This is a genomic window from Streptomyces sp. S.PNR 29, assembly GCF_030386795.1.
Taxonomy (GTDB): domain Bacteria; phylum Actinomycetota; class Actinomycetes; order Streptomycetales; family Streptomycetaceae; genus Streptomyces.
The window spans coordinates 1-115343 of record NZ_JANUQM010000021.1; the positions used below are offsets into that span (position 1 = coordinate 1).

Here is a 115343-nt window from a genome sequence, read left to right on the forward strand (position 1 = left end):
CGCCCGCGACTCCGCCGACCAGGCCGCCCTCGACGCCGAAGCCGCCCGCACGGCCGCCTCCCAGGCCGAACAGGCCGCCAAGGACGCCCGCGCCGCAGCGGAGCGCGCCGACGCAGCCGCGACCGAAGCCGAGGAGGCCGCGAAGGACGCCGAGAAGTACGCCAAGGAAGCTCAGGAAGCAGCCAGCCGCACGGAGACAGAGGGCAAGAACAGCAGCATCCGGACAGGTGCGTCGGCTGGCGGCATCGGCAACCTCTTCTACGTCGACCGCATCGAGGTCATCGGCGATCCGGAGCACGTCAAGAAGGAAAACTGCGGCGTCATCATCCACACCGGTGACTGCCAGGTCACGGCCACCATCCGGCACAACGTCGAAATCGACGTGTACCTGTGCACGGCTCTGGACCTGCCCGCCCCGCAGGCGGGATGCCCGGAGTGGGAGACGTTGTTCCTCGGTACGCAGCTCGTCAAGAACCAGAAGAGCACGGTCACGAAGACCATCTCGATGGTCGAGTTCAACTCGGGCATTGACCCCGTGGACATTCTTTTGGGGCACTGGATCGACTGTGCCCAGAAGGTAGCCCCGGGTGGTGAGAGCGGGAATTGGGGAGGCTGCGGCTGGGCATCCTTCGACATCGCGGCATTCCTGTTCGGCGGCAAGATCACCCAGGCTGTGGTCGACGGCATCCGCGCACTCGACGCCTCACTGCGCACCGGAATCGGAGTCAGCGACGCCTACAAGGCGCTGAGGGTGCTGAACATGGACGCCGGCGCCCTCGCCAACATCGGGAGGACGGTAGCCGCATACCAGGACGACGTCGCGACTGCCTGCAAGGTAGGCAGCTCCCTGAGTCTCATGAGAGCAGCAGCGGCGAGCGGACTGCCCTGCAAGTTCTGGAAGCTGATCGACTACAACGGCCAGCGTGTGTACCAGCGGGACGATTTGATTCGTCCCGACTACGTGTCACCCAATGACAACTACGGTCGGACCAACCTCAAGAGGATGCAGCAGGGCCTGGCTCCGATGGGCCCGGATGACCAGCCTCTGAACCTGCACCATATGCTGCAGACGCAGGATGGGCCGATCGCCGAGGTGACGAAGAGGATGCACCTTGACGAGAATTATCATCAGCTCCACTGGAAGTCGGGCACCAAGATCCCCAGCGGAATCGACCGGCCAGAGTTCAAAAAGTGGAAGGAACAGTACTGGAAGGACAGAGCGAAGGGATTCAGCCAATGACGAGGGCCGTCGAGGCGAGCGAACAAGTGATCCGTCTGGTGCACGAGAACGAGGACATCGTGAACCATGCCGACGGCTGCGACGCTGGGGTACTCGCCGCTGCGGAACGTGAGCTAGGTTTCGCGTTCCCGCCGTCATATCGGCGTCTGCTCGAAGAGTTGGGCACCTGGGACATTGGTGGGACAGAGTTCCTCGGTGTGTACCAGACGCCTGCCAGGGGAGATGCCCTGTTGGGATCCGTCGAACAAACCCTGGAGGCTCGTAGCAGGACCGGACTGCCGCCTGACCTGATGGTTGTCATGGTCGATGACGTGTGGGGTTTCGTTGTTCTTGACACCTCCCAGGCGGACAAGGACGGAGAGTATCCGGTGTTCGCGTGGAACCCCGGGCTCCCTGACCGCGACAGCATGGAGAAGGTCGCGGACAACTTCGGTTCTTTCGCGCTTGAGGAGTGTCGGCAAGCCCTAAGGCAATAGGGGTGGCCGAGGTGGCGAAGAGACCTGGGCCGGTGCCTCGCACCGAAAAGACGCCGGCCCGGTGATCGTGTCTCGTTCATCGGATGAACTCCTGCGATCCCCGCAAGGGCAGGGGCCGGTCGGTGATACCGCGCCAGCCGCGGGAACACAGCTCGGGATCGCGGATAGGCTCCTCGGGCACGCCACCTACTTGCGGAGGGTGTGCCAGGGGTTGACCAACTCGCGGATCTCGCTGGCCAGTCGGCGCACGCCCTCTCCGGCACCCTGCTCATCGCCAGGTCGCGAGGGGCGCCATGGTGGATGCCAGTCGTCCCCTGCCCCAGCGGTACTGCCGTTTCCCGCGACCTCGCCTCCGCGCCCGCCGCCCGACGGCACGTGCGTGAAGCGGCGCGGGTGGGGTCCTGCCCCAGGGCACGGCGGACGACCTGGAGTCGATCACCGGCGAGCTAGTCGCCGAGACAGCCACGATCAGCGTGACCGGCGAGGGTGACGTGCATCGGCGCCGGGTCGCGTGGACCCGGCGCCCGTTGTCATTCCTTCGGTTCACCCTCCGGCAGTACATCCGGCGGCGGAGGCGCCGCAGGGCGCAGCTTCAGCCAGATCAGGAAGAACAGCCCGAGTGCCAGCATGCCCAGGCCGGTCCACAGGTTGATGTTGACGCCCTCCGCCTTGTCGATGTCGGCGTCCGATGCCGTGAAACCCGCGATCGTGACGATGACGCCGTAGATCACGAACAGCCCGCCGATGATGCGGCGGATGTCGAACAGCCGTGCGGCGGTCTGGGACTTGGTCTCCAGTTCGGAGACCTCCCGCTGGACGTCCCTCTCGGAGAATCCGGAAGAGCCGGAGGAGCCGGAGGAACCGGAAAAGTCAGACATGGTGTCTCCAATCCTCCCGCGTCAGAACGAGAACGGGATGTAGCAGGCGGCCGCCAGCACCACCGCGCCCCAGCCCAGCAGGGCCGGCTTGCGGTACCAGGCCTCGTCGCCCGGGGCGGGCGGTTCGGTCATGCCGGGGGAGCGGGTGCCGTAGACCAGGCCCTGGAGCTCCTCCACCGGCTTCGGTGCCGTGAAGAGGGACACGGCGACCATGACGACCGCGCCCGCGACGAAGCCGGCGATCGCGGAGACGAAGTTGGCGCCCTGGTCGGAGGGGATGTCGATGATGCCCTGCTTGTAGATGACGAAGTAGTTGACCATCGCTGCCGTGGTGCCGGCGATCAGGCCCCAGAAGCCCGACTTCATCGACGCGCGCTTCCAGAACATGCCGATGATGAAGACCACGAACATCGGCACGTTGAAGAAGGAGAACAGCGTCTGGAGGTAGGCCATGATGTTCGAGAAGGACCGCGCCAGGAACGCCGTGCCGATGGAGGCCAGGACGCCGATCGCCGTGATCAGACGGCCGAAGCGCACGTAGTACTCGTCCTCGCGCCCCCGGACGACGTACTTGGCCCAGATGTCGGTGGTGAACACCGTGTTGAAGGACGACACGTTGGCCGCCATGCCCGCCATGAACGCGGCGAGCAGGCCGGTCACCGCGATGCCCAGTACGCCGTTGGGCAGCAGCTGCTCCATGAGGTACGGGATCGCGTCGTTGTACTGGAGGTCCGAGCCGGAGGTGCCGATCTTCGGGACGAGCACGGCGGCGACCAGACCCGGGATCATCACCAGGAAGACGATGAAGATCTTCGGGAACGCGGCGATGAGGGGCGTGCGCTGGGCCGCCGAGAGGTTCTTCGCCGACAGGGCACGCTGCACCTCGGCGAAGTTCGTCGTCCAGTACCCGAAGGAGAGGACGAAGCCGAGGCCGAGGACGATGGTCAGCCAGTTGGCGCCGAGGGGGTTGGCCTCGCCGATGCCGGTGCCTCCCCAGGACGTCATGAAGTCCCCGCCGTGCGACCGGGTGAGGGAGTCCGACAGCCCGTCCCAGCCGCCGACCTTCTTCAGGCCGAGCACCGAGATCGGGATGAGGGCCGCGAGGATCACGAAGAACTGCAGCACCTCGTTGTAGATCGCGGACGACAGGCCGCCCAGGGTGATGTAGGCGAGGACGAAGAAACCGGCGACGACGATCGCCACCCACTCCGGCCAGCCCAGCAGCGCCTCCACGACGATGGCGAGGGCGTAGAGGTTGACCCCGGCGATCAGGATGGCGGCGAAGGCGAACAGGACCGAGCTGAGCAGGTGCGCTCCCCTGTCGAAGCGCAGCAGGAGGAACTCCGGGACCGAGCGGACCTTGCTGCCGTAGTAGAACGGCATCATCACCAGGCCCAGGAAGACCATGGCCGGGATGGCGCCGACCCAGTACCAGTGCGTGGTGTAGACGCCGTACTGCGCGCTGTTGGCGGCCATGCCCAGGATCTCGGTGGCGCCGAGGTTGGCGGCGATGAAGGCGAGGCCGGTGACCCAGGCCGGCAGGGAGCGGCCGGAGAGGAAGAAGTCGAGGCTGGTCTTGACCGAGCGGCGGGCGGCGAAGCCGATGCCAAGGACGACGACGAAGTAGAGGCCGAGGATCGTGTAGTCGAGCCAGTTGGTCGGGAGTCGTAGCTCTGCTGCCAGGTAGATGGGGGATTGTGTGGGGGTTTGTGTGGGGGTTTGCATAAGAACTCGCTTCGTTGCGCGAACTGATACAGGCCGGAACCTACGCCTCCAGGTTCAATAATTGAACAGGTCGGGTGATGTTCTTTGTTTGATTGTGATGCGCAAGCCCCTGGTGAGATGTGGCGTGTTATGTTTGATTGTGTTGAGTGATTGGGTGCTGACCTAGGGCATGCGCTAGGGCGTTCAAAGGGAGTCCCCGTGAAGAAGACCTCGACCCGGCTGGCCGACGGTCGCGAGCTCATCTACTACGACCTGCGCGACGACACCGTGCGCGACGCCGTCGACCGCCGTCCGCTGGAGCGGACCGTGACGACGTCCGAGATCCGTCAGGACGTGCTCCTCGGCGACTCCGTCGCGATAGCCTCGCACCGCCAGGGCCGCACCTACCATCCGCCGGCCGACGAGTGCCCCCTGTGCCCGTCGCAGGGCGAGCGGCTCAGCGAGATCCCCGACGCGTCGTACGACGTGGTGGTCTTCGAGAACCGCTTCCCGTCGCTGGCCGGCGACTCCGGGCGCTGCGAGGTCGTCTGCTTCACCTCCGACCACAACGCGTCCTTCGCCGACCTCGGCGAGGAGCAGGCACGCCTGGTCCTGGACGCCTGGACGGACCGTACGTCGGAGCTGTCGCATCTGCCCTCCGTTGAACAGGTGTTCTGCTTCGAGAACCGTGGCGCCGAGATCGGCGTCACCCTGGGCCACCCGCACGGGCAGATCTACGCCTACCCCTTCACCACCCCGCGCACCGCGCTGATGCTGCGTTCCCTCGCGGCGCACAAGGAGGCCACGGGGGGCGAGAACCTCTTCGACGCCGTCCTGGAGCGTGAACTCGCCGATGAGCGGGTCGTCCTGGAGGGCGAGCACTGGGTCGCCTTCGTGCCGTACGCGGCGCACTGGCCGTACGAGGTGCACCTGTACCCCAAGCGCCGCGTCCCCGACCTGCTGGGGCTCGACGAGGACGCGCGCACAGAGTTCCCCCAGGTCTATCTGGAACTGCTGAGGCGCTTCGACCGGATCTTCGACGGGCCGGGTGGAGGGAAAGAAGGGGCCGGTGAGCCTCCGACGCCGTACATCGCCGCCTGGCACCAGGCCCCGTTCGGCACGCTGGAGGAGTTCGACGGCGTGGTCCGCGAGGACTTCGCCCTTCACCTCGAGCTTTTCACCATCCGCCGCACATCCGGCAAGCTGAAGTTCCTCGCGGGTTCCGAGTCCGGCATGAACGTGTTCATCAACGACGTGCCGCCGGAGCGCGCGGCCGAGCGACTGCGAGAGGTAGCGAGTTCATGAGTGGGAAGTACCTGGTCACAGGCGGTGCCGGCTACGTCGGCAGCGTCGTCGCCCAGCACCTGTTGGAGGCGGGGCACGAGGTCGTCGTGCTCGACAACCTCTCCACGGGCTTCCGCGAGGGCGTGCCCGCCGGCGCTTCCTTCATCGAGGGCGACATCCGCGATGCCGCCAAATGGCTGGACTCCTCCTTCGACGGGGTACTTCACTTCGCCGCGTTCTCGCAGGTCGGCGAGTCGGTCGTGAAGCCCGAGAAGTACTGGGACAACAACGTCGCCGGCACCATGGCCCTGCTCGCGGCGATGCGCGACGCCGGCGTCCGCAGGCTGGTCTTCTCCTCCACGGCGGCAACGTACGGCGAACCGGACCAGGTCCCGATCGTCGAGACGGCCCCGACCCAGCCCACCAACCCGTACGGCGCCTCCAAGCTCGCCGTCGACCACATGATCACCGGCGAGGCGTCGGCCCACGGACTCGGCGCGGTGTCGCTGCGCTACTTCAACGTGGCGGGCGCGTACGGCGAGTACGGCGAACGCCACAACCCCGAGTCGCACCTGATCCCGCTGGTCCTGCAGGTGGCGCAGGGCAGGCGCGACGCGATCTCGGTCTTCGGCGACGACTACCCGACCCCCGACGGCACCTGCGTCCGCGACTACATCCACGTGGCCGACCTGGCGCAGGCCCACCTCCTGGCGCTGGACGCGGCCACCCCCGGCGAGCACCTGATCTGCAACCTGGGCAACGGCAACGGCTTCTCGGTCCGCGAGGTCATCGAGACGGTCCGCCAGGTCACCGGCCACCCGATCCCCGAGGTCGTGGCCCCTCGCCGGGGCGGCGACCCCGCGGTCCTGGTCGCCTCCGCGGACAGGGCCCGGACCCGGCTCGGCTGGAACCCGTCCCGCGCGGACCTCGCGGGGATCGTCGCGGACGCGTGGGAGTTCGCGCAGCGGCGCGGCAACTAGAACGTACGAAAGGGTCAGGGTCAGGCTATGAGTGAGGCTAGCGCGGCTGTCGCCGAGCGCTACAAGGAGCTGTACGGGTCCGAGCCCGACGGAGTGTGGGCGGCCCCGGGCCGCGTCAACCTCATCGGTGAGCACACCGACTACAACGACGGTTTCGTCATGCCGTTCGCGCTCCCGCACACCGCGGTGGCGGCGGTCGCACGCCGCGAGGACGGCGTGCTGCGCCTGCACTCGGCGGACGTCGAGGGCGGTGTCGTCGAACTCCGCCTCGACGCCCTGTCCCCGGAGTCGGACCGGAACTGGACGGCGTACCCGGCGGGCGTGGTCTGGGCCCTGCGCGAGGCCGGCCACGCGGTGACCGGCGCGGACATCCACCTGACCTCGACGGTCCCGGCGGGCGCGGGCCTGTCCTCGTCGGCGGCCCTCGAAGTGGTCGTGGCCCTGGCCCTCAACGACCTGTACGACCTGGGCCTGCGAGGCTGGCAATTGGCCCGCCTGTGCCAGCGCGCCGAGAACGTCTACGTCGGAGCCCCGGTCGGCATCATGGACCAGACGGCATCGGCGTGCTGCGAGCAGGGCCACGCCCTGTTCCTCGACACCCGCGACCTGTCCCAGAAGCAGATCCCCTTCGACCTCGCGGCCGAGGGCATGCGCCTGCTCGTCGTCGACACCCAGGTCAAGCACTCCCACAGCGAGGGCGAGTACGGCAAGCGCCGCGCGGGCTGCGAGAAGGGCGCGGCCCTGCTGGGCGTCAACGCCCTGCGGGACATCCCGTACGCCGAACTGGACGCGGCCCTCGCCCGCCTCGGCGACGAGGAGGAGGTACGCCGCCTGGTCCGCCACGTCGTCACGGAGGACGAGCGGGTCGAGCGGGTGGTGTCGTTGCTGGAGTCCGGCGACACCCGGGCCATCGGCCCGGTCCTGGTGGAGGGCCACGCCTCGCTCCGCGACGACTTCCGCATCTCCTGCCCGGAACTGGACCTGGTCGTGGACACGGCCCTCGCGTCCGGCGCGCTGGGCGCCCGCATGACCGGCGGCGGCTTCGGCGGTTCGGCGATCGTGCTGGCGGAGGAGTCCGACGTGGAGACGATCACCAAGTCGGTGGAGGAGGCCTTCGCCGCAGCGGGCTTCACCGCACCGCGGGTGTTCGAGGCGGTGCCTTCGGCGGGGGCGCGGCGGGTGCGCTGACGCGACGGCGGCGCCGGCTTGGGGCCGGCGCCGCCGTCTGTGGTCAGCGGTTGACCGACTGGATCTCCCGCACCGGCACGTCGGTGGTGGTGGCGAAGGTCCCGTTCGGCAGCTCGCCGCCCGTGCCGCCGGCGCCCTTCCAGGAGATCTCCCAGGTCAGAGTCGCCTTGAGGGCGTACGCGTCAGTGCCTGAGGACCGCAGGTAGGACACACCGCACGGCGGTGTCCGCTCGGCCTTGCCCTTGGCGTACGGCTCTCCGATCGACCCGTCGTCGTTGATGGCGCACTCGCCGGACGCCGGGAAGGTCTGCGCGTCGTCCGTGCCGGGATCGATGTGCAGACTGACCGGCTTCGCGGTCGTGGTCGCCCACAGCCCGGTTCCGGGCAGGTCGGCCGTCACCGACACGGTCCTGAAGGCGGCCTTGTCCAGCCAGACCCAGGTGGGCAGGTTCACCGTCGACCTGCCGTCCGGGGCCATGGAGATCCTGGTCTCGGGCACCCTGGTCCGCTGGTGGGCGAGCCCGGCGAGGGTTTCGGTGTCGATGGCTTGGGGGACTTCGGGGTTCTGGCCGTTGGGCACCCAGAAGGGGTCGCGGTCACAGGCCTTGGCAGCGACGTCGCCCTTGTTCTCCGGGTTCTCCACGGCCACCCACCACATGCCCTCGTCGTTCTTGTCCGCGTTGAAGTCCTTGTAGGGATGGCCGTTCTTGTAGCGGTCCTTGTCGTCCGCGATGCCCTCGGGCGCGCCGCCTGCGGACTCGTACATCGACCACTTGGCTTCCGTGAAGGTCTTGAAGTCCTTGGCCTTCCAGTACGGCTCGTACCAGCAGGCCGGCGGTTCCCAGTCGACGGAGGTGGAGGTGATCGGGCCGCCGTCCTTCGGCTGGGAGTCTCCTTCCACCTTGAAGCTGACGTGTGACTCCAGGAGGGGGCCCGAGCCCTTGCCGCTCGTCTGCACCTCACGGGAACCCGAGCCACCGCGTCCGCCTGCCACCGAGACAGGCGTGCTGACAAGGCAGAACAGAGCGGTCATCGCTGCCAACAGCCGATAACGACTCACGGCTGGCACTTCTGCGACCCCCGATCCTCGGTGAGGTTCCAGATCTGCCAGACACCATCCTTGTTCTTCTTGACCCCGGTGTTGTAGAAGACGTAGCTGTCCGCCGAGGTCTCCGTCTCCTGGACCGTATTGGTCTTCCGGTTCTTCAGGTTGGCCCGGCTCTCGTCCACGCAGTACGTCACGGCGGCAGACGTCTTGTTGAACACCGCCACCTCACGGTCGAAGTAGCGGACCGTGCCGGTCCAACTGATGTCCTTGGCGATGTTGTCCTTGGCGTACTGGTACACCCCCATCAGTGCGGTGTCGGTGTAGTAGAAGGCCATGCCCGACTTCTTCATGTCGCCGTACGCCATGGCCTGATCGACGGAGCTGACGGCCCGCTCGTTGTCGGCCAGGATCGCGTCCTTGACAGGGTCGCCGGTCTTGCGATCCTCGAAAACGTTCTTCATGTCGCCAGGAAGCTTGATCTCGGGCCGGTCGATCCCGTCCCCCGACGTGGACGGTGAAGGCGACGCCGACTTGCCCGTGTCCGCGCCGGCGATCTTGTCGGGTCTTGAGTCGTCACCTCCCCCCGAGCCGCAGGCGGTCAGCAGCAGGGCCGCGGATGCGGTGAGCGCGGCTGTCACGAGCCGGGCGGGGCGGTTCACTCTGGACTCCCGTTGCGGTGGGGTAACTCAAGCGAACCAACGCTATAGGTGAGGCGCACACCGACACCAACCAGGGGCTGTGAGCAGGGGTGTTGCCGGTACTCACCTCGGCATCCAGGGCCGTTCGCTCGGTCCGGAACGCGAACGGACGGGCTCACCCCAGCACTTTGGTCAACGTGTATTCCGTAATTCCCGGCGGATAGTCGGGTATCTCGCACACCACCTGATACCCCTTCTTCCGGTAGAACTCCGGCGCCTGAAAGTCCCACGTCTCCAACCGCGCGGCCCGGCACCCCCGTTCCTCCCGCGCCACGCGCTCCGCCTCCGCGAGCAGCCGGGAGCCCAGGCCCGTTCCGCGGTGCCGTTCGTCGACCCACAGGTACGCGACGTGGAGCCAGGTCGCCCAGGTGTGGCCGGCCAGGCCACCGGCCAGGGTGTCGGTCTCGTCCAACGCCCATATGTGGAGGGGAACTTCACGCTCGTCGGGCGTTCCGCGCAGGGCGCGCAGGACCGGGGAGGCCGCAGTGTTCGTGTCGCGCAGCCGGATACGGAGCAGATCGAGCCTGGCTTTGTCGACTTCTGTCTCAATACGAAACATGCGGCACACCATAAACGCGCTGGACCGCCAGTTCTGCAAATAACCTTCCGCTCCCGGCGCCCGGCCGTACCCTGATGAACAGCACCGGTGGGGGCCGGTGCTGTTCAGGGGGCGAGACAGTCGGGTACGGCGCCCGGGGTGGGGACAGCGGTTTGTGCACGGCGGCGGCCGTGCGGCAGCGGCGACCCGTCCCGGGCGTCGTATCCGCGCCGGTTCGTCTGCCGACGATGGGGTATCCCCTGCTCTTCGAGAGCGTGGGGAAGGGGGTTTCGTGGTTCGCATCCGAGTCCTGGTCGTCGACGACCATCGCATCTTCGCCGAGTCGCTCGCCGCGGCCCTGGCCGCCGAGCCGGACGTCGACGTCTCCGCCGCCGGCAGCGGCCCGGCCGCGCTGCGCTGCCTGGAGCGCGCGGCAGCCGAGGGCCGCAGGTTCGACGTGCTGCTCGTCGACGCCGATCTGGGCGGCAACCTGCCGGGGGTGCGGCCCGCCGTGCCGGTGCAGGAGGGCAGCGAGGACGGTGTCGTCGACGGGATCTCGCTCGTCGCCGGAGTGCGGTCCGCGCAGCCGAACGTGCGGACCGTCGTCCTCGCCGAGAAGGACGATCCGCGGCGGGCCGCGCTCGCCCTGCAGGCCGGAGCGTCCGGGTGGGTGGCGAAGGACTGTTCGCTGTCGCGACTGCTCACCGTCATCCGCGGTGTGCTGCGGGACGAGACGCACCTGCCGCCCGCCCTGCTCACCGGGGTGCTGAGGGAGCTCACGGCGGCCCGCAAGCACCGCACCGAGAGCGAGCAGCTCGTGGAGTCGCTGACACCGAGGGAGCGGGAAGTGCTGCGGTGCATGGTCGCCGGGCTGGGCAGGAAGGCCGTCGCCGAGCGGCTGTTCCTCTCCCCGCACACCGTGCGGACGCACATGCAGAACGTCCTCGGGAAGCTGGGCGTGCACTCCACGCTCGCCGCCGTCGCCCTCGCCCGGCGCGCCGGGGTCGGGCCCGTCGACCTAGCCGGGGATGTTGTCGAACGGGGCGGTCAGCTGGCGTAGCAGCCCGGCCAGCTCGCTGCGCTGAGCGCGGGAGAGTTCCGCGAGGATCGCCCGCTCCTGGTCCAGCAGACCGGCGAGTGCCTGATCGGCGCGGTCGCGGCCCTCGTCCGTGAGGCGGACCAGCACTCCGCGCCGGTCGCTCGGGTCGGGCAGGCGCTCCACCAGGCCCTTCTTCGCCAGGCGGTCGATGCGGTTGGTCATCGTCCCCGAGGTGACCAGGGTCTGCGTCAGCAACTGGCCGGGCGAGAGCTGGTACGGCGTTCCCGCGCGCCTCAGCGCCGTCAGGACGTCGAACTCCCAGGGCTCCAGACCGTGCTCGGAGAAGGCCAGCCGGCGCGCACGGTCCAGATGCCGGGCCAGTCTGCTCACCCGGCTGAGCACCTCAAGTGGTTCCACGTCGAGGTCCGGGCGCTCTCGGCGCCACGCTGCGACCAGCCGATCGACCTCGTCCTCCATGGCGATCAGTGTAGTGGTTGTGTCGATGTGAAGTCTCTTGACGTCAAGATGGTTGACGTCAAGCTAACTGTCGGGTGACGCTGGACGTACCCGCCGACCACGGTCACCGCCAGGAGGCTCCCATGCCCGCCACCCCCACCTGGGACCCCGCCCAGTACCTCCGCCACGCCGGCCACCGCGCCCGCCCCTTCACCGACCTCCTCGCCCGCATCCCCGGCCTCCCCACGCAACCGCCCGCAGGGCCCCGCATCGCCGACCTCGGCTGCGGCGCCGGCAACGTCACCGCCCTGCTGGCCGACCGCTGGCCCACCGCGCGGATCACGGGGTACGACAACTCGCCGCAGATGCTCGCCGACGCCCAGGCCTACGCAGGCCCCACCCCGGGCGGCGGCCGGCTCGACTTCGCCCACGCCGACGCCACGACCTGGACGCCCAGCGAGCCGTACGACCTGATCGTGTCGAACGCCGCCCTGCAGTGGGTCGACGGCCACCTCGACGCCTTCCCCGCCTGGCTGGACGGCCTCACCCCCGGCGGCACCTTCGCCTTCCAGGTACCCAACAACATCGACGCGCCCCTGCACGCCCTCATGCGCGAACTCGGCAACACCCCCCGCTGGAAGGACCGGCTCGGTCACGTCCTGCGCCACGAGGACTCCGTGCACGCGCCCGGCGTCTACCTCGACCGGCTCGCCCGGCTCGGCTGCGAGACGGACGTGTGGGAGACGACGTACCTGCACGTCCTCACCGGCGAGGACCCCGTCCTCGACTGGGTCAAGGGCACCGGCCTGCGCCCGGTGCTCACCGCGCTCGACGGCGACCCGGAGGCCCGGGACGCCTTCGTCACCGCATACCGCGACCTGCTCCGCGAGGCCTACCCGAGCGCCGGCTACGGCACGGTCCTGCCGTTCCGCCGCCTGTTCGCCGTCGCGCGGAAAGCAGCCTGAGCCACCGCGCCCAACAGGCCCTAGGACTTCCGGTGCCCGATCAGCCGCGGCTTCTGCTCCAGCCCGTCCAGCCCGTGCCACGCCAGGTTCACCAGATGCGCCGCAACTTCCGCCTTCTTCGGGCGGCGCACGTCCAGCCACCACTGGCCGGTGAGCGCCACCATGCCCACCAGGGCCTGCGCGTACAGGGGGGCCAGCTTCGGGTCGAAGCCGCGGCTCTTGAACTCCTTGCCGAGGATGTCCTCCACCTGCGTGGCGATGTCCGAGATGAGGGAGGCGAAGGAACCCGTCGACTGGGGGATGGGGGAGTCACGGACCAGGATGCGGAAACCGTCCGTGGACTCCTCGATGTAGTCCAGAAGGGCGAAAGCCGCCTGCTCCAGCAGTTCGCGGGGGTGGCCCGCGGTGAGCGAGCCGGTCACCATGTCCAGCAGACGCCGCATCTCGCGGTCCACCACCACCGCGTACAGGCCCTCCTTGCCGCCGAAGTGCTCGTACACCACCGGCTTGGACACCCCGGCCTTCGCCGCGATCTCCTCCACCGACGTGCCCTCGAAACCCTTGGCCGCGAAGAGGGTGCGACCGATCTCCAGCAGCTGCTGGCGGCGCTCGGCACCGGTCATCCGGGTGCGACGCGCTCGCCGCGGCTTGTCATTGCTGGGAGTGCTGCTCGAGTCGGTCGCCACGGCGACCATCATGCCGCCTTGACGGGCTCCTTCCCGTCCCGGGAGCCGCCTTCCCCGGTGTTACGGCGGGAATCGATACGCGAGCGTGACGGCCAGCGCACGTCGTACGCCCACCCGAGCATCTCGAACCAGCGGATGAACCGGGCCGAGGAGTCCAGCTGGCCGCGCTCCACACCGTGCCGCGCGGACGTCGGGTCGGCGTGGTGCAGGTTGTGCCAGGACTCGCCGCAGGACAGGATCGCCAGCCACCACACGTTGCCCGAACGGTCACGCGACTTGAACGGGCGCTTGCCCACCGCGTGGCAGATCGAGTTGATCGACCACGTCACATGGTGCAGCAGCGCCACCCGCACGAGTGACCCCCAGAAGAACGCGGTGAACGCGCCCCACCACGACATGGTGACCAGACCGCCGATCAGCGGCGGCACGGCCAGGGACACCACCGTCCACAGGACGAACTGGCGGGAGATCGTGCGCAGCGTCCTGTCCTTGATCAGGTCCGGCGCGTACTTGTCCTGCGGCGTCTGCTCCTCGTCGAACATCCAGCCGATGTGGGCCCACCACAGGCCCTTCATCAGGGCGGGGATCGTCTCCCCGTACCGCCACGGCGAGTGCGGGTCACCCTCCGCGTCGGAGAACTTGTGGTGCTTGCGGTGGTCGGCGACCCACCGCACCAGCGGCCCCTCCACCGCCAGCGAACCCATGATCGCCAGCGCGATCTTCAGGGGCCGCTTGGCCTTGAAGGAACCATGGGTGAAGTGACGGTGGAAACCGATCGTGATGCCGTGGCAGCCCAGGAAGTAGAAGAAGACCAGCAGACCGAGGTCCAGCCAGCTCACCCCCCACCCCCACGCCAGCGGCACCGCCGCGAGCAGCGCCAGGAACGGGACGGTGATGAACAGCAGCAGCGTGATCTGCTCGATCGAGCGCTTCTGCTCGCCACCCAGCGTGGCGGACGGAGCGGTTGTCTCATCGGGCGCCTTCGGGGCGTCTTCGATCACATCGGAACTCGTGGTCATGGGCGTCCCCTGTGGGGTCAGAGAAGTTGAGGCCGGTGCCGGGCCGCCGGAACCGTACTCCCTACGGTTCCGTAACCTACGGCGTCGTAAGTATGGCAGCGCGTTGCCCGGCGGCAAGAGCCCGACAGCCTGCGCGTCCCACCCGCCGCCTATCCTTGGAATCGGTCGGACAGCGCGGTCCGCTCTGATGTTCTTCCCGGATGCCCAGGCCCGTAAGCGGCACCTGCCGCGCGAGACACCGTCCGGGTTCCCCTCCCAGACGAGCTTCAACACTGCAAGGAGCCGCACCTGTGAGCAGTGCCGACGACCAGACTGTGTCCCCGGCGACCACCAGCACCGAGCTGCGCGCCGACATCCGCCGACTGGGTGACCTCCTGGGAGAGACCCTCGTCCGGCAGGAGGGCCCCGAGCTGCTCGACCTCGTCGAGAAGGTACGCCGCCTCACCCGAGAGGACGGCGAGGCCGCCGCCGAACTGCTGCGCGGCACGGAACTGGAGACCGCGGCCAAGCTGGTCCGCGCCTTCTCCACCTACTTCCACCTCGCCAACGTCACCGAGCAGGTGCACCGCGGCCGCGAACTGCGCGCCAAGCGCGCCGCCGAAGGCGGCCTGCTCTCCCGCACGGCCGACCGGCTCAAGGACGCCGACCCCGAGCACCTGCGCCAGACGGTCCGCAACCTCAACGTCCGACCCGTGTTCACGGCCCACCCCACCGAGGCCGCACGCCGGTCGGTACTGAACAAGCTCCGGCGCATCGCCGCGCTCCTGGAGACGCCGGTCATCGACTCCGACCGCCGCCGCTACGACACCCGTCTGGCCGAGAACATCGACCTCGTATGGCAGACGGACGAGCTGCGCGTCGTACGCCCCGAGCCCGCCGACGAGGCCCGCAACGCCATCTACTACCTCGACGAGCTGCACGCCGGCGCCGTCGGCGACGTCCTCGAAGACCTGACGGCCGAGCTGGAACGCGTCGGCGTCAAGCTCCCCGACGACACCCGCCCCCTCACCTTCGGCACCTGGATCGGCGGCGACCGCGACGGCAACCCCAACGTCACCCCCCAGGTCACCTGGGACGTCCTCATCCTCCAGCACGAGCACGGCATCAACGACGCCCTGGAGACCATCGACGAACTCCGCGGCTTCCTGTCCAACTCCATCCGCTACGCCGGCGCCACCGACGAACTCCTCCAGTCCCTCCAGGCCGACCTGGAACGACTCCCCGAGATCAGCCCCCGCTACAAGCGCCTCAACGCCGAGGAGCCCTACCGGCTCAAGGCCACCTGCATCCGGCAGAAGCTGGAGAACACCAAGCAGCGCCTCGCCAAGGGCACCCCGCACGAGCCCGGCCGCGACTACCTCGGCACCAGCGAACTGCTGAGCGACCTGCGCATCATCCAGGCCTCCCTGCGCGAACACCGCGGCGGCCTCTTCGCCGACGGCCGCCTCGCCCGCACCATCCGCACCCTCGCCGCCTTCGGCCTCCAGCTCGCCACCATGGACGTCCGCGAACACGCCGACGCCCACCACCACGCCCTCGGCCAGCTCTTCGACCGCCTCGGCGAGGAATCCTGGCGGTACGCCGACATGCCCCGCGAGTACCGCGCCAAGCTGCTCGCCAAGGAACTCCGCAGCAGAAGGCCCCTCGCCCCCACCCCCGCACCCGTGGACGCCGCCGGCGAGAAGACCCTCGGCGTCTTCCAGACCGTCAAGCGCGCCCTGGAGGTCTTCGGCCCCGAGGTCATCGAGTCGTACATCATCTCCATGTGCCAGGGCGCCGACGACGTCTTCGCGGCGGCCGTGCTGGCCCGGGAAGCGGGCCTCATCGACCTGCACGCCGGCTGGGCCAAGATCGGCATCGTGCCGCTGCTGGAGACCACCGACGAACTGAAGGCCGCCGACACCATCCTGGAGGACATGCTCTCCGACCCGTCCTACCGGCGCCTCGTCGCGCTCCGGGGCGACGTCCAGGAGGTCATGCTCGGCTACTCCGACTCCTCCAAGTTCGGCGGCATCACCACCAGCCAGTGGGAGATCCACCGGGCACAGCGGCGCCTGCGCGACGTGGCCCACCGGTACGGCGTACGTCTGCGGCTGTTCCACGGCCGCGGCGGCACCGTCGGCCGCGGCGGCGGCCCCACCCACGACGCCATCCTCGCCCAGCCCTGGGGCACCCTCGAAGGCGAGATCAAGGTCACCGAACAGGGCGAGGTCATCTCCGACAAGTACCTCATCCCCTCCCTGGCCAGGGAGAACCTGGAACTGACCGTCGCCGCCACCCTCCAGGCCTCCGCCCTCCACACCGCGCCCCGCCAGTCCACCGAAGCCCTCGCCCGCTGGGACGCCGCGATGGACGTCGTCTCCGACGCCGCCCACGCCGCCTACCGCCGCCTCGTGGAGGACCCCGACCTGCCGACGTACTTCCTCGCGTCGACGCCGGTGGACCAGCTCGCCGACCTGCACCTGGGCTCCCGGCCCTCCCGCCGCCCCGGCTCCGGCGTATCGCTCGACGGCCTGCGCGCCATCCCCTGGGTGTTCGGCTGGACCCAGTCCCGGCAGATCGTCCCCGGCTGGTTCGGCGTCGGCTCCGGACTCAAGGCACTGCGCGAAGCCGGCCTCGACACCGTGCTCGACGAGATGCACGAGCAGTGGCACTTCTTCCGCAACTTCATCTCCAACGTCGAGATGACCCTCGCCAAGACCGACCTGCGCATCGCCCAGCACTACGTCGACACCCTCGTCCCCGACGAACTGAAGCACGTCTTCGACACCATCAAGGCCGAACACGAACTGACCGTCGCCGAGGTCCTGCGCGTCACCGGCGAACAGGAACTGCTCGACGCCCAGCCCGTCCTCAAGCAGACCTTCGCCATCCGGGACGCCTACCTCGACCCCATCTCCTACCTCCAGGTCACCCTGCTCAAGCGCCAGCGCGACGCCGTCGCCGCAGGCGAAACCCCCGACCCGCTGCTCTCCCGCGCCCTGCTGCTCACCGTCAACGGCGTCGCGGCAGGCCTCCGCAACACCGGCTGACCGCCGCACACCACATGAGGGTGCCCCCGGGCCTCGTACGAGCCCGGGGGCACCCTCACGCGCTTCGTCAGCCCCGGTCCGCCCTACGGCGCCGGACGGCCAGGTAACCACCCGCCGCCAGCAGCGCGGCCGCGACGCCCGACAGCACGCCCACCGGGGCACCGTTGCCGGTCTCCGCCAGGTCACCCTCCGAGCCGCCCCCCGCCGACGGCGACGAGGACACGGACGGATCCGAACCCTCCGCCGGCGACGACGAGCCCGCAGACGCCGACGCCGTCACCGAACCCGACGGCGAGGCCGACGCGGACGGAGACGACGGGGACGACGACGGCGAAGCGCCGCCCCCCGCCCCGTCTTCACAATCCGACCAGAACACCTTGTGCTTGGCGGCGCCCTTCTCGCCGTCGAATTTCCAGAACAACTTGTAGTGACCGTCGGGCAGCGACAGATCCCCCGTACGGCCATGACCCTCGCCGTCGAGGGCGATGGCGCCGGACTTCACCGTCTCGCCCTTCGTCGCGGCCGTCGGAGCCCAGGCCTCGATGTGCCAGTCGACCTGCTGACCGCCGTCAAAACCGAAGGCGTCCAGGTAGAACGTGCACACATGCGGATCGTTGCGCCGCAACTCCTCGCCGGTACCGGCGTCATGGATCTTGACGGTCCCGTTGTCACCCGGAGCCGTGGCATGAGCGGCCGGCGCGATGAGGAACGCCGCCGAAGCGACGGCGGACACCGCGCCGACGCGGATGAGGGTTCGCATGAAGCAGTCCATCTTCGAGAGGTGAAACGGAAGATGTGGAGGGGGCGGCTCAGCTTCCAGTACCGACGGGTAGCCGGTCAATCACAAACAAGCAACAGTCGTCCTCCACAGATATGAAGAACGCGCGAACCCCTCAGACAGTCACGAAAGCAGCCGTCAGCAACGCGAACCCCGCCGCCAGCAACACCCACGCCGCCCGCGACAACCGCAGGCCCCCCGCCACCACCACCGACGCCAGCAACAACGCCCCACCCAACGGAACCCACGCGTACAGAACCCCGGCCGGCCCCGAACGCACCACGTCATCACTGCCCGGCTTCACGACGACCGTGTACGTCTCCCCCTTGCGCACCGCCACCGTGTCCTCGATGACCACCTGCCGCCGCGCCTGCGACCCCGCCGACATCGGCGTGTACGGCCCCGAACAGACATCCCCGGCACACCGCGTCACCTCGACCGTGCCCTGCTCCCGCCCCTTGGTGAGCATCACATGCTGCGCCGTCCCCCACGACGCCCACACGCCCGCGATCAGAATCAGCACCGCGACCGTCCCCATCGCCGCGACCCGGCCGAACCGCAGCACGGCGAACGAGGCCTGACGGGAGGAGACCGAGGAGAGGGCAGTGACAGGCATGGCCGGGATCATTGGCCATACCCGCACGGCTGGTCAACTCCCGGGGGTGCCACCTCAGGAGTTGTAGGTACCCTGCGCCCGCTCCAACCCCTCGATCACCAGACACTCCACCGCATCCGCCGCCCGGTCCACGAAGTAACCCAGCTCCTTGCGCTCGGAAGAGGAGAAATCCCTCAGCACGAAGTCGGCAACCGGCATCCGGCCCGGAGGACGCCCGATCCCGAAACGCACCCGGTGATAGTCCGACCCCAACGCCTTCGTGATCGACTTCAACCCGTTGTGCCCGTTGTCCCCGCCACCCAGCTTCAGCCGCAGCGCCCCGTAGTCGATGTCCAGCTCGTCATGAACCGCCACGACATTCGCCACCGGCACCTTGTAGAAGTCCCGCAACGCCGTCACCGGCCCACCCGACAGATTCATGTACGACAGGGGCTTGGCGAGGATCACCCGCCGGTTCAACGGCCCCGGCGGCCCGACCCGGCCCTCCACCACCTGCGCCTGCGCCTTCCCGTGCCGCTTGAACCTCCCGCCGATCCGCTCCGCCAGCAGATCCACCACCATGAACCCGACGTTGTGCCGGTTGCCGGCGTACTCGGGGCCCGGGTTGCCCAGCCCGGCGATCAGCCAGGGAGCACCCGCATCGGTCGTCACGTCCATGTCTCCTTCATACGCGTCGGCCGCTGCCCCACGGGAACAGCGGCCGACGAACCGTCGAAAGCGGTCGGCGAGGATCAGGCCTCGGCGACCTCTTCGCCCTCGCCCTCGGCGCCCTCCGGCGCCTCCTCGGCCTGAGCCGCCAGCACCTGCAGCACCACCGCGTCCTCGTCCACGGCCAGCGTCACACCGTTCGGCAGAGCGATGTCCTTGGCGTGGATCGAGGCACCGGCCTCCAGACCCTCGACGGAGACGGTGACGTGCTCCGGGATGTGCGTGGCCTCGGCCTCGACCGGCAGCGCGTCCAGGACGTGCTCCAGCAGGTTGCCACCCGGCGCCAGCTCACCCTCGGTGTGCACCGGGATGTCGACGTTGACCTTCTCGCCGCGCTTCACCAGCAGCAGGTCCACGTGCTCCAGGAAACCCTTGATCGGGTCACGCTGCACGGACTTCGGAATCGCCAGCTCGCGCGTCTTGCCGTCGATGTCCAGCGAGATCAGCACGTTCGGCGTACGCAGCGCCATCAGCAGGTCGTGACCCGGGAAGGTCAGGTGCAGCGGGTCCGAACCGTGCCCGTACAGCACACCCGGAACCTTGTCCTCACGACGGATACGACGCGCGGCACCCTTACCGAACTCGGTGCGCGACTCGGCGGTGAGCTTCACCTCAGACATGATCACTCCTCGTAGAAAGCTGAGAACGGACGTGGTCACCCGGCCACGAACGGCCTGCTACGAAGAGCGCGTCGATAACGGACCGCCGTACGAGCCTCTTCCGAAGCGGTACGGCCTCCCTCGCCGAGCAACTGCAGCAGTCTACTCGGCGAGGGAGGCCGCACCCAAAACGATCTTTCAGCGGATCCTCCGCCGAACCCTTACTGCTCGTCGAACAGGCTCGTCACCGAACCGTCCTCGAACACCTCACGCACCGCGGACGCGATGGTCGGCGCGATCGACAGCACCTTGATCTTGTCCAGGTCCTCGCTCAGCTCACCCGGCGTCGGCAGCGTGTTCGTGAACACGAACTCACTCACCCGCGAGTTCTTCAGCCGGTCCGCCGCCGGACCGGACAGCACACCATGCGTCGCCGTCACGATGACGTCCTCCGCACCGTGCGCGAACAGCGCGTCCGCCGCGGCGCAGATCGTGCCACCCGTGTCGATCATGTCGTCGACCAGGACGCAGATACGGCCCTCCACGTCACCGACGACCTCGTGCACCGTCACCTGGTTCGCCACGTCCTTGTCGCGCCGCTTGTGCACGATGGCCAGCGGCGCACCCAGACGGTCGCACCACCGGTCCGCCACCCGCACCCGACCCGCGTCCGGCGACACCACCGTCAGCTTCTCCCGGTCCACCTTGGCGCCCACATAGTCCGCCAGCAGCGGCAGCGCGAACAGGTGATCGACAGGTCCGTCGAAGAACCCCTGGATCTGGTCCGTGTGCAGATCCACGGCGAGAATCCGGTCCGCACCCGCCGTCTTCATCAGGTCCGCGATCAGACGCGCCGAAATAGGTTCACGTCCCCGGTGCTTCTTGTCCTGCCGCGCGTAACCGTAGAACGGCACGATGACCGTGATGGAGCGAGCCGACGCACGCTTCAGCGCGTCGATCATGATCAACTGCTCCATGACCCACTTGTTGATCGGAGCCGTGTGGCTCTGGATCAGGAAACAGTCCGCACCACGCGCCGACTCCTGATACCGCACATAGATCTCGCCGTTCGCGAAGTCGAAGGCCTTCGTCGGGACAACCCCGACACCCAGCTGGTGGGCGACCTCCTCGGCAAGCTCGGGGTGTGCGCGGCCGGAGAAGAACATCAACTTCTTCTCGCCGGTCGTCTTGATCCCGGTCACAGCACTTTCTCCTCAGAGGTGTCGCAGCTGGGTGTCGAGAAGCCGTCCCCGCTGGAAGCGGGCGGCCGTCTCAGCTGGTGGGGGTGCGGGTATGCACTTATCACCGTACGCCGTGTTCGGCGCGCCGGTTTCCGGTCAGCCTTCGCCTTCCGACTCCCGGGAAGCCGCCTCGGCCGCCTTCGCCGCAGCACTCCCCGGACGCTTACGAGCCACCCAACCCTGGATATTCCGCTGCTGACCACGGGCCACGGCCAGCGAACCGGGCGGCACGTCCTTCGTGATCACCGAACCGGCGGCCGTGTACGCACCATCCCCGACCGTGACAGGCGCCACAAACATGTTGTCCGAACCGGTACGGCAGTGAGAGCCGATGGTCGTGTGGTGTTTGTCCTGTCCGTCATAGTTCACGAAGACACTGGCGGCACCGATGTTGCTGTACTCACCGATCGTCGCGTCACCGACGTAGGAGAGATGGGGCACCTTGGTGCCCTCCCCGATGGAGGCGTTCTTCGTCTCCACATACGTGCCCACCTTCGACTTGAGCCCGAGACGGGTACCGGGACGGAGGTAGGCGTACGGGCCGACGGACGCCTGAGGCCCGACCTCGGCGCCGACGGAGACCGTGTTGTCCACGCGGGCCCCGGCACCCACCCGGGTGTCGGTCAGACGGGAATGGGGCCCCACCTCCGACCCCTCGGCGAGATGCGTGGAGCCGTGCAGCTGGGTCCCCGGGTGCACGACGACGTCCTGCTCGAAGGTGACGGTCACGTCGACCCACGTCGTCGCCGGATCGACCACGGTCACGCCGGCCAGCATCGCCCGGGTCAGCAGCCGGTCGTTGAGAATCCGACGCGCCTCGGCGAGCTGCACCCGGTTGTTGATACCGGCGATCTCCCGGTGGTCACCGGCCACCGACGCGCCGACGCGGTGACCGGCCTCGCGCAGGATGCCCAGGACGTCGGTCAGGTACTCCTCGCCCTGACTGTTGTCCGTACGGACCTTCCCCAGGGCGTCCGCCAGAAGCTGCCCGTCGAACGCGAACACCCCGGAATTGATCTCCCGGATCGCCCGCTGCGTGTCGGAGGCGTCCTTGTGCTCCACGATCGCGGTCACGGCACCGTTCGCCTCGTCGCGGATGATCCGGCCGTAACCGGTCGCGTCCGGCACCTCGGCCGTCAGCACGGTGACGGCGTTGCCGTCGGAGGCGTGGGTCGCGGCGAGGGACTGGAGCGTCTCACCGGTGAGGAGGGGGGTGTCACCGCAGACGACCACGACGATCCCGTCGACGGACCCGCCCAGCTCCTCGAGACCCATCCGAACGGCGTGCCCGGTACCGCGCTGCTCCGCCTGTACGGCGGTGCGCACCTCGGGGGCGATGCCGGCGAGGTGCGCGGTGACCTTCTCACGGGCGTGCCCCACGACTACGACAAGGTTCTCGGGCTGCAGCTCACCGGCGGCGGCGAGTACGTGGCCCACCAGGGAACGGCCACAGATCTCGTGCAGGACCTTCGGTGTGGCCGACTTCATACGGGTGCCCTCACCCGCTGCGAGAACGACGACGGCTGCCGGGCGAATGGCGCTCACGGGGTTGCCCTTCGGCTGTGGATGGGGGAGGGGTTGACATCCGCAGGATACCGGGGGGTTTTGTGGGGGAGATGGGTGCGGGCCCTGACCGGGGGTTGCCGGTCAGGACCCGAACCGAGTTTTGCGTTCTGTGAGCTCCCGGAGAAGGATTCGAACCCTCATTCAACGGACCAAAACCGTTTGTCCTACCCTTAGACGATCCGGGATTATTTGCCCGCTATGTCCGATTCGGTTGATCGGCTTCGCGTACGGACTCCACTATGCCGTACCAAGAGCCTTCGATGCGACGGTACAACTCGGCACCCTTCAGGACTTTGATGACCAAGCAACCCCGGTAGCAATCGCCGATGTTCTTGCGCACCGTCTTGGGGTTGTGCTTCTTGAGGGTCGTCTTGTTGAACGCCGAGCTGTCGGCGCCGACGAGGTCGGCCCAGTACTGCTCAGCGCCTGCGACGTCCGCACTCTCGTGAATCATGACGGTGTAGCGGAGGCGCTCGCGCTCGACTCCGAGCAGGTCGAGCCAGGCCAGGAAGACCTGGACCATGCTGGGGTCGCTGTTGACGAAGGTGACGTTCTCGCGGCGGTCGTACGGCTTGTCCTTGCCGCCCTCGGCCCAGTAGGGGCCCGCTCCGGCTTCGGCAGATCCCGCACCCACAACGAGATGGAACTCTTCGAGCACCCCGGCTCCACCTGGATCTGGTCGTACGTCCAGCCCTGCAGCCGCAGCTCCCTCGCCTTGTCCCGCAGGTCGTCCTTCGCGTTCGGGCGCCTGGTCCATTCGGGCGGCGCTCGCCCTCAAGGAGGCGGTTGAGGCGGTCGTTGTTGTCGACGTGCAGCCGGTCGCGGATCCGGCGTCGGCTGAGTCCCGCCCGCCGCAGCGCGACCGCCCGCTCCCACAATCCCTCGAAGTCCGCGTACTTGCCATGGGAATGTGCCATGAACATACCGTCCGGACGGAATGATCGGTTCCGGGGTCGAACGGTGTGCGAATCAGCAGTTCGAGGGATTTCGGGGCGTATCGCTGTCGTTCGGTCACGGAGTGTGGTGTGGACCAGTGCGGGAAACTCGCCGGAAAAGTGGCGACCGGCGCCCGTAGGCTGGAGTCATGACCACGACGGGGGAAGACCACGCGGCGGCCCGGGGCGGGCCATGGTGGTGGGCCAGACGGCGCAGTGCGGTGCTCGATGTGAGCCTGGGTGTCGTGTCCGCGTTGGAGTGCGGGTTCGAGGGCGTTCCGTTCGCCCGGGATGCGGGGCTCCCCGCGTCGGTGGGGATCGTGTTCGGGCTGCTGGCCGGGTCCGTGCTGGTGGTGCGGCGGAAGTGGCCCGTCGCCGTCGTGCTGGTGGCGATCGCCATCACCCCGGCTCAGATGGGTTTCCTGATGGGGATCGTCGGGCTGTACACGCTGGCCGCTTCCGAGTTGCCGCGGCGGATCATCGGCTCGCTGGCCGGGATGTCGTTGGTCGGCACGCTGGTCGTGACGTTCGTGCGGGTGCGGCAGGACATGGCGCGGGGGGATCTGACGCTCGGGGACTGGTTCGTGCCCTTCGCCTCCATCACGACCTCGCTCGGGCTGACCGCTCCGCCCGTGTTGCTGGGGTTGTACGTCGGGGCCCGGCGGCGGCTCATGGAGAGCCTGCGGGAGCGGGCGGACAGTCTTGAGCGGGAGTTGCAGCTGCTGGCCGAGCGGGCGGAGGAGCGGGCCGAGTGGGCCAGGGGCGAGGAGCGGACCCGGATCGCCCGGGAGATGCATGACGTCGTCGCGCATCGGGTGAGTCTGATGGTGGTGCATGCGGCGGCGCTGCAGGCGGTGGCCCGGAAGGATCCCGAGAAGGCTGTGAAGAATGCCGCGCTGGTGGGTGACATGGGGCGGCAGGCGCTGACGGAGTTGCGGGAGATGCTGGGTGTGCTGCGCAGTGGTGGGGGTGACGCGGCGCGGCGGGAGCGGGCTGCGGTGCCGTTGGCCGCGGTGGGGGTGGCGGCGGCCGCGGCGGCTTCTCGGGCGGTGGATGAGGAGGGCGGGCCTTGTCTGGATGAGATCGACGAGTTGATCGGGCAGTCGGCTGCCGCGGGGATGGTGGTCGATCTGTCCGTCGAGGGGGATGTGCGGTCGTATGCGCCGGAGGTCGAGCAGACGGCGTATCGGGTGGTGCAGGAGGCGCTGACGAACGTGCACAAGCATGCGGCGGGCGCGAAGACGTATGTGCGGCTCGCGCATCGGGTGTCGGAGATCGCGATGCAGGTGGAGAACGAGCCGCCGCCGGAGGCGGCGTCGTCGGCGCGGTTGCCGTCCGGGGGGAACGGGCTGGTGGGGATGAAGGAGCGGGTGGCCGCGCTGGGTGGGGTGTTCGTGTCGGGGCCGACGGACGCGGGGGGTTTTCGGGTGTCGGCGGTGATTCCGGCGTCGTAGGCGCCGTGGGTGTCGTGGGGGCCGGTGGGTGGGGTCAGCCCGCGGTGAGGCGTACGGGTTCGATGCCTGCGACGAGGGTGGCCAGGGCCTGGTCGATGTCGGGGCCGAGGTACCAGTCGCCGGTGTGGTCGAGGGTGTAGACGCGGCCTTCGGTGTCGATGGCGAGGAGTGCCTGGGTGTCGGTTTCGGCGCCGAGGGGGCTGACCTCGGTGCCGAGGGCGCGGCCGAGGTCGCCGAGGGTGCGGGCCATGTGGAGGCCGTGGAGGGGGTCGAGGTGGAGGGCGGCGGGGGCGATCTGCCGTCCGGGGCCGGTGGGGGTGATGTGGAGGCCGCCGAATTCGGCCCAGGCTTCCACGGCGGCGGGGAAGACGGCGTGGCGGTGTCCGGCGGGGGAGGTGTGGTCGCGCAGGACGTCGGCCCAGATTTCGGCTTGTTTGATGTCCCAGCGTCCGGGTTGCCAGCCGGCGGCGCGCAGGGCGGCGTCGACGGGGACGGGGAAGCGGGTGGTGGAGGTGCGGTCGGTGTGCATCTGCCCTTCGATCGTCGGTGCTTACGGGACGTGCGGGGGTGGGTTTCAGCTGTCGGTGGTGGGGTCGACGATGCGGACGCCGAAGTGGGCGCTGAGGGCGGTGCAGGCGCGGCAGGGTGCGGCGAAGCTGCCGTGGAGGGGGTCGCCGTCCTCGCGGATGCGGCGGGCGGTGAGTTTGGCCTGTTTGAGGGCTTTGCGGGCTTCGCCGTTGGTCATGGGTTTGCGGGCGGCGCGTTTGCTGCGGGCGGCGTCGGCTGCGGTGATGTGGCGTGAGATGAGGATGGTTTCGGCGCAGCGGCCGGTGAAGCGGTCGCGTTGGCCGCTGGTGAGGGTGTCGAGGAAGTCCTGCACGAGGGGGTGCAGGGTGGGGGGCTGGTCGCCGCGTGCGGCGGTGCCGGTGAGGGTGGCGCCGCGGACGGAGAGGGCGGCGGCGATGGTGGGGAGTATGCCGTCGCGGCGGTGGTGGAGGGTGGGGGTGTGGGGGGTTTCGGTGGCGCTCCAGCCGATCCGGGGGTCGCCGGTTCGGGGGTCGCCGGGCGTGCCGTTGTGTGGTCCCGTCTGTGTCACGTTCATGATCGCCTTCCCCTCCTGCGCATCCCCCCGGAGGTGACAGAGTGCCAAATGGGGAGGGTGGTGGGGAAGCTGGGGCGGTGGGAAACGCCCCGGTCGGGGCTGGCTGTCACGGTGGGGTGACGGCTGGTCACGGGTGGGTGGGGCTGCTTGACCGGTGCCGGTGACCGGGGTGGTCGTACCGCTTAGGCTGTCGGCACCGCGTTCCATGCGGTTGACGTGTGGAGACGGACGTGACAGTCGATACGGGTCGTAGCGTGCCAGAGGTGGTCGTACGGGCCGTACAGAATGCCGCAGGGGGCAACCGCCATGACGACAGGTCGGCTCGGGCAGCAAGCCGCGCCGCCGAACGCGGCCTATGCCGGGCAGGTCGTGCATTTCCCGGATCCGGTCCGGGCGGCCCGTCATCCGAGGGGGGTGCGGGTGGACGAGCGTGGTTTCCCCGACTTCTCGCCCTATGCGCGGGCGGCGGCGGAGATCGCGGAGCCGCCGGAGGGGTTCGGGGTCGACGAGTTGCGGTTGACGGACTATGTGTCGGCGAACGCGGTGCTGGCGGCGTCGGGGCACGAGTTGTGGGACACGGTGCCGGCGGTGGCGACGCCCCACGGCTGGACGTGGCATCACGTGGCGGGTTCGCGTCGGCTGGAGTTGGTGCCGGTCGAGGTGAAGGCGTTGTTGCGGCATCACGGTGGGATCGCGACGGCTGCGGTGGATCAGGGCAAGCGGGGGACGCGGCCGCTGCAGGAGACGCGTCCGGCGCATTTCGGGCTGCCGAAGTCGGGTGTGGCGGTGACGGAGCAGCAGGTGCTGGGGGTCGAGGAGGATCTGGGGTATCGGTTGCCGGGTGCGTACCGGTCGTTCCTGAAGGCGGCGGGTGGGTGTGCGCCGGTGGGGACGGCGCTGGACGCGGAGTTGGGGTTGCTGGTGGACCAGCCGTTCTTCACGGTGCGGGAGGAGGCGGCGGTCAATGATCTCGTGTACGTCAACAAGTGTCTGCGGGATCACTTGACGAAGGATTACCTCGGGGTCGCTTTCATCCAGGGCGGTCTGCTGGCGGTGAAGGTGAGGGGGGACCGGGTCGGTTCGGTGTGGTTCTGTGCGTACGACGATGTGCGGGACGTGGATCCGTCGTGGCCGCCGGCGGAGCGGGTGGAGCGGTTGCTGCTGCCGTGTGGCGATGATTTCGATGTGTTCCTGTCGCGGTTGGCGGGGTCTCCGCCGGAGTTGGAGACCGTGGCGAATCTGATGGTGGACGGCGGGTTCGCGCGTGCCGTTGCGGTCTCTTCCGTCTCTTCCGTGGGGGAGTGAGCTGGCGATGGTGACGTTCGCGCAGGCGCAGGAGCGCGCGGAGGAGTGGATCAACGGTGATGTGCCGTCGTACCAGCATCGTGAGGTGCGGGTGCGGGAGTTCGAGCTCGGGTTCGTGGTGTGGGCGGAGGACCGTGCGGACGGGCCGCGTTCGGACGGGGGCGCGCAGCGGCTGGTGATCGCGCGGGACAGCGGTGAGGCGACGCTGTGGCCCGGGTTGCCGGTGGGTGAGGTGATTCGCCGGTACGAGGAGGAGTACGGCCGTCCGGAGGCGGGCGGTGAGCCGGCGTCGGCGCCTGCGGCGCGGGTGGATCTGAATCAGACGTCGTTCCTGCTGAGTCCGCCGGAGTGGTTGCAGGAGGCGGCGGACAAGCTGGGGATTCCGGATCGGCGGGACGAGGGCGCCGGTGCGGCGTCCGGTGCTTCCGGGGAGCTTCCGCGGACGCAGGCGGGGGTGCCTGCCGGGGGCGCGGCGGCTGGTGCGCCCGGGAGTGGTGAGTCGTGGCCGGCTGCCGGGGCGGGCGACTCGGGAGCGGGTGCGGGGGCGCCTGGCGGGTCCGGTGCGCCTGCCGCGCCTGCCGGGGCGACGCCGTGGGCGGGTACGGACACCACTGCGGACGCCGGTGAGGACCGTTCCGTGCCGTTGCCCGAGACCGTGTTCGCGCCGCCGTTGAGCGGCGCCGACGACGACACCCCGGCGCCGCCCGCGGCGGCGCCGGATGCGAAGACGGCGCTGATGTCGGGGGGCAGTCAGCTTCCGCCTACGGCGGTGGCGCCGGCGGTCGACGATCGGCATGCGCCGGGGGCGCCGGGTACGCCGCCGCCCGCGGCTGCCGGGCCCGGGTACGGGTACCCGCCGGGGCCTGGCGGTGGGGCGGTGCCGGGTACGCCGCCGCAGGGTGTGCCTCAGGGGAGTACGCCTCCGCCGGGGGTGCCGCAGGGGCAGGGTGGTGCCGGTGCGCCGGGGCGGCCGCTCGCGCCGCATGCCGGGGACATCGCCGATGCCGCGACCAGCAAGGCGGCGCCGCCGCCGCGTCGGGGGCGGGGCGCGGGTGCGGTTCCGCCGCCTCCGCCGGGTGCGCCGGGGACGCCGGGTGCGCGGCCGGGGAGTACGCCGCCTCCGCCGTCCGGGCCGGGTGCGCCGGGAACGCCGGCGGGCGGGTACGTGCCGACGCAGTTCGTCTCGGCGCTGGAGCCCGATGGTCCTGAGGGGCCGGGTACGCCGCCGCCTGGTGCGCCGAATCCGCCCGGGGCGCCGGGTGCGCCGCAGCCTCCGGGGGCTCCGCAGCCGCCCGGTGCGCCGAACGCGCCCGGTGGTACGCCTCCGGGTGGGGTTCACCACGCCGCGACCATGCTTGCCGACCCCGGTCGGCCGGGCGGGGTCCCGCAGCCTCCGCAGCCTCCGGGGGCTCCCGGTGCCCCGGGGACGCCTCCGCCGCCGCAGGCTCCCGGTGCGCCCGGCGCTCCGCAGCCGCCCGGCGCGCCTGGTGCTCCCGGCGCTTCAGGGGGCGCGCGCGGTGCTGTTCACCATGCCGAGACCGTGCTGGCCGCGCCCCCGGTGGGCGCCCCCGGTACGCCTCCCCCGCCGCAGCCCCCCGGCATGCCCGGTGCGCCGCAGCCTCCGGGTGCCCCGGGTGCCCCGGGTATGCCTCCGCCGCCGCAGGCCCCCGGCGTGCCCGGCGGGCAGGGTGGGCCCGGCGCTCCGCAGCCGATGCCTCCGCAGCCGATGCCTCCGGGGCCGATGCCGCCTCCGGGTGCGCCCGTGCCCGGGCCGCCGCCGGCGTACGGCTATCCGCAGCAGCCGACCGGTCAGCCGACCGTCGGCCCCGGCTACCAGGCCGTGTTGCGCTACCGCGCGCAGGACGGGTCCGAGCAGCAGCTGATCCGGCGCTCGGCGCCGGGTACGCCGCACCCGGAGTGGCAGATCTTCCACGAGCTGCGGGCCATGAACGTGCCGCCGGACCAGGTGCTGGAGCTGCACACGGAGCTGGAGTCGTGCCAGCTGCCGGGTGCGTACTGTGCGCGGATGATCCGGGAGCAGTGGCCGCAGGCGCGGATCACGAGCATCGCCCCGTACGGCACGGATCATGCGAGCCGGCAGCAGGGGATGCAGCAGCTGCTGGCGCATCAGGGCGAGTTGCACCAGGTGGCGGACGGTCCGGCGCGTCCGGCTCCGGTGCGGGTGCCGGTGCCGCCGGTGCAGCCCGCGCCGCCGGTGCCGCCGGAGGGCGTCGCGCAGGAGCTGGCGGGCGCGTTCGGGCCGGGTGTGTTCCGGTTCGAGCAGGCCGCGGTGTCCCGGCAGGGCGTGCCGCCGATCGTGGCGCACACGCTGGTCGTGGCGGGCCTGCCGATGGACATGGGTCCGTTCTTCTGGGCGCAGGCCCAGCCGGGGCGGCCGGTGCCGACGCTGGCGGAGCTGGCGGCCGAGCGCGGGGTGCAGCCGGCGTCGGACGCGGGCTCGTACCTGGTCATGGGGACCGACTTCGGCAAGGCGATCTGCGTGCAGTACGGGACGGCGAACATCGTCGCCGTGCCGGTGGAGGCCGGGCCGGGCGGTGCTCCCGTCCCGCCGCAGTTCGTGAACACCGGTCTGCCGGAGTTCGTGCGCTGTCTGGCGTTGCTGGGGCGGATGTGGCGGCTGAGGTTCGGGCTGAACCAGGAGCAGGCGGGTCGCTGGACCGTCGACTTCCAGGCCCAGTTGGCCTCCTTGGACCCGGCGGCGCTGGGGTCGCCGGACAGCTGGTGGTCGGTACTGCTGGAGCAGATGTGGGACGGGCTGCTGTGATGCCCCGCCGTCGTCGCTGACGTGTTCGGCCGGATGCCGGACCCGGTCCTCCGACCGGGTCCGGCATTTCTTTTTTCCGGAGCCGGTGCCGGACGCGTTGCGGGACGAGGGCCCTTGCGCGGAGTGTCTGTTATGCACACTTCCGTCTGATCCATCAAGATGTGCGCGACATGGTCGTAGACGTCGTCGCATCGGACGGAACAACGGACGGGACAGGGGTTCCAGGATGAGCAGCGGATCAGTGTCGCCTCATGGCTTCGTGGCTGTTCGGGGGCGGGGGTACCGCCCTGAGCAGGTCGACGCGTATGCCGCGGCCCTCTCCCGGAATCGTGACGCCGCCTGGGAGAGAGCCGCGCGGCTCACCGTCCTCGCCCGGGAGATGGGGGAGGAGCTGGCGCGGCTGCGGGAGGCGGCGGCGCAGCTCGCTCCGCAGACGTACGAGACGCTCGGGGAGCGGGCGCGGCGGATCCACGAGCTCATGCAGGAGGAGGCCGCGGCGCTGCGGGAGAGCGCGCGGTGCGAGGCGGAGCGTCTGGTGGGGGAGGCCGAGGAGTACGCGACCGGCGTACGGGAGGCCGCGCAGGCGTACGCGGACACCGTGCGCGCCGAGGCCGACGAACGGTGCCGGCAGCGGCTGCTCGCGGCCGGGGCGGAGGCCGACGAGATCCGGGGCGAGGCCCGGCGGGAGGTGAAGGAGAGCCGGGGGGAGGCGATGGGCGCGTTGCGTGAGATGCGCAAGCGCACCTCCGGGATGCTGGCCGAGCAGGCCAAGGAGCATGCCGAGCGGTGGGCCGAGGCCGAGCGGGAGGAGGCCGAGCGGGTCGCCGCGCTTCAGGCGCGTGAGGCGGAGCTGCTGGCGCGGGCCGAGGAGGCGCTGGCCGACGCGCAGCAGGCCTTGGCCGACGCCGAGGACTCGGCTCGGCGTCGGCAGGAGGAGGCGCGGGCCCGGGCGGCGGAGGTCCTCGCGCAGGCGCGGGTGCGGGAGGAGCGGATCGCCCGGGAGACGGAGCGGGTGCTCCGGGAGCACGGGGAGTCGTGCGAGGTCGTGCAGGCGCACATGGACCATGTGCGCCAGAGTCTGAGTACGTTGATGCAGCAGGCGGCGATGGAGTGACGTGCCGCCGAGTGCGGTGTTCAGGCCCTCCTGCGTGCCGCCCCGGCGAGGATCCAGCCCTCCACGGCTTCGTACTGCCGGCGCTGTTCCGCGGCCTTCTGCCGGCCGGAGGCCATCGTGCCCAGCCAGCCGCAGGCGAAGCCCAGCGGGATCGACACCAGGCCCGTGGTGGTGAACGGGAACCAGTTGAAGTCGGCGTCGGGGAAGGCGGAGAGGGGGGAGCCGGATACCAGGTTCGTGCCCGGCATCAGCAGCAGGACCGCCAGGGAGCCGCCGATGAGCGTGCTGAGCAGGCCGGTTCGGGTGTAGCGGCGCCAGAAGAGGCTGTAGACCAGCGCGGGGGCGATGGCCGATGCGCCCAGGCAGAAGGAGAGCGTCACCAGGGGCTGGAGGCTGTGGTGCTGGACCAACGTGGCCAGCAGGATCGCCGGGACGCCGACCGCGAGCGCCGAGACGCGGGCCAGGGTCATCTCCCGGCGCGGTGACATCTCCCGCACGCGCGCCGCGAACACGTCGTGGGCGAGGGAGTTCGCGCAGGCCAGGATCATGCCGGCGACGGAGGCGAGCAGAGTGAGGAAGATCGCCGTGGTGACGGTGGTGAACAGGAAGGTCTCCGTGGTGGACACGGCCGGCCCGAACGCGGCCTGCGAGCCGAGCAGGTAGGCGGTGTTGCCCCGCGGGTCCGCCTGCGCGATCACCGCCCGTCCGATCAGTGCCGTCGCGCCGCATCCGACGACCGTGATGACGAGCACGAACAGCGCCACGCTCGACACCGCCCACGACATCGAGCGGCGCACCTGGCGGGCGCTGGAGGCGGTGTACATGCGCATGGTGACGTGCGGCAGGCAGGCGCCGCCGAGGACCACCGTCAGCTGCGAGGTGATCATGTCCAGGCGGGGGTTGGGGCCGTGGGCGAACTGCAGGCCCGACTCCAGGAAGGCGGGGCCGACGCCGCTCTTCGCCGCTGCCGCGTCGAACAGGGCGCCCGGGTCCCAGTCGAAGCGGTTCAGGATCAGTACGGCGACCACCGCTCCCGAGCCGAGCAGCATGATCATCTTGAGGATCTGGATGAGGGCGGTGCCCTTCATGCCGCCGATCGCCGCGTAGCTGATCATCAGGGCGCCCACTCCGATGATGCAGCCCGTCTGGAGCGTGTCGCCGCCGAAGCCGAGGAGGAACGCGAGGAGTTGGCCCGTGCCGGCGAGTTGGACCAGCATCAGCGGCACCAGGGCGGTGATGGTCACCGCGCAGGCGGCGATGCGGACGCTGCGGCCCGGCATGCGGCGGGTCAGGGCGTCGCCCATGGTGAAGCGGCCGGCGTTGCGCAGGGGTTCGGCCAGCAGGAACATCAGCAGCATCAGCGACAGGGCGGTGCTGAGCGCGAGGACGATCCCGTCGTAGCCGAACAGGGCGATCACGCCGCCCGTGCCGAGTACGGTCGCGGCGGAGATGTAGTCGCCGGCGATCGCCAGGCCGTTGCGCATAGGGGACAGGGAGTTGTAGCCGGTGTAGAACTCGTCGAGGTCGTCGCGGTCGGGGCCGGTCATCACGCACAGCAGCAGCGTGATCGTCGCGACGGCCGAGAAACCGACGAGGGACATCGCCTGGGCGTTGCCGCTGAACTCCGTCACCGTGCCGCCTCCCGCCTGGCCGGCTTGGCGTCCAGTGCGGCTTGCCTGCGGATGCGGTCGGCGAGCGGGTCGACGTAGCGGCGGGCGGTGTGCTCGTACAGGGCGATGGCCAGCCAGGTGACGGGGAGTTGGAGCAGGGCCAGCAGGAGGCCGGTGGGGAGTCCGTCGGTGACGCTGGTCGTCATGACGGAGGGGGCGAACGCGGAGAGGATCAGGAACAGGGTGAAGTAGCCGAGTGCGGTGAGGGTGGCGGTGCGGCGCTGCCGGCGGTAGGCGCTGCGCAGGATTCTGAGGTCGCTGTGGTGGCCCAGTGGGGGGTGAGGCGGGAGTGGGGGCCCAGGGGGTTGCCAGGGATAGGTGGCGTACGGCGGGGAGGCGTCGTGCGGGGGCGGGTACGGGTTGAAGGACATCCCGGTGCTCCTTGCGCGGCTCGGGTCCGGTGCGGCGGACCGCAGGGAGGTGGGGGGTGCGAGTCACGCACGCTACTCGGGTGGCCGGAAGCGCGCGACGGTTTCGACAAACTGAGTGGTCGGTATGCGCTTGCTCATGCCTGCTGCGGCCTGTGCGGGGTGGGTGGGGGTGCGTGTTGCGCCTGGTGTCCCCTGCTCGCCGTGGGCGGGTGCGGGTGGGCGGGAACTGGGGGTACCCCCTGCTCGAAGAGCTTGGGGGAGGCACCCCGTCGCGCCGGGCTGCACAACCCCGCCCGGTCACCGCAGCGCCGGATACGCCGTACACGACGGGTACGCGCAGTTCACAGGTCAGCCGCCGAGGTGTGCGCGTCGGTAGCGGAGGCCGGGGCGGTTGTCGAGGGTGATGTCCTGCACGGCGGTGAAGGCGTTGCGTTCGAGGACCGTTCGGGACGCCGGGTTGTCCAGCGTCGTGACCGCCATGAGGGAGACGAGCCCGTACGCCGTGGCGGCCAGCCGGCAGGCCTGTGCGACCGCTGCCGTCGCCACGCCCCGCCCCGCCGCGCGTTCGCCGATGCGGTAGCCGAGTTCGGCGCAGCCGTCCTCGACGTCGATGAGGTTGACCCGGCCGATGAGGGCGCCCGCGTCGTCGAGGACGACATGGAAGTGGCAGACACCGGCCTCCTGTTCGGCCAGCCGGGCCCTGTGGAGGGCCGCGAACTGCGCGAAGTAGGCGTCGCCGCGGTCCGGTACGGAGCGGGCGAAGTACGCGCGGTTGTCCCGCTCGAAGGCCAGCAGGGCGTCCGCGTGGTCGGCGCGCAGGCGTTCCAACGTCAGCATGGTGCGGCAGCATACGGACGGCTCAGTCCTTGAGCACCGGGAATTTCCGCGGCGCCAGCACCAGCAGCACCAGGAACGCCAGTGCGGCCGCGCACGCCGCGCCCAGGTAGACGGCGTGGACCGCGTCGGCGATCGCACGCCGCGTCGCCTCCGGGGCGGTGCCCGCGTCCAGTGCCCGCGTCACCGAGTCGAGGTCGCTCGCGCCGCCCAGCCGCGCGGCCAGTACGCCGTTGGCGACCGCGCCGAAGACGGACGCGCCGATCGTCTGGCCCGTCTGGCGGCAGAAGAGGACGGACGCGGTCGTCGTACCCCGCTCGGACCACCCCACCGTCGACTGGACGCCGACGATGAGCGGGAGCTGGAACAGGCCCAGGGCGGCGCCCAGCAGCAGCATGAGCAGGGCCGGCTGCCAGGCCTCGCCGGGGCAGGGGAGGAAGGGGAAGGCGAAGAGGATCAGGGCCGCCGCGCCGATGCCGAGCATCGCCGTGTCGCGGAAGCCGATCCTGCGGTAGACGTGCTGGCTGAGGGCTGCGGACACCGGCCAGCTCAACGTCCATACGGAGAGGACGAATCCGGCGGCCACCGGGGCGAGGCCGAGGACCGACTGGGCGTACGTGGGCAGGAAGACCGTGGGGGCCACCATCAGCAGGCCCAGCGCGCCCAGGGCGAGGTTGACCGCGGCGATCGTACGGCGGCGCCACACCCAGCCGGGGATGATCGGGTCCGGTGCGCGGCGCTCCACCACGAAGACCGTGACCGCCAGTGCGAGTCCTGCGGTGAGCAGGGCGAGTGAGGGCGGCGACAGCCACGGCCACGCCACGCCGCCCTGCACCAGGGCGGTGAGCAGGATGCCGCCGCAGGCGAAGACGGCGAGTGCCCCTGCCCAGTCGACACGCGCGCGCGTGCCGGTGGTTGTCCGTTCCGGCTCGTGCAGGTGACGGACGATCAGCCACAGGGCGACCGCGCCGATCGGCAGGTTGACCAGGAAGATCCAGCGCCAGTCGGCGTACGCGGCCAGCACCCCGCCCAGGCCCGGACCCGCGACCGCCGACACCGCCCACACCGTGGACAGTTTGGACTGGATCTTCGGGCGGTCCTTGAGGGGGTACAGGTCGGCGGCGAGCGTCTGCACCGTGCCCTGCAGCGCGCCTCCGCCCAGGCCCTGCACGATGCGGAAGGCGATGAGCGCGGCCATGTTCCACGCCAGCGCGCACAGCAGGGAGCCCAGCAGGAACAGCGCTGCCCCTGCGATGAGGACCGGTTTGCGGCCGAAGGTGTCGGAGAGCTTGCCGTAGACGGGGAGGGTGACGGTCACGGCCAGCAGGTAGCCGGAGAACAGCCAGGAGAAGACGGAGAAGCCGCCCAGGTCGCCGACGATCTGCGGGACGGCCGTGGAGACGATGGTTGAGTCGAGCGCCGCCAGCGCCATCGCGAGCATGAGGGCGGCGACGACGGCGCCGCGGCGACTGGTGGCGGACTGCTTTGTGGTGTCGAGTGCCGCAGGTCTCGTACCGCCCACCGGTCCCCTTCCCCGTGCCCCTTGCAGCTATCTGCCGACGGACAGCTTCCCACTTGACCCTGACGTCGCGGGAGGGTGGAGCCTGAGTGGACCGAGAGGTGGAGCGGACCCCGAGAAGGGCTCCCCCCGTCGGTGGACTGCCCCTAGGGGTACCTCCGTACTACGGCTCGGGGAGGGTTCGTACCGGCGGAGGATGAGACGGGACCGGCGCCGTCCTTAACCTGGCTTTACGCCGTCGGGGGGCGGTGTACCGCAGCTGTGGGGGTGGGGTTTTCCCCAGGAAAAGAGTGCGCTGAACACCAGCGCGCCGGGCCCTGTCCGGCGACGAGACTCATCGGCGTACCGCTTCGACCGAGCAGCACGCAGGGCGGGTTCGCGGATCCGCCTGCTCATCTGATGACCGACATAGGAGACTTACGATGACATCGGCCGTGACCATTCCCAGGCACGGGGGCACTGGAGGGCGTACGGCCGTTGCCGCGCGGGCGCGGCAGGTCGTGAAGGCGTACGGGGCCGGGGAGACCCGCGTCGTCGCCCTCGACCACGTCGACGTGGACATCGCCCGCGGCCAGTTCACCGCGATCATGGGGCCTTCGGGGTCCGGCAAGTCCACGCTGATGCACTGCCTGGCCGGGCTGGACACCGTCACCAGCGGCAAGATCTACCTCGACGAGACCGAGATCACCGGCCTGAAGGACAAGAAGCTCACCCAGTTGCGCCGGGACCGGATCGGCTTCATCTTCCAGGCCTTCAACCTGCTGCCGACGCTGAACGCGCTGGAGAACATCACGCTGCCCATGGACATAGCGGGCCGTAAGCCGGACCAGCAGTGGCTGGCGCGGGTCGTGGACACCGTCGGGCTCGGCGGGCGGCTCAAGCACCGGCCGACCCAGTTGTCCGGCGGCCAGCAGCAGCGTGTCGCGGTGGCGCGGGCGCTCGCGGCCCGGCCCGAGATCATCTTCGGGGACGAGCCGACCGGAAACCTCGACTCCCGCGCGGGCGCCGAAGTACTGGGCTTCCTGCGCCGGTCCGTGGACGAACTGGGGCAGACCATCGTGATGGTCACCCACGACCCGGTGGCCGCCTCGTACGCGGACCGGGTGCTGTACCTGGCGGACGGCCGCATCGTCGACGAGATGCACCAGCCCACCGCCGAGCAGGTCCTGGACCGCATGAAGGACTTCGACGCCCGGGGACGTACGTCATGACCGTCCTGAAGACCTCGATGCGCAACTTCCTCGCGCACAAGGGACGCATGGCGCTGTCGGCCGTGGCCGTGCTGCTGTCGGTGGCGTTCGTGTCGGGGACGCTCGTGTTCACCGACACCATGAACACGACGTTCGACAAGCTCTTCGCCGTCACCTCCTCCGATGTGACGGTCAGCCCGAAGGAGGCCAGGAGCGAGGAGACCGCGCAGAACGGCGTGCCGGAGTCGATGCCGGCGTCCGTGCTGGAGCAGGTCCGCCGGGCCGAGGGCGTCAAGTCCGCCGAGGGTGCGGTCGGTTCGGCGAACGTGACCGTCGTCGACAGCGACAACAAGAACATGGGGTCCACCAACGGGGCCCCCACGTTCGCCGGGAACTGGACGAAGAACGACCTGCGGTCCATGGAGATCACCTCCGGTCACGCCCCGCGCGGCCCCACCGAGGTGATGGTCGACGCCGACACCGCCGACAAGCACGGCCTGGAGCTCGGTGACGAACTGCGCACCATCGCGCAGACCGGTGACTTCACGGCGAAGATCGTCGGCATCGCCACCTTCAAGGTGACCAACCCCGGTGCCTCCGTCGTCTACTTCGACACGGCCACCGCGCAGCGCGAACTCCTCGGCGCCACCGGCCGGTTCACCCAGCTCAACATCACCGCCGCGTCCGGGGTCTCCGACGAGCGGCTCAAGCGGAACGTCTCCCAGGCGCTGGACGGCTCGTTCAAGATCCAGACGCAGCAGGAGAACGCCGACGAGAACCGCCAGGACGTCGGCGAGTTCATGAACGTCATCAAGTACGCCATGCTCGGCTTCGCCGGGATCGCGTTCCTGGTCGGCATCTTCCTGATCATCAACACCTTCTCGATGCTGGTCGCCCAGCGGACGAGGGAGATCGGCCTGATGCGGGCCATCGGCTCCTCCCGCAAGCAGGTCAACCGCTCGGTGCTGGTCGAGGCGCTGCTCCTCGGCGTCGTCGGCTCGATCCTGGGCGTCGGCGCGGGCGTCGGCATCGCCGTCGGACTGATGAAGCTCATGTCGATGGCCGACATGAACCTCTCCACGGACGACCTGACCGTGAAGACGACCACCCCGGTGATCGGCATGATCCTCGGCGTCGTGGTCACCGTGCTCGCCGCCTACCTGCCGGCCCGCCGCGCCGGCAAGGTCTCCCCGATGGCCGCACTGCGCGACGCCGGAACACCGGCCGACGGCCGGGCCGGATGGGTGCGCGGTCTGATCGGCCTGGTGCTCACCGGCGCCGGCGCCTTCGCCCTGTACGCGGCGGGCACCGCCGACAAGGCGAAGGACGGCTCCCTGTTCCTCGGCGGGGGCGTGGTGCTGTCCCTGATCGGCTTCGTCGTCATCGGCCCGCTGCTGGCGGGCGGGGTCGTGCGGGTGATCAGCGCGGTACTGCTGCGGGCCTTCGGACCCGTGGGCCGCATGGCGGAGCGCAACGCCCTGCGCAACCCGCGCCGCACCGGCGCCACGGGCGCGGCCCTGATGATCGGCCTGGCCCTGGTGGCCTGCCTGTCGGTGGTCGGCTCCTCGATGGTCGCCTCGGCCACCAGCGAACTGGACAAGTCCGTCGGCGCCGACTTCATCGTCGAGGGCGGCCAGCGGATCGTCCCGCAGGCCGAGAAGGCGATGCGGGAGACGCCCGGCCTCGCCCACGTCACCCGCTACAAGATGCTCGACGCCACGCTGACCTCGCCCGACGGCAAGACCGAGGACGACGGCATCACGGCCGCCGACCCGACGTACGCCCAGGACCTGCGCCGCCCCACGACGGCGGGCAGCCTCTCGGCCGCCTACGGCAAGGACGCCATGTCGGTCGGCTCGGAGTACGCCAAGAAGCACGGCGTGCACGTCGGCGACACCATCACCGTGGCCTTCAAGGGCGGCGAGACGGCGAAGCTGAAGGTCGCCGCCATCACCGACGACGACACCGCCCTCGACCAGGGCGCCCGCTACATCAGCATCGCGACGATGCAGAAGTACCTGCCCGCGGACAGGATCCCGCCCAACACGATCATGTTCGCCGAGGCCAAGGACGGCCAGGAGGAGCAGGCCTACGCGGCCCTGAAGAAGTCCCTGGACCGGTACCCGCAGTACCAGGTCCGTGACCAGACCGACTACAAGGAGGAGCTGAAGGACCAGATCGGCCAGCTGCTGAACATGGTCTACGGCCTGCTGGCCCTGGCGATCATCGTGGCGGTCCTCGGTGTGGTCAACACCCTGGCCCTGTCGGTGGTCGAGCGGACCCGCGAGATAGGCCTCATGCGCGCCATCGGCCTCTCCCGCCGTCAGCTGCGCCGCATGATCCGCATGGAGTCCGTGGTCATCGCCCTCTTCGGCGCCCTGCTGGGCCTGGGCCTGGGCATGGGCTGGGGCGCCACCGCCCAGAAGCTGCTCGCCCTGGAGGGCCTGAACGTCCTCGACATCCCCTGGCCGACGATCATCGGCGTCTTCATCGGCTCCGCCTTCGTGGGCCTGTTCGCCGCCCTGATCCCGGCGTTCCGCGCGGGCCGCATGAACGTCCTGAAGGCGATCGCCACGGAGTAGCCATCACGGGCGGGGAGACCCGGCGCCGAGAAGCCACGGGGGGCTTCTCGGCGCCGGCTGTTCTCAGTGCCGGCCGGTATTAACTCAGCCCGTCCGGCGTTTGAGGACGAGGCCGTCCAGGCCGAAGCGGGGTCTGGGGGCGCAGCTCCCAGCGGGGTCCAGGGGCAGAGCCCCTGGCGGGGTCCGGGGCAGCGCCCCGGGACGGGACGGGTAGGGGCGGCGGGGGCGAAAAACGTTCGACGCCGCCCGGAACGCCCGGCACCCGAAGAACGCACGTTATCCACAGCCCCCGACGCACGCCGGCGCAGCGTCGTACGCTGGACACCCCCGGCCCGCCCAGCGCGTCGGGCCCGTCGTGTTGCCCGCCCCCGGACGAAAGCCGCCCCCGAATGAGCCTGCACGGTCTGCTCGACGCCGTCGTCAAGGACACCGCCCTCGCGGAAGCGATCAAGGCCGCCGCAGACGGCAACCGCATGCACGTCGACCTGGTCGGCCCGCCGGCGGCCCGCCCCTTCGCGGTCGCGGCCCTGGCCCGCGAGACCGGCCGCCCGGTGCTGGCGGTGACGGCGACGGGACGCGAGGCGGAGGACCTGGCCGCCGCCCTGCGCTCCCTGCTCCCGCCGGAGGGAGTCGTGGAGTACCCCTCCTGGGAGACCCTCCCGCACGAGCGGCTCAGCCCCCGCAGCGACACCGTGGGCCGGCGCCTCGCCGTCCTGCGCCGCCTCGCCCACCCCACCCCCGACGACCCCGAGACCGGCCCGGTCTCCGTCGTCGTGGCCCCGGTACGGTCCGTGCTGCAGCCGCAGGTCAAGGGCCTCGGCGACCTGGAACCCGTCTCCCTGAAGACCGGCCGGACCGCCGACCTGAACGACGTGGTGGACGCGCTGGCCGCCGCCGCGTACGCGCGCGTGGAGCTGGTCGAGAAGCGCGGCGAGTTCGCCGTACGGGGCGGCATCCTCGACGTCTTCCCGCCCACCGAGGAACACCCCCTGCGCGTCGAGTTCTGGGGCGACGACGTCGAGGAGATCCGCTACTTCAAGGTCGCGGACCAGCGCTCACTGGAGGTCGCCGAGCACGGCTTGTGGGCGCCGCCCTGCCGTGAGCTGCTGCTGACCGAAGAGGTCCGCACCCGCGCGCGTGCCCTCGCCGAACAGCACCCCGAGCTCGGCGAACTCCTCGGCAAGATCGCCGAGGGCATCGCGGTGGAGGGCATGGAGTCCCTGGCGCCCGTCCTCGTCGACGACATGGAGCTGCTGCTCGACGTGCTGCCCAAGGGCGCCATGGCCCTGGTGTGCGACCCGGAGCGGGTACGCACGCGTGCCGCCGACCTCGTGGCCACCTCGCAGGAGTTCCTGCAGGCCTCCTGGGCCGCCACCGCCGGCGGTGGCGAGGCGCCCATCGACGTCGGCGCGGCCTCCCTGTGGTCCATCGCCGACGTCCGGGACCGGGCCCGCGAGCTGGACATGATGTGGTGGTCGGTGTCGCCCTTCGCCGCCGACGAGGAGCTCGACGCTGACACGCTCAAGCTCGGCATGCACGCCCCCGAGACCTACCGCGGCGACACCGCCAAGGCACTCGCCGACACCAAGGGCTGGCTCGCCGACGGCTGGCGCACGGTCTTCGTCACCGAGGGCCACGGCCCGGCCACCCGCACCGTCGAGGTGCTCGGCGGTGAAGGCATCGCGGCCCGCCTGGACGTCGATCTGACGGAGCTCAGCCCGTCCGTCGTGCACGTGGCGTGCGGCTCGATCGACTACGGCTTCGTCGACCCGGCGCTGAAGCTCGCCGTGCTGACGGAGACCGACCTGTCCGGCCAGAAGGCCGCCGGGCGCGACGGCGCCCGCATGCCCGCCCGGCGCCGCAAGACCATCGACCCGCTCACCTTGGAGGCGGGCGACTACATCGTCCACGAACAGCACGGCGTCGGCCGCTACATCGAGATGGTGCAGCGCACCGTGCAGGGCGCGACCCGCGAGTACCTGGTCGTGGAGTACGCCCCCGCCAAGCGCGGCCAGCCCGGCGACCGCCTCTACATCCCCACCGACCAGCTGGAGCAGATCACCAAGTACGTCGGCGGCGAGGCACCCACCCTGCACCGCCTGGGCGGCGCCGACTGGACCAAGACCAAGGCCCGCGCGAAGAAGGCCGTCAAGGAGATCGCCGCCGACCTCATCAAGCTGTACAGCGCGCGCATGGCGGCGCCGGGACACGCGTTCGGGACGGACACCCCCTGGCAGCGCGAGCTGGAGGACGCCTTCCCGTACGCGGAGACGCCCGACCAGCTCACCACCATCGCCGAGGTCAAGGAGGACATGGAGAAGTCGGTCCCCATGGACCGCCTGATCTGCGGCGACGTCGGCTACGGCAAGACGGAGATCGCGGTGCGGGCCGCCTTCAAGGCCGTACAGGACGGCAAGCAGGTCGCCGTCCTGGTACCCACCACCCTGCTCGTACAGCAGCACTTCGGGACGTTCAGCGAGCGGTACGCCCAGTTCCCGGTGACCGTGCGGGCACTGTCCCGGTTCCAGACCGACACCGAGGCCAAGGCGGTCCTGGAGGGTCTGCGCGAGGGCTCGGTGGACATCGTCATCGGCACCCACCGGCTGTTCTCCTCGGAGACGAAGTTCAAGGACCTGGGCCTGGTCATCGTCGACGAGGAGCAGCGCTTCGGCGTCGAGCACAAGGAGCAGCTGAAGAAGCTGCGCGCCAACGTCGACGTGCTGACGATGTCCGCGACCCCGATCCCGAGGACGCTGGAGATGGCGGTCACGGGCATCCGCGAGATGTCGACGATCACCACGCCCCCCGAGGAGCGGCACCCGGTCCTGACCTTCGTCGGCCCGTACGAGGAGAAGCAGATCGGCGCCGCGATCCGCCGCGAACTGCTGCGCGAGGGCCAGGTCTTCTACATCCACAACCGCGTCGAGTCGATCGACCGCGCGGCGGCCCGCCTGCGCGAGATCGTCCCCGAGGCGCGCATCGCCACCGCCCACGGCCAGATGTCGGAGTCGGCCCTGGAGCAGGTCGTCGTCGACTTCTGGGAGAAGAAGTTCGACGTGCTGGTGTCGACGACGATCGTCGAGTCGGGCATCGACATCTCCAACGCCAACACGCTCATCGTGGAGCGCGGCGACACCTTCGGCCTGTCCCAGCTGCACCAGCTGCGCGGCCGGGTCGGCCGGGGACGGGAACGCGGCTACGCCTACTTCCTCTACCCGCCGGAGAAGCCCCTGACGGAGACCGCCCACGAGCGGCTGGCGACCATCGCCCAGCACACCGAGATGGGCGCCGGCATGTACGTGGCGATGAAGGACCTGGAGATCCGAGGCGCCGGAAACCTGCTGGGCGGCGAGCAGTCCGGTCACATCGCGGGCGTCGGCTTCGACCTGTACGTCCGGATGGTCGGCGAGGCGGTCGCCGACTACCGGCGCCAGCTGGAGACCGGCGAGATCGAGGAGGAGCCGCCGCTGGAGGTCAAGATCGAACTCCCCGTCGACGCGCACGTCCCGCACGACTACGCCCCCGGCGAGCGGCTGCGCCTCCAGGCGTACCGCGCCATCGCCTCCGCCAACACCGAGCAGGACATCGCCTCCGTACGCGAGGAACTCGTCGACCGCTACGGCAAGCTGCCCGAACCGGTGGAGAACCTCCTCCTGGTGGCCGGTCTGCGCATGCTCGCACGCGCGTGTGGCGTCGGCGAGATCGTCCTGCAGGGCACCAACATCCGCTTCGCGCCGGTGGAGCTGCGCGAGTCGCAGGAACTGCGGGTCAAGCGGCTGTACCCCGGCACCGTCATCAAGCCGGCGGTGCACCAGGTGCTGGTGCCGCGCCCGAAGACCGCCAAGGTGGGCGGCAAGCCGCTGGTCGGGCGGGACCTGCTGGCGTGGGTCGGGGAGTTCCTGACGACGGTGCTCGGGTCGTAGCCCCGTTCCCGGGCGCTGTCAGGCCACCGGCCGTACGCGGGCGCCGGTGGCCTGACGCAGGGCCGCCGCCAGCCGGTCGCGCACCGCGACCTGCGCGGCGATCCGGGCGTCCATCACGGCGAGGCGTTCGGCGGCGACCTGAAGTGCCTTGTCCGAGGCGGGGCCGGCGGTGACGTCGCCGTCCAGGCACGGCAGGAACACCTGTACGTCGTCCAGGGTGAGCCCCGCGTCCAGGAGATACCGGATGTTGCGGACCCGGACGGCCGTACCGGCGTCGTAGAGCCGGTAGCCGTTCGCCGCGCGCTCGGAGGTGATCAGCCCCGCCTGCTCGTAGTGGCGCAGGGCGCGCGGTGTCGTACCGGTCGCCTCGGCGAGCTCTCCGATCCGCAGGGGGCGGGCCGTACGGGGCCGTTCCGGGTGATCCAGCCGTTCCATGCGGATCAGTGTCATGTGACGAGAGCGCCGCCGTCCACCGGGAGGACCACCCCGGTGATGAACGAGGCCTGCGGGGACGCGAGTTGGGTGATGGCCCAGGCGACCTCCTCCGGCCGGCCCACCCGGCCCAGCGGGGTGTGCTCCAGCTGCCACTCGCGGATGGCGGCGCGCTGCTGCGAGGTGTAGCCGGCATGGTCGCCGATCGGCGTCTCGATCGCGCCGGGCGCCACGGCGGCGACGCGGATCCCGCGCGGCGCCAGCTCGACCGCCCAACTGCGCGTCAGCACCTCCAGGGCCGCCTTCCCCGCCGCGTACAGGGAGTTGCCGGGCCAGCCGCGCTGCCCGACGGCCGTGGTCACGTTCACGACGGCCCCGCGGCTCTCCTCCAGGGCCGGGAGCGCGGCCTGGGTGAGCAGGACAGGGGCGAGGAGGTTGGTCGCGAGCAGGGTCTCCGCCGACGCGCGGGTGTACGTGCGCAGTGATTCGGTGGTGACGATCCCGGCGTTGTTGACCAGGACGTCGATGCGGCCGTGGCGCTCCAGCGCGGTACGGACGACGGTCTCGGGGCCGTCGTCGGCGGTGATGTCCGCCGCGAGCGGGGTGATGCGGACCTCGTCGTACGAGGCGGTCTCCGCGAGGGGCGCCGCGCGGCGGCCGACGGCCACGACGTGGGCGCCCTGAGCGGCGAACGCACGGGCGGTGGCGCGGCCTATGCCGGTGCCGGCGCCGGTGACGAGGACGGTGCGGGGCGTTGTCATGGGGGGATCGTCGGACCCTGACGCCGGTGTCAAGGTCAAGACAGCTGCGCGGCCTTGCCGGTGTACGACCAGGTCGTCACCCTCTCCGGCCCTGGCGGAAGGGCACCCAGCAGTGGGACGCTGCCCAGCGCATCGCCTTCGCCGACGGCCTTGTGCCGGTGGTGCAGATGTCTCACGGTGATGTGTCTCAGGAGCGGGGAATCCGTACCGTGAGGCGTGTTTCCCGTGCTCGGTAATGGTGGGTGGAAGGGTGGGGAAGTGACGGGACGGACGATCCGGGCTTCCGGTGTCAGGGCCGCCGGCTGTGTCGTGCTGGCGCTCGGGGCAGTGCTTTCAGGTTGCAAGGCAAGCGACCTGCCCAGCGGGAACGGTTCGCCGGAGGCCGGCCCGTCGGCCTCGGACAGCCGCGGTACCAGTCCTCTGGCTGACCCGGACGGCACGAAGCCCGGGCTGGCGGCGATCTCCTCCGAGAAGGACCGGGCGACGGCACGTCAACTGATCTCCAAGCTGTCCACCAAGGGGCGGGGACCGAAGACCGGGTACGAACGTGACAAGTTCGGGTACGCGTGGATGGACACGGCGGACGGCGTGCCGCTGGCGCGGAACGGCTGTGACACGCGAAACGACTTGCTGAAACGTGATGGCCAGGACGTTCGGTTCCGCGCCGGTTCCGACTGCGTGGTCGTCTCGATGAAGCTGCACGACCCCTACACGGGCAAGGACATCGCCTGGAAGAAGGCCCGGGCCACCGAGGTACAGATAGACCACGTGGTGCCGCTCTCGTACGCCTGGCAGATGGGCGCGGCTCACTGGGACAAGGAGAAGCGAGAGCGGCTGGCCAACGACGTGTTGAACCTGCTGCCCGTCTCGGGCTCCACGAACTCGGCCAAGCGGGACTCGGGGCCGGCGTCCTGGCTGCCACCCGACAAGGCAATCCGCTGCTCGTACTCGGTGCGGTTCGCGCAGGTGGCACTCAAGTACCAACTGCCCGTCACCACGGCGGACAAGAACATGATGCTCCAGCAGTGCGGCGCTTGAGCTTCCAGCCGTTGCGCGGCCATGCGGGCACTGCTGTCAGAGGGGTGTGCAACGGTGTGCGCCATGGGCGAGCTCGTGGAGCAGGTCGACGATCAGGACCGGGTACTCGGAGTCGTCGAGCGAGACGAGGCGGTGCGACGTGGGTGGCTGCACCGCGTCTCGACAACTGTCTGCCGTCGTCCTGACGGGCGGATCCTGGTGCATCGACGGCCGCGTACCGTGTCCCGCTTTCCCGGGCATTACAACTGGCTTGTGGGCGGTGCCGTGGACGTCGGCGAGTCCTACGAGGATGCGGCAGCACGCGAACTCGTTGAGGAACTGGGCGTCAGAGCGTCACCGAAGTTCCTCTTCAAGTACCTGTGTCGTGGGGCCATCAGTCCTTACTGGCTCGGCCTCCACGAAGCGGTGCTCACGGACGAGCTCGTTGTGGACCCCTCGGAGATCGCATGGCTCGAGTGGCTCACCCCCGAGGAGTTCTCCGAGGCCAGGCAGCGCTGGACCTTCGTCGAGGACGGGCTCGATGCGTGGCAGCGTTACCTTCAGCAGGCGGAGAGCACGCCGGGACGGCGTGGTGAGTCAGGGCCACTTCGACGATGAGCCCGCGGCGCTCCCGGGCGCCTTTGAGCTGCCTGAACCTCCGCCTCCGGCTTCGCCGACGACACGTGAAAACCGCTTTCGAGCGCCCGGATCGGTGCCTACGGTGAGCGCATGGAGCTGACGGTATCGAGCCTCGCCGAGCGTCCCGAGATGGTGCAGCCGGTCCTCGGGATGGCGGACAGCTGGCCGGAGTTCGTGGTCAACGACCCTGTGGGCAACGCCTATTACCCCCAGATCGCCACGGAGTTCCCGCAGTACGTGCTGTTCGCCGAGGACGAGCGGGGCGAGGTCGTCGCGCACGCCCACAGCGTGCCCTTCGCTCTCGACGTGGAGGGCCGCGGCGAACTGCCCGCCCGCGGCTGGGACGAGGTGCTCGTGTGGGCCTTCTCCGACCTGCGCCGCGGCATCCGGCCCGACACCGTCAGCGCGATCTCGATCGTCGTCGCCCCGCACATGCAGGGCCGGGGACTGTCCGCCCGGATGCTCGCGGCGATGCGCGACCAGGCCCGGTCGAGCGGCTTCCGCGAGGTCGTCGCGCCGGTCCGGCCCAACGCCAAACACCTGGAACCGCACACGCCGATCGAGGAGTACGCCCATCGCGTCCGCCCCGACGGTCTGCCCCACGACCCCTGGCTGCGCGTGCACGCCCGGGCCGGCGCCACCATCGACTCGGTGGCACCGGCGTCCATGACCGTGTCCGGCTCACTGGAGCAGTGGCGCCGCTGGACGGGGCTGCCCTTCGACACGGCGGGCGACATCGAGGTGCCCGGCGCACTGGTGCCGGTGCGCTGCGAGCCGGAGCGTGGTTACGCGGTGTATGTCGAGCCCAATGTGTGGATGCGGCACGGCTTGTAGTCCGTCGCGGTACGGCCTTCAAAGAGCTTCAAAGAGCTTCGAGGAGCTTCGAGGAGCTTCAAGGCACCTCAACCGTCAACCGGTCTTCTTCCAGTCCTTGCAGCCGGAGGTCTTGAAGTAGGCGTCCGAGGCGCTGATGGTGACGACGGCCGTGCCGTTCACGTTGTTGTTCGCGACGATCGAGTCGACCGAGTGGTCGGCGTCCTTGGCGCGCTCCCAGTAGCAGGAGTCATCGGCGTTGCCGGTTGACTTGTAGGTGCCGGGGGCGATGTCGGCACCGACCCTGAACATGCCGCCGTCACCGGCCATCTTCGAGGCGGGGGAGCCCTTCGCCTTCGGGTCGACGGCCTCCCAGTCGTTGCAGTCGCTCGACTTGAAGATCTTGTCGGTGGCCTTGACGGTGACGTAGCTGGTGCCGGTCACGTTGTCGTTGGCCAGCAGCGAGTCCGTCTCGCCGGAGGCGTCCTTGGCCCGCTCCCAGTAGCACATGCCGTCGGAGTTGCCGGTGGTGCGGTAGGTGCCGGGCTTGATGTCCGCACCGACCTGGAAGTCGCCGTCCCCCTCGAACGCGGCCTTCTTCTCCGCGGCCTGCGCCTTGCCCGTGTCCTTCTTGCCGCCCGGCTTCTGCTCGGCGGACGCCGGGGAGTCCTTGCCGCTACCGGAGCCGCCGCCGTCTCCGCTGCCACCGGTGTTCGCCGACACGGCACCGATGACGACGACCCCCACGACGGCGCCCAGCGCCACCTTGCCCTTCACGCCCATGACTATGTCCCCTCCCAAGGCGGCAACCGCCGCTGCTCGGCGATTGCTCGTTCGCGAGGTCAATGAGAGCAGAGCTTGTGAACCGAGTCAACACGGTTCACGGAGTTGGGTGAGTGCACGGCCGTGAATGCTCGGATCACGCGTACGCCGGTATGCTCGACGCCACACACGGGATGAGGGGAGCGTGGCGGGTGCAGGACAACGCGACAGAGGTGACCGCCGCCGGGATCGCACGGCTCGCCGGCGTCGGCCGCGCCGCCGTCAGCAACTGGCGCCGTCGGCACGCGGACTTCCCCAAGCCGGTGGGCGGTACCGAGACCAGCCCCTCCTTCGCCCTCGCCGAGGTCGAGGCGTGGCTGCGCCGGCACCGCAAACTCGCCGAGGTCCCCTTGCGGGAACGCGTCTGGCAGCAGCTCGCCGGGCATCCCGAAGGACCCGTCACCGCCCTCGCGCACGCCGGCTGTGTCCTGCTGCTCATCCACGACCGGCCCACGGTCTGGCTCGAGGTGAGCGCGGGCTCCGACGAACGGCTCGCCGCCATGCTGCCCGGTGCGCTGGAGCAGGTGCTCACACCGCGGTTCGGAGCGGCGCGCGGCGGGCAGCGGGTTCACAGCGAGTCGGCCAGGTCTCATGTTCACACCGGGGCCGCGGGGACGCCGGTTCACACCGGATCGGCCGAGCGGTCGGCGTCGACCGTGAATCGCTCATCTCCTGTGAATACCGAGCCGCCGGTTCACAAAGTGCCGCCGGCTGGCGGCGAGCCCGGTGTGAACCCTTCGCCCGGCGTGAACCCTCCGCAAGGCGTGAACCCCCCGCCCACCGTGAACGCCTCGCCCGGCGTCGCCTCAGCCGGCACCACCCCGCCCCCCACCCACACCCGCCCCGCCGCCCTGGCCCCCACCGGCCCCGAACTCCTCCCCTCCGCCCCCCTCCTCCGCGGCGCCGCCGAGCTGGCCGCCGAGCTCGGGGCCCGGCAGGCCTTCGAGTTCCTGCTCGGCCGGCACCTCGACGCCAACCCGCGCCAGTACACCCTCACCCCCGCCGACCTCGCCGGCCTCATGGCCGACCTCGCCGACCTCACCGGCCCCGCCCGCACCGTCCTGGACCCGGCCTGCGGCACCGGCGCCCTGCTGCGCGCCGCCGCCCCCCGCCCCGAACAGGCCGACCGGGAGCTGTACGCCCAGGACAGCGCCCCCGAGCTCGCCGCGCTCACCGCACTCCGGCTCGCCCTGCACACCCGGGCCGCCGTGCGCGGCGCCGTCGGTGACACCCTGCGCGCCGACGCCTACCCGGAGCTGCGGGCCGACGCCGTCCTGTGCCATCCGCCGTTCAACGAGCGCAACTGGGGCCACGACGAACTCGCCTACGACCCCCGCTGGGAGTACGGCTTCCCGGCCCGCAACGAGTCCGAGCTGGCCTGGGTGCAGCACGCGCTCGCCCGCCTCAGGGACGGCGGCACCGCCGTCCTCCTCATGCCGCCCGCCACCGCGTCCCGCCGCTCCGGCCGCCGTATCCGCGCCGACCTGCTGCGGCGCGGCGCGCTGCGGGCCGTCGTCGCCCTGCCGGTCGGCGCGGCACCGCCGTACAACATCCCGCTCCACCTGTGGGTGCTGCGGCGGTCCGAGAAGGCGCCCGCGCAGCCGGAGGTGCTGCTCGTGGACGTGGGGCAGTTCGGCGGTGAGGGACGCGGCGGTCCGGACTGGCGGAGCGTGCGGGACGCCGTCCTCGACGCCTGGCGTGTCTTCGACCGGGCCGGGCGGATCGACGAACGGCCGGGCATCGCCCGTTCCGTGCCGGTCATCGAACTCCTCGACGACGACGTCGACCTGGCCCCGGCCCGCCATCTCCCGCCCCCGACGGCCGCCGACGGCGCCGAACAGCTCACCGACGTACGCGCGCGTCTCGGCGAGACCCTGCGTCTGACGACCGACCTGACCCCGCCGCCCGCCGACACCGCGCGGCCCGCACCCCGCTGGCCGCACACCACCGTCAGCGAACTCGCGCGCGCAGGTGCCCTGGTGATGCGCACCGGCGGGAACGGTGGCCACGCGCGCGTGCCGGTCCTCACCGACCACGACGTGGTCTCCGGAACCGGCCCCTCCGGCACGCTGCCCGAGAGCGACGAGGAGGCCGTGCTGACCGAGCCGGGCGACGTCGTCGTCCCCGTGGTCGGCGGCGGCTCGGTGGCGCGCGTCATCGACGACACGACCGCAGGCGCCGCCCTGGGGCGCAACCTCGTGCTTCTGCGCCCCGATCCGGCGGCGCTCGACGCGTGGTTCCTCGCCGGGTTCCTGCGCGGCACCGCCAACAACCGCCAGGCCAGCAGCTATGCCTCCACGGCCACGCGCCTCGACGTGCGCCGCCTCCAGCTGCCGCGGCTCCCGCTGGACGAACAGCGGCGCTACGGCGCGCGTTTCCGTGCCCTCGACGAGTTCGAGCGGGTACTGAGGCTCGCGGGCCGGCTCGGCGAGCAGCTCGTGCGCGGGATGTACGACGGCCTCACGGACGGAACGGTGGCACCCGACTGAGTCCGTCCCGGCATCCGAGGCGATCAGGTCCCGGTGCCAGAAGTGATCAGCACGACAACGGTTCGGTACAACCCGTGACCGATTGTCCGTGTCGGCCTATACGCTCGGACTTCCAGCAGAGCACCCGACCTTTCCACCAAGCCGGTCCAGGAGCAGTCATGTACGGCCACGGCGCGGCGCCGCCCTCCCGCAGCGCGGCAACCGTCATCACCCTGCGCGTGCTGTTCGCCGCCGCCGGTTTCCTCACGTGCGGGGTGCTGGCCTGTGTTCCGCTGTTCCGGGTCGCGATCCTGCGCGGACGCACCCTGGACTGGGCGGCGGCCTGGGTGAGCCTGCCCCTGACGATCGCGTGCTTCGCGGTGGTCGGCTCGCTGCCGGAGAGCGACCGCCGGACCGACATCGCGCTGGCCCTGGTCCTGCTGATCGGCGCCGCCTCCACCGCCTACTTCCTGACCGTGGACATCCGCTTCCACCACGAGCTGGAGCAGACGGCGGGCCACGCCCCGGCCCGGGCCCCGGCCGTGCATTCCCCGTACGGCTACCCGCAGCCGGCGTCGCCGTACGCGGCCACGCCCGCCCCGCAGCCCCCCGCGCACCACACGCCCATACCCCAGGCCCCGACGCCGCCGGCCCCCGTACCGCAGCCGCCGTCGCCCCACGACGCCGTGCCCCCCGGCCCCGTGCCGCCGCCCCCGCCCCAGCGCCCCGCGCCCGCCCGCATCGACCAGGTACGCGCCGAACTCGACGAGCTCAGTGACTATCTGCGCAGGCAGGAAGGGCAGCACGGCGGCAACCACGAGGGCGGAAGGTGACCGTGGCGGCAGGACGAGTCGTGGCCGGCCGCTATGAACTGTCCACGCTCATCGGACAGGGCGGCATGGGACAGGTCTGGACGGCGTACGACCAGCGGCTCGACCGGCGCGTGGCGGTGAAGCTGCTGCGCCCCGACAAGGTGGCCGGCCAGGAGGCCGACGAGCTGCGCCGCCGCTTCGTGCGCGAGTGCCGGGTGACCGCGCAGGTCGACCACCCCGGCCTGGTCACGGTGCACGACGCGGGCAGCGAGGGCGAGGAGCTGTTCCTCGTCATGCAGTACGTCGACGGCGCCGACCTGTCCGACCACCTCGCCGAGCACGACCCGTACCCGTGGCAGTGGGCGGTCGCGGTCGCCGCGCAACTGTGCGCGGTGCTGAGCGCCGTGCACGCCGTGCCGATCGTCCACCGCGACCTCAAGCCGCGCAATGTGATGGTGAAACAGGACGGCACGATCACCGTGCTCGACCTCGGCGTCGCCTCCGTCATGGACGCGGACACCACCCGCCTCACCCACACCGGCACACCCATCGGCTCGCCCGCCTACATGGCCCCGGAGCAGGCGATGGGCGGCGCGGTCGGCCCCTACACGGACCTGTACGCGCTCGGCGTACTGCTGCACGAACTGCTCAGCGGCGACGTGCCGTTCGCGGGTTCCACGGCGCTCGGCGTGCTGCACCGGCACCTGTACGAGCCACCGCTGCCCGTGCGCCGCCTGCGCCCCGAGGTGCCGGAGGCCCTGGAAGCTCTCGTCCTGCGCCTGCTGGCCAAGGATCCGCAGCACCGGCCCGCCTCCGCGCAGGAGGTGTACGAGCACCTGGAGCTGCTTCTGCCCGCGCGCGGGACGCCGACCGGGGCGCCCCTCGACCCCACACGCCCCTTCCTGCGCCCGCACGCGCCCTGGCCGGACCGTGCCCGCACCCCCGCGCCCCAGCCCGCCCCGGCCACGCCCGTGGCCGAGACGGCCGGGAAACCGGACGTCGCCCGGGCCGTGGACGAGGTCAAGCGCCTGCTGGGCGAGGGCCGTATCACCCAGGCCGTCGACATCCTCGGCGCGATCCTGCCCGCCGCGGCCGAACAGCACGGCGAGCACTCCCCGGTGGTCCGCACCCTGCGCAAGCAGTACGCGGCCACGCTCATGGACGACGGCCAGTACCGGCGCGCACTGCCCGAACTGCGCCGCCTCGCCGACGAACGCGCCGCCGAGGCCGGCCAGGCCGACCCGCAGTCCCTGCGCTTCCGCTATGACGCCGCCCAGTGCCTGGAGCAGCTCGGCGAACCGGCGGCGGCGCTCGCCGAGTACCGGGCACTGCTGCCGTACTACGAGAACCAGTACGTCTCCGCCGGCGACCCGGAACTCGCCCACGACGTCCGCCGCCGCATCGGCCACCTCCTGCTCGCCCTCGGTGACCGCGCCGCCGCCCACGACACGCTGGTCCGGCTGCTGCACGACGTGGAGCGCACCCACGGCCCCGCGCACCCGCTCGCGGCGGAGATCCGGCGGACCCTGCAGTGGCTGGGACAGGTGCGCGGCTAGCTTTTGCCATGCGCTGGGGCAATCCTGAGCCGCAATGAGGACGGCGTTTTCCCAACCCGTCGGCCGCCGGGTTAGGTTGCCACCTGTTTTCACTCGCCGCACGTGCCGTCCCGGCCGTGCCCGGCGAGGTCATCGCACACGCACATCAGGGGTGGGGTCGGTCATGTCCAGCCATCGGCAGTCCAAGAAGCGCAGATACATCACCTGGGCGGTGGCGGGCGCCGCCGTCGTCGCCGGTGCCGGTATCGCCGCGCAGACCTCCATGGCCGCCACCACCTGGCCCGCCCAGCGCACCTACACCGGCCGCGCCTTCGACACCTGCGCCGCGCCTTCCCTGTCCGCGATGAAGGCCTGGCACACCGGCTTCTACGGCGCCGCCGCCGTCTACGTGGGCGGCAAGAACCGGGGCTGCGCCCAGCCCAACCTCACCGCCTCCTGGGTGAAGTCGGTCAGCTCGATCGGCTGGAAGCTCATCCCCCTCTACGTCGGCGCGCAGCCGCCCTGCCAGACGGGTTCCAGCCCGGAGAAGCTCACGGCCACCACGGCCGCCTCCCTCGGCGCACACGACGCCGCCGACGCCGTGGCCAAGGCCTCCGCGCTCGGCATGAAGGCGGGCAGCCCGATCTACCTCGACATGGAGCCGTACGACATCGCGGACAAGGCGTGCAACGACGCCGTGCTCACCTACGTACGGGCCTTCACCAAGGGCCTGCGCGCCAAGACGTACCGCGCGGGCCTCTACGGCTTCAGCAGCTCCAGCGCCAAGGCCGTCGCCACCGCCACCAACCGCACCGACCTGCCGGGCAACCTCTGGTACGCGCTGTGGGACAAGCAGAACACCACGACCGCGGACTGGCCGTGGAGCAAGACCCTGTACACCGGCCACAGCCGCGGCCACCAGTACATGGTCAACAGCAAGGAGACCCGCGGCGGCTACACGATCACCGTGGACCGCGACGCGTGGGACGCGCCCGTGGCGATCACCGGCTGACGGTCGTCGAGACCGGGCGGCGCGGCGGTGCCCGAAGTCGTCGCGAATCGTTGGTCGAATGGGTTGGCCAGAGCTTGGCCACTGCCTACCATCGATCACCGCAAGACTTTGTGCGCCCGCCCGTCGCCCGACCACCACCCCTCAACGAGGCGCTGCGCGCCGCACCTGTCTGTTGCAATCTCCTCGGGAGGTCTCCTTGCACCGCCGCCGTCGCACCGCGCTCCTCCTCACCGCCGCGATCGCCGCCGCGGCGCCCCTTCTCACCGCCTGCGGAAACGACGCGCGTCCCGGCGCGGCGGCCATCGTCGGCGGTCAGCGGATCACCGTCGCGCAGCTGGAGGAACGGGTCGGCGAGGTGCGCGCGGCGCAGCGGGCGGCCGTGCAGAACGACGCCCAGTACCAGCAGGCCGTCGCCCAGACCGGCGGCCTCACCCGCGACACCCTGCACAGCATGGTCCTGGACCGGGTGCTGCACCGCGCCGCCCAGGACGCGGGCGTGACCGTCACCCGCAAGGAGGTCCAGCAGATGCGGACGTCCCTGGAGCAGCAGGCCGGCGGCGCCGAGTCGCTTCAGGCGACGTGGCTGCAGCGGTACGGCATCGCCCCGGAGCGCCTCGACGAGAACCTCCGCCTCCAGCTGGAGGCCCAGAAACTCGCCGAGAAGCTCGGCACCGACACGAGCCGGCCGGCCTTCTGGAAGGCCCTGTCCGAGGCCTCCAGGTCACTGAACGTCGACCTCAACCCGCGCTACGGCACCTGGGACGTCCAGAAGAGCAGCCGCGTCGACGCGAAGACGCCGTGGCTGCGGGACGTCTCGGCGACGGGCACGCAGCAGACGGCGTAACGCCCCCCCCCGGGGCTGTGGCGCCCCCGGCCCTGTGGACAACCCATGGGGCTGTCCGCGGGGTGGGATACGTTCGAAGTGTGAACGCAACCAGTCCCACCAGCCCCGAAGACGCCGCCGGCCGCATCGTCCTGCTCACCACCAGCCACCGCGTCGCGCCCGGACTGCTGTCCTGGCCCGCCTGGCAGGCGCTGCACGCCGCCGACCGCGTGCTGTGCGCGGACGGCGCCCATCCGCAGCTGCCGTATCTGCGCGAGGCGGGGATATCGGTTCAGGAGGCGTCCCCGACGGCCGAGGACCTGGTCGACGCCTGCGCGGGCGGCCGCACGGTGGTGGTCGTGGCGACGGGCGAGGGCGAGCCGGTTCTGACGGACGGCCTGGCGCGCCTCGCGGGCTCCGGCCGGGTCCGCATGCCCGAGCTGGAGCTGCTGCCCGCCTCCTACGACCTGCCGGGCGCCCGCCTGCTCGACCTCGTCCAGGTCATGGACCGCATCCGCGCCGAGTGCCCCTGGTCGTCCCAGCAGACCCACAAGGGCCTGGCGAAGTACGGCATCGAGGAGGCCTACGAGCTCGTCGAGGCCATCGAGGACGGCGACCGCGACGAACTGCGCGAGGAACTCGGCGACGTCCTCCTCCAGGTCGTCTTCCACGCCCGCATCGCCGAGGAAGGCCGCCCGGAGGACGGGGCCGACCCCTTCTCCATCGACGACGTGGCGGGCGGCATCGTCACCAAGCTCATCCACCGCCACCCGCATGTCTTCGGCGACGAGACCGCCGCGACCCCCGAGGAGGTCAAGGAGCACTGGCGGCGCACGAAGGCCGTGGAGAAGCAGCGCACCTCGATCACGGAGGGCATACCCCTCGGCCAGCCCGGCCTGGCCCTCGCGGCGAAGCTGGCCTCCCGGGTGCGCACGGCGGGCCTGGAGGTGCCCCTCCCGCCGGTCGAGGGCATCGGCTACGAGCTGCTGGCCCTGGCGGTCCGTGCCGAGGCGGAGGGGGTCGACCCGGAGGCGGCGCTGCGGGCGGCGGCCCGTGCCTACCGGGACGCGATCAGGCAGAGGGAGGCGGGCGCGGAGGGCTGACACCAGTCGCCGGCGGGTGCCGCCCCCGCCGCCATGACGTCCCTCGGCGCAGCCCCCACCCCGCCAGCTACCGTCAAGGAGTGACCGACCAGCCCCAGCCCCTCAGCGCCACCCCCGAACCCCCCGACCTGTTCACCTGGGAGTTCGCCACCGACCCGTACCCCGCCTACGCCTGGCTCCGCAAGCACGCCCCCGTGCACCGCACGAGGCTCCCCAGCGGGGTGGAGGCCTGGCTGGTCACCCGGTACGCCGACGCCAAGCAGGCCCTCGCCGACCAGCGGCTCAGCAAGAACCCGGCGCATCACGACGAACCCGCCCACGCCAAGGGCAAGACCGGCATTCCCGGTGAGCGCAAGGCCGAGCTGATGACGCATCTGCTCAACATCGACCCGCCCGACCACACCCGCCTGCGCAGACTCGTCTCCAAGGCGTTCACGCCCCGCCGCGTCGCCGAGTTCGCGCCCCGCGTGCAGGAGTTGACCGACCAGCTCATCGACCGGTTCGCCGGCCAGGGCTCCGCCGACCTCATCCACGAGTTCGCCTTCCCGCTCCCCATCTACGCGATCTGCGACATGCTCGGCGTTCCCCGCGAGGACCAGGACGACTTCCGGGACTGGGCGGGCATGATGATCCGGCACGGCGGAGGGCCCCGGGGCGGGGTCGCGCGGTCGGTGAAGAAGATGCGGGGCTATCTCGCCGACCTCATCCACCGCAAACGGGAAGCGCTGCCCGCCGAACCCGGTCCCGGTGAGGACCTCATCTCCGGTCTCATCCGCGCCTCCGACCACGGCGAGCACCTCACCGAGAACGAGGCCGCCGCCATGGCCTTCATCCTGCTGTTCGCCGGTTTCGAGACCACCGTCAACCTCATCGGCAACGGTACGTACGCCCTGCTCACCCACCCCGGCCAGCGGGAGCGGCTCCAGAAGTCCCTCGCCGCCGGTGACCGCGGCCTGCTGGAGACGGGCGTCGAGGAACTCCTCCGCTACGACGGACCCGTCGAACTCGCCACCTGGCGGTTCGCGACGCGCCCCCTCACCATCGGCGGGCAGGACATCGCACCCGGCGACCCCGTCCTCGTCGTGCTCGCCGCCGCCGACCGGGACCCGGCGCGGTTCGCCGATCCGGACGTCCTCGACCTCGGCCGCCGCGACAACCAGCACCTGGGGTACGGCCACGGCATCCACTACTGCCTCGGTGCACCGCTCGCCCGGCTGGAGGGCCAGACCGCGCTCGCCACCCTCCTGACCCGCCTCCCGGACCTGCGTCTCGCCGCGGACCCGGCCGACCTGCGCTGGCGCGGCGGACTCATCATGCGGGGGCTGCGCACGCTGCCGGTCGCCTTCACGCCGACGGCTCGGACGACGAGGTAGACACAGAGCTACGACCCGACAGCCACCCGCTACCAGCGCAAACGTGACGCGCCGTCACTCTGTGATCTTCACGTGATCTGCGCGGCATTAACTTGTGACAAGTGATCGAGTGCCGATACGTTCACGGATCAACGCGGCGCCGAGTCCCAACCGCTCGCCGCGTCGCTCCTGCTGTCTCGGGAAAGGTTTCCGCATGCTCTCCGGGAACGGTCGTCACCGTCGCCCCCGCCAGGCTCCGGCTCTCATCGTCGCGGCCGGAGTGACCGGCTCCGCCATCGCGATCCCGCTCCTCGGAGCCTCCGGCGCCAGCGCGGCCGACGGCACGGCCTGGGACCGGGTCGCCGAGTGCGAGACCGGCGGCGCGTGGAGCGAGAACAGCGGCAACGGCTACTACGGCGGCCTGCAGTTGTCCCAGGAGGACTGGGAGAAGTACGGCGGCCTGGAGTACGCGGCCAGCGCCGACCAGGCCAGCCGGTCGCAGCAGATATCCGTCGCCGAGAAGATCCTCGCCGACCAGGGTGTCGGCGCCTGGCCCACCTGCGGACTGCTCTCCGGGCTGAGCAAGGACTCGGGTTCGGTGGACGTCGACACCGGGGTGGGGGACGAGGGATCTTCGGGCAAGTCGGACTCGTCCGACTCGCCTGGCCTGCTCGACTCTCTCACATCGCCCGATTCATCCTCTTCGTCCTCATCTTCATCGCCGTCGGCCTCACCTGACAAGTCGTCGGACACGAAGGGCGAAGCCGGGAAGTCCGGCACCTCCTCCGACTCCGGCCCTGACCCCACGGCGACCGACCGGACCGATTCCGCCCACCCGGGTGATCCGGCCGGTTCGGGGGAATCCGGTGGCTCGTCGTCGCCGTCGAATGGTGACGACTCGGACAAGTACGGTCAATACGTCGGCGTTTCCAGTCTCGTGGACACCGGAGCCATCGGAACCGGCCGCCATCGCGGTGACAGCGCGAAGGAGGCCGCGGCCGACAGTGACGCCGCCGCCTCCTCCGGTCGTCACGCCGCGCGCGGCGACGACGCGTACACCGTCCGCCCCGGCGACACGCTCGCGTCCATCGCCGACTCCCTTGACCTCCAGGGCGGGTGGCGCGAGCTCTATGCCCGGAACAAGAAGGCGATCGGGGACGATCCGGCCCGTATCGTCCCCGGTGAGACGCTCGCCGTCGGTGCCGAATCGGGCGAAAAGTAGCGGAAGAACAGGGGTAGTTCGCGCCCCGGTTCGCACTGAATGCCCGATTTAAAAGCGCTGAGAGATAGATCTCAGAAGCCCTGATCGTCTTTGAAAATCCGGGAATCGCATGCCTACGGTCATGACCGCTCGCCACCGCGGGCCCCGGCTGCCGCAACGCCGAATCCTGCCAGCGGCCGACCGGGAACAGTCGTCGCGTCAAGCGCCGTAGGCAGGAGCGGGGGACCCAAGGTAAGCGCCGCACCGGGCAGTTGAGCCCAGCGGCTAGGGGTGAAGCCGTGCCTCGCAAGGGGCGCGGCCGGGCAACTCGACCGGCCCGAACCCGACAGCTCACCTCGCAGGCGTCGGTGAGGGGATCCATCCATGCTGTTTTCCGGCAAGGGCAAGCACCGCCGTCCGTCCAAGGCCACCCGCGCCATCGCCGTCGCCGGTGTGACCGGCGCCGCCGTCGCCGCGCCGCTGATGGCGTCCGGCAGCGCCTCCGCCGCCACCGCTTCCGAGTGGGACGCCGTGGCCCAGTGCGAGTCCGGCGGCAACTGGTCCATCAACACCGGCAATGGCTACTACGGCGGTCTGCAGTTCTCCGCCTCCACCTGGTCCGCCTACGGCGGCACGCAGTACGCCCAGACCGCCGACAAGGCCACCAAGGCCCAGCAGATCGAGATCGCCGAGAAGGTCCTCGCCGCCCAGGGCAAGGGTGCCTGGCCGAACTGCGGCACGGGCCTGTCGAACGCCTCGTACTCCGGCGGCGACTCGTCGAGCAGCTCCGGTTCCTCGGACAGCGCCTCCTCGGACAGCGCCGCCCGCGAGACCGAGCAGCAGCCGGCCTCCCGCTCCGCCGAGCGTCCGGCCGCCGAGAAGACCGTCACCACCCCGACCGGCAAGAAGGTCGAGAAGGGCGACGGCGAGTACAAGGTCGCCGCGGGCGACACGCTCAGCTCGATCGCCAAGGAGCAGAACGTCGGCGGCGGCTGGGCCAAGCTGTTCGAGCTGAACAAGGACATCGTCGACGACGCCAACCTCATCTACCCGGGCCAGCAGCTGCACCTCAAGTAAGAGACGGCTCTGACCGGAATCACAGCGTCCTCATACCTGTGTCCCCCATAGTGGGGGCACGTGAGGGCCACCCCCCGGCCCCACGGTCTCCCCGCCCCGGTGCGTGTTCCCCCGTACGCACCGGGGCGGGGTTTTTTCCAGCACCGTCTTTGTTCCGTTCGGAAACAATTTACTCTCGGTTCCGTCCACGGGGTGGGCGACCCGGTGGCCGATCGGCCCGGGCCGGTTAGGCTCGTGTCGCAGCACCCACCGTGGTCCTGCTGTCCGCGTCACATCCAAGAAGGAGATGCTCGTGCCGTCCATCGACGTCGTCGTAGCCCGGGAAATCCTCGACTCCCGAGGCAACCCCACGGTCGAGGTCGAGGTCGGCCTCGACGACGGCAGCACGGGTCGTGCCGCCGTCCCGTCCGGCGCCTCCACGGGCGCCTTCGAGGCCATCGAGCTCCGCGACGGCGACTCGAACCGCTACCTCGGCAAGGGTGTGGAGAAGGCCGTCCTCGCGGTCATCGAGCAGATCGGTCCGGAGCTGGTCGGGTACGACGCCACCGAGCAGCGCCTGATCGACCAGGCCATGTTCGACCTGGACGCCACCGACAACAAGGGCTCGCTCGGCGCCAACGCCATCCTCGGCGTCTCCCTCGCCGTCGCCCACGCCGCCTCCGAGGCCAGCGACCTCCCGCTCTTCCGCTACCTGGGCGGCCCGAACGCGCACCTGCTGCCGGTGCCGATGATGAACATCCTGAACGGCGGCTCGCACGCCGACTCCAACGTGGACATCCAGGAGTTCATGATCGCCCCCATCGGCGCGGAGTCCTTCTCCGAGGCCCTGCGCTGGGGCGCCGAGGTCTACCACACGCTGAAGAAGGTCCTGAAGAGCAAGGGCCTGGCCACCGGCCTCGGCGACGAGGGCGGCTTCGCCCCGAACCTCGGCTCCAACCGCGAGGCCCTCGACCTCATCCTCGAAGCCATCAAGGAAGCCGGCTACACCCCCGGCGAGCAGATCGCCCTGGCGCTCGACGTCGCCGCGTCCGAGTTCTACAAGGACGGCTCCTACACCTTCGAGGGCAAGGCACGCTCCGCCGCCGAGATGACCGAGTACTACGCGGAGCTCGTCGACGCGTACCCGCTCGTCTCCATCGAGGACCCGCTGTTCGAGGACGACTGGGAGGGCTGGAAGACCATCACCGCCAAGCTCGGTGACAAGGTCCAGCTCGTCGGCGACGACCTGTTCGTCACCAACCCCGAGCGCCTCGCCCGTGGTATCGAGGAGGGCGCGGCCAACGCCCTGCTGGTCAAGGTCAACCAGATCGGCTCCCTGACCGAGACCCTGGACGCCGTCGAGCTGGCCCAGCGCAACGGCTTCAAGTGCATGATGTCCCACCGCTCCGGCGAGACCGAGGACGTCACCATCGCCGACCTGGCCGTCGCCACCAACTGCGGCCAGATCAAGACCGGCGCCCCCGCCCGCTCCGAGCGCGTCGCCAAGTACAACCAGCTGCTGCGCATCGAGGAGATCCTCGACGACGCCGCCGTGTACGCCGGCCGCAGCGCGTTCCCCCGTTTCAAGGGCTGAACGTCAAGGGCTGAACGCTGTCCCAGGAAGCGTCGTACGTACGTCCCCGTACCCGGTCCCGTACCGTGTCCGGGGACGTACGCGCGTATGAAGGGGAACGGGAGGCGGAGACATGGCCGTGAAGGACCGGGACCGTTTCTCCACCACGACCAGGATCCGGCTGCTCGGCGAACAGACGGCCGCCCGGGTCTACCGCTCCCAGACCCGGCGCCAGGCCCGCCGCTCCCGGCTCACCGGCCGGGCCGCGCTGCTCGCCATGGTGCTGTGCACGCTGATCGTGGCCCTCGCCTACCCCATGCGCCAGTACGTCTCCCAGCGCGCCGAGATCGCCGATCTGGAGCGGCAGAAGCAGCAGGCCCAGGAGCGGGTCGAAAAACTGCGCGACCTCAAGGCACGCTGGCAGGACGACGCGTACGCCGAGCAGCAGATCCGGCAGCGGCTGCACTACGTGATGCCCGGTGAGACCGGCTACATCGTGATCGATCCGCACGCGGCCCAGCAGTCGCGCGCCGACCGGGGAGTGGCCGACCGCCCCTGGTACGCGAACCTCTGGGACGGGGTCGACGAGTCCGACGCCGCCGGTCAGTGAGACCGACAGCCTCTGGGCCATGGCCCGCAGACCGACAGACCCGCAGACTTGCAGACCAGCAGACCAGCAGACCGACAAACCCGCAGACCCGCAGACCCGCAGACCCCATAGACCTATCAGCCCATAGAAAGACAGCCCGAAGACAGTCATGGAAACGCCCCCGCCTCCCACTCCTCGCACCGAGCCCACCGACGAGGACGTCGAGGCCTTCAAGCAGCAGCTCGGGCGTCCCCCGCGCGGACTGCGTGCCATCGCGCACCGGTGCCCGTGCGGGCAGCCGGACGTCGTGGAGACGGCACCGCGGCTGCCCGACGGCACGCCGTTCCCCACGCTGTACTACCTGACGTGCCCCCGGGCCGCCTCGGCGATCGGCACGCTGGAGGCAGACGGCGTGATGAAGGAGATGACCGAGCGGCTGGCGGCCGACCCGGAGCTGGCCGCCGCCTACCGCGCCGCCCACGAGGACTACATCCGGCGGCGGGACGAGATCGACGAGCTGAAGGGCTTCCCGAGCGCGGGCGGCATGCCGGACCGGGTGAAGTGCCTGCACGTGCTGGTGGCCCACTCGCTGGCGGCCGGCCCCGGCGTCAACCCGCTGGGTGACGAGGCGCTGGCGATGCTGCCGGAGTGGTGGCGCAAGGGGCCGTGTGTGACCACGACCGAGGAGGACGCCAAGTGACCCGTGTCGCCGCCGTCGACTGCGGTACGAACTCCATCCGGCTCCTGGTCGCGGACGCAGACCCGGACACGGGCGAACTCGTCGACCTGGACCGCCGCATGACGATCGTGCGCCTCGGCCAGGGCGTCGACCGCACCGGGCGCCTCGCCCCCGAGGCGCTGGAGCGGACCTTCGCCGCCTGCCGCGAGTACGCGGCGATCATCAAGGAGCACGGTGCCGAGCGCCTGCGCTTCGTGGCGACCTCCGCTTCCCGGGACGCCGAGAACCGGGAGGAGTTCGTGCGCGGGGTGCTGGACATCCTCGGCGTCGAACCCGAGGTCATCACCGGTGACCAGGAGGCCGAGTTCTCCTTCACCGGCGCCACGAAGGAACTGACGGGACGGGAGGACCTGCGGCGCCCGTTCCTGGTGGTGGACATCGGCGGCGGCTCGACCGAGTTCGTCGTCGGGGACGACCACGTGCGCGCGGCCCGCTCCGTCGACGTCGGCTGCGTACGGATGACCGAGCGGCACCTGCTGCGGGACGGTGCCGTGTCCGACCCGCCCACCGAGGAGCAGATCGCGGCGATGCGGGCCGACATCGAGGCGGCCCTCGACCGCGCCGAGGAGACGGTGCCGCTGCGCGAGGCGCACACCCTCGTGGGGCTCGCCGGGTCGGTGACGACCGTGTCGGCGATCGCGCAGGACCTGCCCGAGTACGACTCGGAGCGCATCCACCACTCCCGTGTCTCCCGCGACCGTGTCCGCGAGATCACCGACTGGCTGCTGCACTCCACCCACGCCGAGCGCGCGGCCGTTCCGTCCATGCACCCGGGGCGGGTGGACGTGATCGCCGCGGGAGCGCTGGTACTGCTGTCGATCATGGAGCGGATCGGCGCGGAGGAGGTCGTCGTGAGCGAACACGACATCCTCGACGGCATCGCGTGGTCGGTGGCGTAGGTCTCGTTTGTTACCTGTCGGTAGCCTTCGGGTGAGCAGGTCGAATAACGTATGAGCGCACTGGAGGGTCCCCTGGTGGGGCCCTCCGTGACGTCCCGCCGGAAAAGTTCGTGAAGTTCTTCACAAGGAATTGTCCCCGGTCGGGGCGCAAGAGGGCTCCCGTTGACCCGTCCGGGGGTCCAGAGGGCTCCTGAACATGTTCAGAAAGGTGGCGCAAGGGCAAACGGAGCGAGCCGGCGGAAGGTCGTCACAGCGGCCTCACAGAGGGGCCCGTCACTCAGAGAGGCAGCTCACGCGGCATTGACAACGGCCGGTCCTACACGATTGGTTCCCGGTTGTCGCCATGACCTCGATCACGTGAGCGCGGGAGTGTAACACAGGCCCTGCCCGAGCTTGTGAAGGGGCGCACGAGCTACCCCCCTGCGGCGGGTGGATACTCGATGGCATGAGCACCACGGAGCGTCCCAGGATCCTCGTAGTAGGCGGTGGGTACGTAGGCCTGTACGCAGCTCGGCGCATCCTCAAGAAGATGCGTTACGGAGAGGCGACCGTCACGGTCGTCGACCCCCGGTCGTACATGACCTACCAGCCCTTCCTCCCCGAAGCCGCCGCCGGCAACATCTCCCCGCGTCACGTCGTCGTCCCGCTGCGACGCGTGCTTCCCAAGGCGGAGGTCCTCACCGGCCGGGTCACCACCATCGACCAGGACCGCAAGGTCGCCACCGTCGCCCCGCTGGTCGGCGAGGCGTACGAGCTGCCCTTCGACTACCTGGTCATCGCGATGGGCGCGGTCTCCCGCACCTTCCCGATCCCCGGCCTCGCCGAGCAGGGCATCGGCATGAAGGGCATCGAGGAGGCCATCGGCCTGCGCAACCACGTTCTGGAGCAGCTCGACAAGGCCGACTCCACCACCGACGAGGAGATCCGCCGCAAGGCGCTCACCTTCGTCTTCGTGGGCGGTGGCTTCGCCGGTGCGGAGACCATCGGCGAGGTCGAGGACATGGCCCGGGACGCCGCCAAGTACTACAAGAACGTGTCCCGCGAGGACATGCGCTTCATCCTCGTCGACGCCGCCGACAAGATCCTTCCCGAGGTCGGTCCCAAGCTCGGCAAGTACGGCAAGGAGCACCTTGAGGGCCGTGGCGTCGAGGTCTACCTGTCCACCTCCATGGACTCCTGCGTCGACGGCCACGTGGTGCTGAAGAACGGCCTCGAGGTCGACTCCAACACCATCGTCTGGACGGCCGGCGTCAAGCCGAACCCGGTTCTGTCCCGCTTCGGCCTCCCGCTCGGCCCGCGCGGTCACATCGACTGCGAGCCGACGCTCCAGGTCAAGGGCACGGACTACATCTGGGCCGCCGGCGACAACGCCCAGGTGCCGGACCTCGCCGCCCGCAAGGCCGGCGTGGAGAACGCCTGGTGCCCGCCGAACGCCCAGCACGCGCTGCGTCAGGCCCGGGTCCTCGGTGACAACGTGATCTCCGGTATGCGGGGCTTCCCGCAGAAGGACTACGCCCACGCCAACAAGGGCGCGGTGGCGGGCCTCGGCCTCCACAAGGGCGTGGCGATGATCGTCATGGGCAAGATGAAGATCAAGCTGAAGGGCCGCCTCGCCTGGTACATGCACCGCGGCTACCACGGCCTGGCGATGCCGACCTGGAACCGCAAGATCCGGGTCTTCGCCGACTGGACGCTCGGCATGTTCCTCAAGCGCGAGGTCGTCTCGCTCGGCGCGATCGAGTCCCCGCGCGAGGAGTTCTACGAGGCCGCCAAGCCGGCACCGGTCGCCGCCGCGCCGAAGGAGAAGACCGAGGAGAAGGCCAAGGCCTCCTGACCCGCGGTCACTGATCCACCCGAAGGACCTCCCGCCATCCGTGGTGCGGGAGGTCCTTCGGCGTACGGCGCCTGCGGGACTGCGCCTCAGCCTTCTCCCGAGGCCCAGGGGTGCTGCGCCGGACGAGGGTGGCGCTCGAAGGTTTGCCCAGATGTAACGCGCGCCGGGGACTGCACCCCCGCCCCGCAGGTGTTTACGTGGTGTCGGACATTCCGGGACACTCACGGAGGTGCACACCATGGCAGACGCCGCGCCGCGACTGAAGGGCCTCTTCGAACGGTTGCTGGAATCCCCTCTCCCGGTGCGCATCCGCGCCTGGGACGGTTCACAGGCCGGCCCCCCGGACGCGCCCACCCTCGTCGTCCGCAACCGCAGGGCCCTGCGCCGCCTGCTGTGGAAGCCGGGGGAACTGGGCCTGGCCCGGGCCTGGGTCGCCGGCGACCTGGACATCGACGGCGACCTCTACACCACCCTCGACCTGCTCGCCGGCCACCTCTGGGAGCGCGGGGAGGGCGCCCGCACCCTCGGTCAGGCCCTGCGCGACCCCGAGGTCCGGGCCGCCGTGCGCGGCCTCGTCAAGCTCGCCGGCCCCCCGCTGCCTCCCGCCCCGCCCCAGGAGGAGGTCCGCAAGCCCCGCCGCCACCTCCACACCAAGCGCAGCGACAGACGTGCCATCAGCCACCACTACGACGTCGGCAACGACTTCTACGAGCTCGTCCTCGGCCCGTCCATGGTGTACTCCTGCGCCTACTGGCCCTCCCCGGACAGCACCCTGGAAGCCGCCCAGCACGACAAACTCGAACTCGTCTGCCGCAAACTCGCGCTGACCGCCGGTCAGCGACTCCTCGACGTCGGCTGCGGCTGGGGCACCATGGCCATCCACGCCGCCCGCGAGCACGGCGCGAACGTCGTCGGTATCACCCTCTCCCAGGAACAGGCCGCGTACGCCCGTAAGCGCGTCGCCGATGAGGGGCTCACCGACAAGGTCGAGATCCGCGTCCAGGACTACCGGGACGTCGCCGACGGACCGTACGACGCCATCTCCTCCATCGGCATGGCCGAACACGTCGGCGCGGAACGCTACCTGGACTACGCCACCGACCTCCACAGCCTGCTCAGGCCCGGCGGCCGCCTCCTCAACCACCAGATCGCCCGCCGCCCGCAGAGGGACGAGTCGACGTACCACATCGACGAGTTCATCGACGCCTACGTCTTCCCCGACGGCGAACTCGCCCCCCTCGGCACCACCGTCACCCAGCTCGAACGCGCCGGGTTCGAGGTGCGCGACGTGGAGTCGATCCGCGAGCACTACGCCCTCACCCTGCGCCGCTGGGTCGCCAACCTGGAGGCCGGCTGGGACCACGCCGTGCGGCTCACCAGCCCCGGCCGCGCCCGCGTCTGGCGCCTGTACATGGCCGCCTCGGCCGTCTCCTTCGAACGCAACCGCATCGGCGTCAACCAGGTCCTCGCCGTGAGGACCCCGGAGTCCGGCGACTCCGGTATGCCGCTGCGCTCCCGCACCTGGAACTAGCCCGGAAACAGAAGCAGGGCCCCGCCGCCCGGAAGCGACGGGGCCCTGTGTCCGGTATCCCTACTCCGCCTTGATCGCCTCCAGCATGTTCAGCCGGGCCGCCCGCCGCGCCGGCCACAGCGCCGCCAGGACGCCCACGGTGGCCGCCAGCAGGAGGAACACGGCGATCCGGGCCCAGGGCAGCACCAGTTCGTACGTCGCCATCCTGGAGGCCAGCAGCTCACCGGCCGCCCAGCCGAAGAACACGCCCAGGCCGATGCCCAGCACCGCGCCGAACAGCGAGATCACCAGCGACTCCAGACGGACCATCCGCTTGATGCCCCTGCGGTCCAGGCCGATCGCCCGGAGCATGCCGATCTCCTGGGAGCGTTCGAAGACCGACATGGCCAGGGTGTTGATGACGCCGAGGACCGCCACGATCACCGCCATCGCGAGCAGGCCGTAGACCATGTTCAGCATCAGCGTGAACATCTGCGCGATCTCGTTGGAGATGTCCTGCTTGTCCTGCACCTTGATCGCCGGGTTGGTGCCGAGGGCCTTCTCCAGCTTGTCCTGCGTCGCGCCGGACGTTCCGCCGGAGGTCTTCACCATGACCTTCATGTTGTACGGGTCCGCGTCGTGCGGGGCGAGGGTCGCCTGGTCGAGCAGGATTCCGCGCAGGAAGTCGTTGCTCTCGTACGTCCCGGCGACCGTCAGCTTCTGCTTCTTGCCGTCCGCGTAGGAGACGGTGAAGTCGGAACCGGCCTTCCAGCCATAGGACTGCGCGGTCTCGCTGTCCACGACGACCTGGGTGCCGCCGACCTTGAAGGACCCTTCGTCCACCTCGGGGCCGGCCAGCTCGCCGATCGCGGCGCCGTTGACGCCGGTCAGGTACTCGGTCTGGCCGTCGATCCGGGATTCGGCGTTGAGCATCGGGCTGGTGGCGCTGACGCCGTCCGTCTGCTCCAGCTTCTTCTCGACGTCCGGCGACAGCGGGTTGCCGTTCGCCATGGACACCACGTAGTCCGCCTTGATCGACGACGACGCCATCTTCTCGATGGCCTGCTGGAGACTGCCCGCCATCACCGTCATACCGGTGATCAAGGTCAGGCCGATCATCAGCGCGGAGGCCGTGGCGGCCGTACGGCGCGGGTTGCGCACCGAGTTCTGCCGGGCCAGCTTGCCCGAGACACCGAAGACGCGCAGCACCGGCGCCGCGGCGGCGATCAGCGGGCGGGACAGCAGCGGGGTCAGGATGAACACGCCGATGATCAGCAGCACCGCGCCGAAGCCCATGGGTATCTGGCCGTCCGAGCCGTCCATGGTCGAGGCCATCAGGACCACCGCGATCCCCGCGGCCGAGACCAGGGCGCCCAGCGTGTTGCGCAGCACCAGCGACTTGGTCGTGGCCTTCGCGTGCACGCTGTTCATGGCCGCCACCGGCGGGATCTTCGCGGCCCTGCGGCCCGGCAGCCACGCCGCCAGCATGGTCACCAGGATGCCGACGACGAGCGCGGCGACGATCGTGGCGGGCTTGATGATCAGCGGCCCGTCGGGCACGGTCGCGCCGAAGGTACCCATCAGCGAACGCAGTCCGGCCCCGATGCCGATGCCCGCGAGCAGACCGGCCACGGCGGCGACCGCGCCGACCACGAACGCCTCGATCAGCACCGACCGCGTCACCTGCCGGCGCGAGGCGCCGACCGCCCGCATCAGCGCCAGCTCCTTGGTGCGCTGGGCGACCAGCATGGTGAAGGTGTTGGCGATGATGAAGGTGCCGACGAACAGGGCGATGCCGGCGAAGACCAGCAGGCCCGTCTGCATGCCGCTCATCGACCGGGCTATCGCCTCGGCCTGGTCGTCGGCGAGCTCCTTGCCGGTGGTGGTCGCGACGGTGCCCTTGGGCAACGCCTTGTCCAGCTCCGCCTGCAGCGCGGTCTGCGTGACGCCCGCCTTCGCCTTGACGACGATCTGGTCGTACACGCCCGCCTTGCCGAACAGCTTCTGGGCGGTCGCCGTGTCGAACAGGGTGAGGCTGCCGCCGGCCGCGACGTTGCCGTCGTCGGTGGTGAAGATGCCGGTGATCTTCGGGGTCAGGACCGGCCCGTCGACCGACATGCGTACGGTGTCGCCGACCTTGTAGCCGGCGCGCTTCGCCGTCTCGGAGTCGATGAGGATCTCGCCCTGGCCCTTGGGGGCGTGGCCGCTGACCAGCGGGTAGCGGGGGTCCTCGGTACCCCAGTAGTTGCCGCCCTGCGACTGGAAGCCCTCGCCGATCAGCTTGCCGTCCTTGTCGGCGATGGCGGTGAAGCCCTGCACGACCCCGATGGCGGACGCGGCCCCGGGCACCCGCTCACTCCTGTCGAGCACGGACTGGGTCAGCTCGTGGACCTTGCCGACCTGGTCGCCCTCGGCGTCCTGGTAGTCCGCTGTCATGGCGACGTCGACCTGGTCGAAGCCCTTGGCGGAACTCTTCTGGAGGGCGTCGGAGATGGTGTTGGTGAAGACCAGGGTCCCCGACACGAAGGCCACGCCGAGCATCACGGCGAGGACGGTCATCAGGAGCCGGGCCTTGTGCGCGAGTACGTTGCGCAAGGCGGTACGGAACATGGGTTCTTCTTCTCAGTCCTGTCGGTCCTGACGGGGGATCAGCTGGTGCGGCCCTTGGCGTCGAAGGCCTTCATACGGTCGAGCACCGACTCCGCCGTCGGCCCGTACACCTCGTCCACGATCCGCCCGTCCGCGAGGAAGACCACCCGGTCCGCATACGCCGCCGCCACCGGGTCGTGGGTCACCATCACCACCGTCTGCCCCAACTCCCGTACGGAGTTGCGCAGGAAGCCCAGCACCTCCGCGCCCGCGCGGGAGTCGAGGTTTCCGGTCGGCTCGTCGCCGAAGATGATTTCGGGCTTGGAGGCCAGGGCGCGGGCCACCGCGACGCGCTGCTGCTGACCGCCGGACAGCTGGGAGGGACGGTGACCGAGCCGGTCGGCCAGCCCGACCATCCGGATCACGCTGTCCAGCCACTCCTTGTCCGGCTTGCGGCCCGCGATGTCCATCGGAAGGGTGATGTTCTCCAGGGCCGTCAGCGTCGGCAGCAGGTTGAACGCCTGGAAGATGAAGCCGATCTTGTCGCGGCGCAGTTTGGTCAACTGCTTGTCCTTCAGGGAGCCCAGCTCGGTCTCGCCGATGCGCACGGAACCGGAGGAGAAGGTGTCCAGCCCGGCCACGCAGTGCATCAGCGTGGACTTGCCGGAGCCGGAGGGGCCCATGATCGCGGTGAACTCGGCCTGCCGGAAGTCGACGGAGACCCGGTCGAGGGCGACCACCTGGGTCTCGCCCTGTCCGTAGATCTTCGACAGGTCCGTGGCGCGCGCGGCCACGGCGGTGGACCGGTCGGCGATGGATGCGGTGGTCACGGGAAAGGCGCTCCTGTCGGTACGACGGTGTTCTGGGGGACGTGATCCATCGTCCTGGCCGTGAGCCGCCGTGTAGTCAGCCGTAGTTCCGGTTCTGGGGGCCGACTCGGGTCGGACCGCGCGATGCCGTGTCATACCTGGGGAGGACGGCCGACCCTGAGCGGCGATTGTGTCGAGAACAGGTGGAGCGGCCTCGTTCGGGCGGTGAAATTCCGTCATTCCGCATGCGCGGCCGACCTTCACACGCAAGGCTATTGGCAAGTGCGGATGGCGCGTACCGGGTGCTGATGCACCCTCAGACGTCAATAAAATAAGACAACATCGGTCCGCCCGTCCGCTGTTCGGGGGATGTATCCCGATAGGCTCGTAACCTCGACGCGGAGCCCATGGCCTGCCCGGATGGTGGAATGCAGACACGGCGAGCTTAAACCTCGCTGCCCCTTCGCGGGCGTGCCGGTTCAAGTCCGGCTCCGGGCACCTCCACGTCGTTCGCATCGCTGCATCGTTCATTGAAGACTTCACGGCAAGCCCGTTGACAGCGGGCGTACGCGGTCGGAAACTCACGTCCGAAGCCGGTGAAGGAAATTTCACCACGCGAACAAAATCCCTCGCCGGCGAAGACGCCAACCGAAGGGAACGACCGATGCGCACCACCGTCGGCATCATCGGAGCCGGCCCCGCCGGACTCCTCCTCGCCCGGCTCCTCCATAACGCCGGTATCGACTCGGTCGTCCTGGAGAGCCGCGACCGCGCCTACGTCGAGCACCGGCAGCGGGCCGGGATCCTGGAGCAGGGCACCGTCGACGTGCTCCGCGCGGCCGGCGCGGGGGAGCGCATGGACCGCGAGGGGCTGCGCCACGACGGCATCGAACTGCGGTTCGCCAAGCGACGCCATCGCGTCGACTTCCCGGCCCTCACCGGCGGCCGGTCCGTGATGGTCTACGCCCAGACCGAGGTCTGCAAGGACCTCATCGCCCTCCAGCTCAAGGACGGCGGCCCGCTGCTGTTCGAGGCGGAGGCACTCGCCGTCGAGGGCGCCGACACCGCGAGCCCGCGCGTCCGGTTCCGCCATCAGGGCAGCGAGGACGTCCTTGCGTGCGACTACGTCGTCGGCTGCGACGGCTTCTGGGGCGTGGCCCGCAAGGCGATCCCCGCCGGACTGACCCAGGTGTTCGAACGGACGTACCCCTTCGGCTGGCTCGGCATCCTCGCCGACGTGCCGCCCTCGCACGACGAGCTGGTCTACGCCCGCCACGACCGCGGCTTCGCCCTGCTCTCCATGCGTTCCCCGTCCGTCTCCCGCCTCTACCTCCAGGTCCCCGAGGGCACGGACGCCGACGCGTGGGGCGACGAGGAGATCTGGGCGGAGCTGGAGCGCCGCTTCGAGACCGCCGACGGCTGGACGCTCCAGCGCGGCCCGATCACGCAGAAGTCGGTCACGCCGATGCGCTCCTACGTCCACGAGCCGATGCGGTACGGCCGCCTCTTCCTCGCCGGCGACGCGGCGCACATCGTGCCGCCCACCGGCGCCAAGGGCCTGAACCTCGCCGTAGGGGACGTCGTCACCTTCGCGCGGGCCCTCACCCACCAGAAGGAGACCGGCTCCGCCGATCTCCTCGATGCCTACTCCGCGACCTGTCTGCGCAGGATCTGGCAGGCCGAGCGGTTCTCGTACGACATGACGACGCTGCTGCACCGGGCCCCCGACGCCACCGCCTTCGACGACCGCCTCCAGCTCGCCCGCCTGGAGCGGCTCACGACCGCGCGCGCCGCCGAGACCGACCTGGCCGAGGGGTACACCGGTTTCCCGTTCGGGTGAGGGGTACCCCCGTCAAGGTGACGTCAGCTGCTGATCTCCGGCCGGTTCCGGACGTGTCGCAGCTTGGTCATGAATGGGCCCTGGTGGTGGTGGGAATCACGGATCCGCGTAGCGTGTTGCGCACCATGGCATGGGAAAGATCCTCCCCAAGCACTAGGGTCAATCCTTTGCCTTTCCATTACTCTTGAGCCAAGGCTGCGCAGTGTGGCCATGGAGGAGTGAAATGAGGAGCAGAAACCCGGTCTTCTCGCGACGGGGGTTCAGCCGCGACAACGGCTACGCGGGCTTCAACACCGCGCCGCAGGCCGGGGGTCCCGCCGTCGCCACGCAGGGCAACCCGTACGCCCAGCCGACGGGCAACCCGTACGCACAGAACCCGTACGCACAGAACCCGTACGCCCAGCAGGACCTGCAGTACGGTGCGCCGCCGCAGGCGCCGGTCACCACCGGCCGGATGACGATGGACGACGTCGTCATGCGGACGGCGACCACGCTCGGCGTGCTCATCGTCACGGCCGCGCTCTCCTGGGCGCTGCTGCCCGTCGACGACGCCAACATCAGCCGTAGTTACGGCATCGGTATCGGCGCCGCGCTGATCGGCATGGTCCTGGCGTTCGTGCAGTCCTTCAAGCGCAAGGCCTCGCCGGCGCTGATCCTGTCGTACGCCGCGTTCGAGGGCGTGTTCCTCGGTGTCGTCTCCAGCATCGTCGACAACCGCATCGCCGACGGCGCGGCCATGCAGGCCGTGATCGGCACCATGGCGGTCTTCGCCGGTGTGCTGGTGGCGTACAAGGCGGGCTGGATCCGCGTCAACCGCCGATTCGTCGGCTTCGTGATGGCGGCCGCGCTCGGCTTCATCCTGCTGATGACCGTGAACCTGCTGTTCGCGGTGTTCGGCGGCGGTGACGGCCTCGGCTTCCGCAGCGGAGCGCTCGGCGTCATCTTCGGCATCGTCGGCATCATCCTCGGTGCCTGCTTCCTCGCCCTGGACTTCAAGCAGGTCGAGGACGGCGTCGCCTACGGCGCCCCCCGTGAGGAGGCGTGGCTCGCGGCCTTCGGCCTGACGCTCACGCTGGTGTGGATCTACATGGAGTTCCTGAGGCTCATCTCGATCCTCAACAGCAATGACTAGCGCGTGACACGCAGCGCCGCATGACGAGTGGCATGACGAAGGGCCCCGGTTCGCCGGGGCCCTTCGTCGTCGTCCAGGCAGCGCGGCGCCTAGAGCAGTTTGCGCGCCGCCCTCCTCAGGTCGTACTCATGGATGATCGCCTTGGCGTGACCGTACGCGAGGTTGTGCTCGTGCCGGAGCCAGCTGACCTTCTCCTCGAAGCGGAAGAGAGCGGGGCCTTCTTCGACGGTGCGGAGCCAGTCGGAGATTTCACGACCGGTGCAGTGGGGGATGCGGGCTAGCAGGTTGCGGTGGGTCTCCTCGGAGAAGACTTGGGACATCGGCGCCTCCGTACGCATGGGATGTAAGCCGGTCCTTCAGGTCACGGTGCCTGAGCGTTCGCCCGTTGGCAACAGTCCGGGTGCGACGCGTACGCTCGCGACGTGGTTGATACGACGCCTCTGAGCCGTGCCGTGGATCACTTCGCCGATCGTCTGAGGGCCGCGCCGCAGAGCCGGTTGCAGCGGGGCGCCGCCGCGGAGGCGCTGAGTCTGGCCCGGGAGTTGGCTCGAAGGGCGCAGGTCCGCGAGACGCCCGGGGTGGAGCCCCGTGAGATGCCGGACGCCGGAATGTTCGCGGCCGCGGACCAGATCACCGTGGCCGGACACGACCTGGCGCTCGTGCTGACCGAGGCGGGTGAGGTCGAGGAAGCGGTGCGGCTGGTGGCCGAGGCACAGAAGCGGGCCGGGGTGTGACGGTTCGCTAGAGCGACGCTATGACCCGGTCGGCCAGGATGTAGACCGTCTCACCGCCGCACGCGAAGGTCAGCGTGTACGCGCCCGAGATGCCCGAGCCGCCCAGGAGGACCGGGGTTTCGCCGGCCCGGAGGGCCGAGGACAGACGTTCGGCCGTGTCGCGGTGGCCCGGGGTCATGCACAGGGTCGTGCCGTCGGCGAACACGTAGACGTCGAGGGTGCCCAGGGGGCCCGGGCGGACGTCGGTCAGCTCGACGCGGGAGGCGGCCAGCTCCTCCAGGGTCGCGACGGTGCGCTCGTGGTCGTTCACGACCGGTGACGGGTTCGGTACGAAGTCGGGGTGCGAGGGGTGGCGGCGGCGGGCCGCGGCCAGCTCGGGGGAGTCCCCGGGGTGCTCGTCGATGTCCGCGCTCGGCTCGGCGACCGGCTCCAGGCCCGCGAAATCGGCCTGCCGGGGCAGGAACAGCTCGCTGTCGGGCAGGCCCAGCAGGGAGGGGGCGTCGGAGGCCTCACGGGCCTCCTGGGCGGCCCAGAACGCCCGCGCCTCGGCGAGCTCCCGCTCCCGTTCCTCGGCGAGCGCCTCGGCCACGGCGGCGCGTATCTCGTCGGCGTCAGCGGCGCTGCGGGCGGCGGGAACCAGTCCCTGCGTCGTGGCGGCGCCGTGCTCGGCCAGCTGCGTGTGCAGGGCCGCGACCTGGCGGCGCAGCTGCAGCAGGGTGCGCAGGACGGCGACGCCCACGGCGCCGGTGGCGGCCGTGGTGAGCAGCAAGGCGATCGGCATGGCGCTCACTGACGTACTCCCGGTTCAAAGTCGACCCCCGACTTCCTACATCAGCTTGAAGGGCGGACTAGACCGCTGTCAGTGCGTAACGTCACGAAACGGACAGGATTTTGGGTCCGAGGCTTGGTGGTGCAGCGGCTCTGACCTGCGTAGATCCCTCCGGAGAGGGAGATAGGTCACATCCTGGGGGAGATTGGATCACAAAATGGCCCAGAACCCTGGTGTCGCCAGGGTTCTGGGGCCCCGATTTCAGCTCAGGCGCTCGATCACCATGGCCATGCCCTGGCCGCCGCCGACGCACATCGTCTCCAGGCCGAACTGCTTGTCGTGGAACTGGAGGGAGTTGATGAGCGTGGTGGTGATGCGGGCGCCGGTCATGCCGAAGGGGTGGCCGACGGCGATGGCGCCGCCGTTGACGTTCAGCTTCTCCAGCGGGATGCCGAGGTCGCGGTAGGAGGGGATCACCTGGGCGGCGAACGCCTCGTTGATCTCGACCAGGTCGATGTCGTCGATGGTCAGGCCGGCCCGCCGCAGGGCCTGCTGGGAGGCCTCGACCGGGCCGAGGCCCATGATCTCGGGGGACAGGCCGGAGACGCCGGTGGAGACGATGCGGGCGAGTGGGGTGAGGCCGAGCTCGCGGGCCTTGGTGTCGCTCATGATGACGAGCGCGGCGGCCCCGTCGTTGAGGGGGCAGCAGTTGCCGGCGGTGACCATGCCGTCGGGGCGGAAGACGGGCTTGAGGCCCTGGACGCCCTCCAGGGTGACGCCGGGGCGGGGGCCGTCGTCCTTGGCGACGACGGTGCCGTCGGGGAGGGTCACCGGGGTGATCTCGCGCTCCCAGAACCCGTTCTTGATGGCCTCCTCGGCCAGGTTCTGCGACCGCACGCCGAACTCGTCCATGTCCTGTCGCGTGACGCCCTTCCAGCGGGCGAGGTTCTCCGCGGTCTGGCCCATCGCTATGTACGGGTCGGGCAGCAGGCCGTCCTCACGCGGGTCGTGCCAGGTGGAGCCCTCGGACTGGGCGACGGCGGCGGTGCGGGCCTCGGCGTCGGCGAAGAGGGGGTTGTGGGTGTCCGGGAGGCTGTCGGAGTTGCCCTTGGCGTAGCGGGAGACCATCTCGACGCCGGCCGAGATGAAGACGTCGCCCTCGCCGGCCTTGATGGCGTGCAGGGCCATGCGGGAGGTCTGCAGGGACGAGGAGCAGTACCGGGTGACGGTGCAGCCCGGCAGGTGGTCCATGCCCATCTGCACGGCGACGATGCGGCCGAGGTTGTGGCCCTGCTCACCGCCGGGGAGGCCACAGCCGAGCATCAGGTCGTCGATGTCCTTCGGGTCCAGCTCCGGGACCTTGGCGAGGGCTGCCTGGATGATCGTGGCGGTGAGGTCGTCCGGGCGCAGGTCCTTCAGGGAGCCCTTGACAGCGCGGCCGATGGGGGAGCGGGCGGCAGAGACGATCACGGCTTCGGGCATCACGGCTCCATTGGCGTACGAGGGATGTGCAGGGCTCTCTGGGAAGTTACCCGTCCGTATGGCCGAGGTCACGGTTACGGCGGTGTGACTCGGACCGCACTTTCCAAGCGCTTGCTTTTCTCGTACGCCCGCCAGGTGATCGGCCCGGCGCCGGGCTGCCCGCCACGCTCCCGCCGGGTGCCCGGAGCGGACGCCATGGCGGGAGCGGAAGGGCGCGCCCCCGTGGCGGCGCGGGCGCTGCGGGCCGATGCGGGCTGGTCCTGACGGGAGCCCTAGGGCCCGGAGCCCGGCAGTCCGGCCCCTTCCCGGTCGGTGGGGTCGGGGGGCGTCGGAGCGGGTTCGGGTTCCGGGACGCGGCGGCGTCGGCGGCGTTTCAGGAGGGCCCAGGGGCCGCGAGGGCCGGTGGGCATCGCGGCCGTGACCTCCGTGCCGGCCTCCGAGGCCGCTTCGGCCGCGGCCCGGGCGACCGGGAGGAAGCCCTCGCGGCGGGAGGCGTCGGGGCGCTCCTCCTCCGCCGGCCACAGGCCGAGGGCCGCGCAGACCGTGGGGAGGACCGCCATGGCGGCGGTGGCGTAGCCCTCGGCCGAGGGGTGGTAGCTGTCGGGGCCGAAGAGCTCGCGCGGGTTCGCCGCGAACTCCGGGCCCAGCAGGTCGCCCAGGGACACGGTGCGGCCGCCCTGTTCGACGACTCCGATCGTCTGGGCGGCCGCCAGCTGGCGGGAGGCCCGTCGGGCCAGCCAGCGCAGTGGCTGGCGGACCGGTTCGATCGTGCCCAGGTCGGGGCAGGTGCCCACGACCACCTCCGCGCCGGCCGTACGCAGACGCCGTACCGCCGCCGACAGGTGGCGCACCGAGCGGGTCGGGGGCATACGGTGCGTGACGTCGTTCGCGCCGATCATGATCACGCAGATGTCGGGTACGCGGGACGAGTCGGACAGGACGAGCGACACCTGGCGGTCCAGGTCGTCCGAGCGGGCCCCGGGAACCGCCACCGAGCGCAGCTCCACCGGGCGTTCCGCCAGTGCCGCGAGCCCCGACGCCAGCAGGGCGCCCGGTGTCTGACCGGCCCGGTGGACGCCCTGGCCCGCGGCCGTGGAGTCGCCCAGCATCGTCAGCCGCAGGGGCGGTTCACCGGCCGGGTCGCCGGTGTCGCCGTACAGACCCTCCGCATTCGGTACCCGAGGAGGCGTGTTGTTGCCCACCCGACGCCTGGCCAGCTGCACTTCGGCCAGCAGCAGACCCACCGTGGCCGCCCCGGCCAGACCGATCCCGCCGCCGCCGTACGCCGCGCCGGCCGCGATGCGCCGGGCCACCCTCGCCCTCGACATGCTCGTCATGCGTAGCCGCCACCTCCTCGAACCCGTACACCCACTGCTTGCCCCGTACGGACGGTCGCCCAATCTCGACGGGGAGTGAACGACCGTCACGGGTCAGCGGCAGGCCATAGGCTGGCGGCACCAATCACGACCACATCTTTTGCAGCATCCGGAGACAACGGTGCAATTCCACGACTCGATGATCAGCCTCGTCGGCAACACCCCGCTGGTGAGGCTCAACAGCGTGACCAAGGGCATCAGGGCGACAGTCCTGGCCAAGGTGGAGTACTTCAACCCGGGCGGTTCCGTGAAGGACCGCATCGCCCTGCGCATGATCGAGGCCGCGGAGGAGAGCGGTGCGCTCAAGCCCGGCGGCACGATCGTCGAGCCGACCAGCGGCAACACCGGTGTCGGCCTCGCCATCGTGGCCCAGCAGAAGGGGTACAAGTGCATCTTCGTGTGCCCCGACAAGGTGAGCACCGACAAGATCAACGTCCTGCGGGCGTACGGGGCCGAGGTGGTCGTGTGCCCCACCGCCGTCGACCCCGAGCACCCGGACTCCTACTACAACGTCTCCGACCGGCTGGTGCGGGAGACGCCGGGCGCCTGGAAGCCGGACCAGTACTCCAACCCCAACAACCCGCTCTCCCACTACCACTCGACCGGCCCCGAGCTGTGGGAGCAGACCGAGGGGAAGATCACCCACTTCGTGGCGGGTGTGGGCACCGGCGGCACCATCTCCGGCACCGGGCGGTACCTGAAGGAGGCCAGCGACGGCCGCGTCCAGGTCATCGGCGCCGACCCCGAGGGCTCCGTCTACTCCGGCGGCTCCGGACGGCCGTACCTCGTCGAGGGCGTCGGCGAGGACTTCTGGCCGACGGCGTACGACCGTGACGTCGCCGACGAGATCGTCGCCGTGTCCGACAAGGACTCCTTCCAGATGACGCGGCGCCTCGCCAAGGAGGAGGGGCTGCTGGTGGGCGGCTCCTGCGGCATGGCCGTCGTCGCCGCGCTGCGGGTGGCCGAGCGGCTCGGCCCGGACGACGTCGTGGTCGTCCTGCTGCCCGACAGCGGCCGCGGCTACCTCAGCAAGATCTTCAACGACGAGTGGATGGCCGACTACGGCTTCCTGGAGGACACCGGCCCGAGCGCCCGCGTCGGCGACGTGCTGAACGACAAGGCGGGCGGCTCCATCCCCTCCCTCGTCCACATGCACCCGGACGAGACGGTCGGCCAGGCCATCGAGGTGCTGCGCGAGTACGGCGTCTCGCAGATGCCGGTCGTCAAGCCGGGCGCCGGCCACCCGGACGTGATGGCCGCCGAGGTCGTGGGGTCCATCGTCGAACGGGAGCTGCTGGACGCCCTGTTCGCCAAGCGGGCCTCCCTGGAGGACCCGCTGGAGAAGCACATGTCGCCGCCGCTGCCGCAGGTCGGCTCCGGTGAGCCGGTCGCGGACCTGATGTCCGTGCTGGGTTCGGCGGACGCGGCGATCGTGCTCGTCGAGGGCAAGCCGACCGGGGTGGTCAGCCGACAGGACCTGCTGGCCTTCCTCGCCAAGAGCGGGAAGTAGTTCCCCGACGGCGATTCAGCGGTGAACGTCCGGTGAACTGCCGGTGCCGGCGGCGAACTTGCGGTGATCAACGACGTTCGCGGACTTCGCGGAAGTGGTACGAGCGTGTCACGTCGGCGCAGCACCCGCTTAACACGCGTCGGGCACATTAAGGGGTGTCGGCAGGGCGGGAGCGGCTCCCCGCCCCGGCCGGCGGCGAACGGCGCCAAGGACCTCCGGAGCGGCTCCCGGACCTCCCTGACGCCTGGACGCGCAGCCCGGCCCTGACCCGGCCCGCGTCCCTCGCGGGGACCGCCGTCGTCCCGCCCCCCGGTGACGGGGGTGCGGCGGTCCCCGCGCACGAGGTTTCGGTGGGCGGTCCGCGTACGCGTCACACGCCGGCCGTCGCCCAACTGGCCAGCAACCGCAGCCGCTCCTCCGTCTCCGACCCCGGCTCCGGCGTGTAGACCACGATCGTCTGCTCCGGTTCCACCGGGACCGTCAATGTCTCGTAGGGGAGGGTCAGCAGGCCCGCCACCGGGTGGGCGATGCGCTTCACCCCGTGCATGCACGCCTTCACCTCGTGGTCCGCCCACAGGCGGCGGAAGTCCTCGCTCTTGACGGAGAGTTCGCCGACGAGGGCGCACAGCTCGCGGTCGTCGGGGTGGTGGCCGGCGTCGATGCGCAGGTGCGCGACGGTCTGGGCGGCCACGGCGTGCCACTCGGGGTAGAGGGCGCGGGCCTCGGGGTCGAGGAAGACGTGCCGCGGGATGTTGCGGTCCGCGGGCGCCTTGCGGCGGTAGCCGCTCACCGCGTCGCCGAGCGCGTTCCAGGCGAGGACGTCCATGCGGGGGCCGAGAACGAACGCGGGGGTGCGGTCCATGCTGTCCAGCAGCAGCTGGACGCCGGGGCGCACGCGGGGCGCGGCCGGGCGGCGCTCGTGCTTCCTGCGGGGGCGGGCCACCGTACGCAGATAGGCGTGCTCGGTGTCGTCCAGGCGCAGGACGCGTGCGATCGCGTCCAGTACGGCGTCCGACACGGTCGGCCCGCGGCCCTGTTCCAGCCGGATGTAGTAGTCGACGCTCACCCCGGCCAGCTGCGCCACCTCCTCGCGGCGCAGGCCCGGTACACGGCGCCGCCCGTACGAGGGCAGACCGACCTCCGCCGGCTGGATGCGGGCGCGGCGCGAGCGCAGGAAGTCACCGATTTCTCCGTCGATCCAGTCGCCGTCCATGCGGTCGATCCTAGGCGGGCGGCAAACGCCGAACCTGGTACTGGCAGACCCAGGAAAAGCGCGTCCCTGGGTAGCGCGGGCGGGGCGGCGGAGGGTGTTTCTCGTCGCCGGGCGGACCGGCGGCGCGATCACCGAAGGAGTGCTTCATGCCGTACGAGGGTTCTTACCAGGGGGCCTACGAGAGCCTGGCCGGTCGTACCGCCGTCGTCACCGGAGCCGCCAGCGGGATCGGCGAGGCCGTCGCCGTGCTGCTGGCCGCGCAGGGGGCGCGGGTGGCGCTGCTGGCCCGGCGCGGGGAGCGGCTGGACGCGCTCGCCGGGAAGATCCGGGCCGACGGCGGGCAGGCGCTCGCCGTGGTCGCGGACGTCACCGACGACGCGTCCGTGGAGGCCGCCGCGGCCCGGGTCCACGAGGCGTACGGGACCGTCGACCTGGTGGTGAACTCGGCGGGGGTGATGCTGCCCAACCCCGTCGGCGCCGGGCGGATCGACGAGTGGCAGCGGATGCTCGACACCAACGTGACCGGGGTGCTGCGGGTGATCCGGGCCTTCACCGGCGACCTGGTGGACGCGGCCGCCCGGGGACGCGCGGCGGACCTGGTGAACATCTCGTCCGTCGGCGCGCACGTCGCGTTCCCGAACTACGCCGTGTACGGGGCGACCAAGGCCGCGCTCACCTACCTCTCCCAGTCCCTGCGCACCGAGTTCGGGCCGCGTGACGTGCGGGTCACCAACATCGAGCCGGGGCTGACGGAGACGGAACTGAAGTCGCACATCGACAACGCCGAACTGGCGGGGCAGCTGGAGGGGATGTTCGCGGAGCTGGGCGGGCTGGCGTCGGAGGAGATCGCCGACGTCGTGGCCTACGTGGCGAGCCGGCCTCGGCGGGTGAACCTGCGGCAGGTCGTCGTGCTGCCCACGCGCCAGGTGTAGCGGCCGCAGTGGCCGGGGCCGCTCGGTGCGGCCGCCGTCAGACCTCCCAGCCGTCGTCCCGGGACGTCTTACGGCGGCCGAAGAGGCCGGGGTTGGTGCGGGCGACCTGGGCGACGTTGACGCCGACGATGCCCGCCCAGGCCACGAGGATCCCGGGGAGGTGGGCGAGTCCGCCGCCGATCGCGGACAACGGGATCGCGAGGACGAGGGAGACGATGCCGAAGCCGAAGCGCTCGCCCCAGGAGTCCGTGGGCTTCGGTGACCGGGAGTCCCGGGCCGCCGCCATCTGCTGCTCGGCGAGCTGCCGGCGCACCCGGCGCTCCACGGCGCCGTCGATGCGCTGGTCGACCTTCTCCAGGAACGAGTCGACCAGCGCCGACTCGTACTCCTCGCCCAGTTCCCTGCGGGCCTGCAGGGTGGCGTTGAGTTCCTTCTTCAACTCGGCGTCCCGCCCGTCCATTCCGGTCATGTCAGCCACGGTAGGGAGCGGGTGCGGCGGTCGCACTGGGGTTAGCCCCCCGGTTGGTGCTGGGGTCCGCCCGTCGGACCGGGTTCGCCGCGAGCACGCCCCGGCTGTATAACGGCATGCAGAACTTGCGGTATGTGAATAGGCCGAGGGGGAGCACGTCATGAGCGTGACCGACAGCCCTGCCGCGCGGCTGCAGGCGCTCTTCGAGGGGCACCGGCTGACGCCGACCCAGCGCCGCATCGCGCACAGCATGGTGCGGCGGGCCGCCGACGTGCCGTTCCTGTCCAGCGTGGAGCTGGCCGAGCTGGCGGGGGTCAGCCAGCCGTCGGTGACCCGCTTCGCCGTCGCCCTCGGTTTCGACGGCTATCCCGCCCTGCGCAGGCACCTGCGCGAGGTCGCCCCGGCGGAACCGGCGGCGGAGGCCGGCGCGTACAACGAGTACCAGCAGGCCGTCGAGGCCGAGATCGAGAACCTGCGGCACCTGGCGCAACTGCTCGCCGACCCCAGGCCCGTGCAGCGGGCGGGGCGGATCCTCGCCGGGAGCCGCCCGCTCCCCGTCCTCGGGCTGCGGGCGGCTGCCGCCCAGGCCTACGGCTTCGCGTACTTCGCCGCCAAGGTCCATCCGGACGTCCGGCTGCTGGGCGAGGGCGGCACGATGATCCAGGACCGTATCGACGGCGCGGTCCGGGCCGGGGCGACGGCCCTGCTCTGCTTCGCGCTGCCCCGGCACCCCCGCGAGGTCGTCGACACGCTCGCCTACGCCAGGGAATCGGGGCTCACGGTCGTGACGGTCGCCGACTCCGCCTTCGCGCCGGTCGCCAAGGTGTCCGACCTGCTGCTGCCGGCGGCCGTCGGCACCGGCCTGGCCTTCGACACCGCCTGCGCGCCGATGCTGCTCGGCCGGGTGCTCCTGGAGGCGATGTGCGACGGCCTGCCCGACGCCCAGGCCCGGCTGGAGGAGTTCGACGCGAAGGCGGCGGCGCGCGGGCTGTTCGTGGAGTGACCCACTGTCCTGACCGGCCGTTTTCTCAGGTTCGTCTCACCTTGTGTCGCTAGCGTGAGTGCCTTGGAGAAACCCTTCAGACGCTTCACAGATCACAGATCAGAGCTCATAGATCAGATTCACAGATCACAGACCTGAGACGGGAGGCTGAACGTGGCGCGCGGAGGAGCACAGGGGCTGGCTCGGGTGGCCGTCGTCGTACGTGCGGGGGCGGCACCGCTGTGGTGGCTGGGCGTGTTCGCGGCGGGCATCGGCGCCCTGGCGCCGGGACTGACCGGGCGCCGGATCGGCGCACTGGCCGGGGCCGTGCTGTTCATCCTGGCGACGGCCGTCGTGGTGTACACGCGCCGCAAGCGGTACGCCGCCCTGGCCCGCTCGGCCGCCCGCGCCGGCAAGCACGACGTGCTCCAGGACCGGGCGGTGACCACACGCAACTGGCGCCGCGGCCACCGCTGGTGGCTGCTGCTCGCCTTCCTCGCGGCCCTCGGCAGCGCCTTCGCCGCATCCGCCGCCGGCGGCCTGCTCCTGGCCGGCTGCGGCGCAGGCCTGTGGCTCAAGGCCGCGTGGATCGGGCGGCGGGAGCGGGCGGAGGAGGTCCTGCTGTGGGTCCGCGTGGACTGGCTCGCCGGCAACGGCGGACGCCCGGCGGGCAAGGCGGTCAAGGCGTACCGCAGCACGGGCATCGCGGCGGGGGACGCGGCACCGGGTGGGGCCCGGCGCAGGACAGCGGCGCTGGTCTGATCCCGCCCACCGGAGTGCCGTACGAACCCGCAGATCACCGACGGCCGATGCCCCCACGGCGCACCACGTCCGTGAGGGCATCGGCGTGCGTCCCTCCGGACTCGGCCACGATCTCCTCGACCGACTGCGCCTCCCGCACCACCGCGAAGGCAACACCTCCCTCCCCATCCGGCACGAACCCGTAAATACCGGGCCGGGCGAGGGAGTTGTACGCGTAGTGGTGCGCGAAGTAGTACGCACCGGTGTCCGGCGCCGCCGCATAGTCGCCCTGCTCAAGCAACGGCAACGCACGTCCCTCGGCCAGCAGGTCGCCCGCGAAACAGGCGGGACCGGCCACGTCCTGCACCACGGGCGGCCCCTGCTTCGGCCGCCCCTTCGCGTCGTACGCGGCGATCCGCAACGGCCACGCCCCCGGCACGTACACCGTCCGCGTGGCGACCTGCACACCCGCGTGCGTCACCGCGACCGGCCGGCCGCCGGAGACCTTCGCGTACTCCACCCGCGCCACCACCGTTCCGTGCTTGGCCAGCAGGGACCGCCCGAACTCGGTGACCAGCCCGTACCGCCCGTCGAACAGCCCCGGCACCGCCTCGCGCAGCACCCGCGCGTACTCCGCGTACGTCGGTGCCGTCGCGTCCGAGGCGAAGTTCACGGGCAGTCCGCCGCCGATGTCGATCGTGTCGATCTGCGGCCGCCCGATCCGCCGGTTGATCTCCTCGGCGAGCGCGTACGTCTCCGCCACGCCCTCGGCCATCAGGGACAGCGGGATGCCCTGGGACCCGGTGTGCGCGTGCAGCCGGGTCAGCCAGGGCCGGTCGGCGTACGCCCGGACGACCCACTCCCGCGCCCCCTCGTCCCGCAGCGCCACCCCGAACTTCGAGGTCGCCGTCGCCGTGGACAGCGCCTCGATGGAGCCACCGCCTACCTGGGGGTTCACCCGGATGCCGATGGGGGAGCTGCTGACCGCGGACCTCATCAGGCCGTCGATGCGTTCCAGCTCCTGCGGATTGTCCGCGTTGACGGTGATCCCCAGCTCCAGCGCCTCCCGCAGTTCGGCCGGTGTCTTGGCGGGCGAGTCCAGCACCGTCCGCTCCGGCGGCACCCCGGCCGCCCGCGCCAGCGCCAGCTCGCCCGGGCTCGCCACTTCGGCGCCGATGCCCTCCTGGTGCAGCAGCCGCAGCACCGGCACCAGCGGGGTCGCCTTCACCGCGAAGGCGTGCAGCACGGGTGTGCCCGGCGCCACCACCGCCTCGAACGCCGCCCGCAGCGCCGCCGCCGACTCCCGGATGCCGGTGACGTCGAGCAGGCCGATGATGGGGGTGCCCGGCCCCAGCAATCCCCGCTCCACGGCGGCCCGCACCGCCTCGTCCCGGCGCGCGGCCCGCTCCCCGTCGGCCTCGCTCAGGTGACTTTCGCCGGAGTCGTTCACGTCGTCCCCCGTCCCGTGGATGCCTGCGCCCATGCATCCAGCCAAACATCCGCGACGCGCCCGTGGGCGGCGGTCCCCGTATTGACTAGCTCTATTCATCGGGTCAGGATGTGAATATCCGTAGCCATATGTGCCGTGAGCGACCCACCAGGAGGCATTCCATGTCAGGACCCCGCCCCGTCCGAGCGCCGCGCGGCACGGAACTGAGCGCCCTGGGATGGCAGCAGGAGGCCGCCCTGCGGATGCTGCAGAACAACCTCGACCCGGAGGTCGCCGAACACCCCGACAAGCTCGTCGTCTACGGCGGCACGGGGAAGGCGGCCCGCGACTGGCGCTCCTTCGACGCCATGATCCGGACCCTCAGGACCCTCAAGCAGGACGAGACGATGCTCGTCCAGTCGGGCCGCCCCGTCGGCGTCATGCAGACCCACGAGTGGGCGCCGCGCGTGCTCATCGCCAACTCCAACCTCGTCGGCGACTGGGCCACCTGGGAGGAGTTCCGCCGCCTGGAGGCCCTCGGCCTGACCATGTACGGCCAGATGACCGCAGGCTCCTGGATCTACATCGGCACCCAGGGCATCCTCCAGGGCACCTACGAGACCTTCGCCGCCGTCGCCGCGAAGAAGTTCGGCGGCTCGCTCGCCGGGACGATCACCCTCACCGCCGGCCTCGGCGGCATGGGCGGCGCCCAGCCCCTCGCCGTGACGATGAACGACGGCGTCGCGATCTGCGTCGACTGCGACCCCCGCGCCATCGAGCGCCGCATCGAGCACCGCTACCTGGACGTGCGCGCCGACTCCCTCGACGAGGCCCTGCGCCTGGCCGTGGAGGCCCGCGACGCCCGCCGCCCGCTGTCCATCGGTGTCCTCGGCAACGCCGCCGAGCTCGTCCCGCAGCTGCTCGCCATGGGCGCACCCATCGACATCGTCACCGACCAGACCTCGGCCCACGACCCGCTGTCCTACCTGCCGCTCGGCGTCGCCTTCGAGGACATGGCCTCCTACGCAGCCAAGGACCCGGCCGGGTTCACCGTGCGGGCGCGGGAATCGATGGCCCGGCATGTCGAGGCCATGGTCGGCTTCATGGACGCCGGCGCCGAGGTCTTCGACTACGGCAACTCCATCCGCGGCGAGGCCAAACTCGCCGGCTACGACCGGGCGTTCGCCTTCCCCGGGTTCGTCCCCGCCTACATCCGCCCGCTGTTCTGCGAGGGCAAGGGCCCCTTCCGCTGGGCGGCCCTGTCCGGCGACCCCGCCGACATCGCCAGGACGGACCGGGCGATTCTGGACCTCTTCCCCGAGAACGAGTCCCTGGCCCGCTGGATCCGCATGGCCGGGGAGCGGGTCCACTTCCAGGGCCTGCCCGCCCGCATCTGCTGGCTCGGCTACGGCGAGCGGGACAAGGCCGGTGAGCGGTTCAACGACATGGTGGCGAGCGGGGAGCTGTCCGCGCCGATCGTCATCGGGCGGGACCATCTGGACTGCGGCTCGGTGGCCTCTCCCTACCGGGAGACCGAGGCCATGCTCGACGGCTCCGACGCCATCGCCGACTGGCCGCTGCTCAACGCCATGGTGAACGTCGCGTCGGGTGCCTCCTGGGTGTCCCTCCACCACGGCGGCGGCGTCGGCATGGGACGGTCCCTCCACGCCGGGCAGGTGACCGTCGCCGACGGCACCAGGCTGGGCGGGGAGAAGATCCGCCGGGTACTCACCAACGACCCCGGCATGGGCGTCATCCGGCACGTGGACGCCGGGTACGACATCGCCGAGTCGGTGGCGGCCGAGCGGGGCGTGCGGGTGCCGATGCGCGAGGGTGACCAGGCGTGAGCTTCCACAGCATGTGGGCGGAGCTGCTGCCGATCGGCCGCAGCTCCGCCTCCGGCGGCTACCGCCGCTTCGCCTGGACGGCCGCCGACGCCGAGTGCCGGGCCTGGTTCCAGGCGCAGGCCGAGACCCGCGGGCTCACCTACGAGGTCGACCGCAACGGCAACCAGTGGGCCTGGCTCGGCGATCCGGGCGCCGGGGACGCCGTCGTCACCGGGTCGCACCTCGACTCCGTGCCGGACGGCGGCGCCTTCGACGGGCCCCTCGGCGTCGTCTCCGCCTTCGCCGCCCTGGACGAACTGCGGGACAGGAACGCGCGGTGCGCCAAGCCCCTCGGCATCGTCAACTTCGGCGACGAGGAAGGGGCCCGCTTCGGGCTCGCCTGCGTCGGCTCGCGGCTCACCGCCGGGCAGCTCACCGTCGAGCAGGCGCACCGCCTGACCGACGGCGACGGAGTCACCCTGCCGCAGGCCATGGAGACCGCCGGACACGACCCCGACGCCCTCGGCCCCGACCCCGAGCGGCTCGCCCGCATCGGCGCCTTCGTCGAACTCCACGTCGAGCAGGGCCGCGCCCTCGACCTGTCCGGCGACCGGGTCGGCATCGCCAGCGCCATCTGGCCGCACGGCCGGTGGCGGTTCGACTTCCGGGGCGAGGCCAACCACGCCGGCACGACCCGGCTCGCCGACCGGCGCGACCCCATGCTCCCGTACGCCGAGACCGTGCTCGCCGCCCGCCGCGAGGCCCGGCTCGCCGGTGCCGTCGCCACCTTCGGCAAGATCGCCGTCGAGCCGAACGGCGTCAACGCCATCCCCTCCCTGGTCCGCGGCTGGCTCGACTCCCGCGCCGCCGACCAGGAGAGCCTGGACACGGTGGTCGCGGGTGTGGAGGAGGCGGCTCGCGCCTACGCCCAGGAACACGGCGTCGACCTGGACGTCGTCCGTGAGTCCTTCACCCCCGTGGTCGAGTTCGACCATGCCCTGCGCGACGAACTCGCCCGCATCCTCGGCAACGACACCGACCTCAAGGTGCCCGTCCTGGGCACCGGCGCCGGACACGACGCCGGAATCCTCTCCGGGAGCATCCCGACCGCCATGCTGTTCGTGCGCAACCCCACGGGCGTCTCGCACTCGCCGGCCGAGTTCGCCGCCGAGGACGACTGCGTGGCCGGGGTGACCGCACTCGCCGACGTACTGGAAGGACTGGCCCGCCCGTGACGCACCCCCGCACGCGGACGTACTGGCTGGAGCACGCCTGGCTCGGCACGCACGTCGAGCCCGGGGTGACCCTCGACATCAGCGACGGCCGCATCGCCGCCGTCCACACGGACGCCGTCACCCCGCCGCCCGGCGCCGAGATCCTGCGCGGCCTGACGCTCCCGGGACTGGCCAACGCCCACAGCCACGCCTTCCACCGCGCCCTGCGCGGCACCGTCCAGGTCGGCTCCGGCACCTTCTGGACCTGGCGCGAGGTCATGTACTCCGTAGCCGAACGGCTGACCCCGGACACTTACCACGAGCTGGCACGCGCGGTGTACGCCGAGATGGCCCTGGCCGGCATCACCGCCGTCGGCGAGTTCCACTACGTCCACCACGCCCCGGGCGGCACCCGCTACACCGACCCGAACGCGATGGGCGAGGCCCTGATCGAGGCCGCCGCCGAAGCCGGCATCCGGATCACCCTCCTCGACACCTGCTACCTCTCCTCCGGCTTCGGACAGCCGCCCACCTCCCACCAGCTCCGCTTCTCGGACGGGACGGCCGAGGCCTGGGCGGAACGCTGTTCAGTTCTCAAGGAACGGGATCACGCGCGGATCGGGGCGGCGGTCCATTCCGTACGGGCCGTGCCCGCCGACCAGCTGACGACCGTGGCGCGGTGGGCCGGGGAGCGGCGGGCCCCGCTCCATGTGCACCTGTCCGAGCAGACCGCCGAGAACGACGCCTGCCGGGAAGCCCACGGATGCACGCCGGCACGCCTCCTCGCCGACCACGGCGTCCTCGGGCCGCGCACCACCGGCGTCCACAACACGCACCTCACCGACGAGGACATCGCGCTGATCGGCGGCAGCGGCACCGGCACCTGTATGTGCCCGACGACCGAGCGGGACCTCGCCGACGGCATCGGGCCCGCCGCCGCCCTGCAGCAGGCCGGCTCCCCGCTCTCCCTCGGCTCCGACAGCCACGCCGTCGTCGACCTGCTCGAAGAGGCGCGCGCGATGGAGCTGAACGAGCGCCTGCGCACCCGTACGCGAGGTCACTGGACGGCTGCGGCCCTCCTGCGGGCGGCCTCGGCCGACGGCCACGCGGCCCTCGGGTGGGGCGACGCGGGCACCATCGAGAGCGGCGCGCTCGCCGACCTCACGACGATCGCGCTCGACTCCGTCAGAACAGCGGGGCCGCCGCCGAGGCTCGGCGCCGAGACCGCCGTATTCGCCGCGACGGCAGCGGACGTACGGCACACGATCGTGGGTGGGCGGCACGTCGTACGAGACGGGGCGCACACACTCGTACCGGACGCGCCGCGGGCGCTGGCGGACACGATCCGAGCCCTGTACGCCTGACCACCGCCACCCACGAGGACGCCATGAGCAGCAGCACCGTCATCACCAACATCGCCACGCTGGTCACCAACGACCCCTCCCTCGGTGACGGGTCCCCCCTCGGACTGGTCCGGGACGCGGCCGTCGTCATCGACGGCGACCGCATCGCGTGGACCGGTGGAACAAGCAAAGCACCCGCCACTGACAATCGGGTCGACGCGGGCGGCCGGACGGTGCTCCCGGGCTTCGTCGACTCCCACTCCCACCTGCTCTTCGCGGGCGACCGCACCGAGGAGTTCAACGCCCGCATGTCCGGCCGCCCCTACAGCGCGGGCGGCATCCGGACGACCGTCGCCGCCACCCGCGCCGCCGGCGACGAGGAACTGGAGGCCAACCTCACCCGTTACCTCGCGGAGGCCCTCCGCCAGGGCACCACGACCCTTGAGACCAAGTCCGGCTACGGCCTGACCGTCGCCGACGAGTCCCGCGCCCTGCGCATCGCCGCCCGTCACACCGACGAGGTCACCTACCTCGGCGCCCACATCGTGGCCCCCGAGCACGCCGAGGACCCGGCCGGCCCCGCGGAGTACGTGGCGCTCGTCACCGGCGAGATGCTCGACGCCTGTGCGCCGCACGCCCGCTGGATCGACGTCTTCTGCGAGAAGGGCGCCTTCGACGGCGACCAGGCCCGCGCGATCCTCACCGCCGGCAAGGCCCGGGGCCTGCACCCCCGCATCCACGCCAACCAGCTCTCCTACGGCCCCGGCGTGCAGCTCGCCGTCGAGCTCGACGCGGCCAGCGCCGACCACTGCACCCACCTCACGGACGCGGACGTGGACGCCCTGGCCAACAGCCGTACGGTCGCCACCCTTCTGCCCGGCGCCGAGTTCTCCACCCGCGCCGCATGGCCGAACGCCCGCCGCCTCCTCGACGCCGGGGTGACCGTCGCCCTGTCCACGGACTGCAACCCCGGCTCGTCCTTCACCTCCTCCGTCCCCTTCTGCGTCGCCCTCGCGGTACGGGACATGGGGATGACGCCGGACGAGGCGGTGTGGTCGGCCACGGCGGGCGGGGCGAAGGCCCTGCGCCGCGACGACATCGGCCGCCTCACGCCGGGCGCGTACGCCGACCTGGCGCTGCTCGACGCCCCGAGCCACGTCCACCTGGCCTACCGGCCGGGAGTTCCGCTGGTGTCCGGGGTGTGGCGGCGGGGCGTACGGGTCGTCTGAGCGGTCCCCGCGGACGTCTGTCCGGGCACGCGCCGAAGGGCGACCGGCCGTCGACGGGTCAGGTCGCCCTTCGGAAGTCCGTGGAGGACCGCCTTACTCCTCCAGTGTCAGCCCCTTGCGCAGCCGTACCAGCGTCCGCGACAGCAGCCGCGACACGTGCATCTGGGAGATGCCGAGCTCGTCGCCGATCTCCGACTGGGTCATGCCCGCGACGAAGCGCAGGGAGAGGATCTTCCGGTCCCGGTGCGGGAGTTCGGCGATCAGCGGCTTCAACGACTCGACGTACTCGATGCCTTCGAGTCCGTGGTCCTCGTAGCCGATGCGGTCCGCGAGCGCGCCCTCGGCGTCGTCCTCCTCCGGCTGGGCGTCCAGCGAGGAGGCGGTGTAGGCGTTCGACGCCGCCATGCCCTCGACGACCTCGTCGTTGGAGATGCCCAGACGCTCGGCCAGTTCGGCCACCGTCGGGGCGCGGTCCAGCTTCTGAGCCAGCTCGTCACCGGCCTTGGCCAGGTCGAGCCGGAGTTCCTGCAGCCGGCGCGGTACGCGGACGGACCACGAGGTGTCCCGGAAGAACCGCTTGATCTCGCCGACGATGGTTGGCATCGCGAAAGTGGGGAACTCCACTCCGCGGGAGAGTTCGAAGCGGTCGATCGCCTTGATCAGGCCGATGGTGCCGACCTGGATGATGTCCTCCATCGGCTCGCTGCGCGAGCGGAAGCGGGAGGCGGCGAACTTGACCAGGGCGAGGTTGAGTTCGACGAGCGTGTTGCGGACGTACGAGTACTCGTGGGTGCCTTCCTCCAGCGATTCCAGGCGCTCGAAGAGGGTCTTGGACAGGGCCCGCGCGTCCACGGGGCCGACCTCGTCGTACGGGGGGATGTCCGGAAGCCCGGCGAGTACGTCGTCCTGGTCGACGAGTACGTCGTGCTGCTCGATGGGATCCAGATGTTCCGGGAGGGGTGTCGACGTCGCTTTCTGGGTACGCGATGCGTCGAGCCGGGGTGACATGATGTCCTCCATCGTTCTCGGCATACGGCTGCCGAAGCCCATTAGGTGCACTGCGGTGTGCGGCGCCTCCAAAGCCGGCCGTGTTCGGTTACGTGTCTCTACTAGCCCTACCCGCTTCCCTGAGCCCACCGCAAGTGTGTTCTGTGTGGATATGTCCGTTTGTGTGGGGTTGTTCGGGTGTCGGAGTGTGGAGGGAAGGCGTAGTGTTCGAGGGCGTCAGCAAGCAGCCACGGACGTCGGGAGAGAGAGACGGCATGGACCGCGGGACGGTCGGCAGCGCACAGTCGGGCCGGCTTCTGGTGGAGGTGCGGGAAGAGGGCCCTAGTGCCGTCGTGACCCCGGCGGGTGAGTTGGATCACCACACCGCCGATCTGTTGCGTGAGCCACTCGATGACTGCCTCGCCAAGGGATTCAACCGGCTCGTCATCGACTGCGCACGTCTGGAGTTCTGTGACTCCACGGGGCTCAACGTGCTGCTCGGTGCGCGCCTGAAGGCGGAGGCCGCGGGGGGCGGGGTGCACCTGGTGGGGATGCAGCCCGTGGTGGCGCGTGTGTTCGAGATCACGGGGGCCGACGCGGTCTTCACGGTGCACGACACGCTTGAGGCGGCACTGGCCGACGAATCCGGCTGAGTAGGTACGTCGGGTCGGCGGCGAGCCCCTGGCGTCCCCTGGTGATCGGCGTTGCCCTCCCGTCACGTGTTTAGTGCGGAAATAGGGGGGTGTTCGGTCGGTCCGGTCGGGCAGGAGACATCCTGAACCTGTCGGCTGCCGGGGGTGGCGGGGACGCTGTGGAACTGACACACCGCCCTACTGCGTAACTGGCTGTGTACGACTGACTGTGCAACGACTGACTGTGTACGACTTTTGAATCGTGAACTGGTGAATCGGTGAGGTGAAGCGCTGATGAGCACCACCCGGCCCTACTCGCCGGGCGACCGCGGTCCGGAGCCCAGCGGCGCTTCCGGGGCGTCCGAGGGGGGCGTGTCGGCGGGAGCGTCGGAAGGTGGCGTGCCCGCGACCGGGGCGTCGGAGGCAGGCGGGGCCGGGTCGTCGCCCGCGCCGCCGGCGGGCCGGCAGGTCCGCAGACTGAGCTTCGACGGCGAGAGCGGTGTCGTGCCGCTCGCCCGCGACTTCACCCGCCAGGCGCTGTACGCGTGGGGCTGGCTGCCCGCCGCCACGGCCGACCAGCGGGCCGCCGCCGAGGACGTACTGCTGGTCGTCTCCGAGCTGGTCACCAACGCCTGTCTGCACGCGGAGGGGCCGGACGAGCTGTGGATCGCCTGCGACAAGAAGGTGATCCGGATCGAGGTCACCGACCGGGGTGTCGGCCAGCCGGCACCTCGTACCCCGCACCGCGCGGGGCGCCCGGGCGGCCACGGCATGTTCATCGTGCAGCGGCTGTGCTTGGACTGGGGCGTCGTACGGACCCCGGGAGTCGCGGGCAAGACCGTGTGGGCGGAGCTGGGGGCACCCGCCTGAGGCATCCGCCCAAGATGCCCGTCTGAGGATCCGCCCAAGGTGCCCGCCTGAGACGTCCGCCCAAGGCTCCCGGCCGGGGAGGCAGCTCCGTGTGCGCCGGAGCCTCACCTCGGATTACCCGCGGTCACCTTCTCCGCTCGCCCCCCTTCTCCTGCGCGCCGGATCGCCGCGATTCCGGCGTGCGACGTGTCTTCCCTCCTCACGGCGCCGGGCGTACCTTGACGGCCCGATCTGATGCGCCGTCAGGAATGAGGGGACCGTGTCGTACCAGAAGCGAACCGCCGCGCTCGCGTCCGTCGCGGCCCTGGCCGGCTCGGCGGTGTTGATGGCCGCCCCCGCTGCCCGGGCCGAGGTCGTCGAGGTCAACTACCAGTGCAGGACGCCCATCGGTGACAAGAGCGCCGTCTCGCCCATCGACATCAAGGGCGTGCAGAGCGGCAGCGGCTACAAAATCACCATGTCGTGGCAGAAGGGCGTCTCCTCCAGCCCGGTCGAACTGGGCAAGGGCGCGATGAACCCGAGCGCGACCATCGCGCTGGGCGGGGCCGACAACGGCACGCTGACGGTGACGGGTCCGCCGAACCAGGCGAAGATACCGGCGAACACCCCCATCAAGATCGACGACCTGAGCGGCACGTACACACCGAAGAAGACCGGCGAGGTCACCTTCACGGCGGGCGTGCTCACCATCAAGGCCCTCGGTACCACGACCACCTGCACGCCGACGAACGACCCGGGCCCGTCGCTGACCCTCGACGTCACCGCCGCGAGCGGCGGCGGAGCCACCGGCTCCACCCAGAGCGGCTCCGGCTCCGGCTCCGGCTCCGAGCTGTCCCGAACCGGCCCCGAGGACTCCGCGATCGCCCTCGGCACGCTCGGCGGCACGGTGCTGCTCGCGGGCGCGGCGGGCGCGCTGTGGCTGACCCGGCGCAACCAGCCGGCGCGGGCCCGCCGCTGACGGCACCCGCCGCCGTACGGCGGTTGAACCCCCGTATCCGAGCGTCGAGTCGACGGGAGCGGTGACGTGAACGGCACAGTGCGGATTCCGGCGGTGCTCGTGCTGGTCCTGGTACTGCTGACGGGGGCGGTGTCCGCGGCCGCGGCCGAGGGCCCCGCGGTGCGGCTCTCCGAGTCGCAGGCGGGGGCGGGCGGCGCGGTCACCGTCACCGGCAGCGGCTGGCGCCCCCGTGCCCTGCTGATGCTGCTGATCTGCGGCCAGTCCGTGGCGTCCCGGGGCGTGACCGGTGGCACCGACTCCTGCGCCAACGCCGACGGCAGAGCCGTCACCACCGACGCCGAGGGCCGCTTCCGCAGGACGCTGCCGGTCGCCGAGCCCCCGGTGCCCTGCCCGTGCGTGGTGCACGTGGCCACGGTGACCGGCCCGAAGGCGGAGGCCGACGCGGCCTTCCAGGTCGCCGGGCACGCCGTGGAACCGCTGCCCGCGGAGCCTGCCGGCGGCCGCCTGTCCGTCCTCACCGACACCCGGCTGGAGGGCTCCGACGGCCTGCTCACCTGGTTCGGTTCACCGCCCTCCCGCACCCTCGTCCTCACCGTCGGCAACGTCGGCACGTCAGCCGTGAAGAACCCGGTCTTCCGGGTCGGCACCTCCCACGGCGTGTTCGCGCCGCAGTGGGAGGAACAGCGCTGGCGCGGCACCGTCCAGCCCGGCGGCAAGGCGCGGATCGAGCTGCCGGTCGAGCTGGCGGCCGGGGCGCACGGCGACTACACCGTGACGCTCGCCTACGGCGGGAAGGTCCTCGCCGAACAGCCCTGGGACGTGGGCCGGCCCTGGGGCGTGACGCTGTTCTGGATCCTGACCTGCCTGGTCGTGCCGGCGGCCGTGTTCCGCGCCGGGATGGCCGCGGTGAACCGCGTACGGCCGCGCCCCGCCACCGTCGCCGGCCGCCACCGCGGGCTGCGCCTGCCCGCACCGGCCCTGCGCCTGTGGGGGCCGGCCTCTCCGGATCAGGCACCTTCCAGCCCCGCGCCCCTGCCGTGGTTCACCCCGGACTCGGATCCGGCACCTGTCCCGGAAACCCCGGAGGGCCACCGCACCCAGTGATGCGATGGCCCTCCCGAAGAGACCGTGGACGGACGTCAGCGCACGTCGCCCATGAGTTCCTTGACCTTGTTGCGGTACATCCACACCGCGACACCGGCGACCACGGCGAGCGCGGCCTCCAGGGCCACGATGCCCGTCTTGTTCAGATCGACGCCGGCGATGGAGAGCAGACCGGTCGTGGCGTCGCCGGCGGTGACGGCGAGGAACCACACGCCCATCATCTGCGAGGCGTACTTCGCGGGCGCCATCTTCGTGGTGACCGACAGGCCGACCGGGGAGAGCAGCAGCTCACCGACGGTCTGGACGAAGTAGATCGCCACCAGCCACAGCGCGGCCGCCTTGTGGCCGCCGCCCGCGATGGACAGCGGGGCCAGGAAGAGGAAGAAGGACGCGCCGACCAGCAGCAGGCCGGAGGCGAACTTCACGATCGTGCTGGGCTCCTTGCCGCGCCGGTTCAGCGCCAGCCAGATCCAGGCGAAGACCGGGGCCAGGGCCATGATCAGAACCGGGTTGACCGACTGGTACCAGGAGACCGGGAAGCCCCAGCCGAAGACGCTGTTCTCCGCCGACGAGTCGGCGAAGATCGACAGGGTCGAGCCGCCCTGGTCGTAGATCATCCAGAAGACGGCCGCGGCGACGAAGAACCAGATGTACGCGGACATCTTCGACTGCTCGGCGCGGTCCAGTTCCCGGTCGCGCTTGATCCGCACCAGCACCATCAGCGGGATGATCACGCCGAGCAGGGTCAGCGGGACCAGGATCCAGTTCAGCGTGTAGTGGCCGGAGAAGCCGACGATCGCGTAGAAGACGGTGGCGACACCGGCCCAGATCGCGGCCTTGCGCAGCGTCGAGGCCTTCTCGTCGGCGGACAGCGGCTTCGGGACGACGCCGGAACGCTCGGCGAGGTGGCGGCTGCCGAGCAGGAACTGGGCGAGACCCAGCGCCATGCCGAGCGCGGCGAGCGCGAAGCCGAGGTGCCAGTCGACGCTCTCACCGACGGTGCCGATCACCAGCGGCGCGGCGAAGGCGCCGAGGTTGATGCCCATGTAGAAGACGGTGAAGCCACCGTCGCGGCGCGGGTCGTCCGGGCCGTCGTAGAGGTGGCCGACCATCGTGGAGATGTTGGCCTTCAGCAGACCCGAGCCGATGGCGACCAGGCCGAGGCCCGCGTAGAACGTGCCCGAGGAGGGCAGCGCCAGCGTGAGGTGGCCGAGCATGATGACCGTGCCGGCGACGGCGACGGTCTTGCGCGGGCCCCAGACGCGGTCGCCGAACCAGCCGCCCGGCATGGCGAGCAGGTACACCAGCGACACGTACACCGAGTAGATCGCGGTCGCGGTGGCCGCGTTCAGGTGCAGGCCGCCCGGAGCGACGAGGTACAGCGGGAGCAGAGCCCTCATGCCGTAGTAGGAGAACCGTTCCCACATCTCGGTCATGAAGAGAGTGGCCAGACCCCGGGGGTGGCCGAAGAAGGTCTTCTCGGACCCGGGGGTGCCCGGACGGACCGAGTCCTTCGTCAGGCTGGACGCCATGGTCGTTCCTTGCTGGTCGGGACGCGCGTGCCTGAGCGGGGGCGCGCCCGTTGGGGGGAGAGCAGGGCTGGGGGACCAGCCCGCGCGCACAAAAGAGACCTTCGGCGCTCATCGCCGCCAAAGGTCCCCGCGATGCTACAGGCGTAGATTCACCATACGTCAGGACACCACCGCAAATGGCCCATTTGAGACGCGAATCACAGGTGTCGAGGGAACCAGGCGCATGGTTTCCAAGGTCACTTCCAGAATGGCATCCCACAGCCACAGGTCCGTCCACCGCCCCTCACCGCGCCCGCCCCAAGGTGAGAATCAGGAAAGACGACGGTAAGAATCCCAGGCCAGATCACACCCCAGCTCTGGTCGCGGGCGGTCTACCATCAGCTCATGACCCGTGTACTGCTCGCCGAGGACGACGCGTCCATCTCGGAGCCGCTGGCCCGCGCACTGCGCCGGGAAGGGTACGAGGTCGAGGTGCGTGAGGACGGACCCACCGCACTCGACGCCGGACTGCAGGGCGGCGTCGACCTGGTCGTGCTCGACCTGGGTCTGCCCGGCATGGACGGCCTGGAGGTGGCCCGCCGGCTGCGCGCCGAGGGGCACGCCGTGCCGATCCTCATCCTGACCGCGCGTGCCGACGAGGTGGACACCGTCGTCGGTCTCGACGCGGGTGCCGACGACTACGTCACCAAGCCGTTCCGCCTGGCGGAACTGCTTGCCCGCGTCCGCGCCCTGCTGCGGCGCGGCGCCGCCGAGCCGCAGCAGCCGCCCGCCACCCACGGTGTGCGCATCGACGTCGAGTCGCACCGCGCGTGGATGGGCGACGAGGAGCTGCAGCTCACCGCCAAGGAGTTCGACCTGCTGCGGGTCCTGGTCCGGGACGCCGGCCGGGTCGTCACCCGCGACCAGCTGATGCGCGAGGTCTGGGACACCACCTGGTGGTCGTCCACCAAGACGCTCGACATGCACATCTCCTGGCTGCGCAAGAAGCTGGGCGACGACGCCGCGAACCCCCGGTACATCGCGACCGTTCGCGGCGTGGGCTTCCGTTTCGAGAAGAGCTGAGCCCGGCGGAACGGGTCCTGGGTAAGAGAACATGCGCCGACGACTGATCCAGTCCACGCTCGCCGTGGTCCTCGTCGTGATCGCCGTCTTCGGTGTCTCCCTCGTCGTCGTGGAGAGCAGGACGATCAGCACCAGCGCCCAGGAGCGTGTGGAGCTGGAGGCGGCGCGGCTGGCCAGCATCGTGGACAGCCGCCTCCTCGGCACGGGGAACGTCACCGCGGAGGTTCTGCGGGACCAGGTCGCGCGGGACCGTTACGCCGTGATCCGGATCCCCGGGGAGCGGCCCATCGAGGTCGGCGACAAGCCGGTCGGCGACGTCATCCGCGGCGAGGCCACGGGCGAGGAGGGCGAGGAGGTTTTCGTCGAGGAGCCGCGCTCCGCCGTGACCCGGGAGGTCGGCCGGACGCTGGTGATCATCGGGCTGGTGGCGCTGATGGCGGTGGTGGCCGCGGTGCTGCTGGCGATCCGCCAGGCCAACCGCCTCGCCTCCCCGCTCACCGACCTCGCCGAGACCGCCGAACGCCTCGGTTCGGGCGACCCGCGCCCGCGGCACAAGCGGTACGGCGTCCCCGAGCTGGACCGGGTCGCGGACGTGCTGGACTCCTCCGCCGAGCGCATCGCCCGCATGCTGACCGCCGAGCGGCGCCTGGCCGCCGACGCCTCGCACCAGCTCCGTACGCCCCTCACGGCCCTGTCGATGCGGCTGGAGGAGATCACCCTCACCGACGACCCGGACACGGTGAAGGAAGAGGCGACCATCGCGATCTCCCAGGTGGAGCGCCTGACGGACGTCGTGGAGCGGCTGCTGACCAACTCCCGCGACCCGCGCAACGGCTCCGCCGTCACCTTCGACCTGGACGAGGTCCTCCAGCAGCAGATCGCCGAGTGGCGCCCCGCCTACCGCAGCGCGGGCCGCGCGATCGTCAGCTCCGGCAAGCGGCACCTGCACGCCGTGGGCACGCCGGGCGCGGTGGCGCAGGTGCTGGCCGCGCTGATCGAGAACTCCCTGATGCACGGCAGCGGCACGGTCGCGCTGCGCACCCGCGTCATCGGCAACCAGGCCGTCGTCGAGGTGACCGACGAGGGGCCCGGCGTCCCCGCCGACCTCGGGGCGCGGATCTTCGAGCGCACGATCAGCGGCCGCAACTCCACGGGCATCGGCCTCGCGGTCGCCCGTGACCTCGCGGAGGCCGACGGGGGCCGCCTGGAACTCCTCCAGACCAAGCCGGCGGTGTTCGGTCTGTTCCTCTCCCGCACACCGCCGTCGAAGAAGGAGCCTGCGGAGGACGAGCCGACGGTCCGCTGAGGACGGCCGGGTCTGGTTCAGACGCGCTGCCTGGTCTTCGGCCGCTTCGCCGCCGTCTCCCGCTTCAAGAACGATTCCGCGCCTGCCACGGTCTCCTGGCCTGCCGCCGGCTCCCGGCCCGGCAGCGCCCGGAACACCCACGTCCGGTAGGACCAGAACCGGAACAGCGTCGCGATGCCTATGCCGAGGAACTTGAAGATGTTGCTCTGCAGCGGGCTGTCCCAGCCGAAGCCGTACGTCGCCGTGTACAGCACGCCGTTCTCGATCACGAGCCCGACCGCGCTGAACAGCAGGAACAGCGACATCTCCTTCGTGCGGCCGCTCTTGTCGCGGTCCCGGTACGTGAAGTAGCGGAAGCCGACGTAGTTGAAGATGATCGCCACGACGGTCGCGATGACGCTCGCCCGCACCACCTGGAGGTCGGTCACATGCCGTACCAGGTTGAACACGCCGAGATTGACCAGAATCCCCGCGCCGCCCACCGCGCCGAACTTGGCGACCTCACGGACGAGCCGGTCGAATCGCTGCCGCACCGTACCGCCGGGTGCCGGGGAAGCCGTATCAGGCCCCGAGGAACCACGTTCCATGGTCGTGCAGGCCCCCGTCCGTAAGTAGCGTCAACCCAGTCATGCTAACCACCCTCCCGCGCGACCGCCTGCGGACCGGCCGACAGCCGGGAAAACGGCCACCATGGCCGGGAAGCACCCCACCTCGGCGCGGCCGATACCCTAGGGGCGTGACGTTCCCGGTAGTCGGCATGGTCGGCGGGGGCCAGCTCGCTCGTATGACACACGAGGCGGGCATCCCGTTGGGCATCAGGTTCAAGCTCCTCAGTGACACTCCTCAGGACTCAGCGGCGCAGGTCGTGAACGATGTCGTCATCGGCGACTATCGCGACCTGGACACGCTGCGCGCGTTCGCACGCGGCTGTGACGTGATCACCTTCGATCACGAGCACGTGCCCACCGAGCACCTCAGGGCCCTGGAAGCGGACGGCATCCCCGTCCGCCCCGGCCCCGACGCGCTGGTGCACGCCCAGGACAAGGGCGTGATGCGGGCGAGACTCGACGCGATCGGCGTGCCCTGCCCGAGTCACCGCATCGTGACCGATCCGCAGGACGTGGCGGCGTTCGCGGACGAGGGCGACGGTTTCCCGGTCGTTCTCAAAACGGTCCGCGGAGGCTACGACGGCAAGGGCGTGTGGGTGGTGAACTCGCCCGAGGAGGCGCAGGACCCCTTCCGCGCGGGCGTCCCGGTCCTCGCCGAGGAGAAGGTCGACTTCGCCAGGGAACTGGCCGCCAACGTCGTCCGCTCCCCGCACGGCCAGGCGGTCGCCTACCCGGTGGTCGAGTCCCGCCAGGTGAACGGCGTCTGCGACACGGTCATAGCCCCGGCCCCCGACCTGGAAGAGCCCCTCGCCCTGCAGGCCGAGGAACTGGCGCTGCGGATCGCCAAGGAACTGGACGTCGTGGGCCACCTGGCCGTCGAACTGTTCCAGACCCGCGACGGCCGCATCCTCGTCAACGAGCTGGCCATGCGCCCGCACAACTCGGGCCACTGGACGATGGACGGCGCGATCACGTCCCAGTTCGCCAACCACGTCCGCGCGGTCCTGGACCTCCCCCTCGGCGACCCGCGCCCGCGCGCGCCGTGGACGGTCATGGTCAACGTCCTCGGCGGCGACTTCCCGGACATGTACTCCGCGTACCTGCACTGCATGGCCCGCGACCCCCAGCTCAAGATCCACATGTACGGCAAGGACGTGAAGCCCGGCCGGAAGGTCGGCCACGTCAACACCTACGGCGACGACCTGGACGACGTGCTGGAGCGCGCCCGTCACGCAGCCGGTTACCTGAGAGGCACGATCACCGAATGAGCCCGGTTGTTGGCATCGTCATGGGGTCGGACTCCGACTGGCCCGTCATGGAGGCCGCCGCCAAGGCCCTCGACGAGTTCGAGATCGCCTACGAGGTCGACGTCGTCTCCGCGCACCGTATGCCGCGCGAGATGATCGCGTACGGGGAGCAGGCCGCGGAACGGGGCCTGAAGGCGATCATCGCGGGCGCCGGCGGCGCCGCCCACCTGCCCGGCATGCTCGCCTCGGTCACGCCGCTCCCGGTCATCGGCGTCCCGGTCCCGCTCAAGTACCTCGACGGCATGGACTCCCTCCTGTCGATCGTCCAGATGCCGGCCGGCGTGCCCGTCGCGACCGTCTCCGTCGGCGGTGCCCGCAACGCCGGCCTCCTCGCGGCCCGCATGCTCGCCGCGCACGACGAGGAACTCCTCTCCCGGATGCGCGAGTTCCAGCAGGACCTGAACGACCAGGCCACCGAGAAGGGCAGGCGCCTGCGATCGAAGGTGGAGGGCGCCACGAACGGCTTCGGCTTCGGGAAGTGACGGCCATGACCTCCCTGGAGGAAGCCCGGGAACTCCTGCGCGAGTTCCCGGTCGCCGACGGCCACAACGACCTGCCGTGGGCACTGCGCGAACAGGTCCGCTACGACCTCGACGCCCGGGACATCGCCACCGCGCAGAACGCCCATCTGCACACCGACATCCCCCGCCTCAGGGAGGGCGGCGTCGGCGCGCAGTACTGGTCGGTGTACGTCCGCGCGGACCTGCCCGAGCCGGTGTCGGCCACGCTGGAACAGATCGACTGCGTACGGCAGTTGCTGGCGCGTCACCCGGCGGACCTGGCCCCCGCCCTGACGGCCGCCGACATGGAGGCGGCGCGCGGTCAGGGCCGTATCGCCTCCCTCATGGGCGCCGAGGGCGGCCACTCCATCGCGAACTCCCTCGCCACGCTGCGGGCGCTGTACGCCCTCGGTGTGCGGTATCTGACCCTCACCCACAACCACAACGTGGCGTGGGCGGACTCGGCGACGGACGTGCCGGCGGTCGGCGGACTGTCGGCGTTCGGCCGTGAGGTGGTCCGGGAGATGAACCGCCTGGGCATGCTGGTCGACCTCTCGCACGTGGCGGCGACGACGATGCGGGACGCGCTGGACGCGACCGAGGCGCCGGTGATCTTCTCCCACTCGTCCTCCCGAGCGGTCTGCGACCACCCCCGCAACATCCCGGACGACGTGCTCGAACGCCTGCCCGCCAACGGGGGCGTGGCGATGGTGACCTTCGTACCGAAGTTCGTCCTGCAGGAGGCGGTGGACTGGACGGCCGCGGCCGACGAGAACATGCGCGCGCACGGCTTCCACCACCTCGACACCACCGCCGAGGCGATGAAGGTCCACCGTGCCTTCGAGGAGTCGCACCCGCGCCCCGTCGCCACGGTCGCGACGGTCGCCGACCACCTCGACCACATGCGCGAGGTCGCCGGCATCGACCACCTCGGCATCGGCGGCGACTACGACGGCACGGCCTTCACACCCGACGGCCTGAACGACGTCTCCGGCTACCCCAACCTGATCGCCGAACTCCTCGACCGCGGCTGGTCGAGGGCCGACCTCGCCAAGCTGACCTGGCAGAACGCGGTACGCGTGCTGAGCGCCGCCGAGGACGTCTCCCGCGACCTGCGGACGCGCCGGGCCCCGTCCAACGCGACGATCGAGTCCCTCGACGGCTGAACACGGTGGGGTACCCCCGAACGCCCCACCCACCAGGAACCCGCCCCCGCTCCATGCGACGGTGACCGTACTGCACGACGACCGTACGGAGCCCGTCATGGCAGACCTCGAGGACGACCTGTACCCCACCCCGGAGGCCGACGACGAGCCGTCGCAGCGGGCCCACGCCGTCCTGGCCACCCACCCCGTCGCCGACGGCTACAACGGCCTGTCCTGGGCCCTGAGGAACATGTCCCGATACGACCTCGAACTCGGCGAAAGCGCTGTCGCCACCGACGTACCGAGGCTGCGCCGCGGCCGCGTGGGCGCGCTGTTCTGGTCGCTGCACCTGCCCGAGGACCTTCGCGGCGATCGCGCGGTGGGCGCCACCCTGGAGCAGATCGACCTGGCCAAGACGGTCGCCCTGGCCCACCCGGAGGGCCTGCGCCTGGCCTACGACGCCGCCCAGACCACCGACGCCCGCAACTGCGGCCGCGTCGCCGTCCTGCTGGGCCCCGCCTCGGCCGCCGCCGTCGGCAACTCGCTCGGCATCCTGCGCTCCCTGCGCGCCCTCGGCCTACGCGTCCTGACCCTCACCGGGGCGTCCTGGGCGAGCGGAGAGGGCGGCGCCGGACTGACCCGCTTCGGCGAGGAGGTCGTCCGCGAGATGAACCGCCTCGGCGTCCTGGCCGACCTCTCCGGCGCGCCCCCGGAGACGATGCGCCGCACCCTCACCCTCTCCAAGTCCCCGGTGCTGTGCACCCGCTCCGGGGCCGGCACCCTGTGCCCCCACCCGGCCAACCTCTCCGACGACCTGCTCGCCGAACTCGGCGCCGCGGGCGGCCTGTGCATGGTGCCGCTGACGGCCGAGCAGACCGGCCCGACCGTACGGGACGTCGCCGACCACCTCGACCACGTACGCAAGATCGCCGGCCGCGACTGCATCGCCCTGTCCGGAACGTACGACGCCGGAGCCGACCACCCGGAGGAGCTCTCGGACGCCTCCAGTTTCCCCCGCCTGATCACGGAGCTGCTGCACCGCGGCTGGGAAGAGTCCGACGTGGCACTGCTGACCTGGGGCAACGTCCAGCGCGTACTGCGCGGCGCCGACTTCACCGCCCGAGCCGCCCAGCAGCGCCGCGAGCCGCCGGCCGTGACGATCACCGACCTCGACGACTGACGGCCCTCGAAACAACCTCTAACGGTGCTCGATCCGGCACAGGCAGAACGGATGCCCCGCCGGATCGGCGTACACCTGGAAGTCCTTCTTCTCCCGGTCCTCAAGGTCCAGCGGCCGCGCCCCCAGCGCCAGCACCTTCTCGTGTGCCGCGTCGATCTCCTCCCATGTGGACCCGGCGTCGAAGTCCAGATGGAACTGCTGGGCGTTCCGATCGGCCCGCGGCCACTCCGGCGGGGTGAGGCCGGGCGCCCGCTGGAAGGCCAGCCGAGGCCCGCCGGGCACCTGGAGGACGACCCAGTCGGGGTCCTCCTCCTCCGGCGTGCCACCCGCGACCTGCGCGTAGAAGCGGGCCAGTTCCCGAGGCTCGGGACAGTCGAGGACCACGGAACGGAAACGCGCCACGGATGCCATGAAACCTCCCGGTGTCAGCCGGCGCAGAGGCAGAACGGGTGCCCGGCCGGATCCGCGTAAACCCGGAACGAGCGCGACCGGTCCTCCACGTCCAGCGGCGTGGCGCCGAGCGCCAGCACGGCCTGCTCGGCCGCATCGAGGTCCTCGACGGTCACGTCCAGGTGGAACTGCTGCGAGTGGTCCGGTGAGGGCCACTTCGGCGGTACGAACCCGGGTGCGGCCTGGAAGGCCAGGGTCGGGCCCCCGGCCGGCTTCAGATCGACCCACTCGCCCTCGTCCACGATGGTTCCGCCCACCACCTCGGCGTAGAAACCGGCCAGCGCACGGGGGTCGGGACAGTCCAGGACGACGGCGCCCAGTGTGCCAAGAGCCATGACTTCCTCCTCGAAGTCTTCGGTCACCCACAGAGCGGTTACCCCGCAGGAACCCACAGGCTGGTTACCCATAGAGCTGGGCAACCGGTAACGCGGTTACTGCATACTCCCGCATTGGGGGTAACGTCGCAAGCATGAGTGAGAGATCGCCCGCCCCGGGGGCCCTGGCGCTGGTCCAGTCCCTGGTGAACACGCTGGACCTCGAAGGGGGCGCCGACTCGCTCGACACGGCGGAGGGCCGGGCACGTTTCGAGCTCACGGCGCAGGAGGTACCCCGGGCCCGTGAACTGCGCGAGTCGCTGCGCGCGGCGCTGCTCGCCCACGCCGGCCACCCCCCGCACCGCGAGGTGACCCCGCTCGGCGAGCTGCTGGCGGCCGCGCCGCTGGTGGTGGCCGTCGACGACACGGACGGCTCGGCCACCCTCGCCCCCGCCGGCGCCCGCCCCCTGCTGACCCGGGTCGCCGAGGCCGTCGCCGAGGCGCTGGTCGCGGGCACCTGGATGCGGCTCAAGGCCTGTGAGGCCGCCGACTGTCACTGGGCGTACTACGACCGCAGCCCCGCCGGACGCGGCCGCTGGTGCTCGATGCAGCTGTGCGGGGCCCGGGCGAAGATGCGCCGGTACCGGGCGAAGGGCTGACCGTCACGGCTCCTCGTGCACAGCGCCCTCCCTTCGAGGAGCCGCCGCACGAGACCCCACCAGCAGCAGGCACAGCACCGCCACACCGGCGACGATCCCGGCCAGGACGAGCAGGGGGTCGAGAGGGCGGGCCGTCGAGGCGGCAGTCTGGGCCTGCGGGGCCTGGGCCGCCTGGGCCGGCGGGGATGCCGTCTGCGGTGCGGCCGCCGCGGGGGAGGTGGTGGACGCCGACGGGCTCCTGGCCGGCCCGGCCGTCGCCGTGGGCCTGTGCGTGACGGTCCCCTGGTGTCCCGTCCCCTGGTGCTCCGCCGACGAGCCCGACGAGGACCCGGTGTGCTCGTGGGTCGGCGCCGCCGACGTCGCCGGTGCGGCGGCACGGACCACGATCCGGGCCGTCATGTTCGGATGCACGGTGCAGTAGTAGCCGTACGACCCGGCCGTGGTGAAGGTGAAGCTCCAGCTCTGGCCCTTGCTGAGCATGGGCGAGTGGATCGACACGGGGCCCGAGGTGGTTTTCACGTCGTGCGGTGCCGTGTCCTGGTTGGTCCAGGTGACCGTGGACCCCGCGGGGACGGTGAGGGTCGCGGGCGCGAAGGCGTACCCCTGCATGGTCACCTGGTAGCCGGCGGCCGACGCCTGCCCGGGCACGGCCGGCAGCAGGGGGAGGAGTACGGCGAGTACGGCCGCCGCCCGCCGGGCCGCCCTCACGAGAACTCCCCGGCGACCAGCAGCCGCAGCCGCGTCGCCGGGCACAGCCGCCCGGCCCGGAACCCGGTGCTGCGGCGCAGCAGCCGGTACGGCAGCCGGGCGGTGCCCACGACGAGCAGCCGGTCGTCGGCGCGCTCGACCACGCGCAGCCGCAGCAGGACAGGGAAGGCGACGCCGTTGAGCTCCAGGTCACCGGTCAGCCGGAGGCGGCCTTCGTGCAGCAGGCACTCCTCGGAGGTGAGGACCGCCTTGAGGCGGGGGTCGGCGAACGCGAACCGGAAGACGGGGCGCGCCGAGTCGGAGGACACCGTGAGGGACGCCTCCGCGAGCGCGACACGGCGACGCCGGGTCGGCAACGGGCCGTAGAAGGCGGTGAGTTCGACGAGCGAGCGGCCGGGGGCGACGGTGTAGTGGCCGGGCAGGGGCAGTGGGGCCGCCTCGTCGCGCGACGGAGGCGGGGCAGGGACGGTGGGCAGGGTGACGGTGGTCATCCCGGACTCCTTGGAAAGCGGTTCCCGAAGCGTGAGGGGAGTGTGGAGAATGGAGTGGGCGCCGCTCCGGCCGGCTGAGCCCCGGCCGGAGCGGCGCCCACCCTCGTATCCGCGGGTCAGCAGCTGTTGGTGAGGAAGCCCTCGGTCGGCGCGAGCATCTGCTCGGCCCAGACCGTGTGCATCTTCACGTAGCTGTCGGCGTTCAGCAGGTCGGTGACCTGCTGCCCGGGCGACTCCTCCAGGTGCGCCTTGTTGATGTGGTTCAGCAGCGCGCTGAGCGTGTCGTCGGCGACCGTGCCCCCGCCTTCGGTGGCGGGCGTCAGGATGCTCTCGATCCACACCGTGTGCGTCTTGATGTAGGAGTCGAGCGCGAGCGCGTCCTGCACCTGCTGGCCCGGAGACCGCTCCAGGTGCGCCGAGTCGAGATGCCGCAGGATCGGCAGCAGGACGTCCTGCACGCTGGCGCACTGCTCGTCACCACCGGAACCGCCACCGGACGTGCCACCGCTGGACCCGCCCGTCGAACCCCCGGACGAACCCCCGGACGTCCCACCTGACGAGCCACCCGACGAACCCCCGGACGTCCCACCTGACGAACCGCCCGACGAACCGCCCGACGATCCACCCGTGGAACCGCTGTCGTCCGCGACGACCTTCACCGACGCCACCATGTCCGGGTGCACGGCGCAGTAGTACTCGTACGTCCCGGGCTTTTTGAAGGTGAACGACCAGGAGTCGCCCTGGTTCAGCGTGCCCGAGTCGAACTTCTCCGGACCCTTGGTCGCGGTGACCGTGTGCGGCACGCTGTCGTGGTTGGTCCACCGGACCGTCTCGCCGACCTTGACGACGAGCTGCTTCCCGTCGCCGAACTTGTTGTTCATGATGTCGACCTGGTGGTCCGGCGCGGCGGTCGCGGCGGGCTGCTCCTGGGCCGCGGCGGCCGCGGGCGCCTGAGCCGCGCCCGCAACCGTCTCCGTACCGGTCTTCGTGTCGCCCGCGGCGGCCTGCAGCAGCCCCAGGCTGAGCACCGCGGCCAGCGCCGCGCCGAGCCCGGCGACCAGCAGGGTCCGGTTCCCGGCGGGCGGCCGAGGCCGGTGCTCAACGGTGTCATGGCTTTGTTTCAACGCAACTCCTTTGATTCTTATGGGAGTTCACTGGCCAGGGTTGGCCGTGACCAGCAGACTCGTCACAGCGAGCACGACGAGGACGAGCCCCGTCTCGGCCGCGACCGAGTAACCGAAGGGCCGCACGGTGGCGGCGTCGCCGCGCAGCAGCACGGCGAGATCGAGCCGGGTCCGCACCCACTGGCGGCTCGCGAACGCGGCCACCAGGACGACGGCGAGGACGGCCGTCTTGAGCAGCAGCAGACGCCCGTACGAGGTGTGCAGCAGAGCCCCGTACGACCCCACCACCTGCCAGGCCAGCACCAGCCCGGCGGCGACGATCGCCCCGACGCTCACGGCCGCGAGCCGGGAGTAGCCCGGCACCACCGCCGCCAGCTCACCGGGCAGGCGGCGCGGCAGCACGGCCAGCGCGAGCATGGCCAGCCCGCCGATCCAGAGGGAGGCACCGAGCAGGTGCACGAGGTCGGCGACGGCTCCCCAAGCCGGCTCACCGCCCTCGGAGTTGTGGCCCCCCATCCCTGTCGTACGCAGCAGCCCGAACGTCACCGCGAGGGCGCCGGCCCGCCAGCCGGGAGAGCGGGACGCGCGCTCCCCGCCCTGCAGCAGCGCGCTCAGCACCACGGCCGCGAGCACCCACAGCAGGCCCCGGGCAGCGAGCACGACGCCGGGTTCGGTGGCCAGGACGTCGGCGTACGTCGCCGGGCGCAGCGTGTCCCGCAGCCCGCCGAAGGCGGTGTACGCGCCCTGCAGGCCGAGACTCGCGACGGTCGACAGCAGTCCGCAGGTCCAGGCGAACCCCAGCAGCGCCCGGGCTCGCGGTTCGTGCGCGCCGCGCGGCCACAGCAGGGCGACGAAGGCGAGGCCGCCGATGAAGAGGGCGAGCGCGAGGTAGCCGGCCCAGCGGGCGGCGACGAGGCCCTGCCGCGCCGAGGGGGAGGGCGCGGGAGCGGGGGCCGCGGCCTCGCCGCCGCCGTCCTGGGCGGCCGATGGGGCCGTTCCGGCGATGGTGAACGCGATCCGGCCGGAGGAGGCGTGCCCGTCCTCCTCGTCGATGACGGACCACATGACGGCCGACTCGCCGGTCCCGGGATCGTCGAGCCCGACCCGCACCGTGTCGGTGCCGTGGCCCGCGACACGGGAGACCGGCAGCCGGTCGCCGTTCATGGTCATGACGCGTACGTCGTCGAGGGCGACGGGCTCATCGAAGGTGAGGGTGAGGTGGCCGGGCGCCCGCGTCAGCTGCGCGCCGTCCCTGGGAGCCGAGCGCACCAGCTCGGTGTGGGCGGAGGCGGTGGTAGGGGCGGCCAGCAGGGCGCAGAGGACGAGGAGGAGGAAGAGGGCACGGGACGTACGACGGCTCATGGCGTCACCTCCGGCGTGGGCGACGGGATGGCGGTGATGCCGAGCAGGCCGCCGGCGTCGACGGGGGCGAGCCCGACGCAGGGGGAGGCCTGCGGCGCGGCGGTCGGGTCCGCGTCGCCCGGGTCAGCCGTACCGCCCGTGCCGTCGAGGGCGCCGAGCAGGGGCTGGGTCAGGCCGGTGAGAAGCGGCTGGACGAGATGTACCTCGCCGTCCTCGCAGGTCTCGCCGTCGGCGGGTGGTGAGGCGGTCGCGGAGCCGGACGGGGCCGGGGAGGGCGAGGTGGGGGTGGCGGTGGTGCCGCCGTGCCCCGCGTGCCCGCCCGTCCCGCCGGGCACCGGCATCTCGCCGGTGCCCACCGGGAGGCCGGCGCCACCGGCAGGCGGGACCGCCGTGTCCCCGGGTGCCTGCGCGCCGGAGTCGTCGGGGATCTGCGTCGGGCTCGGCGGCGCTGTGGCCGCGGGCGGGGGCGTGGGGGGCGCGGCGGCTGCGTCGGCGCCGGAGGGGGCGCCGATGCCCGACGCGTAGCCCAGCACGATCACGACGGCTCCGACGAGCGCACCCGCGACCACTTCGTCGCGGTGGTCCCTCGGCCACTGAGCCCTGCGGAACAAGGGCATGGGTCACCTCTGGCATGGTCCGGACAATCGGGGCTGCATGCGAGTGCGATGACCAGTGGAGGGGAGCGCGGATTCCGCGTGGCTACACGTCAGTTAACCGAGTGTTGCCTGCCTCTCTTGCAGGGGTACCCCCGCTGTGAGAACGGTCGATCGACGTCATTCCGCGCAATGCGCCGTGAAGAACTCGCGTGGGCGGAACTGCAATTCCCTCACGTTCGTCTGAGGTGCCCGAAAAGAATTCGAACCGGGGTTCCCATGGGCCGGAGCCTGCCGGATCCTGCCGGAGCTTTTGAGGGAAGGAGAACTGGTCGGGCACCCCTGGCGTCGGCCTGCGCGACCCACCCCAACAGCGCAGCACCGCCCACGGCTTGAGCAGCCGTCCGTACATTCCGAGCGCCACAGAAATGCGCCCGGACGAAAAACACGCCCTCCCGGGAATTCAGACCCGAGGCCGCCCCATGGCCCGATAAATCCACCCGGCCCGCCGCCAGACCTCCGGGTCCAGCGCGTTGCGCCCGTCCAGGATGACCCGCTCCGCGGCGACCTCGGCCAGCGCCTCCGGATCCAGCTCCCGGAATTCCCGCCACTCCGTAAGATGCAGCACGACATCGGCGCCCCGCACGGCCTCCAGCGCGGACTCCGCGTACCCCAGCGTCGGGAAGATCCGCCGCGCGTTGTCCATGCCCTTGGGGTCGTACACCGTCACCTGCCCGCCCTGCAGATGGATCTGCCCGGCGACGTTGAGCGCGGGCGAGTCCCGTACGTCGTCCGAGTCGGGCTTGAAGGTGGCGCCGAGCACCGCGACCCGCTTGCCCAGGAACGGCCCGCCGCCCAGCGCCTGCCGCGCCAGCTCCACCATCTGGCCGCGCTGGCGCATGTTGATGGAGTCGATCTCGCGCAGGAACGTCAGCGCCTGGTCGGCCCCGAGCTCACCGGCCCGGGCCATGAACGCCCGGATGTCCTTGGGCAGACAGCCGCCCCCGAAGCCGATCCCGGCCCGCAGGAACTTCTTGCCGATCCGGTCGTCGTACCCGATGGCCTCCGCCAGCTTGGCGACGTCCCCGCCCGCGGCCTCGCACACCTCGGCCATCGCGTTGATGAAGGAGATCTTGGTGGCGAGGAACGAGTTCGCGGAGGTCTTCACCAGCTCGGCGGTCGGGAAGTCCGTCACCACGAACGGCGAACCCTCGGCGATGGGCGTGGCGTACACCTCCCGCAGCAGCTTCTCGGCCCGCTCGCTCCGCACGCCGATCACGATCCGGTCCGGGTGCAGCGTGTCCTCGACGGCGAACCCCTCGCGCAGGAACTCCGGGTTCCAGGCCAGTTCGGCGTCCTCGCCGGCCGGCGCGTGGTCGGCGAGGTAGGCGGCGAGGCGGTCGGCGGAGCCGACGGGCACGGTCGACTTGCCGACGACGAGGGCGGGGCCGTGCAGATGTTGCGCCAGAGAGGCGATCGCGGAGTCGACGTACGACATGTCGCAGGCGTACTCGCCGTGCCGCTGCGGGGTGTTGACGCAGACGAAGTGGACGTCGCCGAACGCGCCGACCTCGGCCCAGTCCTGGGTGAAGCGCAGCCGGCCCGTGGAGCCCTCGAACCCGGCGACATGCTTGCGCAACAGCTCGTCCAGGCCCGGCTCGTACATCGGAGCCTCACCGCGCTCCAGCTTCTCGATCTTCTCGCGCACGACGTCGAGGGCGAGCACCTCGAACCCGAGCTCGGCCATGGCCGCCGCGTGTGTCGCGCCGAGATAACCGGTGCCGATCACGGTGATCTTGAGGGCCATGGATGCTCCAGGGGTGTACGGCATTGATGCGCGCCCGAGCATAGCCGGGGCATGGGAAGGCGCTTCACCGGGCAACTTTTCCGCTGTCACCAAGCTCACGTATCACTCGCGTGGGCGACCCCATAAACTTTTGATTACTTAACGGTAGTTAGCGTCAGCATCGCAGCGTTGGAGCGTGAGAGACCTTGGCCGGATCGGCTGACTTCGACTTGTACCGCCCGTCCGAGGAGCACGACATGCTCCGTGACGCCATCCGCTCGCTGGCCGAGGCGAAGATCGCGCCGTACGCCGCCGTGGTGGACGAGGAGGCCCGCTTCCCGCAGGAGGCGCTTGAGGCGCTGGTCGCCAACGACCTGCACGCGGTGCACGTACCCGAGGAGTACGGCGGCGCGGGCGCCGACGCGCTGGCCACGGTGATCGTGATCGAGGAGGTGGCCCGCGTCTGCGCCAGCTCCTCCCTCATCCCCGCGGTGAACAAGCTGGGTTCGCTCCCGGTGATCCTCTCCGGTTCCGAGGACCTGAAGAAGAAGTACATGACCCCGCTCGCCAAGGGCGACGGGATGTTCTCGTACTGCCTCTCCGAGCCGGACGCGGGCTCGGACGCGGCCGGCATGAAGACGAAGGCGGTCCGCGACGGAGACCACTACGTCCTGAACGGCGTGAAGCGCTGGATCACCAACGCCGGCGTCTCCGACTACTACACGGTGATGGCGGTCACGGACCCGTCCAAGCGCTCGAAGGGCATCTCGGCCTTCGTCGTCGAGAAGTCGGACGAGGGTGTCTCCTTCGGCGCCCCGGAGAAGAAGCTCGGCATCAAGGGCTCCCCGACCCGCGAGGTCTACCTCGACAACGTTCGCATCCCCGCCGACCGCATGATCGGCGACGAGGGCACCGGCTTCGCCACGGCGATGAAGACCCTGGACCACACCCGCATCACCATCGCCGCCCAGGCCCTCGGGATCGCCCAGGGCGCCCTCGACTACGCCAAGGGCTACGTCCAGGAGCGCAAGCAGTTCGGCAAGCCGATCGCCGACTTCCAGGGCATCCAGTTCATGCTCGCCGACATGGCCATGAAGATCTCGGCCGCCCGCGCCCTCACGTACCAGGCGGCGGCGGCCTCGGAGCGCGGCGACGCCGACCTCACCTACCAGGGCGCCGCCGCCAAGTGCTTCGCCTCGGACGTGGCGATGGAGGTCACGACGGACGCGGTCCAGCTCCTCGGCGGCTACGGCTACACGCGCGACTACCCGGTGGAGCGCATGATGCGCGACGCGAAGATCACGCAGATATACGAGGGCACGAACCAGGTCCAGCGCATCGTCATGGCGCGCAACCTGCCGTGACCGGCGACGACCCGGGGTGCCGGTACCTTCCCGGCACCCGCGGGGTCAGTCCTCGAACCCCTCCGCGGCCCGCTTCTCCCGCAGCTCCAGGATCGCCCGCCGTCGGGCCAGGCGGTGGGTGCGCCGGATCTGGGCCTCCTGGTGGCGCCGCCTGTCCCGCTCGGTCTCCGGCAGTACCGGCGGCACCGGGCGCGGCTTGCCGTCCGCGTCGACGGCCGCGAAGACGAGGTAGGCGGAGCCGACCTGGGTGGGCGGGGTGGACTCGTTCCAGCGTTCGGCCAGGACCCGTACGCCGACCTCCATGGACGTCCGGCCGGTCCAGTTGACCTGGGCCTTCACATGGACCAGGTCGCCGACGCGGACCGGCTCAAGGAACGCCATCTCGTCCATGGACGCGGTGACGGCGGGACCGCCGGAGTGCCGGCCGGCCACGGCCCCCGCCGCGTCGTCCACCAGCTTCATGATCACCCCGCCGTGCACCGTACCCAGGAGGTTGGTGTCGTTGTGGGTCATGATGTGGCTGAGAGTGGTCCGGGAGGCCGAGGTGGGCTTGCCCGGGATATCCGGAGTGCCAGATTCCGCAGCTGGGGCCTGGTCTGTCATGGCGTCCACCTTATGCCGAGGTGACATGCGGGGGTTTTGTGTCAGCTTCGCCACAGCCCTGGCCTGATTTTCCGACGAACCTTGTAAGGCACCATGCCGCGCCGGGCACACTGGGGCGCATGAACAGGCCCCAGGGATGGTCCGACGACAACCGCGGCACCCCGTACGGACGCGGCAGCGCAAGCCCGCAGCCCGAGGGCGCGCGCGTCATGCGGCAGGTCCGCCGCGGTCCGGCGGCGCCGCCCGGCGCGGGCCCGTACGGCGGCGGGGTGCCGCCACAGCCGTCGTACGTGGACGGCCGTGGGTACGACGCCTACGGCGACACCGCCGCCGACGGATACGACAGCGGCTACAACACGGGCCAGGTCTACGGCGGGGGCCGCAGAGGCGGCGGCTTCGTGCCCAATGACAACGACCCGGATCCGCACCTCCAGCAGTACCGGGCCCGGCCCAACTGGCGCCGCCGTATCAAGGTGACGGCGATCACCGTGGTGACGGTGCTGGTCGCCACCACCATCGGCACCTACTTCTGGGCCGACTCCAAGCTCAACCGCGAGGTCGACCTGTCGAAGGTCATCGACCGTCCGTCGGCGGGCGAGGGCACGAACTACCTGATCGTCGGCTCCGACAGCCGGGCCGGGCTGTCCGACGAGCAGAAGAAGAACCTGCACACCGGGTCCGCGGAGGGCAAGCGCACGGACTCGATGATGATCCTGCACGTCGGTGACAACGGCGACACGCTGATCTCCCTGCCCCGCGACTCCAACGTGGAGATCCCGACGTACAAGGGCTCCGACTCGGGCAAGACCTACCCGGGCACCGGCCGTCAGGTGAAGCTGAACGCGGCCTATGCCGAGGACGGCCCCGAACTGCTGGTCCGCACGGTCGAGTTCAACACCGGTCTGCACATCGACCACTACGTGGAGATCGGCTTCGCCGGCTTCGCGAACATCGTGGACGCGGTCGGCGGTGTCGAGATCGACATCCCGCAGGACATCAAGGACACCAAGTCCGGCGCGGACTTCAAGAAGGGCAAGCAGACCCTGGACGGCGAGCAGGCACTCGCCTTCGTCCGCACCCGGTACGCGCTGGCGGGCTCCGACCTGGACCGTACGAAGAACCAGCAGAAGTTCCTCAATGCCCTGGCCAACCAGGTCGCGACCCCGAGCACCGTGCTCAACCCCTTCAAGCTGTACCCGACGATGGGCGCGGGCCTGGACTCGCTGATCGTCGACAAGGACATGGGCCTGTGGGACCTGGCGTCCATGTTCTGGGCGATGAAGAGCGTCAACGGCGGCGACGGCAAGTCGATGAACATGCCCATCTCGGGCAACGCCCCGAACGGCAACCTCCAGTGGGACTCCGCCAAGGTCAAGACCCTGGTGAGCCAGCTGAACAGCGACGAGAAGGTCACCGTCTCCGGCAACTGACCGGCGTACCAAGACCGAGGGCACCCCTGCCGGGGTGCCCTCGGCGCTGCCGGGCGGGAGTCACATCGTGGCGCCCGTCATCGTGCGGCAGCTCTCGGCGCAGCGGCGACAGGCCTCGGCACAGCGCATCATCTGCGGGTCGTCCGGCATGGACATACACGCCTCGGCGCACATGTCACAGGCCCTGGCGCACATCGCGCACATCTCGGCCGACATGGGGGAGCGGCGCATCATCATGTCCGCGCACATGCGCGTCGTCTCGGCGCAGTCCATCAGTGCGCGCATGATCTGCATCTGGTCCTGGCCGCCCCGCTGCAGGCAGGAGCTCATGGTCTCCTCGCACGCGGTGTGGCAGGCCATGCACGCCTGGACGCAGTCCTGCATTTCCTTGCTCAGCGGGGTCATGGCGGCGGGCTGCATGGTGACCTCCTTGGCCTTGGAGCGGTGGGACCGCGGCTCGGCCCCACCCTTCCGTGGTACGCCCGTCGGCCCGCGACCGCCACAGGGCGGAAGGGGAGAATCCGTGTGGGCGGGCCTACGGCTTCCGGCCCACACCGCCGAACTGGGTGACGTCGACGATCTCCTCCTCCGCGGCGTCGGGGCGCCAGCGTGAGCAGGAGACGACGCCGGGTTCGAGGAGTTCCACCCGGTCGAAGAGGCGGAGCAGCTCCGCGCGGCTGCGCAGGGTCATCGGGGCCGAGCCGTTGGCGTTCCAGTAGTCCACCGCCGTGGTCATGGCCTCCCCGTCGACCTCCGTCGTGGGGTGTGTGATGACCAGGTAGCTGCCGGAGGGCACGGCGTCCAGCAGCCGGTGCACGATGGCGACGGCCTCGTCGGTGTCCAGCACGAAGTTCAGGACGCCCAGCATGGTGATCGCGACGGGCCGGTCGAAGTCCAGGACGCGTGCGGCGCCCGCGAGGACCGCCTCCGGGTCGTGCACGTCCGCCTCGATGTAGTCGGTGACCCCCTCGGGCGTGCTGGTGAGCAGCGCGTGGGCGTGCGTGAGGACGAGGGGGTCGTTGTCGACGTACACGATCCGGGACGAGGGGTCGATGCGCTGGGCGAGCTCGTGGGTGTTGTCGGCGGTCGGGAGCCCGGTGCCGATGTCCAGGAACTGGCGTACGCCCGCCTCCTGA

At 70.7% G+C, this 115343-nt stretch carries 103 protein-coding genes, 2 tRNA genes, 1 pseudogene and 1 riboswitch (1 of these 107 running past the window's edge); of the genes and pseudogenes, 58 read left to right on the forward strand and 48 right to left on the reverse strand.

The annotated features are described in order from the left end of the window. Nucleotides 1-1240: HNH/ENDO VII family nuclease (locus NW895_RS38555; protein WP_289941714.1), on the forward strand; the 1240-nt coding region annotated here is incomplete at its 5' end. Next, nucleotides 1237-1716 (forward strand): SMI1/KNR4 family protein, encoded by a 480-nt coding sequence (locus tag NW895_RS38560; RefSeq protein ID WP_289941716.1) that lies wholly within the window; start codon nt 1237-1239, stop codon nt 1714-1716. The genes NW895_RS38555 and NW895_RS38560, both read left to right, overlap by 4 nt. Before the next feature lie 530 nt (nt 1717-2246). On the opposite strand, the gene NW895_RS38565 is transcribed toward NW895_RS38560, so the two are convergent. Together NW895_RS38565 and NW895_RS38570 are read right to left on the reverse strand one after the other, a co-directional pair. Further along, on the reverse strand, nt 2247-2594 hold the full coding sequence (locus NW895_RS38565) for a hypothetical protein (RefSeq protein ID WP_289941719.1): 348 nt from the start codon (nt 2592-2594) through the stop codon (nt 2247-2249). A gap of 21 nt (nt 2595-2615) precedes the next feature. Further along, on the reverse strand, nt 2616-4319 hold the full coding sequence (locus NW895_RS38570; RefSeq protein WP_289941720.1) for a sodium:solute symporter family protein: 1704 nt from the start codon (nt 4317-4319) through the stop codon (nt 2616-2618). A 198-nt stretch (nt 4320-4517) separates the two neighbouring features. Between NW895_RS38570 and galT the strand changes: the two genes are divergently transcribed. From galT to galK, 3 genes are read left to right on the forward strand one after another with little or no spacing between them, the layout of a single operon-like run. After that, nucleotides 4518-5603 (forward strand): galactose-1-phosphate uridylyltransferase, encoded by a 1086-nt coding sequence (gene galT, locus NW895_RS38575; RefSeq protein ID WP_289941722.1) that lies wholly within the window; start codon nt 4518-4520, stop codon nt 5601-5603. Continuing rightward, complete coding sequence (galE, locus tag NW895_RS38580) at nt 5600-6562, forward strand: UDP-glucose 4-epimerase GalE (protein ID WP_289941724.1); 963 nt, start codon at nt 5600-5602, stop codon at nt 6560-6562. Before galT ends, galE begins: the two co-directional genes overlap by 4 nt. 27 nt (nt 6563-6589) lie before the next feature. Then, nucleotides 6590-7750 carry a galactokinase gene (gene galK / locus NW895_RS38585; protein ID WP_289941726.1) on the forward strand — a complete coding sequence of 387 codons (1161 nt, stop codon included), beginning with the start codon at nt 6590-6592 and terminating at the stop codon, nt 7748-7750. Nucleotides 7751-7793: 43 nt separating this feature from the next. Here galK and NW895_RS38590 read toward each other — a convergent pair whose 3' ends face one another. The 3 genes from NW895_RS38590 to NW895_RS38600 all read right to left on the reverse strand — a co-directional run bounded on the left by NW895_RS38590 (nt 7794) and on the right by NW895_RS38600 (nt 10067). Then, complete coding sequence (locus NW895_RS38590) at nt 7794-8744, reverse strand: hypothetical protein (RefSeq protein ID WP_289941728.1); 951 nt, start codon at nt 8742-8744, stop codon at nt 7794-7796. Nucleotides 8745-8806: 62 nt separating this feature from the next. After that, nucleotides 8807-9457 carry a hypothetical protein gene (locus NW895_RS38595; RefSeq protein WP_289941730.1) on the reverse strand — a complete coding sequence of 217 codons (651 nt, stop codon included), beginning with the start codon at nt 9455-9457 and terminating at the stop codon, nt 8807-8809. A 154-nt stretch (nt 9458-9611) separates the two neighbouring features. Further along, nucleotides 9612-10067 (reverse strand): N-acetyltransferase, encoded by a 456-nt coding sequence (locus tag NW895_RS38600; RefSeq protein WP_289941880.1) that lies wholly within the window; start codon nt 10065-10067, stop codon nt 9612-9614. A 259-nt stretch (nt 10068-10326) separates the two neighbouring features. On the opposite strand from NW895_RS38600, the gene NW895_RS38605 reads away from it, so the two are divergent. Then, complete coding sequence (locus tag NW895_RS38605) at nt 10327-11094, forward strand: response regulator transcription factor (protein ID WP_289941731.1); 768 nt, start codon at nt 10327-10329, stop codon at nt 11092-11094. Here NW895_RS38605 and tamR read toward each other — a convergent pair. Next, on the reverse strand, nt 11053-11550 hold the full coding sequence (tamR, locus tag NW895_RS38610) for a MarR family transcriptional regulator TamR (RefSeq protein WP_187824818.1): 498 nt from the start codon (nt 11548-11550) through the stop codon (nt 11053-11055). The two genes, NW895_RS38605 and tamR, sit on opposite strands and share 42 nt — an antisense overlap. 122 nt (nt 11551-11672) lie before the next feature. Here tamR and NW895_RS38615 point away from each other — a divergent pair, with 122 nt between their 5' ends. Next, nucleotides 11673-12494, forward strand: a complete 822-nt coding sequence (locus NW895_RS38615) for a trans-aconitate 2-methyltransferase (RefSeq protein WP_289941737.1) — start codon at nt 11673-11675, stop codon at nt 12492-12494. Nucleotides 12495-12514: 20 nt separating this feature from the next. Here NW895_RS38615 and NW895_RS38620 read toward each other — a convergent pair whose 3' ends face one another. Beyond that, a complete protein-coding gene (locus NW895_RS38620) occupies nt 12515-13192 on the reverse strand; it encodes a TetR/AcrR family transcriptional regulator (protein ID WP_289941739.1) in 678 nt (225 codons plus the stop codon). Continuing rightward, complete coding sequence (locus tag NW895_RS38625) at nt 13189-14199, reverse strand: acyl-CoA desaturase (RefSeq protein WP_289941741.1); 1011 nt, start codon at nt 14197-14199, stop codon at nt 13189-13191. Before NW895_RS38625 ends, NW895_RS38620 begins: the two co-directional genes overlap by 4 nt. A 290-nt stretch (nt 14200-14489) precedes the next feature. Here NW895_RS38625 and ppc point away from each other — a divergent pair, with 290 nt between their 5' ends. Further along, the gene (gene ppc / locus NW895_RS38630; protein WP_289941742.1) at nt 14490-17231 is read left to right on the forward strand and encodes a phosphoenolpyruvate carboxylase; all 2742 of its coding nucleotides are present in this window, start codon (nt 14490-14492) and stop codon (nt 17229-17231) included. A 67-nt stretch (nt 17232-17298) separates the two neighbouring features. Here ppc and NW895_RS38635 read toward each other — a convergent pair whose 3' ends face one another. From NW895_RS38635 to NW895_RS38670, 8 genes and pseudogenes are all read right to left on the reverse strand, one after another. Beyond that, a complete protein-coding gene (locus NW895_RS38635; protein WP_289941743.1) occupies nt 17299-17991 on the reverse strand; it encodes an LPXTG cell wall anchor domain-containing protein in 693 nt (230 codons plus the stop codon). A 133-nt stretch (nt 17992-18124) separates the two neighbouring features. After that, a complete protein-coding gene (locus tag NW895_RS38640; RefSeq protein ID WP_289941881.1) occupies nt 18125-18637 on the reverse strand; it encodes a hypothetical protein in 513 nt (170 codons plus the stop codon). 42 nt (nt 18638-18679) lie between these two features. Then, nucleotides 18680-19282: an aminoacyl-tRNA hydrolase gene (gene pth, locus NW895_RS38645; RefSeq protein ID WP_289941745.1), complete on the reverse strand. Its 603-nt coding sequence runs from the start codon at nt 19280-19282 to the stop codon at nt 18680-18682. A gap of 74 nt (nt 19283-19356) precedes the next feature. Then, on the reverse strand, nt 19357-19953 hold the full coding sequence (locus NW895_RS38650; RefSeq protein ID WP_289941748.1) for a 50S ribosomal protein L25/general stress protein Ctc: 597 nt from the start codon (nt 19951-19953) through the stop codon (nt 19357-19359). Nucleotides 19954-20153: 200 nt separating this feature from the next. Then, entirely contained in the window at nt 20154-21134 is a 981-nt protein-coding gene (locus NW895_RS38655; RefSeq protein ID WP_289941750.1) for a ribose-phosphate diphosphokinase, read from the reverse strand. 135 nt (nt 21135-21269) lie between these two features. Next, nucleotides 21270-22718, reverse strand: coding sequence for a bifunctional UDP-N-acetylglucosamine diphosphorylase/glucosamine-1-phosphate N-acetyltransferase GlmU (gene glmU / locus NW895_RS38660; RefSeq protein WP_289941752.1), 1449 nt, complete (start codon nt 22716-22718; stop codon nt 21270-21272). Between the two features lie 135 nt (nt 22719-22853). Continuing rightward, a tRNA-Gln gene (locus NW895_RS38665) sits at nt 22854-22924 on the reverse strand. Nucleotides 22925-22935: 11 nt separating this feature from the next. Then, nucleotides 22936-23656: pseudogene (locus NW895_RS38670) on the reverse strand (hypothetical protein). Nucleotides 23657-23823: 167 nt separating this feature from the next. Between NW895_RS38670 and NW895_RS38675 the strand changes: the two are divergent. Continuing rightward, nucleotides 23824-25128, forward strand: a complete 1305-nt coding sequence (locus NW895_RS38675) for a histidine kinase (protein WP_289941754.1) — start codon at nt 23824-23826, stop codon at nt 25126-25128. 34 nt (nt 25129-25162) lie between these two features. Here NW895_RS38675 and NW895_RS38680 read toward each other — a convergent pair whose 3' ends face one another. Both NW895_RS38680 and NW895_RS38685 read right to left on the reverse strand, forming a co-directional pair. Beyond that, complete coding sequence (locus tag NW895_RS38680) at nt 25163-25657, reverse strand: SUKH-3 domain-containing protein (RefSeq protein WP_289941756.1); 495 nt, start codon at nt 25655-25657, stop codon at nt 25163-25165. A gap of 45 nt (nt 25658-25702) precedes the next feature. Beyond that, on the reverse strand, nt 25703-26230 hold the full coding sequence (locus NW895_RS38685) for a YwqJ-related putative deaminase (protein ID WP_289941758.1): 528 nt from the start codon (nt 26228-26230) through the stop codon (nt 25703-25705). A 306-nt stretch (nt 26231-26536) separates the two neighbouring features. Between NW895_RS38685 and NW895_RS38690 the strand changes: the two genes are divergently transcribed. From NW895_RS38690 to NW895_RS38700, 3 genes are all read left to right on the forward strand, one after another. After that, nucleotides 26537-27535, forward strand: coding sequence for an SMI1/KNR4 family protein (locus NW895_RS38690; RefSeq protein WP_289941759.1), 999 nt, complete (start codon nt 26537-26539; stop codon nt 27533-27535). Between the two features lie 7 nt (nt 27536-27542). Then, nucleotides 27543-30320 carry an SUKH-4 family immunity protein gene (locus NW895_RS38695; RefSeq protein WP_289941760.1) on the forward strand — a complete coding sequence of 926 codons (2778 nt, stop codon included), beginning with the start codon at nt 27543-27545 and terminating at the stop codon, nt 30318-30320. A gap of 226 nt (nt 30321-30546) precedes the next feature. Next, on the forward strand, nt 30547-31434 hold the full coding sequence (locus NW895_RS38700) for a cellulose-binding protein (protein ID WP_289941762.1): 888 nt from the start codon (nt 30547-30549) through the stop codon (nt 31432-31434). Between the two features lie 20 nt (nt 31435-31454). On the opposite strand, the gene NW895_RS38705 is transcribed toward NW895_RS38700, so the two are convergent. The 4 genes from NW895_RS38705 to NW895_RS38720 all read right to left on the reverse strand — a co-directional run bounded on the left by NW895_RS38705 (nt 31455) and on the right by NW895_RS38720 (nt 35831). Next, entirely contained in the window at nt 31455-33035 is a 1581-nt protein-coding gene (locus NW895_RS38705) for a cation acetate symporter (RefSeq protein ID WP_289941883.1), read from the reverse strand. 26 nt (nt 33036-33061) lie between these two features. Continuing rightward, nucleotides 33062-33475 carry a DUF485 domain-containing protein gene (locus tag NW895_RS38710; RefSeq protein ID WP_289941763.1) on the reverse strand — a complete coding sequence of 138 codons (414 nt, stop codon included), beginning with the start codon at nt 33473-33475 and terminating at the stop codon, nt 33062-33064. A gap of 348 nt (nt 33476-33823) precedes the next feature. Next, complete coding sequence (locus NW895_RS38715; protein ID WP_289941764.1) at nt 33824-34312, reverse strand: GNAT family N-acetyltransferase; 489 nt, start codon at nt 34310-34312, stop codon at nt 33824-33826. A 22-nt stretch (nt 34313-34334) separates the two neighbouring features. Next, nucleotides 34335-35831 (reverse strand): MFS transporter, encoded by a 1497-nt coding sequence (locus NW895_RS38720; protein ID WP_289941765.1) that lies wholly within the window; start codon nt 35829-35831, stop codon nt 34335-34337. A 419-nt stretch (nt 35832-36250) separates the two neighbouring features. Between NW895_RS38720 and NW895_RS38725 the strand changes: the two genes are divergently transcribed. From NW895_RS38725 to mfd, 3 genes are all read left to right on the forward strand, one after another. Beyond that, nucleotides 36251-37039, forward strand: a complete 789-nt coding sequence (locus NW895_RS38725; RefSeq protein WP_289941767.1) for an ABC transporter ATP-binding protein — start codon at nt 36251-36253, stop codon at nt 37037-37039. After that, complete coding sequence (locus tag NW895_RS38730) at nt 37036-39600, forward strand: FtsX-like permease family protein (protein ID WP_289941770.1); 2565 nt, start codon at nt 37036-37038, stop codon at nt 39598-39600. Before NW895_RS38725 ends, NW895_RS38730 begins: the two co-directional genes overlap by 4 nt. A 389-nt stretch (nt 39601-39989) precedes the next feature. Next, on the forward strand, nt 39990-43523 hold the full coding sequence (mfd, locus tag NW895_RS38735) for a transcription-repair coupling factor (RefSeq protein WP_289941772.1): 3534 nt from the start codon (nt 39990-39992) through the stop codon (nt 43521-43523). Between the two features lie 18 nt (nt 43524-43541). On the opposite strand, the gene NW895_RS38740 is transcribed toward mfd, so the two are convergent. Together NW895_RS38740 and NW895_RS38745 are read right to left on the reverse strand one after the other, a co-directional pair. Further along, nucleotides 43542-43913: a MerR family transcriptional regulator gene (locus tag NW895_RS38740; protein ID WP_289941884.1), complete on the reverse strand. Its 372-nt coding sequence runs from the start codon at nt 43911-43913 to the stop codon at nt 43542-43544. 56 nt (nt 43914-43969) lie between these two features. Further along, a complete protein-coding gene (locus NW895_RS38745; protein ID WP_289941774.1) occupies nt 43970-44716 on the reverse strand; it encodes an SDR family oxidoreductase in 747 nt (248 codons plus the stop codon). Nucleotides 44717-45070: 354 nt separating this feature from the next. Here NW895_RS38745 and NW895_RS38750 point away from each other — a divergent pair, with 354 nt between their 5' ends. The 3 genes from NW895_RS38750 (at nt 45071) to NW895_RS38760 (ending at nt 47206) form a co-directional block, all read left to right on the forward strand. Beyond that, a complete protein-coding gene (locus NW895_RS38750; protein WP_289941885.1) occupies nt 45071-45754 on the forward strand; it encodes an HNH endonuclease family protein in 684 nt (227 codons plus the stop codon). A 63-nt stretch (nt 45755-45817) separates the two neighbouring features. Then, a complete protein-coding gene (locus tag NW895_RS38755) occupies nt 45818-46351 on the forward strand; it encodes an NUDIX domain-containing protein (RefSeq protein ID WP_289941775.1) in 534 nt (177 codons plus the stop codon). A gap of 111 nt (nt 46352-46462) precedes the next feature. Next, nucleotides 46463-47206: a GNAT family N-acetyltransferase gene (locus NW895_RS38760; RefSeq protein WP_289941777.1), complete on the forward strand. Its 744-nt coding sequence runs from the start codon at nt 46463-46465 to the stop codon at nt 47204-47206. A 75-nt stretch (nt 47207-47281) separates the two neighbouring features. Here the strand turns inward: NW895_RS38760 and NW895_RS38765 are convergent, their stop codons facing one another. Then, entirely contained in the window at nt 47282-47968 is a 687-nt protein-coding gene (locus NW895_RS38765) for a hypothetical protein (RefSeq protein ID WP_289941778.1), read from the reverse strand. A 191-nt stretch (nt 47969-48159) separates the two neighbouring features. Between NW895_RS38765 and NW895_RS38770 the strand changes: the two genes are divergently transcribed. The 15 genes from NW895_RS38770 (at nt 48160) to NW895_RS38840 (ending at nt 66534) form a co-directional block, all read left to right on the forward strand. Continuing rightward, entirely contained in the window at nt 48160-50496 is a 2337-nt protein-coding gene (locus NW895_RS38770) for an N-6 DNA methylase (RefSeq protein WP_289941779.1), read from the forward strand. A gap of 158 nt (nt 50497-50654) precedes the next feature. Then, nucleotides 50655-51308, forward strand: coding sequence for a hypothetical protein (locus NW895_RS38775; RefSeq protein ID WP_289941780.1), 654 nt, complete (start codon nt 50655-50657; stop codon nt 51306-51308). Nucleotides 51309-51346: 38 nt separating this feature from the next. Further along, nucleotides 51347-52843: a serine/threonine-protein kinase gene (locus NW895_RS38780; protein WP_289941886.1), complete on the forward strand. Its 1497-nt coding sequence runs from the start codon at nt 51347-51349 to the stop codon at nt 52841-52843. A gap of 163 nt (nt 52844-53006) precedes the next feature. Beyond that, entirely contained in the window at nt 53007-53834 is an 828-nt protein-coding gene (locus tag NW895_RS38785; RefSeq protein WP_289941781.1) for a glycoside hydrolase domain-containing protein, read from the forward strand. A gap of 196 nt (nt 53835-54030) precedes the next feature. Next, complete coding sequence (locus tag NW895_RS38790; RefSeq protein ID WP_289941782.1) at nt 54031-54678, forward strand: SurA N-terminal domain-containing protein; 648 nt, start codon at nt 54031-54033, stop codon at nt 54676-54678. Nucleotides 54679-54758: 80 nt separating this feature from the next. Continuing rightward, nucleotides 54759-55760, forward strand: a complete 1002-nt coding sequence (locus tag NW895_RS38795) for a nucleoside triphosphate pyrophosphohydrolase (protein ID WP_289941784.1) — start codon at nt 54759-54761, stop codon at nt 55758-55760. An 80-nt stretch (nt 55761-55840) separates the two neighbouring features. After that, complete coding sequence (locus NW895_RS38800) at nt 55841-57133, forward strand: cytochrome P450 (protein ID WP_289941785.1); 1293 nt, start codon at nt 55841-55843, stop codon at nt 57131-57133. A gap of 193 nt (nt 57134-57326) precedes the next feature. Beyond that, a complete protein-coding gene (locus NW895_RS38805) occupies nt 57327-58334 on the forward strand; it encodes a transglycosylase family protein (RefSeq protein WP_289941786.1) in 1008 nt (335 codons plus the stop codon). A gap of 193 nt (nt 58335-58527) precedes the next feature. Next, nucleotides 58528-58693: riboswitch (cyclic di-AMP (ydaO/yuaA leader) on the forward strand. A 4-nt stretch (nt 58694-58697) separates the two neighbouring features. After that, complete coding sequence (locus tag NW895_RS38810) at nt 58698-59390, forward strand: transglycosylase family protein (RefSeq protein ID WP_289941787.1); 693 nt, start codon at nt 58698-58700, stop codon at nt 59388-59390. A gap of 292 nt (nt 59391-59682) precedes the next feature. Continuing rightward, the gene (gene eno / locus NW895_RS38815) at nt 59683-60963 is read left to right on the forward strand and encodes a phosphopyruvate hydratase (protein WP_289941788.1); all 1281 of its coding nucleotides are present in this window, start codon (nt 59683-59685) and stop codon (nt 60961-60963) included. Between the two features lie 112 nt (nt 60964-61075). After that, the gene (locus NW895_RS38820; protein ID WP_289941789.1) at nt 61076-61552 is read left to right on the forward strand and encodes a septum formation initiator family protein; all 477 of its coding nucleotides are present in this window, start codon (nt 61076-61078) and stop codon (nt 61550-61552) included. A gap of 148 nt (nt 61553-61700) precedes the next feature. Then, nucleotides 61701-62231 (forward strand): DUF501 domain-containing protein, encoded by a 531-nt coding sequence (locus tag NW895_RS38825; RefSeq protein WP_289941790.1) that lies wholly within the window; start codon nt 61701-61703, stop codon nt 62229-62231. Continuing rightward, a complete protein-coding gene (locus NW895_RS38830) occupies nt 62228-63169 on the forward strand; it encodes a Ppx/GppA phosphatase family protein (protein ID WP_289941791.1) in 942 nt (313 codons plus the stop codon). The genes NW895_RS38825 and NW895_RS38830 overlap by 4 nt, the downstream gene beginning before the upstream one ends. Nucleotides 63170-63614: 445 nt before the next feature. Further along, the gene (locus tag NW895_RS38835) at nt 63615-65003 is read left to right on the forward strand and encodes an NAD(P)/FAD-dependent oxidoreductase (protein WP_289941792.1); all 1389 of its coding nucleotides are present in this window, start codon (nt 63615-63617) and stop codon (nt 65001-65003) included. A 238-nt stretch (nt 65004-65241) separates the two neighbouring features. Next, nucleotides 65242-66534: a class I SAM-dependent methyltransferase gene (locus NW895_RS38840; protein ID WP_289941795.1), complete on the forward strand. Its 1293-nt coding sequence runs from the start codon at nt 65242-65244 to the stop codon at nt 66532-66534. 60 nt (nt 66535-66594) lie between these two features. Here the strand turns inward: NW895_RS38840 and NW895_RS38845 are convergent, their stop codons facing one another. After that, nucleotides 66595-69123, reverse strand: a complete 2529-nt coding sequence (locus NW895_RS38845) for an ABC transporter permease (RefSeq protein ID WP_289941796.1) — start codon at nt 69121-69123, stop codon at nt 66595-66597. A gap of 38 nt (nt 69124-69161) precedes the next feature. Further along, complete coding sequence (locus tag NW895_RS38850) at nt 69162-69932, reverse strand: ABC transporter ATP-binding protein (protein WP_289941798.1); 771 nt, start codon at nt 69930-69932, stop codon at nt 69162-69164. Nucleotides 69933-70325: 393 nt separating this feature from the next. Here NW895_RS38850 and NW895_RS38855 point away from each other — a divergent pair. From NW895_RS38855 to NW895_RS38865, 3 genes are all read left to right on the forward strand, one after another. Further along, a tRNA-Leu gene (locus NW895_RS38855) sits at nt 70326-70409 on the forward strand. A 166-nt stretch (nt 70410-70575) separates the two neighbouring features. Further along, nucleotides 70576-71751, forward strand: coding sequence for a 4-hydroxybenzoate 3-monooxygenase (locus NW895_RS38860; protein WP_289941799.1), 1176 nt, complete (start codon nt 70576-70578; stop codon nt 71749-71751). A gap of 223 nt (nt 71752-71974) precedes the next feature. Then, on the forward strand, nt 71975-72883 hold the full coding sequence (locus NW895_RS38865; RefSeq protein WP_289941801.1) for a Bax inhibitor-1/YccA family protein: 909 nt from the start codon (nt 71975-71977) through the stop codon (nt 72881-72883). An 89-nt stretch (nt 72884-72972) separates the two neighbouring features. Here the strand turns inward: NW895_RS38865 and NW895_RS38870 are convergent, their stop codons facing one another. Then, the gene (locus tag NW895_RS38870; protein WP_260825813.1) at nt 72973-73203 is read right to left on the reverse strand and encodes a DUF4287 domain-containing protein; all 231 of its coding nucleotides are present in this window, start codon (nt 73201-73203) and stop codon (nt 72973-72975) included. A gap of 102 nt (nt 73204-73305) precedes the next feature. Between NW895_RS38870 and NW895_RS38875 the strand changes: the two genes are divergently transcribed. Continuing rightward, a complete protein-coding gene (locus tag NW895_RS38875) occupies nt 73306-73617 on the forward strand; it encodes a hypothetical protein (protein ID WP_289941806.1) in 312 nt (103 codons plus the stop codon). Nucleotides 73618-73624: 7 nt separating this feature from the next. Here NW895_RS38875 and NW895_RS38880 read toward each other — a convergent pair whose 3' ends face one another. The 3 genes from NW895_RS38880 to NW895_RS38890 all read right to left on the reverse strand — a co-directional run bounded on the left by NW895_RS38880 (nt 73625) and on the right by NW895_RS38890 (nt 77205). Continuing rightward, a complete protein-coding gene (locus NW895_RS38880; protein ID WP_289941808.1) occupies nt 73625-74407 on the reverse strand; it encodes a hypothetical protein in 783 nt (260 codons plus the stop codon). 240 nt (nt 74408-74647) lie between these two features. Continuing rightward, nucleotides 74648-75868 carry an acetyl-CoA C-acetyltransferase gene (locus NW895_RS38885; protein WP_289941810.1) on the reverse strand — a complete coding sequence of 407 codons (1221 nt, stop codon included), beginning with the start codon at nt 75866-75868 and terminating at the stop codon, nt 74648-74650. Nucleotides 75869-76140: 272 nt separating this feature from the next. Beyond that, complete coding sequence (locus NW895_RS38890) at nt 76141-77205, reverse strand: SGNH/GDSL hydrolase family protein (protein WP_289941811.1); 1065 nt, start codon at nt 77203-77205, stop codon at nt 76141-76143. A gap of 160 nt (nt 77206-77365) precedes the next feature. Between NW895_RS38890 and NW895_RS38895 the strand changes: the two genes are divergently transcribed. Further along, entirely contained in the window at nt 77366-78754 is a 1389-nt protein-coding gene (locus NW895_RS38895) for a cystathionine beta-synthase (RefSeq protein WP_289941812.1), read from the forward strand. Between the two features lie 370 nt (nt 78755-79124). Here the strand turns inward: NW895_RS38895 and NW895_RS38900 are convergent, their stop codons facing one another. Next, on the reverse strand, nt 79125-79952 hold the full coding sequence (locus NW895_RS38900; protein ID WP_289941887.1) for a helix-turn-helix transcriptional regulator: 828 nt from the start codon (nt 79950-79952) through the stop codon (nt 79125-79127). A 161-nt stretch (nt 79953-80113) separates the two neighbouring features. Between NW895_RS38900 and NW895_RS38905 the strand changes: the two genes are divergently transcribed. Further along, nucleotides 80114-80899, forward strand: coding sequence for an SDR family oxidoreductase (locus NW895_RS38905; RefSeq protein WP_289941813.1), 786 nt, complete (start codon nt 80114-80116; stop codon nt 80897-80899). Nucleotides 80900-80936: 37 nt separating this feature from the next. Here NW895_RS38905 and NW895_RS38910 read toward each other — a convergent pair whose 3' ends face one another. After that, nucleotides 80937-81359 (reverse strand): hypothetical protein, encoded by a 423-nt coding sequence (locus tag NW895_RS38910; RefSeq protein WP_289941888.1) that lies wholly within the window; start codon nt 81357-81359, stop codon nt 80937-80939. Nucleotides 81360-81528: 169 nt separating this feature from the next. On the opposite strand from NW895_RS38910, the gene NW895_RS38915 reads away from it, so the two are divergent. Then, a complete protein-coding gene (locus NW895_RS38915; protein ID WP_289941814.1) occupies nt 81529-82371 on the forward strand; it encodes a MurR/RpiR family transcriptional regulator in 843 nt (280 codons plus the stop codon). A 153-nt stretch (nt 82372-82524) separates the two neighbouring features. Next, nucleotides 82525-83112 carry a hypothetical protein gene (locus NW895_RS38920; protein WP_289941815.1) on the forward strand — a complete coding sequence of 196 codons (588 nt, stop codon included), beginning with the start codon at nt 82525-82527 and terminating at the stop codon, nt 83110-83112. A 34-nt stretch (nt 83113-83146) separates the two neighbouring features. On the opposite strand, the gene NW895_RS38925 is transcribed toward NW895_RS38920, so the two are convergent. Beyond that, on the reverse strand, nt 83147-84574 hold the full coding sequence (locus tag NW895_RS38925; RefSeq protein ID WP_289941816.1) for a diaminopimelate decarboxylase: 1428 nt from the start codon (nt 84572-84574) through the stop codon (nt 83147-83149). 128 nt (nt 84575-84702) lie between these two features. Between NW895_RS38925 and hutU the strand changes: the two genes are divergently transcribed. Genes hutU through hutI form a run of 4 tightly spaced genes read left to right on the forward strand, consistent with a single transcriptional unit; the run spans nt 84703 to nt 90132 of the window. Further along, nucleotides 84703-86367 (forward strand): urocanate hydratase, encoded by a 1665-nt coding sequence (hutU, locus tag NW895_RS38930; protein ID WP_289941817.1) that lies wholly within the window; start codon nt 84703-84705, stop codon nt 86365-86367. Then, nucleotides 86364-87581, forward strand: coding sequence for an allantoate amidohydrolase (locus tag NW895_RS38935; RefSeq protein ID WP_289941819.1), 1218 nt, complete (start codon nt 86364-86366; stop codon nt 87579-87581). Before hutU ends, NW895_RS38935 begins: the two co-directional genes overlap by 4 nt. Then, nucleotides 87578-88924: a formimidoylglutamate deiminase gene (locus NW895_RS38940; protein ID WP_289941821.1), complete on the forward strand. Its 1347-nt coding sequence runs from the start codon at nt 87578-87580 to the stop codon at nt 88922-88924. The genes NW895_RS38935 and NW895_RS38940 overlap by 4 nt, the downstream gene beginning before the upstream one ends. Before the next feature lie 23 nt (nt 88925-88947). Continuing rightward, nucleotides 88948-90132, forward strand: coding sequence for an imidazolonepropionase (gene hutI / locus NW895_RS38945; RefSeq protein WP_289941822.1), 1185 nt, complete (start codon nt 88948-88950; stop codon nt 90130-90132). 93 nt (nt 90133-90225) lie between these two features. Here the strand turns inward: hutI and NW895_RS38950 are convergent, their stop codons facing one another. After that, the gene (locus NW895_RS38950; RefSeq protein WP_289941823.1) at nt 90226-91140 is read right to left on the reverse strand and encodes an RNA polymerase sigma factor SigF; all 915 of its coding nucleotides are present in this window, start codon (nt 91138-91140) and stop codon (nt 90226-90228) included. A gap of 254 nt (nt 91141-91394) precedes the next feature. Between NW895_RS38950 and NW895_RS38955 the strand changes: the two genes are divergently transcribed. The 4 genes from NW895_RS38955 to NW895_RS38970 all read left to right on the forward strand — a co-directional run bounded on the left by NW895_RS38955 (nt 91395) and on the right by NW895_RS38970 (nt 94683). Next, entirely contained in the window at nt 91395-91772 is a 378-nt protein-coding gene (locus NW895_RS38955; protein WP_289941892.1) for an STAS domain-containing protein, read from the forward strand. Between the two features lie 273 nt (nt 91773-92045). Further along, nucleotides 92046-92621, forward strand: coding sequence for an ATP-binding protein (locus NW895_RS38960; RefSeq protein WP_289941824.1), 576 nt, complete (start codon nt 92046-92048; stop codon nt 92619-92621). Nucleotides 92622-92880: 259 nt separating this feature from the next. Next, a complete protein-coding gene (locus NW895_RS38965; RefSeq protein ID WP_289941825.1) occupies nt 92881-93579 on the forward strand; it encodes a peptidase in 699 nt (232 codons plus the stop codon). A 66-nt stretch (nt 93580-93645) separates the two neighbouring features. After that, nucleotides 93646-94683 (forward strand): hypothetical protein, encoded by a 1038-nt coding sequence (locus NW895_RS38970; RefSeq protein WP_289941826.1) that lies wholly within the window; start codon nt 93646-93648, stop codon nt 94681-94683. Between the two features lie 35 nt (nt 94684-94718). Here the strand turns inward: NW895_RS38970 and NW895_RS38975 are convergent, their stop codons facing one another. Next, nucleotides 94719-96215, reverse strand: a complete 1497-nt coding sequence (locus NW895_RS38975; protein ID WP_289941827.1) for an oligopeptide:H+ symporter — start codon at nt 96213-96215, stop codon at nt 94719-94721. Between the two features lie 384 nt (nt 96216-96599). Between NW895_RS38975 and NW895_RS38980 the strand changes: the two genes are divergently transcribed. Together NW895_RS38980 and NW895_RS38985 are read left to right on the forward strand one after the other, a co-directional pair. Next, entirely contained in the window at nt 96600-97277 is a 678-nt protein-coding gene (locus tag NW895_RS38980) for a response regulator transcription factor (protein WP_289941829.1), read from the forward strand. Between the two features lie 31 nt (nt 97278-97308). Beyond that, the gene (locus tag NW895_RS38985) at nt 97309-98583 is read left to right on the forward strand and encodes an ATP-binding protein (protein WP_289941830.1); all 1275 of its coding nucleotides are present in this window, start codon (nt 97309-97311) and stop codon (nt 98581-98583) included. A gap of 17 nt (nt 98584-98600) precedes the next feature. On the opposite strand, the gene NW895_RS38990 is transcribed toward NW895_RS38985, so the two are convergent. Beyond that, the gene (locus NW895_RS38990) at nt 98601-99170 is read right to left on the reverse strand and encodes a GtrA family protein (protein WP_289941831.1); all 570 of its coding nucleotides are present in this window, start codon (nt 99168-99170) and stop codon (nt 98601-98603) included. 149 nt (nt 99171-99319) lie between these two features. Between NW895_RS38990 and NW895_RS38995 the strand changes: the two genes are divergently transcribed. From NW895_RS38995 to NW895_RS39010, 4 genes are all read left to right on the forward strand, one after another. Further along, nucleotides 99320-100459 carry a 5-(carboxyamino)imidazole ribonucleotide synthase gene (locus NW895_RS38995; RefSeq protein WP_289941832.1) on the forward strand — a complete coding sequence of 380 codons (1140 nt, stop codon included), beginning with the start codon at nt 99320-99322 and terminating at the stop codon, nt 100457-100459. Beyond that, entirely contained in the window at nt 100456-100980 is a 525-nt protein-coding gene (gene purE, locus NW895_RS39000; protein ID WP_289941833.1) for a 5-(carboxyamino)imidazole ribonucleotide mutase, read from the forward strand. The genes NW895_RS38995 and purE overlap by 4 nt, the downstream gene beginning before the upstream one ends. Further along, nucleotides 100977-102164, forward strand: a complete 1188-nt coding sequence (locus tag NW895_RS39005; protein ID WP_289941834.1) for a dipeptidase — start codon at nt 100977-100979, stop codon at nt 102162-102164. Before purE ends, NW895_RS39005 begins: the two co-directional genes overlap by 4 nt. A 97-nt stretch (nt 102165-102261) precedes the next feature. Further along, entirely contained in the window at nt 102262-103323 is a 1062-nt protein-coding gene (locus NW895_RS39010) for a dipeptidase (RefSeq protein ID WP_289941835.1), read from the forward strand. Between the two features lie 18 nt (nt 103324-103341). Here NW895_RS39010 and NW895_RS39015 read toward each other — a convergent pair whose 3' ends face one another. Together NW895_RS39015 and NW895_RS39020 are read right to left on the reverse strand one after the other, a co-directional pair. Next, nucleotides 103342-103734: a VOC family protein gene (locus NW895_RS39015; protein ID WP_289941836.1), complete on the reverse strand. Its 393-nt coding sequence runs from the start codon at nt 103732-103734 to the stop codon at nt 103342-103344. Nucleotides 103735-103748: 14 nt separating this feature from the next. After that, on the reverse strand, nt 103749-104108 hold the full coding sequence (locus tag NW895_RS39020) for a VOC family protein (protein WP_289941837.1): 360 nt from the start codon (nt 104106-104108) through the stop codon (nt 103749-103751). Nucleotides 104109-104242: 134 nt separating this feature from the next. Here NW895_RS39020 and NW895_RS39025 point away from each other — a divergent pair, with 134 nt between their 5' ends. Beyond that, entirely contained in the window at nt 104243-104746 is a 504-nt protein-coding gene (locus tag NW895_RS39025; RefSeq protein ID WP_289941838.1) for a CGNR zinc finger domain-containing protein, read from the forward strand. 3 nt (nt 104747-104749) lie between these two features. On the opposite strand, the gene NW895_RS39030 is transcribed toward NW895_RS39025, so the two are convergent. The 6 genes from NW895_RS39030 to NW895_RS39055 form a co-directional block, all read right to left on the reverse strand. Then, nucleotides 104750-105454: a cupredoxin family copper-binding protein gene (locus tag NW895_RS39030; RefSeq protein WP_289941839.1), complete on the reverse strand. Its 705-nt coding sequence runs from the start codon at nt 105452-105454 to the stop codon at nt 104750-104752. Further along, nucleotides 105451-105945 carry a hypothetical protein gene (locus NW895_RS39035; RefSeq protein ID WP_289941841.1) on the reverse strand — a complete coding sequence of 165 codons (495 nt, stop codon included), beginning with the start codon at nt 105943-105945 and terminating at the stop codon, nt 105451-105453. Before NW895_RS39035 ends, NW895_RS39030 begins: the two co-directional genes overlap by 4 nt. A gap of 116 nt (nt 105946-106061) precedes the next feature. Beyond that, nucleotides 106062-107069 carry a cupredoxin family copper-binding protein gene (locus tag NW895_RS39040; RefSeq protein WP_289941842.1) on the reverse strand — a complete coding sequence of 336 codons (1008 nt, stop codon included), beginning with the start codon at nt 107067-107069 and terminating at the stop codon, nt 106062-106064. A 27-nt stretch (nt 107070-107096) separates the two neighbouring features. Then, nucleotides 107097-108431, reverse strand: coding sequence for a CopD family protein (locus NW895_RS39045; protein WP_289941843.1), 1335 nt, complete (start codon nt 108429-108431; stop codon nt 107097-107099). Next, nucleotides 108428-109048, reverse strand: coding sequence for a hypothetical protein (locus NW895_RS39050; RefSeq protein WP_289941844.1), 621 nt, complete (start codon nt 109046-109048; stop codon nt 108428-108430). Before NW895_RS39050 ends, NW895_RS39045 begins: the two co-directional genes overlap by 4 nt. Nucleotides 109049-109487: 439 nt before the next feature. Further along, nucleotides 109488-110831 carry a UDP-glucose/GDP-mannose dehydrogenase family protein gene (locus tag NW895_RS39055; RefSeq protein ID WP_289941845.1) on the reverse strand — a complete coding sequence of 448 codons (1344 nt, stop codon included), beginning with the start codon at nt 110829-110831 and terminating at the stop codon, nt 109488-109490. 185 nt (nt 110832-111016) lie between these two features. On the opposite strand from NW895_RS39055, the gene NW895_RS39060 reads away from it, so the two are divergent. Next, nucleotides 111017-112174, forward strand: a complete 1158-nt coding sequence (locus NW895_RS39060; RefSeq protein ID WP_289941846.1) for an acyl-CoA dehydrogenase — start codon at nt 111017-111019, stop codon at nt 112172-112174. A 45-nt stretch (nt 112175-112219) separates the two neighbouring features. On the opposite strand, the gene NW895_RS39065 is transcribed toward NW895_RS39060, so the two are convergent. Further along, nucleotides 112220-112777, reverse strand: a complete 558-nt coding sequence (locus NW895_RS39065; protein WP_289941847.1) for an acyl-CoA thioesterase — start codon at nt 112775-112777, stop codon at nt 112220-112222. A 119-nt stretch (nt 112778-112896) separates the two neighbouring features. Between NW895_RS39065 and NW895_RS39070 the strand changes: the two genes are divergently transcribed. Next, the gene (locus NW895_RS39070) at nt 112897-114207 is read left to right on the forward strand and encodes an LCP family protein (protein ID WP_289941849.1); all 1311 of its coding nucleotides are present in this window, start codon (nt 112897-112899) and stop codon (nt 114205-114207) included. Nucleotides 114208-114267: 60 nt separating this feature from the next. Here the strand turns inward: NW895_RS39070 and NW895_RS39075 are convergent, their stop codons facing one another. Beyond that, complete coding sequence (locus NW895_RS39075) at nt 114268-114627, reverse strand: four-helix bundle copper-binding protein (protein ID WP_289941851.1); 360 nt, start codon at nt 114625-114627, stop codon at nt 114268-114270. Between the two features lie 115 nt (nt 114628-114742). After that, nucleotides 114743-115343, reverse strand: partial view of an SAM-dependent methyltransferase gene (locus tag NW895_RS39080; protein WP_289941852.1) — the 3' portion only. It continues 224 nt past the right edge of the window; only the last 601 of its 825 coding nucleotides appear in the window; its start codon lies off the right edge, out of view; its stop codon occupies nt 114743-114745.

Bases quoted from the DNA above. Each gene is read 5' to 3' on its own strand.
- NW895_RS38560 (WP_289941716.1), top strand. From the start codon at position 1,237: ATGACGAGGGCCGTCGAGGCGAGCGAACAAGTGATCCGTCTGGTGCAC.
- NW895_RS38565 (WP_289941719.1), bottom strand. From the start codon at position 2,594: ATGTCTGACTTTTCCGGTTCCTCCGGCTCCTCCGGCTCTTCCGGATTC.
- NW895_RS38570 (WP_289941720.1), bottom strand. From the start codon at position 4,319: ATGCAAACCCCCACACAAACCCCCACACAATCCCCCATCTACCTGGCA.
- galE (WP_289941724.1), top strand. From the start codon at position 5,600: ATGAGTGGGAAGTACCTGGTCACAGGCGGTGCCGGCTACGTCGGCAGC.
- galK (WP_289941726.1), top strand. From the start codon at position 6,590: ATGAGTGAGGCTAGCGCGGCTGTCGCCGAGCGCTACAAGGAGCTGTAC.
- NW895_RS38600 (WP_289941880.1), bottom strand. From the start codon at position 10,067: ATGGTGTGCCGCATGTTTCGTATTGAGACAGAAGTCGACAAAGCCAGG.
- tamR (WP_187824818.1), bottom strand. From the start codon at position 11,550: ATGGAGGACGAGGTCGATCGGCTGGTCGCAGCGTGGCGCCGAGAGCGC.
- NW895_RS38615 (WP_289941737.1), top strand. From the start codon at position 11,673: ATGCCCGCCACCCCCACCTGGGACCCCGCCCAGTACCTCCGCCACGCC.
- NW895_RS38620 (WP_289941739.1), bottom strand. From the start codon at position 13,192: ATGATGGTCGCCGTGGCGACCGACTCGAGCAGCACTCCCAGCAATGAC.
- NW895_RS38625 (WP_289941741.1), bottom strand. From the start codon at position 14,199: ATGACCACGAGTTCCGATGTGATCGAAGACGCCCCGAAGGCGCCCGAT.
- NW895_RS38635 (WP_289941743.1), bottom strand. From the start codon at position 17,991: ATGCGAACCCTCATCCGCGTCGGCGCGGTGTCCGCCGTCGCTTCGGCG.
- NW895_RS38640 (WP_289941881.1), bottom strand. From the start codon at position 18,637: ATGATCCCGGCCATGCCTGTCACTGCCCTCTCCTCGGTCTCCTCCCGT.
- pth (WP_289941745.1), bottom strand. From the start codon at position 19,282: ATGGACGTGACGACCGATGCGGGTGCTCCCTGGCTGATCGCCGGGCTG.
- NW895_RS38650 (WP_289941748.1), bottom strand. From the start codon at position 19,953: ATGTCTGAGGTGAAGCTCACCGCCGAGTCGCGCACCGAGTTCGGTAAG.
- NW895_RS38675 (WP_289941754.1), top strand. From the start codon at position 23,824: ATGACCACGACGGGGGAAGACCACGCGGCGGCCCGGGGCGGGCCATGG.
- NW895_RS38680 (WP_289941756.1), bottom strand. From the start codon at position 25,657: ATGCACACCGACCGCACCTCCACCACCCGCTTCCCCGTCCCCGTCGAC.
- NW895_RS38685 (WP_289941758.1), bottom strand. From the start codon at position 26,230: ATGAACGTGACACAGACGGGACCACACAACGGCACGCCCGGCGACCCC.
- NW895_RS38690 (WP_289941759.1), top strand. From the start codon at position 26,537: ATGACGACAGGTCGGCTCGGGCAGCAAGCCGCGCCGCCGAACGCGGCC.
- NW895_RS38695 (WP_289941760.1), top strand. From the start codon at position 27,543: ATGGTGACGTTCGCGCAGGCGCAGGAGCGCGCGGAGGAGTGGATCAAC.
- NW895_RS38700 (WP_289941762.1), top strand. From the start codon at position 30,547: ATGAGCAGCGGATCAGTGTCGCCTCATGGCTTCGTGGCTGTTCGGGGG.
- NW895_RS38705 (WP_289941883.1), bottom strand. From the start codon at position 33,035: ATGTCCCTCGTCGGTTTCTCGGCCGTCGCGACGATCACGCTGCTGCTG.
- NW895_RS38710 (WP_289941763.1), bottom strand. From the start codon at position 33,475: ATGTCCTTCAACCCGTACCCGCCCCCGCACGACGCCTCCCCGCCGTAC.
- NW895_RS38715 (WP_289941764.1), bottom strand. From the start codon at position 34,312: ATGCTGACGTTGGAACGCCTGCGCGCCGACCACGCGGACGCCCTGCTG.
- NW895_RS38725 (WP_289941767.1), top strand. From the start codon at position 36,251: ATGACATCGGCCGTGACCATTCCCAGGCACGGGGGCACTGGAGGGCGT.
- NW895_RS38730 (WP_289941770.1), top strand. From the start codon at position 37,036: ATGACCGTCCTGAAGACCTCGATGCGCAACTTCCTCGCGCACAAGGGA.
- mfd (WP_289941772.1), top strand. From the start codon at position 39,990: ATGAGCCTGCACGGTCTGCTCGACGCCGTCGTCAAGGACACCGCCCTC.
- NW895_RS38745 (WP_289941774.1), bottom strand. From the start codon at position 44,716: ATGACAACGCCCCGCACCGTCCTCGTCACCGGCGCCGGCACCGGCATA.
- NW895_RS38755 (WP_289941775.1), top strand. From the start codon at position 45,818: ATGGGCGAGCTCGTGGAGCAGGTCGACGATCAGGACCGGGTACTCGGA.
- NW895_RS38760 (WP_289941777.1), top strand. From the start codon at position 46,463: ATGGAGCTGACGGTATCGAGCCTCGCCGAGCGTCCCGAGATGGTGCAG.
- NW895_RS38765 (WP_289941778.1), bottom strand. From the start codon at position 47,968: ATGGGCGTGAAGGGCAAGGTGGCGCTGGGCGCCGTCGTGGGGGTCGTC.
- NW895_RS38775 (WP_289941780.1), top strand. From the start codon at position 50,655: ATGTACGGCCACGGCGCGGCGCCGCCCTCCCGCAGCGCGGCAACCGTC.
- NW895_RS38785 (WP_289941781.1), top strand. From the start codon at position 53,007: ATGTCCAGCCATCGGCAGTCCAAGAAGCGCAGATACATCACCTGGGCG.
- NW895_RS38805 (WP_289941786.1), top strand. From the start codon at position 57,327: ATGCTCTCCGGGAACGGTCGTCACCGTCGCCCCCGCCAGGCTCCGGCT.
- NW895_RS38810 (WP_289941787.1), top strand. From the start codon at position 58,698: ATGCTGTTTTCCGGCAAGGGCAAGCACCGCCGTCCGTCCAAGGCCACC.
- NW895_RS38820 (WP_289941789.1), top strand. From the start codon at position 61,076: ATGGCCGTGAAGGACCGGGACCGTTTCTCCACCACGACCAGGATCCGG.
- NW895_RS38825 (WP_289941790.1), top strand. From the start codon at position 61,701: ATGGAAACGCCCCCGCCTCCCACTCCTCGCACCGAGCCCACCGACGAG.
- NW895_RS38835 (WP_289941792.1), top strand. From the start codon at position 63,615: ATGAGCACCACGGAGCGTCCCAGGATCCTCGTAGTAGGCGGTGGGTAC.
- NW895_RS38840 (WP_289941795.1), top strand. From the start codon at position 65,242: ATGGCAGACGCCGCGCCGCGACTGAAGGGCCTCTTCGAACGGTTGCTG.
- NW895_RS38845 (WP_289941796.1), bottom strand. From the start codon at position 69,123: ATGTTCCGTACCGCCTTGCGCAACGTACTCGCGCACAAGGCCCGGCTC.
- NW895_RS38860 (WP_289941799.1), top strand. From the start codon at position 70,576: ATGCGCACCACCGTCGGCATCATCGGAGCCGGCCCCGCCGGACTCCTC.
- NW895_RS38865 (WP_289941801.1), top strand. From the start codon at position 71,975: ATGAGGAGCAGAAACCCGGTCTTCTCGCGACGGGGGTTCAGCCGCGAC.
- NW895_RS38870 (WP_260825813.1), bottom strand. From the start codon at position 73,203: ATGTCCCAAGTCTTCTCCGAGGAGACCCACCGCAACCTGCTAGCCCGC.
- NW895_RS38885 (WP_289941810.1), bottom strand. From the start codon at position 75,868: ATGCCCGAAGCCGTGATCGTCTCTGCCGCCCGCTCCCCCATCGGCCGC.
- NW895_RS38890 (WP_289941811.1), bottom strand. From the start codon at position 77,205: ATGACGAGCATGTCGAGGGCGAGGGTGGCCCGGCGCATCGCGGCCGGC.
- NW895_RS38905 (WP_289941813.1), top strand. From the start codon at position 80,114: ATGCCGTACGAGGGTTCTTACCAGGGGGCCTACGAGAGCCTGGCCGGT.
- NW895_RS38910 (WP_289941888.1), bottom strand. From the start codon at position 81,359: ATGGACGGGCGGGACGCCGAGTTGAAGAAGGAACTCAACGCCACCCTG.
- NW895_RS38915 (WP_289941814.1), top strand. From the start codon at position 81,529: ATGAGCGTGACCGACAGCCCTGCCGCGCGGCTGCAGGCGCTCTTCGAG.
- NW895_RS38925 (WP_289941816.1), bottom strand. From the start codon at position 84,574: ATGGGCGCAGGCATCCACGGGACGGGGGACGACGTGAACGACTCCGGC.
- hutU (WP_289941817.1), top strand. From the start codon at position 84,703: ATGTCAGGACCCCGCCCCGTCCGAGCGCCGCGCGGCACGGAACTGAGC.
- hutI (WP_289941822.1), top strand. From the start codon at position 88,948: ATGAGCAGCAGCACCGTCATCACCAACATCGCCACGCTGGTCACCAAC.
- NW895_RS38950 (WP_289941823.1), bottom strand. From the start codon at position 91,140: ATGTCACCCCGGCTCGACGCATCGCGTACCCAGAAAGCGACGTCGACA.
- NW895_RS38955 (WP_289941892.1), top strand. From the start codon at position 91,395: ATGGACCGCGGGACGGTCGGCAGCGCACAGTCGGGCCGGCTTCTGGTG.
- NW895_RS38960 (WP_289941824.1), top strand. From the start codon at position 92,046: ATGAGCACCACCCGGCCCTACTCGCCGGGCGACCGCGGTCCGGAGCCC.
- NW895_RS38975 (WP_289941827.1), bottom strand. From the start codon at position 96,215: ATGGCGTCCAGCCTGACGAAGGACTCGGTCCGTCCGGGCACCCCCGGG.
- NW895_RS38980 (WP_289941829.1), top strand. From the start codon at position 96,600: ATGACCCGTGTACTGCTCGCCGAGGACGACGCGTCCATCTCGGAGCCG.
- NW895_RS38985 (WP_289941830.1), top strand. From the start codon at position 97,309: ATGCGCCGACGACTGATCCAGTCCACGCTCGCCGTGGTCCTCGTCGTG.
- NW895_RS38990 (WP_289941831.1), bottom strand. From the start codon at position 99,170: ATGGAACGTGGTTCCTCGGGGCCTGATACGGCTTCCCCGGCACCCGGC.
- purE (WP_289941833.1), top strand. From the start codon at position 100,456: ATGAGCCCGGTTGTTGGCATCGTCATGGGGTCGGACTCCGACTGGCCC.
- NW895_RS39010 (WP_289941835.1), top strand. From the start codon at position 102,262: ATGGCAGACCTCGAGGACGACCTGTACCCCACCCCGGAGGCCGACGAC.
- NW895_RS39015 (WP_289941836.1), bottom strand. From the start codon at position 103,734: ATGGCATCCGTGGCGCGTTTCCGTTCCGTGGTCCTCGACTGTCCCGAG.
- NW895_RS39020 (WP_289941837.1), bottom strand. From the start codon at position 104,108: ATGGCTCTTGGCACACTGGGCGCCGTCGTCCTGGACTGTCCCGACCCC.
- NW895_RS39025 (WP_289941838.1), top strand. From the start codon at position 104,243: ATGAGTGAGAGATCGCCCGCCCCGGGGGCCCTGGCGCTGGTCCAGTCC.
- NW895_RS39035 (WP_289941841.1), bottom strand. From the start codon at position 105,945: ATGACCACCGTCACCCTGCCCACCGTCCCTGCCCCGCCTCCGTCGCGC.
- NW895_RS39045 (WP_289941843.1), bottom strand. From the start codon at position 108,431: ATGAGCCGTCGTACGTCCCGTGCCCTCTTCCTCCTCCTCGTCCTCTGC.
- NW895_RS39050 (WP_289941844.1), bottom strand. From the start codon at position 109,048: ATGCCCTTGTTCCGCAGGGCTCAGTGGCCGAGGGACCACCGCGACGAA.
- NW895_RS39055 (WP_289941845.1), bottom strand. From the start codon at position 110,831: ATGGCCCTCAAGATCACCGTGATCGGCACCGGTTATCTCGGCGCGACA.
- NW895_RS39065 (WP_289941847.1), bottom strand. From the start codon at position 112,777: ATGACAGACCAGGCCCCAGCTGCGGAATCTGGCACTCCGGATATCCCG.
- NW895_RS39070 (WP_289941849.1), top strand. From the start codon at position 112,897: ATGAACAGGCCCCAGGGATGGTCCGACGACAACCGCGGCACCCCGTAC.
- NW895_RS39075 (WP_289941851.1), bottom strand. From the start codon at position 114,627: ATGCAGCCCGCCGCCATGACCCCGCTGAGCAAGGAAATGCAGGACTGC.